At 73.2% G+C, this 98,674-nt stretch carries 102 protein-coding genes and 1 pseudogene; 70 read left to right on the forward strand and 33 right to left on the reverse strand.

All coding sequences use genetic code 11. From position 1 onward, the window contains the following. Positions 1 to 19 precede the first annotated feature (19 nt). Positions 20 to 823, reverse strand: coding sequence for a class I SAM-dependent methyltransferase (locus GCL84_RS16830; RefSeq protein ID WP_156756514.1), 804 nt, complete (start codon positions 821 to 823; stop codon positions 20 to 22). 44 nt (positions 824 to 867) lie between these two features. Here GCL84_RS16830 and GCL84_RS16835 point away from each other — a divergent pair, with 44 nt between their 5' ends. Further along, the gene (locus GCL84_RS16835; RefSeq protein WP_156756436.1) at positions 868 to 1,488 is read left to right on the forward strand and encodes an L-threonylcarbamoyladenylate synthase; all 621 of its coding nucleotides are present in this window, start codon (positions 868 to 870) and stop codon (positions 1,486 to 1,488) included. Positions 1,489 to 1,604: 116 nt separating this feature from the next. Here the strand turns inward: GCL84_RS16835 and GCL84_RS16840 are convergent, their stop codons facing one another. Beyond that, complete coding sequence (locus GCL84_RS16840) at positions 1,605 to 2,990, reverse strand: cation:dicarboxylate symporter family transporter (RefSeq protein ID WP_156756437.1); 1,386 nt, start codon at positions 2,988 to 2,990, stop codon at positions 1,605 to 1,607. A 173-nt stretch (positions 2,991 to 3,163) separates the two neighbouring features. Here GCL84_RS16840 and GCL84_RS16845 point away from each other — a divergent pair, with 173 nt between their 5' ends. The 3 genes from GCL84_RS16845 to GCL84_RS16855 all read left to right on the forward strand — a co-directional run bounded on the left by GCL84_RS16845 (position 3,164) and on the right by GCL84_RS16855 (position 5,831). Further along, entirely contained in the window at positions 3,164 to 4,765 is a 1,602-nt protein-coding gene (locus GCL84_RS16845) for a sensor histidine kinase (RefSeq protein ID WP_197523310.1), read from the forward strand. Further along, entirely contained in the window at positions 4,762 to 5,436 is a 675-nt protein-coding gene (locus GCL84_RS16850; protein ID WP_156756438.1) for a response regulator, read from the forward strand. Before GCL84_RS16845 ends, GCL84_RS16850 begins: the two co-directional genes overlap by 4 nt. Before the next feature lie 74 nt (positions 5,437 to 5,510). After that, positions 5,511 to 5,831 carry a hypothetical protein gene (locus GCL84_RS16855; protein WP_235926332.1) on the forward strand — a complete coding sequence of 107 codons (321 nt, stop codon included), beginning with the start codon at positions 5,511 to 5,513 and terminating at the stop codon, positions 5,829 to 5,831. Here the strand turns inward: GCL84_RS16855 and GCL84_RS30985 are convergent. Further along, positions 5,774 to 6,415 carry a hypothetical protein gene (locus GCL84_RS30985; RefSeq protein WP_407924401.1) on the reverse strand — a complete coding sequence of 214 codons (642 nt, stop codon included), beginning with the start codon at positions 6,413 to 6,415 and terminating at the stop codon, positions 5,774 to 5,776. The genes GCL84_RS16855 and GCL84_RS30985 overlap by 58 nt on opposite strands. Positions 6,416 to 6,449: 34 nt before the next feature. On the opposite strand from GCL84_RS30985, the gene GCL84_RS30990 reads away from it, so the two are divergent. Continuing rightward, positions 6,450 to 6,626: a DUF6973 domain-containing protein gene (locus GCL84_RS30990; protein ID WP_407924402.1), complete on the forward strand. Its 177-nt coding sequence runs from the start codon at positions 6,450 to 6,452 to the stop codon at positions 6,624 to 6,626. Position 6,627: 1 nt separating this feature from the next. Further along, positions 6,628 to 7,053, forward strand: a complete 426-nt coding sequence (locus tag GCL84_RS16865; RefSeq protein WP_235926334.1) for a hypothetical protein — start codon at positions 6,628 to 6,630, stop codon at positions 7,051 to 7,053. A gap of 46 nt (positions 7,054 to 7,099) precedes the next feature. Here the strand turns inward: GCL84_RS16865 and GCL84_RS16870 are convergent, their stop codons facing one another. Next, positions 7,100 to 7,462 (reverse strand): DUF1844 domain-containing protein, encoded by a 363-nt coding sequence (locus tag GCL84_RS16870; RefSeq protein ID WP_197523311.1) that lies wholly within the window; start codon positions 7,460 to 7,462, stop codon positions 7,100 to 7,102. Between the two features lie 342 nt (positions 7,463 to 7,804). On the opposite strand from GCL84_RS16870, the gene infC reads away from it, so the two are divergent. From infC to GCL84_RS17005, 27 genes are all read left to right on the forward strand, one after another. Further along, on the forward strand, positions 7,805 to 8,398 hold the full coding sequence (gene infC, locus GCL84_RS16875) for a translation initiation factor IF-3 (protein WP_156756440.1): 594 nt from the start codon (positions 7,805 to 7,807) through the stop codon (positions 8,396 to 8,398). 93 nt (positions 8,399 to 8,491) lie between these two features. Beyond that, positions 8,492 to 8,686: a 50S ribosomal protein L35 gene (gene rpmI / locus GCL84_RS16880; protein WP_156756441.1), complete on the forward strand. Its 195-nt coding sequence runs from the start codon at positions 8,492 to 8,494 to the stop codon at positions 8,684 to 8,686. 79 nt (positions 8,687 to 8,765) lie between these two features. Continuing rightward, positions 8,766 to 9,143 (forward strand): 50S ribosomal protein L20, encoded by a 378-nt coding sequence (gene rplT, locus GCL84_RS16885; RefSeq protein WP_035285123.1) that lies wholly within the window; start codon positions 8,766 to 8,768, stop codon positions 9,141 to 9,143. Continuing rightward, positions 9,140 to 9,967, forward strand: coding sequence for a TrmH family RNA methyltransferase (locus GCL84_RS16890; RefSeq protein WP_156756519.1), 828 nt, complete (start codon positions 9,140 to 9,142; stop codon positions 9,965 to 9,967). Before rplT ends, GCL84_RS16890 begins: the two co-directional genes overlap by 4 nt. 320 nt (positions 9,968 to 10,287) lie before the next feature. Continuing rightward, positions 10,288 to 11,520, forward strand: coding sequence for an ATP-grasp domain-containing protein (locus GCL84_RS16895; protein ID WP_156756442.1), 1,233 nt, complete (start codon positions 10,288 to 10,290; stop codon positions 11,518 to 11,520). Next, the gene (locus tag GCL84_RS16900) at positions 11,517 to 12,323 is read left to right on the forward strand and encodes a hypothetical protein (RefSeq protein WP_156756443.1); all 807 of its coding nucleotides are present in this window, start codon (positions 11,517 to 11,519) and stop codon (positions 12,321 to 12,323) included. Before GCL84_RS16895 ends, GCL84_RS16900 begins: the two co-directional genes overlap by 4 nt. After that, positions 12,320 to 13,372, forward strand: coding sequence for a PLP-dependent cysteine synthase family protein (locus GCL84_RS16905; protein ID WP_156756444.1), 1,053 nt, complete (start codon positions 12,320 to 12,322; stop codon positions 13,370 to 13,372). The genes GCL84_RS16900 and GCL84_RS16905 overlap by 4 nt, the downstream gene beginning before the upstream one ends. Beyond that, positions 13,369 to 14,370 (forward strand): dipeptide epimerase, encoded by a 1,002-nt coding sequence (locus tag GCL84_RS16910; RefSeq protein ID WP_235926338.1) that lies wholly within the window; start codon positions 13,369 to 13,371, stop codon positions 14,368 to 14,370. The genes GCL84_RS16905 and GCL84_RS16910 overlap by 4 nt, the downstream gene beginning before the upstream one ends. Further along, positions 14,367 to 15,554 (forward strand): MFS transporter, encoded by a 1,188-nt coding sequence (locus GCL84_RS16915; protein ID WP_156756445.1) that lies wholly within the window; start codon positions 14,367 to 14,369, stop codon positions 15,552 to 15,554. Before GCL84_RS16910 ends, GCL84_RS16915 begins: the two co-directional genes overlap by 4 nt. Next, entirely contained in the window at positions 15,551 to 16,342 is a 792-nt protein-coding gene (locus GCL84_RS16920; RefSeq protein ID WP_156756446.1) for a class I SAM-dependent methyltransferase, read from the forward strand. Before GCL84_RS16915 ends, GCL84_RS16920 begins: the two co-directional genes overlap by 4 nt. 32 nt (positions 16,343 to 16,374) lie before the next feature. Next, complete coding sequence (locus tag GCL84_RS16925) at positions 16,375 to 17,916, forward strand: ABC transporter substrate-binding protein (protein ID WP_156756447.1); 1,542 nt, start codon at positions 16,375 to 16,377, stop codon at positions 17,914 to 17,916. Beyond that, entirely contained in the window at positions 17,913 to 18,851 is a 939-nt protein-coding gene (locus tag GCL84_RS16930) for an ABC transporter permease (protein ID WP_235926339.1), read from the forward strand. The genes GCL84_RS16925 and GCL84_RS16930 overlap by 4 nt, the downstream gene beginning before the upstream one ends. Then, positions 18,848 to 20,944 carry an ATP-binding cassette domain-containing protein gene (locus tag GCL84_RS16935; RefSeq protein ID WP_156756448.1) on the forward strand — a complete coding sequence of 699 codons (2,097 nt, stop codon included), beginning with the start codon at positions 18,848 to 18,850 and terminating at the stop codon, positions 20,942 to 20,944. Before GCL84_RS16930 ends, GCL84_RS16935 begins: the two co-directional genes overlap by 4 nt. Beyond that, positions 20,910 to 21,458 (forward strand): GNAT family N-acetyltransferase, encoded by a 549-nt coding sequence (locus GCL84_RS16940; protein WP_156756449.1) that lies wholly within the window; start codon positions 20,910 to 20,912, stop codon positions 21,456 to 21,458. Before GCL84_RS16935 ends, GCL84_RS16940 begins: the two co-directional genes overlap by 35 nt. 302 nt (positions 21,459 to 21,760) lie before the next feature. Continuing rightward, positions 21,761 to 22,828 (forward strand): phenylalanine--tRNA ligase subunit alpha, encoded by a 1,068-nt coding sequence (pheS, locus tag GCL84_RS16945; protein WP_156756450.1) that lies wholly within the window; start codon positions 21,761 to 21,763, stop codon positions 22,826 to 22,828. Then, the gene (pheT, locus tag GCL84_RS16950) at positions 22,828 to 25,338 is read left to right on the forward strand and encodes a phenylalanine--tRNA ligase subunit beta (RefSeq protein WP_156756451.1); all 2,511 of its coding nucleotides are present in this window, start codon (positions 22,828 to 22,830) and stop codon (positions 25,336 to 25,338) included. Before pheS ends, pheT begins: the two co-directional genes overlap by 1 nt. Before the next feature lie 111 nt (positions 25,339 to 25,449). After that, positions 25,450 to 26,088 carry an MOSC domain-containing protein gene (locus tag GCL84_RS16955; protein ID WP_156756452.1) on the forward strand — a complete coding sequence of 213 codons (639 nt, stop codon included), beginning with the start codon at positions 25,450 to 25,452 and terminating at the stop codon, positions 26,086 to 26,088. Then, positions 26,085 to 26,546, forward strand: a complete 462-nt coding sequence (locus tag GCL84_RS16960) for an NUDIX hydrolase (RefSeq protein WP_235926340.1) — start codon at positions 26,085 to 26,087, stop codon at positions 26,544 to 26,546. Before GCL84_RS16955 ends, GCL84_RS16960 begins: the two co-directional genes overlap by 4 nt. Then, positions 26,543 to 27,226 (forward strand): DNA alkylation repair protein, encoded by a 684-nt coding sequence (locus tag GCL84_RS16965; RefSeq protein WP_156756453.1) that lies wholly within the window; start codon positions 26,543 to 26,545, stop codon positions 27,224 to 27,226. Before GCL84_RS16960 ends, GCL84_RS16965 begins: the two co-directional genes overlap by 4 nt. A gap of 52 nt (positions 27,227 to 27,278) precedes the next feature. Continuing rightward, the gene (gene rpe / locus GCL84_RS16970) at positions 27,279 to 27,944 is read left to right on the forward strand and encodes a ribulose-phosphate 3-epimerase (protein ID WP_156756523.1); all 666 of its coding nucleotides are present in this window, start codon (positions 27,279 to 27,281) and stop codon (positions 27,942 to 27,944) included. Between the two features lie 139 nt (positions 27,945 to 28,083). Next, positions 28,084 to 29,079: a bifunctional diaminohydroxyphosphoribosylaminopyrimidine deaminase/5-amino-6-(5-phosphoribosylamino)uracil reductase RibD gene (gene ribD, locus GCL84_RS16975; RefSeq protein ID WP_156756524.1), complete on the forward strand. Its 996-nt coding sequence runs from the start codon at positions 28,084 to 28,086 to the stop codon at positions 29,077 to 29,079. 19 nt (positions 29,080 to 29,098) lie between these two features. Beyond that, positions 29,099 to 29,713, forward strand: a complete 615-nt coding sequence (locus GCL84_RS16980) for a riboflavin synthase (RefSeq protein WP_156756454.1) — start codon at positions 29,099 to 29,101, stop codon at positions 29,711 to 29,713. After that, positions 29,706 to 30,971, forward strand: a complete 1,266-nt coding sequence (locus tag GCL84_RS16985; RefSeq protein WP_156756455.1) for a bifunctional 3,4-dihydroxy-2-butanone-4-phosphate synthase/GTP cyclohydrolase II — start codon at positions 29,706 to 29,708, stop codon at positions 30,969 to 30,971. The genes GCL84_RS16980 and GCL84_RS16985 overlap by 8 nt, the downstream gene beginning before the upstream one ends. Continuing rightward, positions 30,968 to 31,447, forward strand: coding sequence for a 6,7-dimethyl-8-ribityllumazine synthase (gene ribH / locus GCL84_RS16990; protein ID WP_156756456.1), 480 nt, complete (start codon positions 30,968 to 30,970; stop codon positions 31,445 to 31,447). The genes GCL84_RS16985 and ribH overlap by 4 nt, the downstream gene beginning before the upstream one ends. Further along, positions 31,444 to 31,899, forward strand: coding sequence for a PH domain-containing protein (locus tag GCL84_RS16995; RefSeq protein ID WP_156756457.1), 456 nt, complete (start codon positions 31,444 to 31,446; stop codon positions 31,897 to 31,899). The genes ribH and GCL84_RS16995 overlap by 4 nt, the downstream gene beginning before the upstream one ends. A gap of 44 nt (positions 31,900 to 31,943) precedes the next feature. Then, positions 31,944 to 32,171, forward strand: coding sequence for a ribbon-helix-helix domain-containing protein (locus GCL84_RS17000; protein ID WP_156756458.1), 228 nt, complete (start codon positions 31,944 to 31,946; stop codon positions 32,169 to 32,171). Continuing rightward, the gene (locus GCL84_RS17005; protein WP_156756459.1) at positions 32,158 to 32,505 is read left to right on the forward strand and encodes a type II toxin-antitoxin system PemK/MazF family toxin; all 348 of its coding nucleotides are present in this window, start codon (positions 32,158 to 32,160) and stop codon (positions 32,503 to 32,505) included. The genes GCL84_RS17000 and GCL84_RS17005 overlap by 14 nt, the downstream gene beginning before the upstream one ends. On the opposite strand, the gene GCL84_RS17010 is transcribed toward GCL84_RS17005, so the two are convergent. After that, positions 32,482 to 32,721: a hypothetical protein gene (locus tag GCL84_RS17010; protein WP_197523312.1), complete on the reverse strand. Its 240-nt coding sequence runs from the start codon at positions 32,719 to 32,721 to the stop codon at positions 32,482 to 32,484. The genes GCL84_RS17005 and GCL84_RS17010 overlap by 24 nt on opposite strands. Positions 32,722 to 32,913: 192 nt before the next feature. Between GCL84_RS17010 and GCL84_RS17015 the strand changes: the two genes are divergently transcribed. The 10 genes from GCL84_RS17015 (at position 32,914) to tpiA (ending at position 43,915) form a co-directional block, all read left to right on the forward strand. Continuing rightward, positions 32,914 to 33,405 carry a Rieske (2Fe-2S) protein gene (locus GCL84_RS17015; protein WP_235926342.1) on the forward strand — a complete coding sequence of 164 codons (492 nt, stop codon included), beginning with the start codon at positions 32,914 to 32,916 and terminating at the stop codon, positions 33,403 to 33,405. 131 nt (positions 33,406 to 33,536) lie between these two features. After that, complete coding sequence (locus GCL84_RS17020; RefSeq protein ID WP_156756460.1) at positions 33,537 to 34,565, forward strand: GDSL-type esterase/lipase family protein; 1,029 nt, start codon at positions 33,537 to 33,539, stop codon at positions 34,563 to 34,565. A gap of 54 nt (positions 34,566 to 34,619) precedes the next feature. Continuing rightward, complete coding sequence (locus GCL84_RS17025; protein WP_156756461.1) at positions 34,620 to 35,564, forward strand: hypothetical protein; 945 nt, start codon at positions 34,620 to 34,622, stop codon at positions 35,562 to 35,564. 4 nt (positions 35,565 to 35,568) lie between these two features. Beyond that, a complete protein-coding gene (gene uvrC / locus GCL84_RS17030) occupies positions 35,569 to 37,536 on the forward strand; it encodes an excinuclease ABC subunit UvrC (RefSeq protein WP_156756462.1) in 1,968 nt (655 codons plus the stop codon). After that, positions 37,533 to 38,453 (forward strand): RNase adapter RapZ, encoded by a 921-nt coding sequence (rapZ, locus tag GCL84_RS17035; protein ID WP_407924403.1) that lies wholly within the window; start codon positions 37,533 to 37,535, stop codon positions 38,451 to 38,453. Before uvrC ends, rapZ begins: the two co-directional genes overlap by 4 nt. 11 nt (positions 38,454 to 38,464) lie before the next feature. Beyond that, positions 38,465 to 39,412 carry a gluconeogenesis factor YvcK family protein gene (locus GCL84_RS17040; RefSeq protein WP_156756528.1) on the forward strand — a complete coding sequence of 316 codons (948 nt, stop codon included), beginning with the start codon at positions 38,465 to 38,467 and terminating at the stop codon, positions 39,410 to 39,412. Between the two features lie 82 nt (positions 39,413 to 39,494). After that, a complete protein-coding gene (gene whiA, locus GCL84_RS17045) occupies positions 39,495 to 40,481 on the forward strand; it encodes a DNA-binding protein WhiA (protein WP_156756463.1) in 987 nt (328 codons plus the stop codon). 446 nt (positions 40,482 to 40,927) lie between these two features. Continuing rightward, a complete protein-coding gene (gene gap / locus GCL84_RS17050) occupies positions 40,928 to 41,932 on the forward strand; it encodes a type I glyceraldehyde-3-phosphate dehydrogenase (protein ID WP_156756464.1) in 1,005 nt (334 codons plus the stop codon). A gap of 10 nt (positions 41,933 to 41,942) precedes the next feature. Then, positions 41,943 to 43,130 (forward strand): phosphoglycerate kinase, encoded by a 1,188-nt coding sequence (locus tag GCL84_RS17055; RefSeq protein ID WP_156756465.1) that lies wholly within the window; start codon positions 41,943 to 41,945, stop codon positions 43,128 to 43,130. Next, positions 43,130 to 43,915 (forward strand): triose-phosphate isomerase, encoded by a 786-nt coding sequence (gene tpiA / locus GCL84_RS17060; RefSeq protein ID WP_156756466.1) that lies wholly within the window; start codon positions 43,130 to 43,132, stop codon positions 43,913 to 43,915. The genes GCL84_RS17055 and tpiA overlap by 1 nt, the downstream gene beginning before the upstream one ends. A 50-nt stretch (positions 43,916 to 43,965) precedes the next feature. Here the strand turns inward: tpiA and GCL84_RS17065 are convergent, their stop codons facing one another. The 3 genes from GCL84_RS17065 to GCL84_RS17075 all read right to left on the reverse strand — a co-directional run bounded on the left by GCL84_RS17065 (position 43,966) and on the right by GCL84_RS17075 (position 46,776). After that, the gene (locus tag GCL84_RS17065; RefSeq protein ID WP_156756467.1) at positions 43,966 to 45,072 is read right to left on the reverse strand and encodes an epoxide hydrolase family protein; all 1,107 of its coding nucleotides are present in this window, start codon (positions 45,070 to 45,072) and stop codon (positions 43,966 to 43,968) included. A gap of 98 nt (positions 45,073 to 45,170) precedes the next feature. After that, entirely contained in the window at positions 45,171 to 45,575 is a 405-nt protein-coding gene (locus tag GCL84_RS30995; protein ID WP_197523313.1) for an MFS transporter, read from the reverse strand. Positions 45,576 to 45,624: 49 nt separating this feature from the next. After that, the gene (locus GCL84_RS17075; protein WP_156756468.1) at positions 45,625 to 46,776 is read right to left on the reverse strand and encodes a beta-1,3-glucanase family protein; all 1,152 of its coding nucleotides are present in this window, start codon (positions 46,774 to 46,776) and stop codon (positions 45,625 to 45,627) included. Between the two features lie 268 nt (positions 46,777 to 47,044). Between GCL84_RS17075 and secG the strand changes: the two genes are divergently transcribed. Together secG and GCL84_RS17085 are read left to right on the forward strand one after the other, a co-directional pair. Continuing rightward, positions 47,045 to 47,284, forward strand: coding sequence for a preprotein translocase subunit SecG (secG, locus tag GCL84_RS17080; RefSeq protein WP_156756469.1), 240 nt, complete (start codon positions 47,045 to 47,047; stop codon positions 47,282 to 47,284). Positions 47,285 to 47,392: 108 nt separating this feature from the next. Then, a complete protein-coding gene (locus GCL84_RS17085) occupies positions 47,393 to 47,734 on the forward strand; it encodes an RNA polymerase-binding protein RbpA (protein ID WP_156756470.1) in 342 nt (113 codons plus the stop codon). A 366-nt stretch (positions 47,735 to 48,100) separates the two neighbouring features. Here the strand turns inward: GCL84_RS17085 and GCL84_RS17090 are convergent, their stop codons facing one another. The 4 genes from GCL84_RS17090 to GCL84_RS17105 all read right to left on the reverse strand — a co-directional run bounded on the left by GCL84_RS17090 (position 48,101) and on the right by GCL84_RS17105 (position 52,062). After that, entirely contained in the window at positions 48,101 to 48,790 is a 690-nt protein-coding gene (locus GCL84_RS17090; protein ID WP_156756471.1) for a hypothetical protein, read from the reverse strand. A 139-nt stretch (positions 48,791 to 48,929) separates the two neighbouring features. Continuing rightward, on the reverse strand, positions 48,930 to 49,220 hold the full coding sequence (locus GCL84_RS17095) for a hypothetical protein (protein WP_156756472.1): 291 nt from the start codon (positions 49,218 to 49,220) through the stop codon (positions 48,930 to 48,932). 397 nt (positions 49,221 to 49,617) lie between these two features. Then, positions 49,618 to 50,931: a sensor histidine kinase gene (locus tag GCL84_RS17100; RefSeq protein ID WP_156756473.1), complete on the reverse strand. Its 1,314-nt coding sequence runs from the start codon at positions 50,929 to 50,931 to the stop codon at positions 49,618 to 49,620. Between the two features lie 138 nt (positions 50,932 to 51,069). Further along, positions 51,070 to 52,062, reverse strand: a complete 993-nt coding sequence (locus GCL84_RS17105) for a sigma-70 family RNA polymerase sigma factor (protein WP_407924404.1) — start codon at positions 52,060 to 52,062, stop codon at positions 51,070 to 51,072. Between the two features lie 66 nt (positions 52,063 to 52,128). Here GCL84_RS17105 and GCL84_RS17110 point away from each other — a divergent pair, with 66 nt between their 5' ends. Next, on the forward strand, positions 52,129 to 52,947 hold the full coding sequence (locus GCL84_RS17110) for an alpha/beta fold hydrolase (protein ID WP_156756475.1): 819 nt from the start codon (positions 52,129 to 52,131) through the stop codon (positions 52,945 to 52,947). A gap of 83 nt (positions 52,948 to 53,030) precedes the next feature. On the opposite strand, the gene pgl is transcribed toward GCL84_RS17110, so the two are convergent. The 6 genes from pgl to tkt are packed head-to-tail and all read right to left on the reverse strand — an operon-like array spanning position 53,031 to position 61,326. Beyond that, the gene (gene pgl, locus GCL84_RS17115) at positions 53,031 to 53,756 is read right to left on the reverse strand and encodes a 6-phosphogluconolactonase (RefSeq protein ID WP_156756476.1); all 726 of its coding nucleotides are present in this window, start codon (positions 53,754 to 53,756) and stop codon (positions 53,031 to 53,033) included. After that, on the reverse strand, positions 53,753 to 54,925 hold the full coding sequence (gene opcA, locus GCL84_RS17120; RefSeq protein ID WP_156756477.1) for a glucose-6-phosphate dehydrogenase assembly protein OpcA: 1,173 nt from the start codon (positions 54,923 to 54,925) through the stop codon (positions 53,753 to 53,755). Before opcA ends, pgl begins: the two co-directional genes overlap by 4 nt. Continuing rightward, complete coding sequence (gene zwf / locus GCL84_RS17125; protein WP_156756478.1) at positions 54,922 to 56,454, reverse strand: glucose-6-phosphate dehydrogenase; 1,533 nt, start codon at positions 56,452 to 56,454, stop codon at positions 54,922 to 54,924. The genes opcA and zwf overlap by 4 nt, the downstream gene beginning before the upstream one ends. Next, positions 56,451 to 58,079, reverse strand: coding sequence for a glucose-6-phosphate isomerase (locus tag GCL84_RS17130; protein ID WP_156756479.1), 1,629 nt, complete (start codon positions 58,077 to 58,079; stop codon positions 56,451 to 56,453). The genes zwf and GCL84_RS17130 overlap by 4 nt, the downstream gene beginning before the upstream one ends. 50 nt (positions 58,080 to 58,129) lie before the next feature. After that, positions 58,130 to 59,236: a transaldolase gene (gene tal, locus GCL84_RS17135; RefSeq protein ID WP_156756480.1), complete on the reverse strand. Its 1,107-nt coding sequence runs from the start codon at positions 59,234 to 59,236 to the stop codon at positions 58,130 to 58,132. Next, on the reverse strand, positions 59,236 to 61,326 hold the full coding sequence (tkt, locus tag GCL84_RS17140; protein WP_407924405.1) for a transketolase: 2,091 nt from the start codon (positions 61,324 to 61,326) through the stop codon (positions 59,236 to 59,238). Before tkt ends, tal begins: the two co-directional genes overlap by 1 nt. 350 nt (positions 61,327 to 61,676) lie before the next feature. Between tkt and GCL84_RS17145 the strand changes: the two genes are divergently transcribed. Beyond that, positions 61,677 to 62,630, forward strand: coding sequence for a heme o synthase (locus GCL84_RS17145; protein ID WP_156756482.1), 954 nt, complete (start codon positions 61,677 to 61,679; stop codon positions 62,628 to 62,630). 73 nt (positions 62,631 to 62,703) lie between these two features. Here GCL84_RS17145 and GCL84_RS17150 read toward each other — a convergent pair whose 3' ends face one another. Genes GCL84_RS17150 through GCL84_RS17160 form a run of 3 tightly spaced genes read right to left on the reverse strand, consistent with a single transcriptional unit; the run spans position 62,704 to position 65,005 of the window. Further along, on the reverse strand, positions 62,704 to 63,342 hold the full coding sequence (locus GCL84_RS17150; RefSeq protein WP_156756483.1) for an HD domain-containing protein: 639 nt from the start codon (positions 63,340 to 63,342) through the stop codon (positions 62,704 to 62,706). 50 nt (positions 63,343 to 63,392) lie between these two features. Beyond that, on the reverse strand, positions 63,393 to 63,980 hold the full coding sequence (locus GCL84_RS17155; protein WP_156756529.1) for a hypothetical protein: 588 nt from the start codon (positions 63,978 to 63,980) through the stop codon (positions 63,393 to 63,395). A gap of 56 nt (positions 63,981 to 64,036) precedes the next feature. After that, the gene (locus GCL84_RS17160; protein ID WP_156756530.1) at positions 64,037 to 65,005 is read right to left on the reverse strand and encodes a hypothetical protein; all 969 of its coding nucleotides are present in this window, start codon (positions 65,003 to 65,005) and stop codon (positions 64,037 to 64,039) included. A gap of 244 nt (positions 65,006 to 65,249) precedes the next feature. Here GCL84_RS17160 and GCL84_RS17165 point away from each other — a divergent pair, with 244 nt between their 5' ends. Continuing rightward, on the forward strand, positions 65,250 to 65,774 hold the full coding sequence (locus GCL84_RS17165) for an FKBP-type peptidyl-prolyl cis-trans isomerase (protein WP_156756484.1): 525 nt from the start codon (positions 65,250 to 65,252) through the stop codon (positions 65,772 to 65,774). A gap of 56 nt (positions 65,775 to 65,830) precedes the next feature. Here GCL84_RS17165 and GCL84_RS17170 read toward each other — a convergent pair whose 3' ends face one another. Next, positions 65,831 to 66,802, reverse strand: coding sequence for a quinone oxidoreductase family protein (locus GCL84_RS17170; protein ID WP_156756485.1), 972 nt, complete (start codon positions 66,800 to 66,802; stop codon positions 65,831 to 65,833). 137 nt (positions 66,803 to 66,939) lie between these two features. Between GCL84_RS17170 and GCL84_RS17175 the strand changes: the two genes are divergently transcribed. Beyond that, positions 66,940 to 67,248, forward strand: coding sequence for a hypothetical protein (locus GCL84_RS17175; RefSeq protein ID WP_156756486.1), 309 nt, complete (start codon positions 66,940 to 66,942; stop codon positions 67,246 to 67,248). A gap of 70 nt (positions 67,249 to 67,318) precedes the next feature. Here the strand turns inward: GCL84_RS17175 and GCL84_RS17180 are convergent, their stop codons facing one another. The 4 genes from GCL84_RS17180 to mptB all read right to left on the reverse strand — a co-directional run bounded on the left by GCL84_RS17180 (position 67,319) and on the right by mptB (position 71,899). Next, positions 67,319 to 68,281 carry a COX15/CtaA family protein gene (locus GCL84_RS17180; protein WP_156756487.1) on the reverse strand — a complete coding sequence of 321 codons (963 nt, stop codon included), beginning with the start codon at positions 68,279 to 68,281 and terminating at the stop codon, positions 67,319 to 67,321. Positions 68,282 to 68,577: 296 nt separating this feature from the next. Then, positions 68,578 to 69,294, reverse strand: coding sequence for an ABC transporter permease (locus tag GCL84_RS17185; RefSeq protein WP_156756531.1), 717 nt, complete (start codon positions 69,292 to 69,294; stop codon positions 68,578 to 68,580). A 56-nt stretch (positions 69,295 to 69,350) separates the two neighbouring features. Next, the gene (locus GCL84_RS17190; protein ID WP_156756488.1) at positions 69,351 to 70,277 is read right to left on the reverse strand and encodes an ABC transporter ATP-binding protein; all 927 of its coding nucleotides are present in this window, start codon (positions 70,275 to 70,277) and stop codon (positions 69,351 to 69,353) included. 11 nt (positions 70,278 to 70,288) lie between these two features. After that, positions 70,289 to 71,899, reverse strand: a complete 1,611-nt coding sequence (gene mptB, locus GCL84_RS17195; protein ID WP_156756489.1) for a polyprenol phosphomannose-dependent alpha 1,6 mannosyltransferase MptB — start codon at positions 71,897 to 71,899, stop codon at positions 70,289 to 70,291. Positions 71,900 to 71,953: 54 nt separating this feature from the next. Between mptB and GCL84_RS17200 the strand changes: the two genes are divergently transcribed. From GCL84_RS17200 to mug, 9 genes are all read left to right on the forward strand, one after another. Further along, positions 71,954 to 72,721, forward strand: a complete 768-nt coding sequence (locus tag GCL84_RS17200; protein ID WP_235926344.1) for a helix-turn-helix transcriptional regulator — start codon at positions 71,954 to 71,956, stop codon at positions 72,719 to 72,721. Continuing rightward, a complete protein-coding gene (gene sufB, locus GCL84_RS17205; protein ID WP_156756491.1) occupies positions 72,718 to 74,175 on the forward strand; it encodes a Fe-S cluster assembly protein SufB in 1,458 nt (485 codons plus the stop codon). Before GCL84_RS17200 ends, sufB begins: the two co-directional genes overlap by 4 nt. Before the next feature lies 1 nt (position 74,176). Beyond that, positions 74,177 to 75,382 carry a Fe-S cluster assembly protein SufD gene (gene sufD, locus GCL84_RS17210; RefSeq protein WP_156756492.1) on the forward strand — a complete coding sequence of 402 codons (1,206 nt, stop codon included), beginning with the start codon at positions 74,177 to 74,179 and terminating at the stop codon, positions 75,380 to 75,382. Beyond that, positions 75,379 to 75,699, forward strand: coding sequence for a non-heme iron oxygenase ferredoxin subunit (locus GCL84_RS17215; RefSeq protein WP_156756493.1), 321 nt, complete (start codon positions 75,379 to 75,381; stop codon positions 75,697 to 75,699). The genes sufD and GCL84_RS17215 overlap by 4 nt, the downstream gene beginning before the upstream one ends. Before the next feature lie 120 nt (positions 75,700 to 75,819). Further along, positions 75,820 to 76,593: a Fe-S cluster assembly ATPase SufC gene (gene sufC, locus GCL84_RS17220; protein ID WP_156756494.1), complete on the forward strand. Its 774-nt coding sequence runs from the start codon at positions 75,820 to 75,822 to the stop codon at positions 76,591 to 76,593. 51 nt (positions 76,594 to 76,644) lie between these two features. Next, positions 76,645 to 77,937 (forward strand): cysteine desulfurase, encoded by a 1,293-nt coding sequence (locus GCL84_RS17225; protein ID WP_156756495.1) that lies wholly within the window; start codon positions 76,645 to 76,647, stop codon positions 77,935 to 77,937. After that, complete coding sequence (gene sufU / locus GCL84_RS17230; RefSeq protein ID WP_156756496.1) at positions 77,937 to 78,377, forward strand: Fe-S cluster assembly sulfur transfer protein SufU; 441 nt, start codon at positions 77,937 to 77,939, stop codon at positions 78,375 to 78,377. The genes GCL84_RS17225 and sufU overlap by 1 nt, the downstream gene beginning before the upstream one ends. 7 nt (positions 78,378 to 78,384) lie before the next feature. Further along, complete coding sequence (locus GCL84_RS17235; RefSeq protein WP_156756497.1) at positions 78,385 to 78,807, forward strand: metal-sulfur cluster assembly factor; 423 nt, start codon at positions 78,385 to 78,387, stop codon at positions 78,805 to 78,807. Positions 78,808 to 78,986: 179 nt separating this feature from the next. After that, complete coding sequence (mug, locus tag GCL84_RS17240; RefSeq protein ID WP_156756532.1) at positions 78,987 to 79,556, forward strand: G/U mismatch-specific DNA glycosylase; 570 nt, start codon at positions 78,987 to 78,989, stop codon at positions 79,554 to 79,556. On the opposite strand, the gene GCL84_RS17245 is transcribed toward mug, so the two are convergent. Next, complete coding sequence (locus GCL84_RS17245; RefSeq protein ID WP_197523315.1) at positions 79,489 to 80,613, reverse strand: lycopene cyclase family protein; 1,125 nt, start codon at positions 80,611 to 80,613, stop codon at positions 79,489 to 79,491. The genes mug and GCL84_RS17245 overlap by 68 nt on opposite strands. 104 nt (positions 80,614 to 80,717) lie before the next feature. Between GCL84_RS17245 and GCL84_RS17250 the strand changes: the two genes are divergently transcribed. Then, positions 80,718 to 82,277, forward strand: a complete 1,560-nt coding sequence (locus tag GCL84_RS17250) for a deoxyguanosinetriphosphate triphosphohydrolase family protein (RefSeq protein ID WP_156756499.1) — start codon at positions 80,718 to 80,720, stop codon at positions 82,275 to 82,277. Positions 82,278 to 82,378: 101 nt separating this feature from the next. On the opposite strand, the gene GCL84_RS17255 is transcribed toward GCL84_RS17250, so the two are convergent. After that, the gene (locus GCL84_RS17255) at positions 82,379 to 83,149 is read right to left on the reverse strand and encodes an SDR family oxidoreductase (RefSeq protein WP_156756500.1); all 771 of its coding nucleotides are present in this window, start codon (positions 83,147 to 83,149) and stop codon (positions 82,379 to 82,381) included. Positions 83,150 to 83,325: 176 nt separating this feature from the next. Here GCL84_RS17255 and GCL84_RS17260 point away from each other — a divergent pair, with 176 nt between their 5' ends. Together GCL84_RS17260 and GCL84_RS17265 are read left to right on the forward strand one after the other, a co-directional pair. Further along, on the forward strand, positions 83,326 to 84,954 hold the full coding sequence (locus GCL84_RS17260; RefSeq protein WP_156756501.1) for an ABC-F family ATP-binding cassette domain-containing protein: 1,629 nt from the start codon (positions 83,326 to 83,328) through the stop codon (positions 84,952 to 84,954). 185 nt (positions 84,955 to 85,139) lie between these two features. After that, positions 85,140 to 85,352 (forward strand): helix-turn-helix domain-containing protein, encoded by a 213-nt coding sequence (locus GCL84_RS17265; RefSeq protein ID WP_156756502.1) that lies wholly within the window; start codon positions 85,140 to 85,142, stop codon positions 85,350 to 85,352. Positions 85,353 to 85,387: 35 nt separating this feature from the next. Here the strand turns inward: GCL84_RS17265 and GCL84_RS17270 are convergent, their stop codons facing one another. Further along, complete coding sequence (locus GCL84_RS17270; protein ID WP_156756503.1) at positions 85,388 to 86,740, reverse strand: glycosyltransferase 87 family protein; 1,353 nt, start codon at positions 86,738 to 86,740, stop codon at positions 85,388 to 85,390. 122 nt (positions 86,741 to 86,862) lie between these two features. Between GCL84_RS17270 and GCL84_RS17275 the strand changes: the two genes are divergently transcribed. The 3 genes and pseudogenes from GCL84_RS17275 to GCL84_RS31000 all read left to right on the forward strand — a co-directional run. Continuing rightward, positions 86,863 to 88,725, forward strand: a complete 1,863-nt coding sequence (locus GCL84_RS17275; RefSeq protein ID WP_235926346.1) for an ABC transporter ATP-binding protein — start codon at positions 86,863 to 86,865, stop codon at positions 88,723 to 88,725. Positions 88,726 to 88,795: 70 nt separating this feature from the next. Beyond that, positions 88,796 to 89,299, forward strand: a complete 504-nt coding sequence (locus GCL84_RS17280) for an SRPBCC family protein (protein WP_156756504.1) — start codon at positions 88,796 to 88,798, stop codon at positions 89,297 to 89,299. After that, positions 89,215 to 89,461: pseudogene (locus GCL84_RS31000) on the forward strand (transposase); the annotation flags it as partial. The gene GCL84_RS17280 and the pseudogene GCL84_RS31000, both read left to right, overlap by 85 nt. A gap of 195 nt (positions 89,462 to 89,656) precedes the next feature. Here GCL84_RS31000 and GCL84_RS17290 read toward each other — a convergent pair. After that, the gene (locus GCL84_RS17290; protein WP_156756506.1) at positions 89,657 to 90,250 is read right to left on the reverse strand and encodes a TIGR03086 family metal-binding protein; all 594 of its coding nucleotides are present in this window, start codon (positions 90,248 to 90,250) and stop codon (positions 89,657 to 89,659) included. A 65-nt stretch (positions 90,251 to 90,315) separates the two neighbouring features. Between GCL84_RS17290 and GCL84_RS17295 the strand changes: the two genes are divergently transcribed. Continuing rightward, complete coding sequence (locus tag GCL84_RS17295; protein ID WP_156756507.1) at positions 90,316 to 91,101, forward strand: helix-turn-helix domain-containing protein; 786 nt, start codon at positions 90,316 to 90,318, stop codon at positions 91,099 to 91,101. Here GCL84_RS17295 and GCL84_RS17300 read toward each other — a convergent pair. The 3 genes from GCL84_RS17300 to GCL84_RS17310 are packed head-to-tail and all read right to left on the reverse strand — an operon-like array spanning position 91,068 to position 93,234. Continuing rightward, positions 91,068 to 91,808 (reverse strand): sugar isomerase domain-containing protein, encoded by a 741-nt coding sequence (locus tag GCL84_RS17300; RefSeq protein ID WP_235926348.1) that lies wholly within the window; start codon positions 91,806 to 91,808, stop codon positions 91,068 to 91,070. The genes GCL84_RS17295 and GCL84_RS17300 overlap by 34 nt on opposite strands. Before the next feature lie 11 nt (positions 91,809 to 91,819). Beyond that, complete coding sequence (locus tag GCL84_RS17305) at positions 91,820 to 92,407, reverse strand: nucleotidyltransferase family protein (RefSeq protein ID WP_197523316.1); 588 nt, start codon at positions 92,405 to 92,407, stop codon at positions 91,820 to 91,822. 2 nt (positions 92,408 to 92,409) lie between these two features. Then, positions 92,410 to 93,234 (reverse strand): alpha/beta fold hydrolase, encoded by an 825-nt coding sequence (locus GCL84_RS17310; protein ID WP_235926350.1) that lies wholly within the window; start codon positions 93,232 to 93,234, stop codon positions 92,410 to 92,412. Between the two features lie 94 nt (positions 93,235 to 93,328). On the opposite strand from GCL84_RS17310, the gene GCL84_RS17315 reads away from it, so the two are divergent. The 5 genes from GCL84_RS17315 (at position 93,329) to GCL84_RS17335 (ending at position 98,586) form a co-directional block, all read left to right on the forward strand. After that, a complete protein-coding gene (locus GCL84_RS17315; protein ID WP_235926351.1) occupies positions 93,329 to 94,033 on the forward strand; it encodes an alpha/beta hydrolase in 705 nt (234 codons plus the stop codon). A gap of 9 nt (positions 94,034 to 94,042) precedes the next feature. Continuing rightward, entirely contained in the window at positions 94,043 to 95,317 is a 1,275-nt protein-coding gene (locus tag GCL84_RS17320) for an NAD(P)/FAD-dependent oxidoreductase (RefSeq protein ID WP_156756510.1), read from the forward strand. Positions 95,318 to 95,320: 3 nt separating this feature from the next. After that, complete coding sequence (locus GCL84_RS17325) at positions 95,321 to 96,097, forward strand: DUF1365 domain-containing protein (RefSeq protein ID WP_156756511.1); 777 nt, start codon at positions 95,321 to 95,323, stop codon at positions 96,095 to 96,097. Continuing rightward, positions 96,094 to 97,356 carry an SAM-dependent methyltransferase gene (locus GCL84_RS17330; protein ID WP_156756512.1) on the forward strand — a complete coding sequence of 421 codons (1,263 nt, stop codon included), beginning with the start codon at positions 96,094 to 96,096 and terminating at the stop codon, positions 97,354 to 97,356. Before GCL84_RS17325 ends, GCL84_RS17330 begins: the two co-directional genes overlap by 4 nt. A 135-nt stretch (positions 97,357 to 97,491) precedes the next feature. Further along, positions 97,492 to 98,586 (forward strand): LCP family protein, encoded by a 1,095-nt coding sequence (locus GCL84_RS17335; protein ID WP_156756513.1) that lies wholly within the window; start codon positions 97,492 to 97,494, stop codon positions 98,584 to 98,586. Positions 98,587 to 98,674: the final 88 nt, after the last annotated feature.

A 98,674-nucleotide genomic window follows, 5' to 3' on the forward strand; every position in this document is an offset into this window, starting at 1 on the left:
GCCGCCGCGGGTGGGCGGGTCAGAACTCGAAGCGGAAGGCACGCAACGCGTCGCGCACCGGGGGCACGTGCGAGAACACGGTGTAGACAGAGCGGACCAGCGGCGACGGCACTCGTTCGTGGTGGCCCAGAAGGGTTTCCGTGTCGAGGTGGCGCAGGCCCCAGCGCCGCACCTCGCGCACGTCCGAGAGCGCCCAGCGCATCCGGAACGCCCCGAGCAGCGGCGAGAGCATGGCCGTCGCGGGCACCACCCAGGGCGAGACGGCGTCGAACAGCACCTGGCCCGCGGGCGCCCGGGCCGTCAGCCTGGTCAACAGGCCCGCGACGTGGGGCGCGGTGAGGTACATCAGCAGGCCCTCGGCGATGACCAGCAGCGGCCGGCCCGTGGGCAGGTGGTCCACCCAGCGCGGGTCGGTCACCGACGACGCGATCATCCGGTAGCCCTCGGCGTCGCCGTAGAGCTGCCTGCGCAGGGCCATGACCTCGGGGAGGTCCACGTCGAACCAGGACACCGTCGGCGGTGGCGCGAGGCGCAGCCAGCGGCTGTCGAGGCCGCAGCCCAGGTGCGCCACCACCGCGTCGGGGTGGGCGGCCAGGAACCGCGCCGCCCACGTGTCCAGCCGCTTGGCGCGCAGCACCACCAGGTGGCGGTCGCCCTCGGTCACGCGCATGCGCCACGAGCCGAAGTCGTAGTCGACGCGCCGCTCCGCCTCGGCGGCGAAGCGGTCGCCCAGCACCGGCTCGGCCTGCCTGCTGTCCATGGCGCGCATGTGCAGCGTGACGAGCATCGTCCACTTGACGTCGGTGAACGCCACCTTGGTCATGGTCACGCCAGCCAGTATCCCCCGGGGGGACTAGCCTGCCGGGCATGGCGAGGTACTTCGACGTCCACCCGGAAAACCCGCAGAAGCGGGCCATCACGCAGGTGGTCGACCTGCTGCGCGGCGGCGGGCTGATCGCCTACCCCACCGACTCCTGCTACGCGCTCGGCTGCGCCCTCGGCAACAAGGAGGGCCTGGAGCGGATCAAGCGCATCCGCAAGCTCGACGACAACCACCACTTCACCCTGATGTGCCGCGACTTCGCCCAGTTGGGGCAGTTCGTGCACGTGGGCAACGCGGTGTTCCGCGCGGTGAAGGCGTCGACCCCGGGCGGCTACACCTTCATCCTCCCCGCGACGAAGGAGGTGCCCCGGCGGATGATGCACGCCAAGAAGAAGACCGTCGGAGCGCGCATCCCCGACCACGTGGTGGCGCAGGCGGTCCTCGCCGAGTTGGGCGAGCCGATGCTCAGCTCGACCCTGCTGATCCCGGGCCAGGACGAGCCGATGGTGCAGGGGTGGGAGATCAAGGAGGAGCTCGACCACGTCGTGGACGCGGTGATCGACTCGGGGGAGTGCGGGACGGTGCCGACCACCGTCGTCGACTTCTCCGGCGACGTCGCCGAGATCGTGCGCGTGGGCGCGGGGGACGTGAGCCGCTTCGAGTGACCCCCGAACAGGGGTGCGCGCACGCCCGTTCGGCCTGGTCCGGCCCTGGACCGCCCGGCTCCGGGGGCATCGGAGACCGGGCGGTCCAGGGTGTCAACGACCGCGTGCCACTGCGGCTACGCGCCGGCGGAGGCCTTCTCGTACTTGTCCGACTCGCGCGGCCCGGGGAGGTCCTCCTCGGCCGCGCCGTGGTGGTCGTCGCTGAGCGTGGCCTCGTCGAACGGGCGGTCGCCCGCGAACACGCGCCGCGCCTGCTCCCGGTCGAACTCGCCGGTCCAGGTGCCCAGCAGGACGGTGGCCACCGCGTTGCCCGCGAAGTTGGTCAGCGCGCGGGCCTCGGACATGAACCGGTCGATGCCGACGATCAGGCCGACGCCGTCGACCAGGTCCGGCCGGTGCGACTGCAGGCCGCCCGCCAGCGTCGCCAGGCCCGCGCCGGTCACCCCGGCCGCGCCCTTCGAGGCGATGATCATGAACAGCATCAGCGAGATCTGCTCGCCGACCCCCAGCGGGGCGCCGGTCGCGTTGGCCACGAACAGCGTCGCCATCGTCAGGTAGATCGCGGTGCCGTCGAGGTTGAACGAGTACCCGGTCGGCACCGTGATGCCCACGACCGGCTTGCTCACGCCCAGGTGCTCCATCTTCGCGATGAGCCGGGGCAGCGCCACCTCCGACGACGAGGTCGACACGATCAGCAGGAACTCCCGGCCCAGGTAGGCCAGCAGCGAGAACAGGTTGATCCGCGCCACCAGCCACAGCAGGCCGCCGAGCACGATGGCCACGAACAGCGCGCAGGTGATGTAGAAGCCCAGCATGATGATCGCCAGTGACTTCAGCGCCACCCACCCGGTCTCGCCGACCACCGCGGCGATCGCGCCGAACGCGCCGACCGGGGCCAGCCACATGATCATCTGCAGGATCTTGAAGACGAGCTTCTGGATGTGCCCGATGCCGCGCAGGACCGGCGCGCCCGCCTTGCCCATCATCTGCAGCGCGAAGCCGACCAGCAGCGCCACCAGCAGGGTCTGCAGCACCGACCCCTCGGTGAACGCGGACACCAGCGACGTCGGGATGATCCCGAGCAGGAACTCGGTGGTGCTGTCGGCCTCCTTGACCTGGCTCTCGCCCGCCGCGCGCACCGCGTCGGTCAGTTGCAGGCCCTCGCCCGGGTGCAGCAGGTTGCCGACCACCAGGCCGATCGCCAGCGCCACCGTCGACATGGCCAGGAAGTAGGCCATCGCCAGGCCACCGACCTTGCCCACGGCCTTTGCCTTGGCGACCGAGCCGACGCCGAGCACGATCGTGCAGAAGATGATCGGGCTGATCATCATCTTGATCAGGTTGACGAACGCCGTCCCCACCGGTTTGAGGCCCTTGCCGACCTCGGGGAGCACGATGCCGACCGCGACGCCCAGGGCGACGGCGACGATGACGGCGATGTAGAGGAAGTGGGTGCGGTCCCGCTTCTGCTTCGGTGCTGTCGCTGACGAGGTGGTCGACACGGTGCCTCCTGGTGGAGGGCCGCTGCGTCGCGGCCCGGGGGAACGCGCTGAGCGTGGCCCACCTTGTGGTTCAGGTCACGGTTGTGTTCATTGCGTTCACCGAGCGCGGCGATCGGACGCCCGCCGGGGGCCGAACGGGTGTAGGGGATGCTGTCCGGGAACGGAGGTGGCGGGTGAGCGGGCGCAAGCAGTGGAGCCTGGCCCGGCAGTTGCTGGTGTTGCAGGCCGTGATCGTCGGCGTGCTCGTCGCGGGCGGCGCGGCGCTGGCCTGGCTCGACACCTCGGCCAGGGCGCACGACTCGGCCGCGGTCAGCGCGACCGCCGTGGCCAGGGCCGTGGCCGACTCGCCGTCGGTGGTCGCCGCCGTCTCCGGACCCGACCCGACCACCGGGCTGCGCGCCTACGCCCAGCAGGTGCAGACCGACACCGGCATCGACTTCGTGACGATCATGGACACCACCGGCGTCCGCTACACCCACCCCAACCCCGACGAGGTGGGCAAGCGGTTCCTCGGCAACACCGCCGCCGCCCTGCGGGGCCACGCGCTCACCGAGACCTACACCGGCACCCTCGGCCCGTCCGTGCGCGCCGTCGTGCCCGTGTTCGACACCGACCGGCAGGTCGTGGCGCTGGTCAGCGCCGGGGTCACCCTGGAGGCCATCGACCGGCAGGTGGCAGGCCGCTTCCTCGGCCTGCTCGCGGTCGCGGGGCTGGCCCTGCTGGTCGGCGGCCTGGGCGCCTACCTGGTCAGCAGGCGGCTGCGCAGGCAGACCGGCGGACTGGCCCCGGAGGAGCTGGCCAGGCGCATCGGCTACCACGAGGCGATCCTGCACTCGGTGCGCGAGGGCCTGGTCCTGGTCGACCGGGAAGGCCGGGCGACCCTGTGCAACGACGGCGTGCGCGAGCTGCTCGACCTGCCCGACGACGCCGAGGGCCGCCCGCTCGCGGAGCTGGGCCTGCCCGGCGACCTGGTCGCCCGCCTGGGCGGCGGCGAGGAGATGCGCGACGAGCTGCACCTGACCGACACGCGCGTGCTCGTGGTCAACTCCTCGACCGTCCGCGTCGACGGGCGGCCGCTGGGCAGCGTGGTCACCATCCGCGACCGCACCGACCTGCAGGCGCTCAGCGGCGAGCTGAACTCCGTGCGCGGCTTCGCCGAATCCCTGCGCTCGCAGGCGCACGAGGCCGCGAACCGGCTGCACACCGTGGTCTCGCTGGTCGAGCTCGGCCGTGCCCAGGAGGCGGTGGAGTTCGCGACGGCGGAGCTGGAGATCGCCCAGCGGCTCACCGACCAGGTCGTCGCCGCGGTGTCCGAACCGGTGCTGGCCGCCCTGCTGCTGGGCAAGGCGGCCGAGGCCAGCGAGCGCGGCGTGGAGCTGGTCATCGCCGCGGACCCCGGTGTGGCCTCGGTCGTCGCCGAGGACGGCCCGCTGCCGCCCCGGGAGCTGGTCACCATCCTCGGCAACCTCGTCGACAACGCGCTGGACGCCGCCCTGGACAACGCGGAGGCCGCCAAGCCCACGGTCCGGGTCGGCGTGCGGGTGGCCGACGGGGAGCTGGTGCTGCGGGTCGCCGACTCCGGCCGCGGCCTCGACCCCGGGGCGGTGGCCGACGCCTTCCGCCGCGGTTGGTCCACGAAGGACCAGGCGGGCGGCCGCGGGCTCGGCCTGGCGCTCGTCGGCCAGGCGACCCGCCGGACCGGGGGCCGCATCGACGTGGGCCGGGACGCGGGCGCGGTCTTCACCGTCCGCCTGCCGGTGGGGGTGCGCCGGTGATCCGCGTGCTCGTCGTCGAGGACAACCCCGTCGCCGCCGACGCCCACCGCCTCTACGTGGACCGCGTCCCCGGCTTCACCGTCGTGGCCGTGACCCACTCCGGCCGCGACGCCCTGCGCCTGCTCGACACCACCCCGGTCGACCTCGTCCTGCTCGACCTGTACCTCCCCGACACCCACGGCCTCGACGTCGTCCGGGCCATGCGCGCCACCGGCCACACCGCCGACGTCATCACCGTGACCTCGGCCCGGGACCTGGCGGTGGTCCGCGCGGCGGTCTCGGTGGGCGTGGTCCAGTACCTGCTCAAGCCGTTCACCTTCGCGACCCTGCGCGACAAGCTCGACGGGTACCGCCGGTTCCGCGCCCGCGACGGGGAGGCCGCGGGGCAGGCCGAGGTCGACGAGGTGTTCGGGGCGTTGCGCGGGTCCGACGTGCTGACCCTGCCCAAGGGGATGAGCCAGGAGACGTTGCAGGCCATCGTCTCGGCGCTGCGGGCCGCGGGGGAGGGGCTGTCCGCGGCGGCGGCGGGGGAGCAGGTGGGGACATCGCGGGTGACCGCACGGCGGTACCTGGAGTACTTGGCCGACAACGACCTCGCGGCGCGCAAGCCGCAGTACGGCGGCGTCGGACGTCCCGAGGTCTGGTACCGGCTGAGCGACCGGAGGGGCTGAGGTGCGGCACCTGCGGGGATCGAGCCCGCGGTCGTCGAACCCGACTACAGTGGGCATCTGTTCCGGTACGCTGGGTGAGCGTTTCACTGGGGGGTGAGATGACCGGTTTCGACGTGGGCCCCGATGTGCTGCGTGCCGCGGCCACCGCCGCGCGGCAAGCCGCGGAGGTCGTGCGGGGGCTGGAGTTGGATCGAGTGGCGGACTTGGCCGCCGCGTTGCCGGGGGCGGCGTCCGGCGAGACGGCCCGCGGGCTCGGGCCGCGGTGGGCGGACGCGAGCGTGCGGTGGGCCGATGGCGTGGACTCGTACGCGACCGCGCTGAGCACCTCGGCCGAGGCCTACCAGGCGCAGGAGGATGCCGCGACGGACGGCTTCGGGCGGACGGGGGGTCGCTGATGGCCACGTGGGACGAGGTCAAGCAGTGGCGGGCCGACGCCGTGGGACAGGTCGGCGACCACCTGGTGGCGCAGCGCAACCTCGTTGTCGGCCTGCAGGACGAGCTCGACGGCGGCAAGCCCGCGGGGTGGGCGGGGCAAGCGGCGGAGGCCGCCGACAACGACTTGCGCGCCCGGCGCCAGAGCTTGGAGGAGCTCGCCGCACGGCTGTCCGCGGCGGTGAAGGTCATCGACGACACCGAGCAGTCCGTCCGGGAGCCGGCGCTCAGGGTCGAGGCGACCGAGGACCAGGCCGTCAGGAACGGCCTGCGGATCGTCAACGGCGAGGTGGTGGAGGCCGAGGAGGGCGCGGGCCTCCTCGACGTCGTGGCCCTGCGGATCGAGGTGCAGGCCGTCCTGGCGCAGGCGACCGCGGTCGACAGCGAGCTGGACTCGGCGCTCCAGGGCATCCGCTCCGGCGAGATCGACGACGCGGGGGCCACCACGCTGGCCGAGCAGGCCGGGTTCGCCAAGGAGGAGGTCACCGAGGCCGAGGCGGCGATGCTCGACGATCTGCAGGCGCGCGAGGGGGCTCCTGGGCCTCAAGGAGTTCGCCGACCTCCGGCAGGTCGCGCTGCACGTGGCGGAGGGCAAGTTCGAGGGCAAGGGCCTGACCGACGGGCACGCGGACGCCTTCCGGCACGCCCACTGGAACGCGCTGATGGCGCAGCGGTACGGCGAGGAGTGGGCGGGGGAGTTCGCCACCGCCCACGAGCGCGACCCCGGCAGGCCCTCAGCGAAGCCGGACCAGTACTGACATGCGCGTGAGCGCGATCCTGCTGGCGTCGCTGGCGGGATGCGGCGACGACACCCCGGGAGCGGCCGTGGAATTCGACGAGGGCCTGCAGCGGGCTGTCACCGAGCTGGCCCGTTCTGGCGGCTCACGACCGCTGAAGGAGCTGGCCCCGGGCGACTGGACCTCCGTGCACGTCCTCCTCGGGCCCGCCTCCGGCGCGCGCGTCGAGCGGGAACTGGGACAGCCCGTCGAGGTCGACGGCGACGGCACGCACAGCGGGGACTACGTCCAGGACGGCAACCTCCTGGTCTTCCGGCGCGACGACGAGATCGTGCGGATGGTCAGCCTGGGTCAGCTCGCCGCGCTCGGCGAAGGGAGCTACGACGCGGACGTGGTCCTGACGGCGCGAGACGGCGCCATCGAGATGACCGAACCCGCGGGTCGCTGAGTCCGGACACCTGTCCCGGCGCCGCGTCGAGGCAGGGGGACCTCGCTCAGTAGACCGGGCCGGTGTACTTCTCGCCGGGGCCCTGTCCGGGGGCGTCGGGGAAGGCCGACGACTCGCGGAAGGCCTTCTGCAGGGACTGCAGGCCGTCGCGGATGGGCGCGGCGTGCGGGCCGAGGTACTCCACGGACGCGGTCACGAGCCCGGCCAGCGCGGTGATGAGGCGGCGGGCCTCGTCGAGGTCGCGGTGGGGGCTGGTGTCGGGGTCCTCGTCGGCCAGGCCGAGGCGTTCGGCGGCGGCGGACATCAGCATCAGGGCCGATCGGGAGATGACCTCCACGCTGGGGATCTCCGCGAGGTCGCGGGTGCTGAACAGGGACTCGCCCTCGGGGCCTTCGGATGCTTCGCTCACGGTCTGCTACCCTTGCAGGTGCGACCAGTCCCCGTTAACGCGGGGCGGTAAAGTGGAGCCCCCGCTCCCACCCGAGTCACCGCACAGGCGGCCGGGTCCGGTTGCCGCCTCCCCCGCCTCGGCGGGGACGGTGGCTGCCCGACAGCACGTTCCCCCCGCTCACGCGGGGATCGAGGGATACCCCGCGCGAGCGGGGCTGTAGGGCTGATCGGTTGGAGCGGGCCCGCGCCAGGAATGGCGCCGGGCCCGTTGTTGTTTCTACAGGGGACCTCACTGCCGCGCAGGCGCTGCCCGCCCGGGTCGCGCCGCAGGAAAACCAGGTAGTACGACCGAGGAGGCCCCATCAGCACGGAGACACGCATCAACGACCGCATCCGGGTGCCGGAGGTCCGACTCGTCGGGCCGAACGGCGAGCAGGTCGGCATCGTCCGCATCGAGGACGCGCTGCGCCTGGCCCTGGAGGCGGATCTTGATCTCGTCGAGGTCGCCCCCCAGGCCCGCCCGCCCGTCTGCAAGCTCATGGACTTCGGGAAGTTCAAGTACGAGAGCGCGCAGAAGGCCCGCGAGTCCCGGCGCAACCAGGTGCTCACCGTCATCAAGGAGCAGAAGCTCCGGCCGAAGATCGACTCCCACGACTACGAGACCAAGAAGCGCAACGTCGTTCGCTTCCTCGAGCACGGGAACAAGGTCAAGGTCACCATCATGTTCCGCGGGCGCGAGCAGTCCCGGCCCGAGTTGGGCTTCCGGCTGCTGCAGCGGCTCGCGGAGGATGTGGTCGACCTGGGCTTCGTGGAGTCGTCCGCGAAGCAGGACGGCCGAAACATGATCATGGTGCTGGCGCCGCACAAGAACCTGAAGCCCAAGCAGTCGCAGAAGGCGACCTCGGACTCCGACGAGCCCAGCCAGGACGGCCCGGCGGAGACCCCCGCCGAGTGATCCGGGACCGGGCCTCCCGGTCGCACCACATGACGCCTGCCGCCCCGGCAGCGAGAACGACCGGGGCGGCACGACGATGAGGATCTGAACACCATGCCGAAGATGAAGACCCACTCCGGGACCGCCAAGCGCGTCCGGATCACCGGGAAGGGCAAGCTGCGCCGCCAGCAGGCCGGCCTGCGCCACAAGCTGGAGAAGAAGCCCTCCACGCTGACGCGTCGCCTCTCCGGCACCGAAGAGGTCGCCAAGCCCGACGTGAAGCGCCTCAACCGGCTCCTCGCCCGCTAGTTCGCTAGCCCTTCCCTTGACCACCCCCGGCCGGAGTTAGTTCCACCCCACCGGCCATCTGATCGACAGGACGTACCCCGTGGCACGCGTCAAGCGGGCTGTGAACGCCCAGAAGAAGCGCCGCACAACCCTCGAGCTCGCCAGCGGTTACCGCGGCCAGCGCTCGCGGTTGTACCGCAAGGCGAAGGAGCAGGTGCTCCACTCGCTGAACTACGCCTACCGGGACCGTCGCGCCCGCAAGGGTGACTTCCGCAAGCTGTGGATCCAGCGGATCAACGCCGCCGCTCGCCAGAACGGCATGAGCTACAACCGCTTCATCGAGGGCCTGCGGGTCGGCGGTGTCGAGGTCGACCGCAAGATCCTCGCCGAGCTCGCCGTCAGCGACCCGACCGCGTTCACCGCGCTGGTCGAGCTGGCCCGCGCCAACGCCGGGACCCAGGGCAAGGCGGCTTCCTGAGCACGCGCACCCAGCGACCCGGGGCTGATCCGTTCACCGAGCGGACGCCCCGGGTCGCCGCCGCCAGGGCCCTGACCCGCCGCGCGGGCCGGGACAAGGCGGGCCGCTTCCTCGTCGAGGGCGCCCAAGCCGTCCGGGAGGCCCTGGCCCATGGTCGCGTGCACGAGCTGTTCGTCACCGAGACCGGCTCCGCCCGCAACGCCGAGCTGCTCGACTCCGCCGCCGACCTCGGCGTCGTGATCTCCCCGGTCACCGACAAGGCCGCCGCCGGCCTGTCCGAGACCGTCACCCCGCAGGGCGTCGTCGCCGTGTGCGACCTCCTCGACCGCCCACTGGCCGACGCGCTCCCCGCGGGATCGCGGCTCGTCGCCGTCCTGGTGGGCGTCTCCGACCCGGGCAACGCGGGCACGGTCACCCGGGTCGCCGACGCGGCGGGCGCCCAGGCGGTCCTCTTCGCGGGCGACACCGTCGACCCGCACAACGGCAAGTGCGTCCGGGCCTCCACCGGCAGTGTCTTCCACCTGCCGCTGGCCCGCTCCCGCGACACCGAGGGCGTCTTCGCCGCCTGCCGGGCCGCGGGCCTGCGGCTCGTCGCCGCCGACGGCCACGCCAGCACCGACCTGGACCAGGCCGTCGACGCGGGCGCGCTGAGCGCCCCCACCGCCTGGGTCTTCGGCAGCGAGGCCCACGGCCTCCCCGCCGACCTGCTGTCCGACGTTGACCAGGCCGTCAAGGTCCCCCTGCACGGCAAGGCCGAGAGCCTCAACCTCGCCACCGCCGCGGCGGTCTGCCTCTACGCCTCGGCCCGCGAGCAGCGCCGCTGAGTCCGGCGCCCCGCGAGGTGCCCGTGTAGGCGTGTGACCTGCCTCGGGTCGCGGTGGAGACCCGACCAACCGACGCCGTGGCTGTCTCCCACGCGGGCGTCGGGACGATGTCGACCAGAGGGCCACCAGGCGACCAGGCGCTTTGCGCGGCCTGTCCAGCCGGACACCGTGTCGACCTCCAGGGCGCTCGTCCGCCGGGCCCCGTCGAGTTGGACCGCCCGGGTGGTCGTGATCACCCATTGGCGGCACCTGCCTTGCCGGGGAAAAACGACAACGGTTATCGTTCCGCCCCATCCGACTGGGCTGAGCGAAGGAGTGTCGTGGGGCATCTGCTGGTGGTCGAGAGCTGGGTCGGGGCGATGAGCGCGCTGCTGCCCCGGGCGATCCGCGAGACGGGATCGCGGTTCACCTTCGTGACCAGGGACCTCAACCACTACCTGCGGTCGGCGCCCAGCCACCCGCACCCGCTGCTGGCCGCCGACAACGTCCTCACCGCCGAGACCAACGACCTCGACACCCTGCTGCCGTTCCTGGCGCGGGCGCACGAGCTGCTCGGCTTCGACGGGGTCACCACCTCCTGCGACTACTACCTCGAGACCGCCGCGCGCGCCGCCCACCACCTCGGGCTGCCCGGCCCCGCCCCCGACGCGGTCGAGCGGGCCTACCGCAAGGACCTGACCCGGCAGGCGCTGCCGGACCTGGGACCGGACTTCGCCCTGGTCAGCACCGTCGAGGAGGCGGTGGACAAGGCGCAGCGGCTGGGGTACCCGGTGGTGGTCAAGCCGGTCGACCTGTGCGCGGGGATGTTCGTGCGCACGGCGGGGGACGCGGGGGAGCTGGCTGAGGCGTTCCGGGCGATCGAGGGGTTCCCGGTCAACGCGCGCGGGCAGCAGCGCAGCCCGCTGGTGCTGCTGGAGGAGTTCCTGGCCGGTCCGGAGTTCAGCGTCGAGACCGTGACCGCCGACGGCGCCACCCACGTCGTCGGGGTCACCGACAAGTCCGTCGCCGGGTCGCCGTGGTTCGTCGAGAGCGGGCACATGTTCCCCGCCGACCTGCCCGAGGAGACCCGGGCGGTCATCGTCGGGACCGCGGTGGCCGCCATCGAGCGGCTCGGCCTGGACCGCTGCGTGGCGCACACCGAGGTCAAGCTGACCGAGGCCGGGCCCCGGCTGGTGGAGGTCAACCCGCGTCCCGGCGGCAACCAGATCACCGAGCTGGTGCGCCGCACGACCGGCGTCGACCTGCCCATGGTGCACGCCCGCCTCGCGCTCGGCGAGACCCCGGACCTGACCGCGGTGGCGACCGGCGCGGGCAGCGCGGCCATCTCGTTCCTGCTGCCCGAGCGGCCCGGCCGGGTCGCCGGGATCGGCGGCACCGACGCGCTGGACGGGCCCGAGGTCGTCGACTGGGCGGTCAAGCCCGCCGGGCACACCGCGGGGGCCGCGACCAGCAACAACAACTACCTGGGGCACGTGATGGTCGTCGACCGGGGCGCCAGGGCCAGGGCCAGGGCCGAAGAGCTGGTCAACGGGCTGTCGGTGAGCTACGCGTGAGCCTGGAACCGCTCATCCGGCGCGCGCTCGCTGGGGAGCTGGGGGCCGCCCCTGATGAGGCGGTGGTCAGCGTCGGCTTCACGACCAGGCAGGGGGTGCGGCACACCGGCCGCGGCGGCGGGTACCGCAACGAGGTGGTCAGCCTGCGCGTCGGCCGGGCCGTCGGGTCGTGCGCGGTGGAGCCGGGCACCGTCGCCGACGCCGACGTGCACGACTGCGTCGGCCGCACGGTGGCCGAGCTGCTGGGCCACCCGCTGCGCGCGGTGCGGGTCGCCGCCCTCGACGCCTACCTGATGGACCTGCGCCCGCACGCCGAGCACGCCGAGCCGGTCGTGGTGCCCGCGGGCGACTCGCTGGCGAAGTCGCTGGCGCGGGCGGGGGCCGTGGTCGACCTGCTCGACCCGGCCCCGGGGCAGCGGGTGCTGGTGGTCGGGGTGGTCAACTCGCTGCTGCACCACCTGCGCGCCCGCGGCGTCGGCTACCTGCCGTGCGACCGCAAGGGCGGCAGCACCGAGTGGGACGAGCCGGTCGCCACCGACGCGCGCGAGCACATCGGCGACTGCGACGCCATCCTGGCCTCCGGCATGGTCCTCGGCGACGACGGCGTGGACCTGCTGCTGGGGCACGCGCGGGAGACCGGTGTGCCGCTGGTCTTCTTCGCCCAGACCGGAAGCGCCGTGCTGCCGTGGTTCATCGGCGACGGCGCGCGGGCGGTGTCGGCCGAGCCCTACCCGTTCTTCTGGCTCGACGGCGGCCCCAGCACCCTGCACCGGTACCGCCAGTCGCCCGAGGTGGTCCGGTGACCGGGAACCCGGCTCTGCTCGACCTGGTCGGCCGCACCCCGCTGGCCCGGGTCACGACCCCGCTCCCGTTGCCGCACCCCGGTTTCTGGGCGAAGGTCGAGTGCCTCGGCGCGGGCGGGATGAAGGCCCGCGCGGCGGTGTCGATGCTGCGCGCGGCCAAGGCCAAGGGCGCGCTGCGGCCCGGCTCGACGGTGGTGGAGTCCACCAGCGGCACCCTGGGCCTGGGGCTGGCCTTCGCGGGCCAGGCGCTGGGCCACCCCGTCGTGCTCGTGGTCGACGAGGAGTTGGAGCCGTCGATGCGGGCGCTGCTGCGCGCCCACGGCGCCCGGCTCGAGATCGTGGCCGAGCCGCACGCCGTCGGCGGCTGGCAGCAGGCGCGCAGGCAGCGGGTGCGCGAGGTGCTCGACACCGTGCCCGGCGCGTACTGGCCCGACCAGTACAACAACCCCGACAACCCGGCCGGGTACGCCGGGCTCGCCGCCGAGCTGCTCGCCCGGCTGGACCGCATCGACGTGCTGGTGTGCAGCGTCGGCACCGGCGGGCACAGCGCCGGGGTGGTCCGGGCGCTGCGCGAGCGCGACCCCGGGGTGCGGCTGATCGGCGTCGACACCGTCGGCTCGACGATCTTCGGCCAGCCCGCGCGGCCCAGGGTGATGCGCGGCCTGGGCAGCAGCATCCACCCGCGCAACGTCGCCTACGAGCAGTTCGACGAGGTGCACTGGGTCGGCCCGGTGGAGGTCGTCGACGCCTGCCGCAGGCTGGCGCGCGGCACGTTCGTCACCGGCGGCTGGAGCACGGGCGCGGTGGCGCTGGTCGCAGCGTGGGCGGCCAGGGTCACCCCGGGGGCCGAGGTGGCCACGATCTTCCCGGACGGCCCGCACCGCTACCTGGACACCATCTTCGACGACGCGTTCTGCCGGTCGAGGGGCCTGCTGGGCACCCCGACCGGGTGGCCGGTCGAGGTGGCCGACCCGGCGGCGGTGGCGGTCTCGGAGTGGTCGCGCTGCCGCGTGGTGGCCGACCCGGCGCGGCAGGCGGTGCCGGTGTGAGGCTCGTGTGGACGGTCCGGGACCTGGCGCTGCGGGAGCCGCTGCGCATCTCGCGGTCGGTGATGGCGGCCAGGCAGGCGGTCGAGCTGACGCTGGAGCACTCCGGTCGGCTCGGCCATGGCGAGGTCGTGACCAGCGTGTTCTTCGGCCTCGACGTCGCGGGCATCGACGCGGAGCTGCGGGCCTGGCGGCCGGTGGTGGAGGCGGCGGCCCGACCGGAGGACCTGCTCGACCGGCTGCCCGGCCCCGCCGGGGTGCGGGCGGGCGCCGACGCCGCGGTGCACGACCTGCTCGGCAAGCTCGCGGGCAAGCCCGTGCACGAGCTTCTCGGCGTCCCGTCGGCGGACACGCCCACGGCGTTCACCATCGGCATGGTGGACCCGCGCTCGGCGGCCGAGCGGGTGCGGGAGCTGGTGGGCCGGGGCTTCAGCGTCTTCAAGGTCAAGATGGGCGACGCCGACGACCTCGCCCGGATCACCGCCGTGCGCCGCGCGGCGCCGGGGGCGCGGCTGCTGGTCGACCCCAACGGCGCGTGGACCCCCGAGGGGACCGTCCGGTTCCTGGAAGCGGCGGCCCCGGCGCGGGTGGAGGCCGTCGAGCAGCCGATCGCGCCGGGCACACCGGACCGGCTGGCCTGGATCAGCGCGCGCGTCGAGGCGCCGCTGATCGCCGACGAGGACGCCAACACCCTCGCCGACGTGCGCGGGCTGGCCGGGGCGGTCGCGGGGGTCAACATCAAGCTGGCCAAGTGCGGTGGTGTCCGCGCGGCGCTGGAGATCGCCGAGGCGGCGCGGGCGGCGGGCATGGAGGTCATGCTGGGCTGCCTGGTCGCCAGCTCGCTGGGCATCGCGCCCGCCGCGCACCTGGCCGGGCTGGCCAGGTGGGTCGACCTGGACGGGCACCTGCTGCTGGCCGCCGACCCGTGGTCGGGGATCGGTGGCGGGGACGGGGTGCTGCGGCTGGCGGCGCGGCCGGGGCTCGGCGTGGTGCGGCGGTGAGGCGCTTCCCCTGGGCGGTGCGCCTGCTGCTGGTCAACCAGTTCGGCGTCAACGTCGGCTTCTACCTGCTCATCCCGTACCTGGCGACCTACCTGACCGCCGACCTGGGCCTGACCGTGGCCACCGTCGGCGTGGTGCTCGGCGCGCGGACCCTGAGCCAGCAGGGCCTGTTCCTGCTCGGCGGCACCGCGGCCGACCGGCTCGGCGCGCGCGGGGTGATCATCGCCGGGTGCGGCCTGCGGACGGTCGGGTTCGCGCTGTTCGCGGTGGGCGAGTCGGTGGCCGTGCTGCTGCTGGCCGCCGTGCTCAGCGGGGTCGCGGGCGCGCTGTTCAACCCGGCGGTGCGGGCGTGGATCGCCGTCGAGGTGGGGCCGGACGAGCGGGCGCCCGCGTTCGCGCTGTTCAACGTCTTCGCCCAGGCCGGGGCGCTCACCGGGCCGGTGCTGGGCAGCGCGCTGCTGCTGATCGACTTCCGGGTCAGCGCGCTGGTGGCCGCCGGGATCTTCGCCGTGCTGACGGTGGCCCAGGCGGTCGTGCTGCCCGCGCGGGAGGTGCCGCCGCCGCGCAAGACGGTGTGGGGCGATGTGCGGGAGTGCCTGTCCGACCGGGGGTTCCTGGCGTTCACGCTGGTGATGACGGCGATGTTCGCGCTGCAGAACCAGCTCTACCTGGTGCTGCCGATGGAGGCGATCCGGCTCACCGGCACGCCCGCGGCGGTGGCCGGGCTGTTCGTCGTCTCGACCGTGGTGACGCTGCTGGCGCAGGTGCGGATCACCCGGGCGCTGCAGGGCTGGCCGCGCTGGCGGTCGATCGCGCTCGGGCTCACGCTGATGGGGCTGGCGTTCGCCCCGCCCGCCCTCGCCCGGCTGTGGCCCCCGCCCGAGGCGGTGCTGCCGGGGGCGGTCCCGGTCGTGGCGTCGGCGGTCCTGCTGGCCGTCGGGGTGGCGGTGACGCAGCCGTTCGTGCTCGAACTGGTGTCCTCGTTCGGCCACGAGCGGCTCACCGGAACCCGCTTCGGGGTGTTCTACCTGGGCTCGGGCGTCGTCGCGGCGATCAGCACGGTGGTCGTCGGGTGGGCGGGCCCGGCGGGGTCGCTGGTGTGCGTGGCGTTGGGCCTCGCGGGTGCACTTGGCGTGCTGCTCTTGCGGTCGCGGGGTGTGCTGGACCGAGAGTTGGTGTCATGAGCAACTTCCTGACCGACAACCCGGCGATCTACGAGCGGCAGTTCCCCGACCCCGGGCACGTCGCGGCCCGGTGGGTGGACGCGGTCGTCACCGCGCACGGCGGCGGCAGGTCGGTGCTCGACCTGGGCTGCGGCACCGGGCGCGACCTGGGGCACCTGGCGACGCTGGGGTACGAGGCCACCGGGATGGACTCCTCGACCGCCATGCTCGCCCACGCCAGGGCGACCTACCCCGGCGAGTACGTCGAGGGCGACCTGCGCGCGTTCGACCTCGGCCGCGCCTTCGACGTGATCACCTGCCTGGACAGCGCGCTGCTCTACTGCCACACCAACGACGACCTCGCGGCGTGCCTGCGCTCCTGCCGGGCCCACCTGCGCCCCGGCGGCCTGCTCGTCGCCGAGATGCGCAACGGCGCGTTCTTCCTCGCGGGCACCCCCGGCAACGCCGAGCTGCTCGACGGCGTCCGCACCAGGACCGTCACCGCCGACGGCGTCGACCACACCTCGCACACCCGCCTGCGCCTCGACCACGCCGCCCAGTTGCTGCGCCGCACCCGCACCTGGGAGACCCCCGGTGCCCAGCCGCTGGTGCAGGAGTCCGCGTGGCGGCTGCTGTTCCCGCAGGAGCTGCGCGCGTTCTGCGACTTCGCGGGCTTCGACGTCCTGGCCCTGTTCGACAGCCCCGGCCCGCGCAGCGACGACCCGTTCCGCCCCGGCGACGACCCGACCGCCGTCTCCACCGCGCTCACCGGAGACCGCCTGCACCTCGTGGCCCGCGCCCGCTCCTGACTCCCCGGTCCCCCACCCGAAGGATTCCCCACATGTCCCTCCCCAGCACGTTCACCAGACGCGGCATGCTCGGTCTCACCGCGGGCCTGTCCCTGGCCGCCCTCGCCGGGTGCGGCGCACGGGAAGGCTCGACGGCCACCGCGGGCGACCCGCGCCCCGGCGGCAGGCTGCGCGCCGCGTTCGCGGGCGGCGGCGCCAAGGAGACCCTGGACCCGCACCTGGCCAACCTGTTCGTCGAGGCGGCCCGGTCCAAGGCGCTCTACGACAAGCTCGCCGACCTCGGCGACGACGCCGCCCCGGTGCCGCGCCTGGCCGAGCGCTGGGAGGCCTCGCCCGACCTGCGCACCTGGCGGGTCACCCTGCGCCAGGCGGTCTTCCACGACGGCAAGCCGGTGCGCCCGGCCGACGTGCTGGCCAGCTACGCCCGCATCCTCGACCCCAAGGGCTCTTTCCGCGCCAAGGCCAGCCTGGCGCTGATCGACCTGCCCAACAGCCGCGCCGTGGACGACCGCACGGTCGAGTTCGCGCTCACCCGGCCGTTCGCGGAGTTCCCCAACGCGCTGGCCGCGTTCTCCGCCTACATCATCCCGGAGTCCACAACGGACTTCTCGAGGCCGGTCGGTTCCGGGCCGTTCACGTTCGCCTCCTTCACCCCGGGCCGCTCGACCCTGCTCGCCCGCAACGGCGACTACTGGGAGGGCGCGCCCCACCTCGACGAGCTGGAGTTCGTCCTCGCGGGCGAGGAGTCCGCCCGCGTGTCCGCCCTGCTCGGCGGGCAGATCGAGTACGCGCACGACCTGTCCCCGGTGAGCGCCCGCGGCCACGAGGGCCGCATGTCGGTCGTGCGCGCGCCCAACTCGGGCATGCAGGCGTTCGCGATGAAGGTCGACCGCGCCCCGTTCGACAACCGCGACCTGCGCGAGGCCATGTTCCTGCTGACCGACCGGCAGCAGCTCGTCGACGCCGCGCTCGCGGGCGCGGGCCAGATCGGCAACGACCTGTACGGCAAGGGTTTCCAGTACTACGCCGAGGACATTCCGCAGCGCACCCGCGACCTGGACCGCGCGCGCTTCCTCATCCGCAAGGCCGGGGCCGAGGGCCTGTCGGTCGCGCTGCGCACCAGCACGGCCGCGACCGGCTTCGTCGAGGCCGCCACCGTGTTCGCCGAGCAGGCGCGCGAGGTCGGCCTCGACATCAAGGTGGCCACCGGGGACAAGGACACCTACTGGGCCGACACCCTGGACAACGGCTCCCTGTCGAGCTTCCGGTCCGGCGCCATGCCCATCGAGTCGCACATCTCCGGGCGGCTGCTCACCGGCTCCACCACCAACACCACCAAGTGGAAGCGCCCCGAGTTCGACGCCGCCTACAACCAGACGGTGTCCACCGCGGACCCCGCCGAGCGCACCCGCCGCTACGGCGACCTGCAGCGCGCCCTGCACGCCGAGGGCGGCTACCTGTTCTGGGGCCAGGCCGACTGGATCGTCGGGACCGCCCAGCGGGTCGGCGGCGTGCGGCCCGCCCCGGCCAACACCCTGGACTGGGCCCGCTTCGACCGGGTCTGGCTGGGGTGAGGGGCTACCTCGCCCGGCGGTGCCTGCTCGGGATCGGGCAGGTGCTGGCCCTGGCCGTGCTGGTGTTCCTGCTCGTGGAGGCCCTGCCCGGCGACGCCGCGGTCACCATCGCGGGCGACGACCCCGACCCGGGGCGGATCGAGCGCCTCCGGGTCGAGATGGGCCTGGACCGACCGCTGGGCGAGCGCTTCGCCGACTGGCTCGGGTCGCTGCTGACCGGCGACCTGGGCGCGTCGGCGATCTCCGGGCGGCCGGTCACCGACGTGATCGGCGCGGGGCTCGGCGTCACCGTCCTGCTGGCTGGCGTGACGCTGACCCTGCTGGTCCCGCTGTCCCTCGGCGTCGGCGTGCTGGCGGCCCGGCGGCCGGGGTCGCGGCTGGACCGGGTGCTCACGACGGTGTTCGTCGGGCTGCACGCGGTGCCGGAGTTCGCCCTGGCGGTGCCGCTGGTGCTGGTCTTCGGGCTCGGGCTGATGTGGCTGCCGCCGACGGCCGTGGGGGCCGACCCGCTGCTGGACCCGCTGGTGCTGGTGCTGCCGGTGGTCGTGCTGCTGGCCCGGCCGGTGTGCTCGGTGGCTCGCCTGGTGCGCGCGGAGATGGTGCGCGCGCAGGACTCGGAGTACGTGCGCCACGCGGTGCGGCTCGGGTTGTCGCCGCGGCGGGTGCGGTGGGGGCACGCGTTGCCGAACGCGGTCGCGCCCGCGGCGACGCAGTTGGCCCGGACGGTGGACTGGCTGCTGGGCGGGGTCGTGGTGGTGGAGGCGGTGTTCGTGCTGCCGGGTCTGGGCACGGCGCTGGTCGACTCGGTCGCGGCCCGGGACCTGCCGGTGGTGCAGGGGTTGACGCTGGTGTTCGGGGCGACGACGGTCGCGGTGAACCTCGCCGCGGACGTGGTCGCGTTCCGGCTGGCGCCTCGGGCGGGGGTGGCGGTGTGAGGGGCTTGCGGTGGGTGCTGCTGGGGGTGCCGGTCCTGCTGGCGCTGCTCGGGCCGCTGTTCGTCGACGACGGGCCGCGGGGTGTGGCGTTCGGCGAGGTCGGGGTGCTGGGGGAGGACTTCGTCGGGCGGGACGTGCTCGCCCAGGTGGTGCTGGGCGGGCAGTCGGTGGTGCTGATCGCCCTGGGGGCGACTGTCGTCGCCTACGGGGTCGGGGTGCCGTGGGGGCTGGGTGCGGCGCTGGCGCGTCGGCGGTGGGTGGACGAGGTCGTGATGCGGCCGTTGGACCTGCTGCTGGCGGTGCCGTCGCTGTTGGTGCTGCTGGTCGTCGCCGGGCTCGGCGGGGGTGGCGTCGGAGTGCTGGTCGTGGTGGTGGCCGTGGTGATGGCGCCGGAGGTGGTGCGGGTGGTGCGGGCCGCGGCGTTGCCCGCCGCCACCGGGCACGTGGTGGAGGCGATGCGCCAGCAGGGCGAGGGGTGGTGGCGCACGGCGGGCTACGTGGGCCGCACGGCGCTGGCGACGCTCGCCGCCGACGTCGGGGTGCGGCTGACGTCGTCGGTCTACCTGGTCGCGTCGGCGGCCTTCCTCGGCGTGGGCCTGGCCCCGGACGCCTCGGACTGGGCGGTCATGGTCGACCGCAACCAGGTGGGGCTGTCGATCTCGCCGTGGGGCGTGGTCGTCCCGGCGCTGCTGCTGGTGGCGTTGTCGGTCGGGATCAACCTCGTGCTCGACGGCCGGGTGGTCCAGCCGCGCCCGGTCCTGGACGTGCCCGCGGCCGGGACCACCCGCGTGGCGGGCCTCACGGTGACGGTGGCCGGGCGGCGCCTGGTCGACGACGTGTCGTTCGAGGTCTCGCCCGGCCGCGTGCTGGCCCTGGTCGGCGAGTCCGGCAGCGGGAAGACCACCACGGCGCTGGCGCTGCTGGGCGAGGCGCCCGGCGAGGTCGACGGGGAGGTCCGGGTGGGCGGGCGGGTGGCGTTCGTCCCCCAGCACCCCTCGACCGCGCTCAACCCCGTGCGCCGGATCGGGCCCGTGCTCGACGAGATCGCCCGGGTCCACGGCACCGACCCCGCCGCGGCCATGGCCGCGGTCGGCCTGCCCGCCGACCGCGCGTTCCGGCGCAGGCTGCCGCACCAGCTCTCCGGCGGCCAGCAGCAGCGCCTCGTGCTGGCCCACGCCCTGCTCACCGACCCGGCCCTGGTCGTCGCCGACGAGCCGACCACCGGCCAGGACCCGCACCACCGGGGCGAGATCGCCGACCGGCTGCGCGAGCTGGCCGGCCGCGGCTCCGCCGTGCTGCTGCTCTCGCACGACCTCGACCTGGTCCGCGACCTCGCCGACGCCGTGCTCGTCCTCGACGGCGGCCGCGTCGTCGGCTCCACCCTGCCCGCCCCGCAACCGCGGCCCGCCCCGCGCGCGGCGCCGACCGGCGAGCCGGTGCTGCGCGTCGACGGGCTCTCCGTGGCCCACCGGCGCGCCCCGGTCCTCGACGGCGTCACCCTCGACCTGCGCCACGACGAGTGCGTGGCCATCACCGGCCGCTCCGGCCAGGGCAAGACCACCCTCGCCCGCGCCCTCGCCGGTCTGCACCGCCCCGTCGCCGGGGAGATCACCGCGCACGGGCGGGTGCACTACGTCTTCCAGGACGCCCGGCAGTCCTTCGACGACCGCAGGCCCGTCCTCGACCAGGTGGCCCGCACCGCGGTGCGCCTGCGCGGGCTGTCCACACCGCGGGCGCGCGCCGAGGCGGTGTCGCTTCTGGGGGCCCTCGGCGTCGCGGAGTCCACGGCGGACCGCAGGCCGGGGTCGCTGTCCGGTGGCGAGCTCAAGCGCGCCGCCCTCGTCCGCGCCCTGCTCGCCGACCCCGCCGTGCTGGTCTGCGACGAGGTCACCGCCGGGCTCGACGCCGCCAGCAAGCGCCTGGTCCTCGACCTGCTCGGCGCCCGCCCCGCCGCCCTCGTCCTGGTCACCCACGACCCGGACGCGGTCGCCCACCTCGCCGACCGCACCCTGGACGCCAGGGACGGCGGCCTCCACGACCGCGACCACGCTCAACCAGATGAAGGACAAGCACATGCACAACCCGGCCTATGACCTGCGCGCCGCCCGCCCCGAGGACCTCGACGGCGCCCGGTCGGTCATCCTCGACACGCTCTACCGCGACCTGGGCTACGGCTACACCCCCGCCTGGCACACTGACGTCATCGACCTCGACGGCGCGTACCTGCGCACCCCGCGCCACGCCCTGTTCGTCGCGGCCCTCGGCGACGAGGTCGTCGCCACCACCGCCATCCGCGCCAAGGCCCCCACCAGCCCCCCGCACCCCCAGTGGCTCGCCGACCGCTACCCGGAGAACGGCACCGCCCAGCTCTTCCGCGTCTACGTCCGCCCGGAGCACCGCCGCCACGGCCTCGCCCGCGGCCTGGTCGCCCTCGCCACCGAGTTCGTCGCCAACACCCCCGGCTACGAGGTCCTCTGCCTGCACACCGACACGCGCGTGCCCAGCGCCGAAGCCTTCTGGCGCTCGCTGGCCAAAGAGATCCACGACGGCCGCGACGGCGACCCCGAGCACTTCCAGACCGTCCACTTCGAGATCCCCTTCGGCTGAGCGGTGCCGCGCCGCCCCGGGGAAGTCCCGCCCGGGGAGCCGCCCTCGGGACAGCGCCGTTCGAGCATGTGCCGAGGGCCACAGGACGGCAGTGGCGCCCAGGGGCGTGGCGACGCGGCCGATCCACTGCTCGGGCGGGGGTTTTCCCGTTGTCGACCTGGGGTCCCGCCGCCCGGTGGGGGCAAGGGTGCCTTAACTCGGTTCAGGGCCCGTGGGGCGATCACATAGGATCGTTCAAGCCCACCCGGGTCCCGGGCGGGCTGCCAGGCCGTTTGAGGACCCCGGGGAGCTGTCCACCAACCATGTCCGGAGCCAACGACCCGTACGACCCGAAGGAGGTCGCGGCGCTGTCGCCGCAGACCCTCCGCGCCGCCGTCGGCGACGCCCGCGCGGCCTTCGCCGCCGCGGGCGACCTCGACGCGCTCGCCGCCGCGAAACCGGGCCACCTCGGTGACAAGTCGCCGCTGCTGGTGGCCCGCCGCGAGATCGGCGCGCTGCCGCCCAAGGCGCGCTCCGAGGCGGGCAAGCGGGTGAACGAGGCGCAGGTCGAGATCAAGGCCGCCTTCGACGAGCGGCTCACCGCGCTGCAGGACGAGCGCGACGAGCGGGTGCTGCGCGAGGAGCGGGTCGACGTGACCCTGCCCTGGGACCGCGCCCCGCGTGGCGCCCGCCACCCGCTCACGACGCTGTCCGAGCGCATCGGCGACGTGTTCGTCGGCATGGGCTACGAGATCGCCGAGGGCCCCGAGGTCGAGGCGGAGTGGTTCAACTTCGACGCGCTCAACTTCGGCAAGGACCACCCGGCGCGCACGATGCAGGACACGTTCTACGTCGCGCCCGAGGACTCCGGGCTGGTGCTGCGCACGCACACCTCCCCGGTCCAGGCGCGCGCCCTGCTCAGCCGCGACCTGCCGGTCTACGTCGTGTGCCCGGGGCGCACCTTCCGCACCGACGAGCTCGACGCCACCCACACCCCGGTCTTCTCCCAGGTCGAGGGCCTGGCCGTGGACAAGGGCCTGACCATGGCGCACCTCAAGGGCACCCTGGAGGCGTTCGCCAAGGCCATGTTCGGCGACAAGGCCACCGTCCGCCTGCGCCCGTCCTACTTCCCCTTCACCGAGCCCTCGGCCGAGCTGGACGTGTGGTTCCCGGAGAAGAAGGGCGGCCCCGGCTGGGTCGAGTGGGGCGGCTGCGGCATGGTCAACCCCAACGTCCTGCGCGCCTGCGGCGTCGACACCGACGTCTACTCCGGATTCGCCTTCGGCATGGGCATCGAGCGCACCCTGCAGTTCCGCAACGGCATCCCCGACATGCGCGACATGGTCGAGGGCGACGTCCGGTTCACCCTTCCCTTCGGCACGGAGGCGTAGTGCGAGTCCCCGTAAGCTGGCTCACCCAGCAGCTCGAGCTCACCGAGGAGCACCGCGACCTCGACGCCGAGCGGATCGCCGAGGCGTTCGTCCGCGTCGGCCTCGAGGTCGAGCAGGTCAGCACCCTCGGCCCGGTCACCGGTCCGCTGGTGGTCGGCCGCGTGGTGTCGATCGAGGAGCTCACCGAGTTCAAGAAGCCCATCCGGTTCTGCGTCGTCGAGATCGGCGAGACCGAGGACGGCGAGCCGGACACGACCGAGGTCGTCTGCGGCGCGCGCAACTTCGTCGAGGGCGACCTCGTCGTGGTGGCGCTGCCCGGCGCCGTGCTGCCCGGCGACTTCGCCATCGCCGAGCGCAAGACCTACGGCAGGGTCTCCAAGGGCATGATCTGCTCCGCCGCCGAGCTCGGCCTCGGCGACGACCACAGCGGCATCATGGTGCTGCCCAGCGGCGAGAACGAGCAGATCGCCCCCGGCGACGACGGGATCGACCTGCTCGGCCTCGACGACGCCATCATCGAGCTGGCGCTGACCCCCGACCGGGGCTACTGCTTCTCGCTGCGCGGCCTGGCCCGCGAGCTGGCGTGCGCGCTCCAGGTCCGGCTGATCGACCCGGCGGCCATCGAGGTGCCCGCCGCCGAGGGGGCCTCGGTCGAGGTGGCCGTGGCCGACGAGACCGCCTGCCCGCGGTTCGTCACCCGCCGGGTGACCGGGGTCGACCCGACCGCGCCCACCCCGTGGTGGATCCGCCGCAGGCTGCTGCTGGCGGGCATCCGCTCGATCTCGCTGGCCGTCGACGTCACCAACTACGTGATGCTCGAACTCGGCCAGCCCATGCACGCCTTCGACGCCGCCAAGCTGCGCGGCGGGCTGGCCGTGCGCCGGGCCGAGGCGGGGGAGAAGCTGACCACGCTCGACGGCGTCACCCGGGCGCTGGACTCCGACGACATCGTCATCGCCGACGAGACCGGGCCGGTGTCGCTGGCCGGGGTCATGGGCGGCGCGAGCACCGAGGTCGTCCCGGAGAGCAGCGACATCCTGCTCGAGGCCGCGATCTGGGACCCGCCGTCGATCGCCCGCGCGGTCCGCCGCCACAAGCTGCCGTCCGAGGCGGCCAAGCGGTTCGAGCGGGTCGTCGACCCGGCGCTGCCGCCCGCCGCGCTGGAGCGCGCCGCCCGGCTGCTGCGCGACTACGGCGACGGCACGATCCACCCCGGCCGCACCGACGTCGGCCACCCCGCGCTGCCCGCGCCGGTGGTCATCGCGATGGACCTGCCCGACCGGGTCGCGGGCGTGCGCTACGACCGCGGCGTCACCGCCTTCCGCCTGCAGCAGATCGGCTGCCAGGTCGAGGTGGGCGCCGCCGACGACGGCACGCCGATCGTCACCGCGTACCCGCCGAGCTGGCGCGCCGACCTCAACCAGCCCGCCGACCTGGTGGAGGAGGTGCTGCGCCTGCAGGGCTACGACACCATCCCGTCGGTGCTGCCCGCCGCGCCCGCGGGCCGCGGCCTGACCGCCGCCCAGCGCCGCCGCCGCGCGGTGTCGCGCTCGCTCGCCGAGCACGGCTTCGTCGAGGTGCAGCCGTTCCCGTTCGTCGCCCCGGCGACCTGGGACGCGTTCGGCCTCGCCGCCGACGACGCGCGCCGCCGCACGGTCAAGCTGGTCAACCCGCTCGAGTCCGACCGCGACGAGCTGGCCACGACGCTGCTGCCCGGCCTGCTGGACACCGTGTCGCGCAACCTGTCCCGGGGCGCGCGCGAGGTGTCGCTGTTCCACATCGGACAGGTCGTGCTGCCGCGCGCCCAGCAGGCCCCGATGCCGGAGCTGGGCGTCGACCGCCGCCCGACCGAGGCTGAGCTGGCGTCGCTGGCCGCCGCCCTGCCCAACCAGCCCGTGCGCGTCGCCGTCGTGCTCACCGGACCGCGCGAGCGCGCGGGCTGGTGGGGCAAGGCCGAGCAGTCCGGCTGGGCCGACGCCGTGCACGCCGCCCGCCTGGTCGCCACGGCCGCGGGGGTCGAGCTGACCGCCACCCAGGCCGAGCTGGCCCCCTGGCACCCCGGCCGCTGCGCCCAGTTGCGCGTCGGCGACTTCCCGGTCGGCCACGCGGGCGAGCTGCACCCGAAGGTCCTCGAGGCCCTGGGCCTGCCCAAGCGCACCTGCGCCATGGAGCTCGACCTGGACCTGTTCCCGCTGGTCGACCGCCGCCCGGTCCCGGTCGTGTCCCCGTACCCGCCGGTCCTGCTGGACGTGGCGCTCGTGGTCGACGAGTCGGTCCCCGAGGCGGAGATCTCCCGCACCCTGCGTGCCGGTGGCGGCGAGCTGCTGGAGGACCTGAGCCTGTTCGACGTGTTCACCGGCTCGCAGGTGGGGGAGGGCAAGCGCTCCCTGGCCTACTCCCTGCGCTTCCGCGCCCCCGACCGCACCCTCAAGGTCGAGGAGGCCACCGCCGCCCGCGACGCGGCGGTGGCGGCCGCCGCCCAGCGGCACGGGGCGGCGCTGCGGGCCTGACCTGCTGATTCCACAGTCCCCGGGTCGCGGTGTCCCTGCCGTGACCCGGGGACTGTCGTGTGTGCGGCGCAACGCGGTGACCGCCCGCGCGGGCGCGGGTAGTTTCAGCCCATGAGCATCGTGCGCGCGGTCAACGTCGGGAAGGCGATCGAGGTCGAGTCCAAGTCGGGCCGCTCGGGGATCGACAAGCGGCCGGTCGACGGGGCTGTGCTGGTCACCGCGCCCGGGGCGGGCGGCAGCGGACTGGCGGGTGACGAGATCATCGACGGCCGGGTGCACGGGGGGCCGGTGCAGGCCGTGTACGCCTATGCCAGGGAAGACCTCGACCGGTGGCAGACCGAGCTGGGGGTCGTGCTGGCGGACGGGGTGTTCGGGGAGAACCTCACCACCGTCGGCATCGACATCACCGGGACCAAGGTGGGCGAGCTGTGGCGGGTCGGTGAGGAGCTGGTGCTGCGGGTGACCACGCCGAGGATGCCGTGCCGGACGTTCGCGGCGTGGCTCGACCGCGAGGGGTGGGTGAAGACCTTCACCCAGCACGCGGTGCCCGGCACCTACCTGAGCGTGGAGGAGCCGGGGCACGTCCGCGCGGGCGACCGGGTCACCGTCCTGGAGCGCCCCGGGCACGGGGTGACCGTCGGCATGGCCTTCCGCGCGGTCACGCTCGAGCCCGAGCTGCTGCCCGGCATCGATGTCGACGGGGTGCACGAGGAGCTGCGGGCGACGGCGCGCAAGCGGATCTCGGCGTGAGCGCGCGGAAGTCGACCAGGCTGGCCGCCTACGCCGTGTGCGTGGAGAACGAGGAGGTCCTCCTGGCCAGGTGGGTCGGACCGAGCGGCAGGCGCTGGACGCTGCCCGGCGGCGGCATCGACCACGGCGAGGACCCGCTCGACGCCGTGGTCCGCGAGGTGATGGAGGAGACCGGGTACAGCGTCCAGGTCGACGCCCTGCTGGGCATCGACTCCATCCGGCGGGCGCTGCCGGGCACGCTGTCCGACACCGACTGGCACGGGCTGCGCGTGGTGTACGCGACCACGGTCACCGGCGGCGAGCTGCGGTTCGAGGAGGGCGGCTCCACCGACATGGCCGCCTGGGTGCCGCTGGCCGAGGTCGCCGCGCTGGACCGGACCGAGCTGGTCGACGTCGGCCTGGAACTGGCCCGCACCCGCCCGCCGACCGGGCGCAACGAGGGGGTCCTGCCCGCGTGAGCTACGCCGTCGCGGTCCGGGCGGCGCTGGCCGCCGCCGCCGACCCGGCCAAGGCCGAGGGCATGCGCCGGTACATGAAGTCGGAGATGCCCTTCCTCGGCGTGGCCAAGCCCGAGCGCGCCAGGCTGGTGCGCGACGCCATCGCCGCGCACCCGTGCGCCACCAAGGACGAGTGGCTGGCCGAGGCGCGCGGCCTGTGGCGCGGCGCGGTCCACCGGGAGGAGCGCTACGCGGCGACCGACCTGACCGGCGCCCGCCGCTACGCCGGGTGGCAGACCGCCGACGTGCTGCCCCTCTACGAGGAGTTCATCGTCACCGGCGCCTGGTGGGACCACGTGGACGAGGTCGCCGCGCACCGCGTCGGACCGCTGCTGCGCGCCTTCCCCGACGAGATCACCCCGGTCGTGCGCGCCTGGGCCACCGACCCCGACCGCTGGCGGCGGCGCACGTCGCTGATCTGCCAGCTCGCCGCCAAGGCCGACCTCGACACCGACCTGCTCACCCACGCCATCGAGTCCACACAGGACGACCAGGACTTCTTCCTGCGCAAGGCGATCGGCTGGGCCCTGCGCCAGCACGCCCGGGTAGACCCGGACTGGGTGCGCGCCTTCGTGGACGGGCACCCGCGGCTGTCCCCGCTGTCCCGGCGCGAGGCGCTCAAACACCTCGGGGGCGGCTAGGCCGCCGGTCGTCGGGGACCGGCTAAGGTCTGTGCCTGTGCCAACCAAGCCCATGATCGCGCCCAGCATCCTGTCCGCGGACTTCGCCCGCCTCGCCGAGGCCCTCGACGCCATCCGCGGCGCCGACTGGGTGCACGTGGACGTGATGGACGCGCACTTCGTGCCGAACCTGACGCTGGGGCTGCCGGTGGTGGAGTCGCTGCTCAAGGCGACCGACATCCCGATGGACTGCCACCTGATGATCGAGGACCCGGACCGGTGGGCGGTCGGGTACGCCGAGGCGGGCGCGCACAACGTCACCGTGCACGTCGAGGCGGCCAAGGACCCGGTGCGCCTGGCGCGCGACCTGCGCGCCGCGGGGGCGAAGGCGGGGCTGTCGATCAAGCCGGGGACGCCGATCGAGCCCTACATCGAGCTGCTCGAGGAGTACGACACGCTGCTGGTGATGTCGGTCGAGCCCGGGTTCGGCGGCCAGTCGTTCATCGCCGACGTGCTGGACAAGGCCAGGACGGTCCGCGACCTGGTCGACACCGGCCACCTCAACCTGGTGGTCGAGATCGACGGCGGCATCAACGCCGACACCGTCGAGCAGGCCGCCGAGGCGGGCGTGGACTGCTTCGTCGCCGGTTCGGCCGTCTACGGGGCCGACGACCCGGCCCGGGCCATCGAGGGCCTGCGCGCCCAGGCCGCCTCCGCCCACGAACGGTTCACGGCTTAGCGGCCCAGCCCGCGAACCCGGGGTCGCGCCTGCGTCGCCCAGCACGCGGGACGAAACCAGCGCGTCGCGCCGGGCGCGTGCACCGCGACAGCCGAGCCCTGACAGACTGTCCGCCGTGGAGGAGAGCCTGGCCGCGGCGATGCGCGCCGCCATCGCGCGCGCCGAGGACGCCAGGGGCGCCACCAGTCCCAACCCGCCCGTCGGCGCGGTCGTGCTCGACGTGGCCGGGCGCGTCGTCGGCTCCGGGGCCACCCAGCCGCCCGGTGGGTCGCACGCCGAGGTGGGCGCGCTGGCCGAGGCCGGGTCGCGGGCCAGGGGCGGCACCGCTGTGGTCACGCTGGAGCCCTGCGCGCACCACGGCCGCACACCGCCGTGCACCGACGCGCTGCTGGCAGCCGGGATCGCGCGCGTGGTCTACGCCGTCGCCGACCCGAACCCGCAGGCCGCGGGGGGCGCCCGCGTGCTGGCCGACGCCGGGGTGCTGGTCGAGGGCGGGCTGCTCGCCGACGAGGTCGCCGCGGGCCCGCTGCGCGCCTGGCTGCGCGCCACCGCGACCGGCCGCCCGCACGTCACCTGGAAGTACGCCGCGAGCCTGGACGGGCGCTCCGCCGCCGCCGACGGCACCAGCCGGTGGATCAGCTCGGAGACCTCCCGCGCCGAGGTGCACCGGCTGCGCCGCCAGGTCGACGCCATCGTCGCGGGCCGCGGGACCGTCCTCGCCGACGACCCCGCCCTCACCGCCCGGCAGGACGATGGAACACCCGCGCCCCGCCAACCGTTGCGAGTCGTCGTGGGACTCGGCGACATCCCGGCGGGCGCGCGCGTGCTCGACGACGCGGCCGAGACCCTGCACGTGCGCACCCGCGAGCCCGCCGAGGTGCTCGCCGCGCTGGCCGCTCGCGGCGTCGTCGACGTCCTGCTCGAGGGCGGCCCCGCGCTGGCGGGCGCGTTCGTCGCGGCCGGGCTGGTCGACCGCGTGCTCGCCTACGTCGCCCCGGTGCTGCTCGGCGCGGGGACCCCGGCGCTGGGCGCGGCGGGAGTGTCGACCATCACCGGGGCCCACCGGTTCCGGGTCGAAGGCGTCACCATGAGCGGACCGGACGTGCGGGTCTGCGCTGTCCCGGTCGGGGACTGACAGGTAGGAGGAACTGGGAGTGTTCACCGGGATCGTCGAGGAGCGCGGGGCCGTGGTGGCCGTGCGCGACCTCGCCGACGCCGCCCGCGTCACCATCGCCGGGCCGCTGGTCACCAGCGACGCCAAGCGGGGGGACTCCATCGCGGTCAACGGCGTCTGCCTGACCGTGGTCGAGCTCGCGGACGGCGCCTTCACCGCCGACGTCATGCACGAGACGCTCAAGCGCTCGAGCCTGGACGGGGTCGCCGAGGGCGACCAGGTCAACCTGGAGCGCGCCGCGGCCGTCGGCCAGCGCTTCGGCGGGCACATCGTGCAGGGCCACGTCGACGGGACCGGGCTGATCATCTCCCGGGAGCCGTCCGAGCACTGGGAGCTGGTGACCGTCGGCCTGCCGCGCGAGCTGGCCAGGTACGTGGTCGAGAAGGGCTCCATCACCGTCGACGGCGTCTCGCTGACCGTCGTCGGCGTGGGCGACGACTGGTTCTCGGTGAGCCTCATCCCGGAGACCCTGCGCGCCACCACCCTGGGCGACCGGGCGGTGGGGGACAAGGTCAACCTCGAGGTCGACGTCATCGCCAAGTACGTGGAGCGGCTGACCACGGCGCACACCCGCAAGGAGACCCACGGTGAGTGACTTTCCGGACATCGACCGCGCGCTGGTCGACATCGCCGCGGGCAAGGCGGTCGTGGTCGTCGACGACGAGGACCGCGAGAACGAGGGCGACCTGATCTTCGCGGCCGAGAAGACCACCCCGGAGCTGCTGGCCTTCATGGTCCGCTACACCTCCGGCTACGTCTGCGTCGCGCTGACCGACACCGACTGCGCCCGGCTGGACCTGCCGCCGATGTTCCACACCAACCAGGACGCGCGCGGCACCGCCTACACGGTCACGGTCGACGCCAAGGAGGGCATCACCACCGGCATCTCCGCGCACGACCGGGCGCTGACCATCCGCAAGCTGGCCGACCCCGGGTCGGTCGCGGGCGACTTCAACCGGCCCGGCCACGTCGTGCCGCTGCGCGCCCGCGACGGCGGCGTGCTGCGCCGCCCGGGGCACACCGAGGCCGCCGTCGACCTGGCCAAGATGGCCGGGCTCGCGCCCGCGGGCGTGCTGTGCGAGATCGTGTCGCAGAAGTCCGAGGGCGACATGGCCCTGCGCGACGAGCTCGAGGTCTTCGCCGCCGAGCACGACCTCGCGGTCATCACCATCGCCGACCTCATCGCCTACCGGCGGCGCACCGAGAAGCAGGTCGCCCGGGTCGCCGAGGCGCGCATCCCCACCGCGCACGGCACCTTCCGGGCCGTCGGCTACGACAGCCTGCTCGACGGCATCGAGCACGTCGCGCTGGTCTACGGCGACCTCGACGACGGCAAGGACGTGCTGGTCCGGGTGCACTCCGAGTGCCTGACCGGCGACGTGCTCGGCTCGCTGCGCTGCGACTGCGGCCCGCAGCTCGACGCCGCGCTGGCGGCCGTGGCCGCCGAGGGCCGCGGCGTCGTGCTCTACATGCGCGGGCACGAGGGCCGCGGCATCGGCCTCATGCACAAGCTGCAGGCCTACCAGCTCCAGGACGAGGGCCAGGACACCGTCGACGCGAACCTGTCGCTGGGTGTCCCGGCCGACGCCCGCGACTACGGCACCGGCGCGCAGATCCTGGTCGACCTGGGCATCCGGTCGATGCGCCTGCTGACCAACAATCCCGCCAAGCGGGTCGGCCTGGAGGGCTACGGCCTGACCGTCACCGACCGGGTGCCGCTGTCGGTGTGGCCGAACCCGGAGAACCTGCGGTACCTGCGCACCAAGCGCGACCGGATGGGCCACGAGCTGACCGATCTGGAGAAGTACGAGGGCGGCATCGCCGTCGTCCCCGGGCGAGAGGACACCACGTGAGCGGGACGGGAAGGCCGGTGGCGGAGGCCCCGGACGCGACGGGGCTGCGGCTGGGCATCGTCGCCACCACGTGGCACGCGGAGATCACCGAGCTGCTGCTGGGGCGCGCGGTCTCCGCCGCCGCCGACGCGGGCATCCCCGACGCCACGGTCGTGCGGGTCCCGGGCGCGGTGGAGCTGCCGGTGGTCGCCCAGCAGCTCGCCAGGACCCATGACGCGGTCGTGGCGCTGGGCGTCGTCGTGCGCGGCGGCACCCCGCACTTCGAGTACGTGTGCGACGCGGTGACCGCCGGGCTGACCAGGGTGTCGCTGGACGAGTCCGTGCCGGTCGGCAACGGGGTGCTGACGGTGAACACCGACGAGCAGGCCGTCGAGCGCGCGGGCGGTCCCGGGGCGAGCGAGGACAAGGGCTACGAGGCCTGCGTCGCCGCGCTCGAGACCGCCCTGGTCCTGCGCGGGCTGCGGGGTGCGCGGTGACCGCCCGGACGGCTCCGGCGTCGCTGACCTCCCGGCCGAGGAAGATCCGCTGGGTGTCCGGGGTGTTCGCGGTCGTGTTCATCGCCGTGTTCACCGTGGTCGCGGTCCTGCTGCGCGACACCCCCACGGGGGTCTACTTCCAGATCTCCGACCAGATCGCGATGGTGGGCATCGGCGTGCTGATGGCCTGCGGCGCGCTGTGGTTCACCCGGCCCAAGGTCACCGCCGACGCCGAGGGCGTCAGCGTGCGCAACATGCTCGGCAGCACCCGGTTCGCCTGGGCGGAAGTGGTGTCGATCAGCTTCCCGGACGGCGCCTCGTGGGCCCGGCTGGAGCTGCCGGACGACGAGTACGTGCCGGTCATGGCCGTGCAGGCCATCGATGGCGACCGCTCCGTGGCCGCCATCCGGGAACTGCGCGCGCTGCACAAGGCCGCCGTCACCACCTCCTGAGCGGCGGTGGCCCCGCCGGTGCCACCGCCGGTAGCATCGGCGGTGTGAAACTGAGTGTGAGCCTGCCCGAGGAGGACGTGCGCTTCCTCGACGAGTACTCGGCGCGCGCCGACACGGCGTCGCGCTCGGCGGTCATCCACCAGGCCATCGGCCTGCTGCGGGAGTCCACCCTGCGCGAGGCCTACGCCGCCGCGTTCGACGAGTGGGAGGCGGGCGACGGGCCCGGGTGGGAGCCCGTGTCCGCTGACGGATTGGCCGATGCGCCGAGGTGACATCCACCTGGTCGACCTCGAGCCCGTGCGCGGCTCGGAGGCGGACAAGGTCCGCCCCGCGGTGATCGTGTCCAACGACGCCGCCAACCAGGTCGCCGCCCGCACCGGGCGCGGGGTGGTGACCGTCGTGCCGATCACCTCCAACACCGCCCGCGTCTTCCCCTTCCAGGTCCTGCTCCCCGCCGCCCAGTGCGGGCTGGCCGTCGACTCCAAGGCCCAGGCCGAGCAGGTCCGCGCCATCGCCGCCGCCCGCGTGCGCCGCCGCCTCGGCCGCGTCCCCGCCCCGGCCCTGGCCGCCCTCGACGCCGCGCTACGCCTCCACCTGGGACTCTGACCGCCGCCGCGACCTGCGCCGGGCCCACCAGAACCCGATCGCGGCGAGCACGCCCGGTCCGCAGTGGACCGCCAGCACCCCGGCCAGGCCGGGACCACCCCAGTCGTCGCGGTAGGTCGCGGGGTCGAACACGTCGATCACGAACGGCTCGGCGATCGCGCGCAGCACCAGGTACGCGCCCAGAACGCCTGCCAGGAACATCGGCAGCTTCCGCATGCCCACCACGATCGTCCCGGCGGACGGGCCCCGGCATCGGGGATGTCCCCGATGCCGACCAGGAGACCGGCCTGCCTGTGGGGAAGCTGTGAACCGCCTGCTCGGGTGAACCGGTGGGTGGGCGTTCGCGTAGCCCCGGGTGTAGACCGGACGTGGCGCGAGCCGCCGTCTCCACCGAAGGAGGCCCACCGCGTGACTGCCGAACCCACCACAGCGACACCCGCGCCGACCGCCCAGCCCCGGACCCGCCGCCAGGCGCTGTGCGGGCTGATGATCGCCCTGGTCGCCCCCGGGGCGCTCATCGCGGCGTGCGGCGCCGAGACCGACTCCGGCTCCACGGTGGACAACCCGAACACCCCCACCAGCGGGTCCAACGGGTCCAGCGCCCCCGGCGGCTCGCTCGCCGCGGTGGCCGACATCCCCGACGGCGGCGGCAAGCTCGTCGACAACCCCGCGGGCGGCCAGGTCCTGCTGGTCCGCACCGGCTCGGAGGTCACCGCCTTCGACCCGACCTGCCCGCACCAGGGCGCCACCGTCGAGCCGCCGGAGAACGGCGTCATCACCTGCCGGCGCCACGGCAGCACCTTCACCAGCTCCGACGGCGCGGTCACCCAGGGCCCGGCCCGCACCGGCCTCAAGACCGTCGCGGTCACCGTCGAGGGCGGGAACGTCCTGTTGGGCTGAGCCGTCCCGGCGCGCGGCCGCGGCCCGGTCGTGCGCCGGACGGTCCTGGCGGGAGATCCATTCGGGTTATGGAGCCACGTGATAATCCCTGGTTGAGTGATTATCACCCCGCACCTCGACCAGGAGGACCCATGCTGTCCGCCCGAGTGATCGGCCTCGCCACAGCGGCCGCGCTGACCGGCGCGCTCGTCTCCACCGCCGCCACCACCGCGACCGCCGTCGCCGACGACCGCCCCACCGCCGTGGTGTCCCTCGGGGACAGCGCCATCTCCGGCGAGGGCGCGGGCGACTACGAGCCGGGCACCAACGGCGAGAACGGCAACTGGTGCCACCGCTCGGCCAACGCCCTCATCCACAAGACCGCGCTGGCCGACAAGACCGTCAACCTCGCCTGCTCCGGCGCCGACGCGGCCAACGTCTCACTGGCCGACACGACCCACTACACCGAGGGCTCGCAGGCCCGCAGGCTCACCCGGGTCGCCACCGAGAACCGCGTCACCGCCGTGGTCCTGCAGGTCGGCGCCAACGACGAGCCCGCCTTCGCCGACACGATCGTCGACTGCGCCCTCAAGTGGCTCAACCCCTTCGGCCGCTCCTGCTCCGCCACCCTGCGCGGCGAGTGGCCCCAGCGCCTCAACGCCATGGCCCCCCGCGTCGAGGCCGCCATCGCCGACGTCAGGACCGCCATGCGCACCGCGGGCTACGCCGACGCCGACTACCGGTTCATCCTGACCTCGTACGCCTCCCCGGTCACCGAGAAGATGGACAAGATCACCCACGGCCCCGACGGCTGCCCCCTGCGCCTGGTCGACGCGGGCTGGGGCCGCACCGAGGCCGTCCCCCAGCTCGCCGAGTCCCTGCGCGGCGCCGCCACCCGCGCGGGTGTGTCTTTCCTGGACTTCAGCCGCGCCACCGAGGGCCGCGAGGCCTGCGCGAGCACCCGTTCCGCCGAGTGGCAGAACCGCCTGCTGGTCGACCTGGAGACCCTCGCCTCCGGCGGCCTGGACGCCATCGGCATCCACATGGTCCAGCAGTCCTTCCACCCCAACGCCGCCGCCCACGCCCAACTCGGCTCCTGCGTCACCCAGTTCGTCAACTCCGGCGCCAACAGCGCCGCCTGCGTCCCCACCCCCCAGGGCACGCTCCAGGCCGTGAGCTGACGGAGACGCGAAAACCCCACGACAGCCGAGCCGGTCGCGCGGTTCACTGGGCGGGTGGAACCCCTGCCCGACGGCCTGCGCGACCGGCTCCGCCTCCTGCGCGCCCAGGTCGAGCTGGACCAGGTCCGCCCGGCGGACGCGGTCCGGCTGGCCTGTGACCTGCTCGTGGCCGACGTCGAGTCCGACGGCGTGCTCGACTTGGCGGTGGAGCCGTTCGACACCGGCCTGCGCACCGCCGGACCGCTCATCGATCGCGTGCTCGACGGGATGGGCGTCGAGCGGCCCGACGCCGACGAGGCCGCCCGCACCGTCGCCGAGGACATCGCCCGCGCCATGCTCGCCGGGACGCTGGCCCCCGAGGACGGCGCGGCCCAGATGTGGTCGGTGTCGCGCGGCGCGGGCCACCCGGGGGTGCTCGTCAACTTCCTCGGCCCGCTGGAGGAGTGGGAGAACTGGGAGGGCGGGCCGCAGACCGACGCCGACCGGGCGGCCATCCGCGCCCGCGTCCTGGAGCTGGCCGCCCTGCTGCGCCCCGGTCCACGCGACCCGGGCACCCGCGCCAACACCCCGTACGCGGTCAGCGTCCTCGAGGCGCAGCACTACACCGGCACCGTCGACCACCGCGCCGCCGCCCGCCTCGCTCGAACCCTGCTCGCCGAGGGCGTCACCGCGGCCGCGGGACTCGCCGCCGCGCCCGACGACCTGACCCGCGCCGAGAGCGGCCCGCTCGTCCACACCCTGGTCGTGGGACTCGGCTTGGACAACCACGTGCGGGCCCCGCTGGTGGCGGGCGCCGACCTGGCCCGCCGGGTCCTCGCGGGCGACCTCGACCCGACCACCGGGCTGCACCTGCTGCGCGAACTCGCGGTCATCTGGACGAACACACCCGACCTCGTCCCGTTCCGGCGGGACCTGCCGGAACAGGCGCGCGGCGCCGCACTGCGCGAGCTGGTCCGCGCGGCCGACCACCGGGTTGTCGTACCCCGCCCGTACTGTTGACGGCGTGCCAGACCCGTCCACCTACCGCCCCGCCACGGGCACCATCCCCGACGCCCCGGGTGTCTACAAGTTCCGGGACCCCACCACCCGGGTGATCTACGTCGGCAAGGCGAAGAGCTTGCGCAGCAGGCTCAACTCGTACTTCGCCGACGTCTCCGCGCTGCACCCGCGCACCCGGCAGATGGTGACCACCGCCGGGTCGGTGGAGTGGACCGTGGTCGGCACCGAGGTCGAGGCGCTGCAGCTCGAGTACAACTGGATCAAGGAGTTCGACCCGCGGTTCAACGTCCGCTACCGCGACGACAAGACCTACCCCGTGCTCGCCGTGACCTTGAACGAGGAGTACCCGCGGCTGCACGTCTACCGGGGGCCGCGCAAGAAGGGCGTGCGCTACTTCGGGCCGTACGCGCACGCGTGGGCGATCCGGGAGACGCTCGACCTGCTGCTGCGGGTCTTCCCCGCGCGCACGTGCTCGGCGGGGGTCTTCAAGCGGCACGGCCAGATCGGGCGGCCGTGCCTGCTCGGCTACATCGACAAGTGCTCCGCCCCCTGCGTCGACCGGGTCGACGCCGAGGAGCACCGCGAGATCGTGGACGAGTTCTGCGATTTCCTCTCCGGCAAGACCGACCACATGGTGCGGCGGCTGGAGAAGCAGATGGCGGAGGCGTCCGAGGCCTGGGAGTTCGAGCGGGCGGCGCGGCTGCGCGACGACATCGGGGCGCTGCGGCGCGCGATGGAGAAGCAGGCGGTGGTGCTCGGCGACGGGACCGACGCCGACGTGGTGGCCTTCGCCTTCGACGACCTGGAGGCCGCCGTGCAGGTGTTCCACGTGCGCGGCGGGCGGGTGCGCGGGCAGCGCGGGTGGGTGGTCGACCGGCTCGAGGAGGGCAAGGACGTCAACCCGGTCACCGCGCTGGTCGACCAGTTCCTCAGCCAGTTCTACGGCGACCAGGCCGCGATCGAGACCGACGGCGCCGCTGTCCCGCGCGAGGTGCTGGTGCCGGAACTACCCGACGACGCCGACACCATCGCCGACTGGCTCACCGGCCTGCGCGGGTCGCGGGTCGCGCTGCGGGTGCCCCAGCGCGGCGACAAGCGGGCGCTGATGGAGACCGTCGAGCGCAACGCCAAGGAGTCGTTCACCCAGCACAAGCTGCGCCGCGCCGGCGACCTGACCGCCCGGTCCGCCGCGCTGCAGGAGTTGCAGGACCACCTCGGCCTCGACACCGCGCCGCTGCGGGTGGAGTGCGTCGACATCTCCCACACCCAGGGCAGCGACGTCGTGGCCTCGCTGGTGGTCTTCGAGGACGGCCTGGCGCGCAAGTCCGAGTACCGCCGCTTCGCCATCCGCGAGGCCGCCACCGAGGGCGACGTGGCCGCCATCGCCGAGGTCACCCGCCGCCGGTTCGCCAAGTACGCCGGGGAGCCCGCCGAGACCCCCGGGGCCCGGCCGGGCATCGACCCCGAGACCGGCAAGCCCAAGCGCTTCGCCTACCCGCCCAACCTCTACGTCGTCGACGGCGCGGGCCCGCAGGCCGACGCCGCCGCCGAGGTGCTGTCCCAGCTCGGCGTGACCGACGTCGCGGTGGTCGGCCTGGCCAAGCGGCTGGAGGAGGTGTGGCTGCCCGGCGACCCGGACCCGGCCATCCTCCCGCGCACCAGCGAGGCGCTGTTCCTGCTGCAACGGGTGCGCGACGAGGCCCACCGCTTCGCCATCGCCTACCATCGGCAGAAGCGCTCCAAGCGCCTCACCGCGTCCGCGCTCGACGACGTGCCCGGGCTGGGGCAGACCCGCAAGGCGGTCCTCATCAAGCACTTCGGCTCGCTCAAGCGGTTGCGCGCGGCGAGCGTCGAGGAGATCGAGAGCGTCCCCGGGATCGGACCGGGGACAGCCCGCGCGGTGCACACCGCGCTCGCGGGCGGCACGCGGGACCAGACCGCGCCGGACGGCGCGCAGGAGAGGCGGCAGTGAGCGAGGCGAGTGGGCGCGACGGCAGTTTGGACCAGTCCCAGCAGGCGGCCGGGCCCGGCATCGAGGTCGCGGTGGTCACCGGGCTGTCCGGGGCGGGCCGCAGCACCGCGGCCAAGTGCCTGGAGGACCTGGGCTGGTTCGTGGTGGACAACCTCCCGCCGGAGCTGATCTCCACCATGGTGGAGCTCGGGTCCCAGGCCAGGGGCGTGATCACCAAGGTGGCCGTGGTCATGGACGTGCGCTCGCGCGCGTTCACCGAGGACCTCTCGGCCATCATCAAGGACCTCGACGCCCGCGGGTACAAGCCGCGCGTGCTGTTCCTCGAGGCCACCGACGACGTGCTGGTGCGCCGCTTCGAGTCGGTCCGCCGCGGCCACCCGCTGCAGGGCGAGGGCAGGTTGATAGACGGCATCACCGCCGAGCGGCAGCTCCTGCAGCCGCTGCGCGGCGAGGCCGACCTCATCCTGGACACCTCGACGCTGTCGGTGCACCAGCTCCGGGCCAAGATCGAGGACGCGTTCGGCACCGAGGCGACCACCGCCACCCGGGTCACCGTGCTGTCCTTCGGCTACAAGTACGGCCTGCCGATGGACTCCGACCTGGTCATGGACGTGCGCTTCCTGCCGAACCCGTTCTGGATACCCGAGCTCAAGGACCAGACCGGCCGCGACACCGACGTGCGCAACTACGTGCTCAGCCAGGAGGGCGCGGACGAGTTCCTCGACCGCTACCACGAGCTGCTGCGCCTGATCGGCGCCGGGTACCGGCGCGAGGGCAAGCGGTACCTGACGCTGGCGGTCGGCTGCACCGGCGGCAAGCACCGCAGCGTGGCCATCTCCGAGGAGCTGGCGCGGCGGCTGTCCGACGAGGACGGCATGGCCGTCAAGGTCGTGCACCGCGACCTGGGCCGCGAGTGAGCGCACGCCCCCTGCGCGCGGTCGCGCTGGGCGGTGGGCACGGCCTGCACGCCACGCTGAGCGCCCTGCGCGGGTTCACCGACGACGTCACCGCCGTGGTCACCGTCGCCGACGACGGCGGCTCCTCGGGCAGGCTGCGCCGCGAGCTGGGCCTGCTGCCCCCCGGCGACCTGCGCAAGGCGCTGCTGGCCCTGGCTGGCCCGGACTCGGCGTGGGCGGCCACGTTCGACCACCGCTTCGGCGGCACCGGCGCGCTGGCCGGGCACGCCGTGGGCAACCTGGTGCTGGCCGGGCTGCTGGAGACCATGCACGACCCGGTCGCCGTGCTCGCCGAGGCAGCCCGGTTGCTCGGGGTGTCCGGGCGGGTGCTGCCGATGTCACCCGAACCGGTGGACATCGAGGCCGATGTCACCGGCCTCGAGGAGGACCCGTCGACGGTGCGGCACATCCGCGGCCAGGTCGCCGTGGCCACCACACCCGGCCGCGTCCAGCGCATCCGGCTGCTCTCGGCGCGCCGCCGCGGTGAGACGCCCAAGGCGTGCGCGCAGGCCGTCGAGGCGGTGCTCGGCGCCGACGTGGTGCTGCTCGGACCGGGCTCGTGGTTCACCAGCGTGCTGCCGCACCTGCTCGTCCCGGACCTGCACGACGCGCTGGTGCGCACCACCGCGACCAGGGTCGTCGTGCTCAACCTGGTCCCCCAACCGGGGGAAACCGAGGGCTTCTCGCCGGAGAACCACCTCGACGTCCTGGTCGCCCACGCCCCCGACCTGCGGGTCGACGCGGTGATCGCCGACGCCGACTCGGTGCCGACCCCGGACCGCCTTCGGCAGGCGGCCAAGGCGCTGGGCGCGGAGATCAGGCTGGACGCCATCGCCGCCCGCGACGCCGCCGACCGGCACGACCCGGCGGCCCTGGGCGACAGCATCGCCCGAGCGGTGGCGACCGTCCGCCACCGGTGAGGGCGGCACGGTCCGGGTTGAGCGCCCGTGGTGGGATAGTGCCCCGCGACGCGCGCCCGACCGGGCAGGGAGAGGAGGACCAGTGGCGATGACAGCCGCAGTCAAGGACGAGCTGAGCAGGCTCACGGTGTCCAAGACCTGTTGCAGGCGGGCCGAGGTGTCCTCCCTGCTGCGGTTCGCGGGCGGCCTGCACATCGTCGCGGGCCGGGTGGTCGTCGAGGCCGAGCTGGACACCGGGTCGGTCGCGCGCAGGCTCCGCAAGGAGATCCACGACCTGTACGGCCACCAGGCCGACGTGCACGTCATCACCTCCGGCGGCCTGCGCAAGGGCACCCGCTACGTCGTCCGCGTGGTCAAGGACGGTGACGGCCTCGCCCGCCAGACCGGCCTGATCGACCCGCGCGGGCGCCCGGTGCGCGGCCTGCCCGCCCCCGTCGTCTCCGGCGGCGTCTGCGACGCCGAGGCCGCCTGGCGCGGCGCGTTCCTGGCCCACGGCTCGCTCACCGAGCCCGGCCGCTCCTCGGCCCTGGAGATCACCTGCCCCGGCCCCGAGGCCGCCCTGGCCGTCGTCGGCGCCGCCCGCCGCATGGGCGTGCAGGCCAAGTCCCGCGAGGTCCGCGGCGCCGACCGCGTGGTCGTCCGCGACGGCGACGCCATCTCGGCCCTGCTGACCCGCCTCGGCGCCCACTCCAGCGTGCTGGCCTGGGAGGAACGCCGCATGCGCCGCGAGGTCCGAGCCACGGCCAACCGCCTGGCCAACTTCGACGACGCCAACCTGCGCCGCTCCGCCCGGGCCGCCGTGGCCGCGGCCGCGCGGGTGCAGCGCGCCATGGAGATCCTCGGCCCGGAGGCCCCCGAACACCTGACCGCCGCGGGTGAGCTGCGCCTGAAGAACAAGCAGGCCTCCCTCGAGGAGCTGGGCCAGCTCTCCGAACCCCCCATGACCAAGGACGCCGTGGCGGGCCGCATCCGCCGCCTCCTGGCCATGGCCGACAAACGCGCCCGCGACCTCGGCCTCCCCGACACCGAGTCAGCGGTGACGCCCGACATGCTCGAGGCCGACGCCTGACCAGCTCAGCCGATCCCCGACCGCGGCGGACGAGGTGACCGCACACGCCTGACCGGCCCCGCTCGTGCCGGGATACTCCCACCCCACCGCCAATTTGTGAACTGGGTCTCACCTTGTATCTGGCACCCCCGCCCCCGCCTCTTGTCAGGCGATGGGGGCTCGGGTGCCGCTTGGGGGAGGGGCACCCGGGGTATGGGGGAGACGGAGCGGGGTTCGCCGGGCGTGGGGGCCGGTGGACCCCGCTCCGCTTTTCCCAGGAGAGCGCCGCGCTGTCGGGGGATGATGAAATACCGGGGGCGGTGGGTCGCGCATGGTGATCTCCACGCCGATCTGATTCGATAAAGAGAGACCGCTGACCTCGTGGCCTGCGGACGGGCGGGTGGACGCTAGGGTTTCCGGTCAAGCAAGGTTTGTTGCACGCACCCAGTCGCAAAGAGGAGACGCAGGTGACGGTTCGCGTAGGTGTCAACGGGTTCGGTCGGATCGGTCGCAACTTCTACCGGGCGGTCGCGGCCAGTGAGCACGACATCGAGATCGTGGCCTTCAACGACCTCGGCGACGTGGCGACCATGGCCCACCTGCTCAAGTACGACAGCATCCTCGGCAGGCTGCCCGAGGACGTGTCGGTGACCGACGAGGGCATCAAGGTCGGCGACCACACCATCAAGGCCCTCGCCGAGCGCGACCCGGGCAAGCTGCCCTGGAAGGACCTCGGCGTCGACGTCGTGGTCGAGTCGACCGGGTTCTTCACCAAGGCCGCCGACGCGCGCAAGCACGTCGACGAGGGTGGCGCCAAGAAGGTCATCATCTCCGCCCCGGCCTCCGGTGAGGACCTGACCGTCGTCCTGGGCGCGAACGAGGGCCAGTACGACGGCTCGCAGACCGTCATCTCCAACGCCTCTTGCACCACCAACTGCCTGGCCCCGCTGGCGAAGGTGCTGCACGACTCGTTCACGGTCGAGCGCGGCCTGATGACGACCATCCACGCGTACACCCAGGACCAGAACCTGCAGGACGCGCCGCACAAGGACCTGCGCCGCTCGCGGGCCGCCGCGCTGAACATCGTGCCGACCTCGACCGGCGCGGCCAAGGCGATCGGCCTGGTGCTGCCCGACCTCAAGGGCAAGCTGGACGGCTACGCGCTGCGCGTGCCGGTGCCGACCGGCTCGGCCACCGACCTGACGGTGACCCTGTCCCGCGACGTCACCCTGGACGAGGTGCAGCAGGCCTACCAGGCCGCCGCCGCGGGCCCGCTCAAGGGGATCCTGCGCTACAACACCGACCCGATCGTCTCCTCGGACATCGTCACCGACCCGGCGTCGTGCATCTACGACGCGCCGCTGACCAAGGTCACCGGCAACCTGGTCAAGGTCGTGGGCTGGTACGACAACGAGTGGGGCTACTCCAACCGCCTCGCCGACCTGACCGCGCTCGTCGCCTCCAAGCTCTGAGGGCGCGCGCATGAAGACGGTCAAGGACCTCATCGACGAGGGGGTGGCCGGTCGCCGCGTGTTCGTGCGCGCCGACCTGAACGTGCCCCTCGACGGCTCCAGGATCACCGACGACGGCCGGATCAAGGCCGCGCTGCCGACGATCCGGGCGCTCGCCGAGGCGGGCGCGAAGGTCGTCGTCGCCGCGCACCTGGGCAGGCCGAAGGGCGAGCCGGAGCCGAAGTTCTCGCTGGCCCCGGTCGCCACCCGGCTGGGTGAGCTGCTGGGCGCACCGGTGGCGCTGGCCACCGACGTGGTCGGCGACTCCGCGGTGTCCACCGTGGCCTCGCTGCCCGACGGCGCGGTGGCGCTGCTGGAGAACGTGCGCTTCGAGCCGGGCGAGACCAGCAAGGACGCCACCGAGCGCGCCGCGCTGGCCGACCGGTACGCCGCGCTGGCCGACGTGTTCGTCTCCGACGGCTTCGGGGTCGTGCACCGCGAGCAGGCCTCGGTCTACGACATCGCCGCCAAGCTCCCCGCGTACGCCGGTGGCCTGGTGCTCGCCGAGGTCGAGGTGCTGCGCCAGCTCGCGGGCGAGCCGAGGCGGCCGTACGTGGTCGCGCTGGGCGGGTCGAAGGTGTCGGACAAGCTCGCGGTCATCGAGACGCTGCTGCCCAAGGTGGACGCGATCCTCGTCGGCGGCGGCATGTGCTTCACCTTCCTCGCCGCCGAGGGCCTCGGGGTGGGCGACTCGCTGCTGGAGTCGGACATGATCGACACCTGCAAGCGGCTGCTCGCCGAGAACCCGGGCAAGATCCTGCTCCCGGCCGACGTGGTCATCGCCGACGACTTCTCCGCCGAGGCGAGCACCCAGACCGTCCTCGTCGCGAACATGCGCGAGGGCTGGAAGGGCCTGGACATCGGCCCGATCACCGTCGACCGGTACACCGACGTCATCGCGGGCGCGGGGACGATCTTCTGGAACGGCCCGATGGGCGTGTTCGAGCTGGCCCCGTTCGCCGAGGGCACCCGCGGCGTGGCCCAGGCCATCGTGGACTCCCCGGCGTACTCGGTCGTCGGCGGCGGCGACTCGGCCGCGGCGGTGCGCCTGCTCGGCCTGCCCGAGGACGGGTTCTCGCACATCTCGACCGGTGGCGGCGCGTCGCTGGAGTACCTGGAGGGCAAGGACCTCCCCGGCGTCGCTGTGCTGGAGGGCTGATGGCCAGGCAGGTCCTGATCGCGGGCAACTGGAAGATGAACCTCAACCACCTCGAGGCCATCGCCCTGGTGCAGAAGATCGCCTTCGCGCTGCCCGAGAAGTACTACGCCAAGGTCGAGGTGGCCGTGCTGCCGCCGTTCACCGACATCCGGTCGATCCAGACCATGGTGGACGGTGACAAGCTCAAGCTGCGCTACGGCGCGCAGGACATCTCCAAGCACGACTCCGGCGCCTACACCGGCGAGGTCTCCGGGCCGATGCTGGCGAAGCTGGGCTGCTCCTACGTCACCGTCGGGCACTCCGAGCGCCGCGAGTACCAGGCCGAGACCGACGAGCTGGTCAACAGCAAGGTCAAGGCCGCGCTCAAGCACGGGATCACCCCGATCCTGTGCCTGGGCGAGCGGCTGGAGGTCCGCGAGGCGGGCGGGCACGTCGAGCACTGCGTCGAGCAGTTGCTCGCCGGGCTCAAGGGCCTCAAGGCCGACCAGGTGGCCAAGGTCGTCGTGGCCTACGAGCCGGTCTGGGCCATCGGCACCGGCAAGGTCGCCACGGCGGCCGACGCCCAGGAGGTGTGCAGGGCCCTGCGCGGCGCCCTCACCGAGAAGTACGGCGACGAGGTCGCGGGCACCGTCCGCGTCCTCTACGGCGGCTCGGTGAAGTCGGGCAGCATCGGCGAGCTCGTCGCCCAGGAGGACATCGACGGCGCCCTGGTGGGCGGCGCGAGCCTGCAGGCCGACGAGTTCACCAAGCTGTGCGCGCTGGCCGCGGGTGGACCGCTGCCGTAGGGGTTTCCGCTGGGCGGGGGCGCACGGCTCGCCGTGCGCCCCCTTCCGCCTCAGAGCGCCCGGAAGAACGCGCGCACGTCGTCGACCAGCACGTCCGGGGCCTCGAGCGCGAGGAAGTGCCCGCCCCGGTCGACCTCCGTCCAGCGCACGACGTGGTGGTCGCGCTCGACCCACGGCCGGACGGTCACGTCGTGGGCCGACACCAGGACGCCGGTCGGCACGGTCCCGCGCACGGTGTCGCCCCACTCCTTCGCGGAGATCTCCTCGTAGTAGACCTGCGCCGCCGACGCGGCCGTCCCGGTGAACCAGTAGATCGCCACGTCGGTCAGCACCCGGTCCCGGTCGACCTCGACCGCGGCCAGCTCGTGGAACTTCTCCGCGATCCAGGCGAGCTGCCCGACGGGCGAGTCGTGCAGGCCGTAGGCCACGGTCTGCGGCCGCTTGGCGTTGCACCGCAAGTAGCCGTCGTTGAAGTCCCGCATCCGCTCCCACCGCGCCTGGTCGGCGGCGGTGAGCCCGTCGAACTCGCCGTCGGAGCCGTCCGGGAAGCCGATGGCGGCGTTGAGGTGCACACCGACGACCCGGTCCGGCGCGAGCCGCCCCAGCTCGGGCGCGACCCAGGAACCGGTGTCGTAGCCCTGCACGCCGTAGCGGTCGTAGCCGACGCGGGCCATGACCTCGGCGAGCACCCCGGCCATCCGCGCCGCGCCCATGCCGGGGCCCGCGAGCGGGGTGGAGAAGCCGAACCCGGGCAGCGACGGGACGACCAGGTGGAAGGCGTCGGCGGGGTCGCCGCCGTGGGCGCGCGGGTCCGACAGCGGGCCGAGCACGTCGAGGAAGTCGACGACGCCACCGGGCCAGCCGTGCAGGAGCAGCAGCGGGCGGGCGTCGGGCTCGGGGGAGCGCACGTGCAGGAAGTGGACGGTCTGGCCGTCGACCTCGGTGCGGAACTGGGGGTGGGCGTTGATCTCGGCCTCGCGGGCGCGCCAGTCGAAGCCGGTGCGCCAGTGCTCGGCGAGCTCGCGCAGCACGGCGACGGGGACGCCGCGGTCCCAGCCGACGCCGGGCAACTCGGCCGGGAAGCGGGCGGCGGCGAGCCGGGCGTGCAGGTCGTCGAGATCGGCCTGCGGGACGTCGATGCGGAACGGGGTGAGCATGGACCGGACCGTAGACACTCATCCGGACAGCTCCGGTCCGCGAGCCCGGCGCGGGAGCAGCAGCGCGGTGGCCGCCGGCAAGACGAACTGCATGGCGATCACCAGCGCCAGTCCCGCTGTCCCCGGCCCGACGAACGCGGGCCCCCCGACCAGACCCCCGCAGCGCCCCCACCAGCACCCGGTGCTGCCCGAACCGCCGCGCCAGCGGCGAGGCCAGCCGCGACAGGCGGCGGCTCGTCGCGGCCGATGGCGCGGATGCCCGCCGCGGACAACACGAAGCTGGCGGCGTTGACGACCATCGCGACCACCGGGCCGAAGACCCCGATCAGCGCGCCGCCCAGCGGCGGGCCGAGGGTGGTCGCGGTCCAGGTCGTGGACTTGGAGCACCCATTGGCGCGCGGCGGCGCCAGGGACTTGAGGCACGCGCCGCTCGCGGACTCGAACGCGATGTCCGCCGTGCTGACCCCGAAGGCCGCCCCCAACCACCCGGACTGCCGCCCCACGACGCCTCCCCCTCGACCGGTGGCATGGTGCCACCGGTCGAGGCGGCGGTCAGAAGGCCGTGGCGGTGACCGTCATGGCGGTGGGGGAGTGGTCCTCGATGTAGGAAGCGTGTTCGCAGACGTCGTCGAAGGCGAAGCCGTAGGCCTTGCCGTCGGTGGTGTTCTCGTGCATGACCCGCGAGTAGTGGTTGCTGGGGCCGATCTTGTAGTAGGCGCCCGCGTCGGTCACCGGCTGGTTCGGGGTGGTCAGCAGGACGCCCCGGTTGAGGCCCGCGCCCAGGACCGCCGCGACCGGGCCGGTGACGCCGTCGTTGGGGGCGGCCAGCGCCCCGTCGCAGAACAGGGCGTCGCGGGTGGTCGGCTTGGCGAAGGGCTTGACGCCGTTGTCGAAGACGAGGCGCCCGCCCTGGACCCGGCCGGTGAAGGTCGTGTTGTTGGCGTTGACGACCATGTCCTGGGTCTCGTAGCGGGCCCAGACCTCGTCGATGTGGCCCGCGAGGAAGTCCGCGTCGAACCTGCCCGAGTCCAGGCCGTGCCCGGGTGCGATGACCCGGACGTCGTCGACGACCAGGTCCGAGAAGCCCGCCTGGGCGCGCAGCGACTCGAAGACCCGCGCCCGGCCGCCGTCGGCCAGGCGGCCGGTGGACTGGGTGCGCTCGCCGACGAGGTCGATCGACAGCGGCACCGAGAGCATGTCGACCATCGTGGTGTTGCAGTGCATGCCGGTGTCGTTGTGGGTGAACTCGACGCAGTCGTGCAGGACGCCGTGGTTCGGGTCGGTCGGCACCCAGCCCGCCGGGTAGGCGAGCGTGTCGCCCTGGTTGGCCCTGAACTTGAGCTTCTCGCCGACCGAGAGGTAGATCCGGCCGGACATGCCCTGGGGCAGGGCGACGGTCAGCTCGCCGTGCACGGCCAGCGCGTAATCGGTGTAGCCGTCGCTGCCGTTGTCCGCCGTCGAGATGGGGACGAGTCGTCCGTCGGCGGTCACGCGCGACTGGCGCCCGGTGGCCAGGTCGGTGCCCACGACGTAGGCGAAGAGCGTCGCGCCCGCGTGCGCGCCGGTGCGGTTGACCAGGCGGATGGGCAGGGCGGCGCGGGGGGACACCGCGCCGCCCGCGCCCGCGGCCACCGCCGGGCCGAGGAACGGGGCGCTGGCGGCGGCGACGGCCACGCCGCCGAGGAACTTCCTCCGGTTGATCATCGGGCCGACTCCTTTGTCGTGACGGGTCGTGCAGGGGGCTCGATTGTCGGCATTGTTTGTTTGGAAACACAACAAATTCGCTCGAATGGTCCAGACCAACCGGGGTCGACCGGGCGGATCCGGCGGGAAGTGGTCATGGGCGCGGGCGACCGCCCGCGCTCTCGCCCGTGGCCCGGGAAACGACGTCGGCGCGGCGCGGGGCGGTGGTCGATCCCACAGGGGTGACCGGGTAACCTAGGGCTTCCACTGTCCCGACAGCGAGGGTGAAATGTCTGTTGTCCTGATCCTGCAGATCGCGCTCATCGTCACCAGCCTGTTGCTGATCCTGCTGGTGCTGCTCCACCGCGGTCGTGGCGGCGGTCTGTCCTCGCTGTTCGGTGGTGGCATGCAGTCCAGCCTCTCCGGGTCGAGTGTCGTGGAGAAGAACCTCGACCGGATCACCCTGTTCGTCGGGGCGATCTGGATCATCTGCGTCGTCGGCCTCGGGTTGCTGGTCAAGATCAGCTAGTTCGCTGCCGATCCCCGGGCCCGTCCCGGGGATCGGTGTGTTTACTCCGGAAGAGGTCCGGCGTGGGTGAGCGTCGGACCGCATCACGCGGTGGGGGTGTGTACATCAATGGCCGGTGGTAACGCGATCCGGGGTACCCGGGTCGGTGCTGGTCCCATGGGTGAGTCCGAGCGCGGCGAGTCCGCGCCACGGCAGCGGGTGTCCTACTGGTGCGCCAACGGGCACGAGTCGCGCCCGTCGTTCGCCGTGGAGGCCGAGAAGCCCGACTCCTGGGACTGCCCCCGGTGCGGCTTGCCCGGTGGCCTCGACCAGCAGGCGCCGCCCAAGGCTCCCCGCAACGAGCCCTACAAGACGCACCTGGCCTACGTCAAGGAGCGCCGCTCGGACGAGGATGGCGAGGCCATCCTGGCCGAGGCGCTGGCGAAGCTCCGGGCCAAGCGCGAGCTGTAAATCGGCACGCGGGCGGAGCCGCGGGCCTCTTCGAGGTCCACGGCTCCGCCGCACCGTCACCGCGCCGTCGACGACGGCGCGCGCCGCTCCCACAGCGCCAGCCGTGACGCAGGCGGCCACCAGAGAGCCCGCCGTGTTGTTGAGGAAGTCCTGCGTCTCGCACAGGCCGCGGTGCGTCAGCGGCTGACCCAGCTCGGCTGGTCCAGCGCGACCACGCCGGGCTGCGCCAACGCACACACCGCCCGCCATGAGCGGGTCGGAAAGAAACCTGAGCGCTGATTCGACCGCCAGTCGAATGCGTTCGAACACCGACACGAACCCTTCATCCATCATTCTGATGTGCACGCCGCACCCCCAGGTCGTCGGTCAGGGGCCAGGCTCGACTCCGATGCCGATCTCCACCGAGGTGGAGGTCAGGACGGTCCCCGCCGTGAGCCCGTCGACGTCGCGGGTGGCGACCCGGCGTTCGCCGATGAACCGGCCGGTGCCCGGATCGATGATGATCTCCTGCCGCACGTGGCCGTCGTCCACGCCCGGCGCGGTGCCGGTCCGGCCGTCGAGGCCGCCTGCCGGTCGACCACCTGGAGACCGGGCAGCCGCGCCAGCGCCTGGTAGAGCCTGGCCCGCACGTCCCCGCCCACCAGGCCGCTGCGCAGCGCGGTGGCGGCCTGGTCCAACATCCGCGCCTCGGGGGAGGCGTCCCCGCCGGGGGAAGGTCGTCCCGCAGGCGTTCGAGCAGTTCGTCGGGGTCGGTGGGCGGCCCGCCTGCCACTCGGCCGTCGGGTGCCGCCAACCGCCGGGCTCGCGGCACTGCTGGGCGGGCTCGACGGAGAAGTCGCCGCAGCGAGCGCGCTCGTCCCCCTCGGGCCAGGTGTTGGTGGTGGCCACGCCCGCCGCCCGCGCCTGCTCCTCGGTGCCGAGCACCCAGCGCTGGTCGCCGGTCACGTCCCCGCGTGCCAACCACTGCTCGGTCGGGTCGGCCGGGGCCCAGGTCTGCACCAGGTTCTCCACCAAGCGGGCGAACCTGGTGCCGTCCTGGGCGGTCGCCGAGGCCATCCACCAGGCCAGGCGGCGACGTAGCGGTACCGGCCGGGCTCGATCGGCTCGTCGACCGCGTCCGCCACCCTGTCCGCCGCCTGGACCAGGGTGGCCGCGGTCGCGGGCGCCGGGCCGCCGAACGACACGGTCTGCGCGATCAGCGCGTCCGCCACCACCACGCCCACCGCGGCCAGCAACCGCCTGCCGGGCCACCCCGGCCCCCGTGGTCCGGCCCGACTCGACTGGGCCTCGTCCCCCGAGAGCACGCCCGCCGGGACCGCCTCCGCGTCCTGGCCCCGTGCCGATCGCCCTGCTGGTCGGCACAGGCCACCAGCGCCGCCCGGACCCGGGCCAGCACCGGCTCGTCGGTGCCGACGCCCGCGGTGAACTCCGCCAGCGCGGAGTCGAGCTCGCCCTCGGTCCAGGTGTGGTCGAAGTCGTCACTCATCGCCAGTCCTCGTGTTCTCGGTGTCCGACTCGTGGTCGCCCAACCGGGCGCGGGCCCGGTGCAGACGGGACCGGACCGTGCTCCTCGTGGCCCTCGCCCTCTCGGAGCGGCCCGCGCCCCCGCGCGCAACCCGCACAGCTCCTGCCGCAGGTGCCCGCGCAGCAGGTTGGTGGCGATCCCGTACAGCCAGGACCCCGCGGGTCGTACCCGGCCGCGTCTGCGTGGCCACCAGGAACGTCTCCCCGACCAGGTCGCTCGTCGTCCTCATACCCGTTATCGCCCGCAGCGGCCCGCCACGTTCCCCGCCATGGATCCACCACACCGAGGAGACTGCACGGTCGGTGGCGAGTCGCCCACCGCAGGCCCCGCCGTGCGGAGCGCTGTCGGCGGTGGCCGGTCAGACCAGGGGGTAGGTGGCGGAGACGGTGAAGCCGCCCTCCGGGGTCCGGGCCGCGCTGAAGGTGCCGCCGAGGAGGGTGGCCCGTTCCCGGAGGCCGACGAGGCCGTGGCCGCCCGAGGGGAGGGTGGGGGCGCGGCGGCGGCGGGGGCGGTCGTTGCGGATGTCGACGTGGAGGGTGTCGGCCTCGGTTCGGACGCGGACGGAGGTGCGGGCGCCCGCGGCGTGCTTGCGGACGTTGGTCAGCGCCTCCTGGACCGTGCGGTAGGCGGCGCGCGACACCGGGCCGGGGAGCTGCTCGGGGGAGACGTCGATGGCCAGGTTGATCCGGACGTCGCCGGCCAGGACCAGGTCGCTGACCTCCTCCAGGCCGGGCTGGGCGTCCTCCTCGTCGCCGCCGGAGCGCAGCACGCCGACCAGTTCGCGCAGCTCCTCGAGGGTGCGGGTGCTCAGCACGCGGATCGTCTCCGCGGCCTCCCGGGACTCCGCGTCCGCCGCGGAGACCTGCAGCGCCCCCGCCTGCATCGCGATCAGCGTGACCTGGTGGGACACCACGTCGTGCATCTCGCGGGCGAGCTTGGCCCGTTCCGCCGAGCGCACGGTCGCCGCGTACAACCGCTTCTCCCGCTCCCGGCTGCGGTCGAGTTGGCGCAGCCGGGCGAACAGCTCCGCGCGCATGGTGACCAGCAGGCCGATCGCCAGCGGCATCCCGGCGACGATGAGCCCGTAGATCCCGTTGAGGACGTGCTCGCGCCAGGTCTGCGCCACGAAATCCGACCAGGGGAACAACGAGAACCGCGACGCCCACACCAGCGCGAAGCCGACCCACGTCCTCCAGTGCACCCGGTCGACCATCGCCAGCGTGCCCAGCGCGATCATCGCCGCGAGCTGCGCCCACCCGTAGAAGAAGCCGGGGATGATCAACAGCAGCGCGACGAACGGCGCGTACCGGCGCAGCGGCAGCGCCGCCACCGCCAGCCACGACAGCCACACCGACGCCGTGGTCGCCGTCGAGGGCGTCACCAGCGCCACGTCGAGCACCGCGACCACCACGGCCACCACGTCCGACAGCAGCCCCCGCAGCCACGGCACGGACCGCACCGAGGCGGGCCACCGCGGCCAGCGCAGCGCCACCCCCGGCACCAGTCCAGGCCTGTTGTCGGGGTCCGCGGTGTGCGGGACCGCCTGCGCGACCAGGGCCGCACCTCCTCCTCGCGTGCCGACCTGCGCCGTGTCCGAGCCCGGCCTCGGCCGGGGCACGGGATCGGCGGTGTCCCGCTCGTCCCCGGCCGCTGCGCGCTGTCGGTGTGGCATGGGTCCGCCCTCCCGCCGTCGCCGTCGTGCACGGTGGTCGTCACTCATAGATGACAGACAACGAGCCGGAAGGGACGCCAGGTTACAAACATCTGTGCGTCAGCAAATGAACAGTTGCCAGTTGGCGGAGTGGCCCGGTCAGGCCAGGTGCGGGGGCAGGTCGAAGGCGGCGAAGTGGGCCGCGCCCACGAACGAGGTCACCTCGGCGATCCTGTCGCCGCGGAGGGTCAGCACGTTGATGGACCACGGCTGGTGGACGGCCTGACCCTCCTGGGCGCGCAGGTAGGCGGCGACGGCGGGCTGGCCGTTGGCGCGCACCTCCAGGTGGCGCCAGGAGCCGCAGGAGCCCAGGGGGACGCGCCTGGCGAAGTCCATGACCGCGTCGAGGCCGCGGTACCAGCGCGGGAGCGGGGGCATGGACCAGGTGACGTCCTCGGTGAGCAGGGCCACCAGCCGGTCGGCGTCGCCCGCCTCGAGGGCGGCGGTGTAGCCGGAGACGATGCCGCGGACCCGGGTGTCGTCCAGCGAGCGCAGGGTGCGCTGCTGGGTCTGGTCGGGCACGCGGTCGGCCAGCAGCTTGCGGGCCCGCTGCAGCGCCGAGTTCACCGAGGCGGTCGAGGTGCCCATCATGGCGGCGATCTCGGCGGCGGCGAAGCCGAGGACCTCGAACAGCAGCAGGGCGGCGCGCTGGTTGCCGGGCAGGTGCTGCAACGCGGCCACGAACGCCAGCTCCACCGACTCCCGCTGCTCGTAGGCCAGGCCGGGCTGGTCGGGGTACGGGCCGAGCCAGGCCACGTCGTCGAGGGGGCGGTCGTCGACCACCGCGTGCGCGCTCGACGGGCCCAGGTCGACCGGCAGCGCCCGCCGCCCGCGCGCGGCGACGGCGTCGAGGCAGGTGCGGGTGGCCACGGTGTAGAGCCACGACCGCAGCGTGCCGCGACCGGAGAACCCGGGCAGGCCCCGCCAGGCCCGCACGAGCGCGTCCTGCAGGGCGTCGTCGGCGTCGTGCGCGGAGCCGAGCATCCGGTAGCAGTGCGCGTGCAGGTCGTGGTGCAGCGGTCCGACCAACCGGGAGAACGCGCCCTCGTCGCCCTCCCTGGCCAGGTCCAGGTCCTCGGTCGTGGTGCTCACACCGATGATTCTGCCCGATCCGGCCGGTCATAACGGGTGAGACGACACTCCCAGGAGGACGAACCGATGAACACGCCCACCACCGTCACCGCCTCGTCGCTGCGCGTGCCCGACGGCGAGCTCCACCACGAGCTGCGCGGCTCCGGCCCGCTGCTGGTCCTCGTGGGCGCCCCGATGGACGCCGAGCCCTTCGCCCCGGCCGCCGACCTGATGGCCGCCACGCACACCGTGCTGACCACCGACCCGCGCGGCATCAACCGCAGCCGCCTCGACGACCCGCACAGCGACGCCACCGCCGAGCTGCGCGCCGACGACCTGGCCCGCCTGATCGAGCACGTCGACCGCGGCCCGGCCGTCGTGCTGGGCTCCAGCGGCGGCGCGGTCAGCGTCCTGGCCCTCGCCCAGGCCCGCCCCGACCTGGTCCGGCTGGCCATCGCGCACGAGCCGCCGCTCAACGAGCTGGTCGACGACCGCGAGGAGCTGCGCGCCAAGACCCGCGACATCATCGACACGCACGCCGCGGGCGACGCGCTGGCCGCCGGCCGCAAGTTCCTCGCGCTGGCGAACCTGCGCCTGCCCGAGGAGATGGTCGTCGAGATGTACGGCGACGGCCGCACCCCGCGGCAGGTGGCCGACGCGGACTTCATGAACGACCACATGCTCTGGCAGACCACCGCGTGGCTGCCCGACCTCGACGCCCTGCGCGCCCTCGGGTCCAAGGTGCTCGTCGGGCTCGGCGAGGATTCGGCGGGCGAGCACTGCGACCGCACCTCGCGCGCGCTGGCCGGCCTGCTGGGGACCACGCCGACGATGTTCCCCGGCGGGCACGTCGGGTTCCTGGAGCGGCCGGAGGCGTTCTGCGCCCGGCTGCGCGAGGTGCTCTGAGCCCGCACCCGGGTCCACCGCGCGGCGGGCAGGGCGCGCGCAAGAGGCCCCCGGAGCGCTCTCCGGGGGCCTCTTGCGTCGACTCAGGACCTGGCGGTCTTCGCGGCCGCCGCCTCGTCGAGGAACCACACCGTGGCCTCGACCCCGCGCGCGCCCGCCGCCGGGATGTCCACCTCGGACACACCGGACACCGCGGCGCCCACCGGCCCCGCCTTGCCCGCGCCCGTGGCCATCAGCCACACCTGGGTGGCCAGCCGGGCCGTCGGCAGGGTCAGGCTGATCCGGGTCGGCGGCGGCTTCGGGCAGTCGCGCACCGCCACCACCGGCTCGGTCGAGTGCACGGCGGGGGAGTCCGGGAACACCGACAGCGTGTGCCCCTCCTCGCCGACGCCGAGCAGCAGCACGTCGAACACCGGGGAGTCGCCGAGGAGTTCGGCGTACGCGGCCGCCGCGGCGTCCGGGTCGTCGCCGAGGTCGCCGTCCGAGGGGGCCATCGGGTGCACCCGGGCCGGGTCGACCGCGACGTGGTCGAGCAGGGCCTCGCGCGCCTGGGTCTCGTTGCGGTCGGCGTGCCCGGCGGGCAGGAACCGCTCGTCGCCCCAGTAGACGTCCACCCTGGACCAGTCCAGGGTGGACGCGGCCGCGCGCACCGCGCGCAGGACCGAGATCCCGGTGCCGCCACCGGTCAGCACCACCGACACGCTGCCCTTGGCCCGCTGGACCGAGGACAGCGCGGCCACCAGCCGGGCCGCCGCGGCGGTCGCGAGGGCGTCGGCGTCGGCGTGGACCACCACCTCCGGGGCGCTCACCGGGCCGCCTTCGAACCGGACTTGGCCCTGGTGGTCGTCGCCCGCCGCGGCGCGGCCTTCGCGGGCTTGGCCTCAGCGGACTTGGTCTCAGCGGGCTTGGCGGTGGGTTTGGCTGCGGATTTGGCTGTGGATTTGGCTGTGGCGTTCTGGGCCTTGGACACCCGCGCGGCGCGGGCGGCCGTCGGCTTCGGCGCCTGCCCGGCCACGTCCGCGGCCCGGTCCGGGTCCGGCCTGGTCCGCGCCGACGCCCTGGCCCGGGTGATCTTGGACAGGCCCTTGAGGGTGTCCTCGTAGATCTCGTCCGGGTCCAGCCTGCGCAGCTCCTCGGCCAGGCAGTCGCGCACCTGGCGGCGCTGCAGCGCCACCCGGCGGGCGGGCTGGTTGGGCTGGGTCAGCATGCCCACCCGGCCGTCCGGGCGGGTCAGCTCGATCGAGCCGGACTTGCGCTCGAGCACCACCGAGATGATGCCCTCGCCGTCGGTGGCCTTGACCCGCTTCACCGGCACCCGCAGCGCCGCGGCCAGCCACCCGGCCAGCAGGTCGGTCGAGGGCGAGTCGCCCTCGCCGGTCACCGCGGCCGAGGTGACCTTCTCGTACGGCGGCAGGTCCAGCGACGCGGCCAGCACGGCGCGCCACAGGGTCAGCCGGGTCCAGGCCAGGTCGGTGTCGCCGTCGGCGTAGTACCGCTGGCGCACCTCCAGGGCCTTGATCGGGTTGCGGTCGGTGGCCGAGTCGGTGATCCGGCGCTGCGCCAGCCGCCCGATCGGGTCCTCGGCGGGCTTGGCGGGCGCCTCGAACGGCCACCACGCCACCACCGGGGCGTCGGGTAGCAGCAGCGGGATCACGCAGCTCGCGCCCTCGTCGGCGAGCGCGCCGTAGAGCCGCAGCACGATCACCTCCGAGGCGCCCGCGTCGCCGCCGACCCGGATCTGGGCGTCCAGCCGGGCCGCGGCCCGCTTGGCGCCGCGCGCCACCACGATCACCCGGCACGGGTGCTCGCGGCTGGCCTCGTTCGCGGCCTCGATGGCCTCCTCGGTGCGTTCCCCGTCGTCGGTGACGATCACCAGGGTCAGCACCCGGCCCAGCGTGGTCGCCCCGCCCTGCTCGCGCACGTGCACGAGCTTGGAGTTGACCTTCGAGGTCGTGGTCGCGGGAAGGTCGATGATCACGGCCGCCTCCAGTGCCTGCCGTCGCGTGCGAGCATCTTGTCCGCCGAGTCCGGTCCCCAGGTGCCCGCGGGGTAGCTGTCGGGCTTGCCGTTCGAGGCCCAGTGCCGCAGCACCGGGTCGAGGATCTCCCAGGACAGCTCGACCTCCTTGTTCACCGGGAACAGCGACGGCTCGCCGAGCAGCACGTCCAGGATCAGCCGCTCGTAGGCCTCCGGGGACGCCTCGGTGAACGCGTGCCCGTAGGAGAAGTCCATGGACACGTCCCGGACCTCCATGGTGTTGCCCGGGACCTTGGAGCCGAACCGCAGCGTCACGCCCTCGTCCGGCTGCACCCGCACCACCAGGGCGTTCTGCCCCAGTTCCTCGGTGGAGGTGTCGTCGAAGGGCAGGTGCGGGGCGCGCTTGAACACCACCGCGATCTCGGTGACCCGGCGGCCGAGCCGCTTGCCGGTGCGCAGGTAGAACGGCACCCCGGCCCAGCGGCGGGTGTTCACCTCGAGGGTGATCGCGGCGTAGGTCTCGGTCGAGGAGTCCTTGGCGAACCCGCCCTCCTGCAGCAGGCCGGGAACCTTCTGCCCGCCCTGCCAGCCGCCCTCGTACTGCCCGCGCGCGGTGGTCTCGCCGTAGGGCTCGACCGGCTTGGTCGCCTCCAGCACCTTGATCTTCTCGGTGCGCAGGGCGTGCGGGCGGAACGAGCCGGGCTCCTCCATCGCGGTGAGCGCCAGCAGTTGCAGCAGGTGGTTCTGGATGACGTCGCGCGCCGCGCCGATGCCGTCGTAGTAGCCCGCGCGCCCGCCGAGGCCGATGTCCTCGGCCATGGTGATCTGCACGTGGTCGACGTAGTTGGCGTTCCAGATCGGCTCGAAGAGCTGGTTGGCGAAGCGCAGCGCCAGCAGGTTCTGCACCGTCTCCTTGCCGAGGTAGTGGTCGATGCGGAACACCGACTCCTCGGGGAAGACCGCGTTGACGACCTTGTTGAGCTGCCGGGCGCTGGTCAGGTCGTGCCCGAACGGCTTCTCGATGACGACCCGGCGCCACTCGTCGGCGCTGGTCGGGTTCGCCAGGCCGGAGCGGGCGAGCTGCTTGGTCACCACCGGGAACGCCCCCGGCGGGATCGACAGGTAGAACGCGTGGTTGCCCGACGTGCCGCGCAGCTCGTCGAGCTCCTTGACCGTCGCGGCGAGGGTGTCGAAGGCCTCGTCGTCGTCGAACGAGCCCTGCACGAACCGGAAGCCCTCGGACAGCCGGTCCCACACCGCCTCCCGGAACGGGGTGCGGGCGTGCTGCTTGACCGCCTCGTACACCACCTGCCCGAAGTCCTGGTCGGCCCAGTCCCGCCGGGCGAACCCGACCAGGGAGAAGCCCGGCGGCAGCAGGCCGCGGTTGGCCAGGTCGTAGATCGCGGGCATCAGCTTCTTGCGCGACAGGTCGCCCGTCACACCGAAGATGACCAGCCCGCACGGCCCCGCGATCCGCGGCAGCCGCTTGTCCCGCTCGTCGCGCAGCGGGTTCTTCGCGCGCTGGGTCACGGGGACACCTGCGCCAACGCCTCGACCAGCCGGGCCAGCCCGGCGGCGCGGTCGGTGAAGTGCAGGCGCAGCACCGGCCGGTCGTGGTCGATGAGGACCTGACCGTCGCCGAGCGCCTGCGCGTGCTGCAACACCCCCAGGGTGTAGGGGCGATCCGGCACCGCCAAGTCCTCCTCGGCGTCCCCGGTGACCTGTAGGAACACGCCGTTCTGGTGGCCGCCCTTGTGGTACTGGCCGGTCGAGTGCAGGAAGCGCGGGCCCCACCCGAAGGTGGTCTGCAGCCCGGACGTGCGCGCGATCTCGGTCCGCAGCACCACCGCGGACGCGTCGTCGAGCCGGTCGAGGTAGACCTGCACCGCGACGTAGCCGTGCGCGGGGGCGGCGGCCAGCAGCGCGTGCAGCGCGCCCGCGATCGTGGTCGTGCCCTCGGGCAGCAGCCCCCCGGACGCGTGCACCCGCACCGGCCCGTCGGTGAACGCCGGGGCGGCCTCGGTGTCCTCGCCCGCCTTGTCCAGCAGCGCGCGGGCGGCCTTCTTGGCCGCCTCCACGTCTGGCTGGTCGAACGGGTTGATCCCCAGCAGCCTGCCCACGACCGCCGTGGCGTGCTCCCACAGCAGCATCAGCCCGCCGAGGCTGCCCGCGGTGGCGATCCCCGCCCCGGCCTCGGCCGGGCCGATGGCCACGGCGGTGGCGTCCTGGCCCGCGTCGGCGAAGCCGGGGGCCTGGGGCCCCTCGACCACCACCGGCAGCAGGCCGGTGCCGTTCTTGCCCGTGGACTCGGCCACCAACTGCTCGGCCCAGTCGCCGAAGCCCTTGATGCCGGAGCCGGTGTCGGCCAGCACGACCTTCTCCGCGCCGCGCGCGTGCGCCGCGGCCAGCGCCGCGGCGAGCACCAGGCCCGGGTTGTCTGCCGAGTCCGCCCCGAGCGCCCCGGCCGCGGCGGTGGCCTCGTCCAGCAGCGCCGCCACGTCCGCGCCCGCCAGCCCGGCAGGCACCAGGCCGAACGCGGTCAGCGCCGAGTACCGGCCGCCCACGTTCGGGTCGGCCTGGAACACGCGGCGGTAGCCCGCCTCGACGGCGGCCTGCTCCAGCGGCGAGCCGGGGTCGGTGACGACCACGATCCGGCTCGGCGCGTCGATCCCGGCGTCGGTGAACGCCTTCTCGAAGATCCTGCGGTGGCTGTCGGTCTCCACGGTGGAGCCGGACTTGGAGGAGACCACGACCGCCGTGTTCTCCAGGTCGCCCGCCAGCGCGTCGGCGACCTGCCCCGGGTCGGTGGTGTCCAGCACGACCAGCGGCACGCCCGCGGTCGCGGTGATCACCTCCGGGGCGAGCGAGGAGCCGCCCATGCCCGCCAGCACGATCCGGTCGACGCCCTCCGCGCGCAGTTCCGCGCGGAGGGCGTCGATCTCGGCCAGCAGGGGTCGGGAGGTCTCGTGCAGCGTCGTCCACGCCAGCCGGACGGCCGACTCGGACTCCGCCCCGGCGCCCCACAGCGTGGGGTCCTGCGCGGTGAGCTTCGACGCCACCTGGTCGGCGACCAGCCCAGCGACCAACGGCGCCGCCTCCTCGGCGAGCCGCTGGTCGATCAGAGTTACTGCGACATCTCCGGGGTGCTCTGCCATAGGTGGCGTCAGCCCTCTCCCTTGTCCCTAATCAGTTCACTCGGCTCGGTTCACTTGATGCTGTCGAGCTGTCCCTTGACGGAGTCCAACAGCTCCTGCCAGGACTTCTCGAACTTCTCCACACCCTCGGTCTCGAGGGTGAGGTACACGTCGTCGACATCGATGCCCACGGCGGACAGCCGGTCGTAGACCTCCTGCGCCTCGGCGGCGGTGCCGGTCACCTTGTCACCGGTGATCTTGCCGTGTTCGGCCACCGCGTGCAGGGTCTTCTCCGGCATGGTGTTGACCGTGTCGGCCACCACCAGGTCGTCGACGTAGAGGGTGGGGGAGTAGTCCGGGTTCTTGACCCCGGTCGATGCCCACAGTGGACGCTGCCTGTGCGCGCCCGCCGCGGCCAGTGCTTCCCAGCGCTCACCGGAGAAGGTCTCCTCGAACGCCGCGTACGCCAGCCGGGCGTTGGCCACGGCGGCCTTGCCGCGCAGCGCCAGCGCCTCCTCGGAGCCGATGGACTCCAGCCGCGTGTCGACCTCGCTGTCCACCCGGGACACGAAGAACGACGCCACCGAGTGCAGGTCGCCCAGGTCGTGGCCGTTGGCCTTGGCCTGCTCCAGGCCGTCGAGGTAGGCGCCCATGACCGCGCGGTAGCGCTCGACGGAGAAGATCAGCGTCACGTTCACGCTGACGCCCTCGGCCAGGGTGCGGGTGATCGCGGGCAGGCCCTCGAGCGTCGCCGGGATCTTGACCAGCAGGTTCGGCCGGTCGACGGTCTTCCACAGGTCGGCCGCCTCGGCCGCGGTGGCCTCGGTGTCCTTGGCCACCCCCGGGCTGACCTCGATGGACACCCGGCCGTCCACGCCACCGGTGGCGGCGTGCACGTCGCGGAACAGGTCGCAGGCGTTGCGCACGTCGGTCGTGGTCAGCTCGCGGACCGCCTGGTCCAGGGACGCGCCCCGGGCGGCCAGCTCGCGGACCTGGTCGTCGTAGGCCGCGCCGTCGGCCAGCGCCCCGGCGAAGATCGTCGGGTTGGTGGTCACCCCCACGACGTGCTTGTCGCGGATCAGCTCGGCCAGGTTGCCCGAGGTCAGCCGCTCGCGGGACAGGTCGTCCAGCCAGATCGACACCCCGGCGTCGGACAGGGTCTTGAGGTTGTCGGTCATCAGTTCGTGCCTCCGTTCGCTTCGAGGGAGCGCCGCGCGGCGTCCACGACGGCCTCCGAGGTCAATCCGAACTCGCGGTACAGGGTCTGGTAGTCGGCCGAGGCGCCGAAGTGCTCGATCGAGACGATCTCGCCCGCGTCGCCGACGAACCGGTGCCACGGCTGGGCGATGCCCGCCTCGACGGCGACCCGCGCCTTGACCGACTTGGGCAGCACCGACTCGCGGTAGGCCGCGTCCTGCGCGTCGAACCACTCGACCGAGGGCATCGACACCACCCGTGTGGGCACGCCGTCGGCCTCGAGGACCTTGCGCGCCTCGACCGCGATCTGCAGCTCCGAGCCGGTGCCGATCAGCACGACCCGCGGCGTGCCGCCGGTCGCCTCCTCCAGCACGTAGCCGCCCTTGGCCACGCCCTCGGCCGCCTTCTCCTTGGTGCCCTCGAGCACCGGCAGGTTCTGCCTGGTCAGCGCGAGGCCGACCGGCTGGGTGTGCTGGTGCAGGATGGCCGACCACGCCGCCGCGGTCTCGTTGGCGTCGCCGGGGCGCAGCACGACCAGGTTCGGGATCGCGCGCAGCGCCGCGAGGTGCTCGACCGGCTGGTGCGTCGGACCGTCCTCGCCGAGGCCGATGGAGTCGTGCGTCCACACGTAGGTCACCGGCAGCCCGGACAGGGCGGCCAGCCGCACCGGCGGGCGCATGTAGTCGGAGAACACCAGGAACGTGCCGCCGTACGGGCGGGTCGGGCCGTGCAGCACGATCCCGTTGAGGATCGAGCCCATGGCGTGCTCGCGGACGCCGAAGTGCAGCGTGCGGCCGTAGGGGTTGGCGTTCCAGTGCCCGGTCGAGGCCGAGGTCGGGCCGAAGGAGTCCGCGCCCTTGATGGTGGTGTTGTTGGACTCGGCCAGGTCGGCCGAGCCGCCCCACAGCTCCGGCAGCAGCGGGCCGATCGCGCCGAGAACCTCGCCGGAGGCCTTGCGGGTGGCCACGCCCTTGGGGTCCGGGTCCCAGCTCGGCAGCGCCTCGGCGAAGCCGTCGGGCAGCCCGTAGGCGCTGGTGCGGTCCAGCAGCGCCTTGCGCTCGGGGTTGGCCGCGGCCCAGGCGTCGAAGCTGGTCTGCCACTCGGCGTGCGCGGCCTTGCCCCGCTCGATCACCGAGCGGGTGTGCGCGAGCACCTCGTCGGTGACCTCGAAGGTCTTCTCGGGGTCGAAGCCGAGGATCTTCTTGACCGCGGCGACCTCCTCGTCGCCGAGGGCGGCGCCGTGGGCCTTGCCGGTGTTCATCAGCGTCGGCGCCGGGAAGCCGATCACCGTGCGCAGCAGGATGAACGACGGCCTGTCGGTGACGGCCTTGGCCGCCTCGACCGCGTCCAGGATGCCGGTGACGTTCTCGCCGCCCTCGACCACCTGCACGTGCCAGCCGTAGGACTCGTACCGGGCCGCGGTGTCCTCCGACAGCGCGATCGCGGTGTCGTCCTCGATCGAGATCTTGTTGTCGTCGTAGAAGACGACCAGGTTGCCCAGCTCCTGGCGGCCCGCCAGCGACGACGCCTCGGAGGTGACGCCCTCCTCGATGTCGCCGTCGGAGGCGATCACGTAGACGAAGTGGTCGAACACCGACTCGCCGGGCGCGGCGTCCGGGTCGAACAGGCCGCGCTCGCGGCGGGCGGCCATCGCCATGCCCACCGCCGAGGCCAGGCCCTGGCCCAGCGGCCCGGTGGTGATCTCCACACCGTCGGTGTGGTTGTACTCGGGGTGCCCCGGCGTCTTCGAACCCCAGGTGCGCAGGGCCTTGATGTCCTCGAGCTCCAGGCCGTACCCGGTCAGGTAGAGCTGGATGTACTGGGTCAGGCTCGAGTGGCCCGCCGACAGCACGAACCGGTCACGGCCGATCCAGTGCGGGTCGGTCGGGTCGAGGCGCATCACCCGCTGGTAGAGCGCGTAGGCGAGCGGCGCCAGGCTCATCGCGGTGCCGGGGTGGCCGTTGCCGACCTTCTGCACGGCGTCTGCGGCCAGGACGCGGACGGTGTCGACTGCCCTCTTGTCGAGGTCCGACCAGTCATCCGGCACGGAGGCCTGGGTGAGGGCGGACACGTCGCTGGGCACTTCACTGCTGACGGACACTGGAGTTCGGCTCCCACTTCCACTTCTCGGCAGGTCGTGCAACCCAGTCTTCCGCATCGGGTTCTAAATCGATCCCGCAGGCGGGTGACAAGGTCAGACCCGCGGTTCATCCCTGGTCCACGGATCAGCGTAGTCCGAACGCGGTCGCGATGTGATCTCCGACCGAACGCGGCCACGCCGGGCCACCCGGGCGGGGTACCCGTTCACCGCGCGGTTAACATTCGATCGGTGCCGCGGACGTCGCCCCGGTACCGGACGCACCTCGTCGTGACCGGCGTCTCACCTGGTCAGGGCGCGGTCCACCACCACAGAGGAGCGCGATGTCGTCGGTGACCCCCGTGCCCGCCGACGAGCGGACCGAGGCCCCCCGCCGCACACCGGTGACGGTGGTGAAGGCGTACGTCGCGCTCACCAAGCCCAGGATCATCGAGCTGCTGCTCGTCACCACGGTCCCGGCCATGATGCTCGCCGCCCGCGGTTTCCCGTCCCCCTGGCTGGTGTTCACCACCCTCGTCGGCGGCACCATGGCCGCGGGCTCGGCCAACGCGCTCAACTGCGTGGTCGACGCGGACATCGACGCCAAGATGAAGCGCACCGCCAAGCGCCCGCTGGCCCAGCACACGGTGCCCACCCGCAACGCCCTGGTGTTCGGCGTCATCCTGGGCGTCCTGTCGTTCGCCTGGCTGTGGTCGACCACGAACCTGCTGGCCGCGGCCATGGCCGTCGGCGCGATCCTGTTCTACGTCCTCGTCTACACCATGCTGCTCAAGCGCCGCACCGCCCAGAACATCGTCTGGGGCGGCGCCGCCGGCTGCATGCCCGTCGTCATCGGCTGGTCCGCGGTCACCGGCGACATCGGCTGGCCCGCCCTGGTCATGTTCGGCGTCATCTTCTTCTGGACCCCGCCGCACTTCTGGGCCCTGGCGATGAAGTTCCGCGACGACTACAAGAACGCAGGCGTCCCGATGCTCCCGGTCATCGCCACCCCGGCCGAGGTCGCCAAGCAGATCGTCATCTACTCCTGGGTCATGGTCGCCTGGACCCTCCTGCTGGTCCCGGCCACCGGCTGGCTGTACACGGCCTTCGCGGTCCTGGCGGGCGCGTGGTTCCTCGTCTACGCCCACCGCCTCCACAACGCGGTCAAGCGCGACGAGCCCAACAACCCGATGAAGCTGTTCCACCTGAGCAACTCGTACCTGACCCTGGTCTTCGTCGCCCTGGCCGTGGACTCGGCACTGTCGCTGCCGCTCCTCGGCTGGCCCTGGCAGTGGTAGGCCCCGCGCGTCGGTGACCGACCCGGCGCGGCGCGCGGGTTCGTCGACCACGGTGGGGACCGCGGGCTTGAGGCTACGACGCCACCGCGGTGAGCAACCGTTCCACGGTGGGGTCGTCGAGGGACTCCTTGATGCAGCGCCAGAGTTCCAGGTTGGCCGTGGCCCACTTGGTGTAGGCGGCCGCGGCGGCGGGGGAGTAGAAGTAGAAGCCCTCCTCGTGGGGGGTGTTCTGCTCGCCGACGATCTTGTCCGCCAGTTCGCGCAGGCCGATGCCGTTCTCGGCGAGGTACTTGTGGGCCAGCACCACGGGGGTGACCGGCAGCGCCTTGAACAGGGTGTCCGCGTCGGAGAGGGCTTGGGCCTCCAGGGAGATGCCGCGGTGTCGGTTGCGCATCTCGGCCTCGTCGACGAGGGCGTCGATGTGGTCGGCGTCGGCCTCGTCGACACCCGCGGCGGTGAGGATGTCGCGGCGGAGGCCGTCGCCCTCGGCGGCGGAGGAGTTGCGGCGGACCAGGTAGTTCACGTCGTGGACCAGGGCGGCGGTCTCGACGACGGCGACGTCGGAGCCGTTGCTGGTGGCGAACTCGACGGCCTTGTCGCGGACGAAGCTGACGTGGTGCCAGCCGTGGAAGGGCAGGTGGCGGGCGTAGAGCGCGCACAGGTCGTGGACCTGCTTCTCCACCAGTTCGATCGCGGGGCGTGTGGGGGACATGGTTCGGACCCTCCCGTCGTGTCGTGGGAGGGTCGATGTTAATCCGCAGGTCAGAGGGTGCGGGTCAGGTCCGTCAAACGTGCCTCCACGGGGGTGTGCCGGTGGCCGATGCCGGTCGAGGGGTCCCAGGACAGGCTCCACGGGCGCACCGGGCGGGACTTGACCAGGAACGTCGCGGTCCCGTCGAGGGCGGTGGGGATGCGGTGGAACTGCTCGGCGGTGAGCACGCCGGACTCGCCCTCGACCGCGTCCACCCGCTCGGTGAGCCGGGCGGCGGTGATCAAGCCGGACTCGGCGTCCACGGCGGCGGTGAACCGCTCGTGCCGGTAGCCGCCGCGCAGGATCACCGTGGAGAAGTGGTAGCGGTGGTTGTGCACCGAGTCGGCGTAACCCGCGCGCCAGTCCCGCTGCGGCTTGTACTCGTGCAGCCAGAAGCTGAACGGCTCACCCGCCCGGTCGCGCAGGCACCAGGCGAAGTGCGTCGTGGTCTCGCGGGAGCGGCCGATCATCGCCGCCGCCCGGTCCGGGGGCAGGTCGGCGAGGTGTTTGCGCAGCAGGGCGAGCAGGCCCGCGCCGTCGCTGAAGGCGGCGACGCTCTCGGCCGCGGCCTGCCAGGCGGTGAGGTCGGTCTCGGCCATCCTCGCGGCGAGCTCGGTCAGGTCGTGTCGGGGTTCCCGGGGCGTGTCGAGCACGGTCAGCCTCCCAGCTCGGCTTTGGCGGCGAAGTCGCGGCGGAAGGCGTGGAAGCGCTCGGAGAGCTCGCGGAACCGCTGGTCGGACGGGGCCTCGCCGGTGATCTCGGTGAAGTGGGCGAGGAATTCGTCCCTGGTGGTCTCGGGGGTGATGGTGAACTGGGCGGCGTCGGCGGCGCGCAGCCGGGCGAACTCGGCGCGCTGCATGTCGTAGAGGAAGGACCCCTCGGAGAAGCGCAGCGACCGCGGGTACAGGGCGGGCGCCCCGGCCACCGAGCTGTACAGCGTCACCCACACGCTGTCGTCGAACAGCTCCAACCGGTCCAGCGGCGGGTCGATCACCGCTGTGACCTCGATCGATGTGCACCGGCCGCGGGCCAGGTACAGCCCGACCAGACCGGTCTTGACGTCCTCGTGCAAGTGCTCCTGCACGCGCTGGTACTCGACCTCGTAGTCGGAGTCGGCGCCCTTGTGCCGCAACAGGTGCCGGGCCCGGCCGGTCACCGCCGAGCGCCCGCGCGGGTCGGCGACCACCGCGCGCACCTCCCACTCCGCGTGCGCCAGCAGCAGGCGCACCGCGGCGTAGCGGCCGGAGAACCCGCGGAACAGGAACTGCCTGGTGGCGCCGAGGTCGCGCATCATCAGCGCGTTGAAGGCCGGGTCGGGCTCGGTGGTGGCCTCGAAGACGTGGGTGGGGAAGAACTCCGAGTTCAGCGACCGGTACTCGTCGGACAGCTCGCGCAGCGCCTTGCGGCTCTCCTCGACCAGCGGGGTGACCATCGCGCGCTGGCTGGCCGAGGCGGTGATGAGGGTCTGCCCGAAGCCGACCACCGCCGACACCAGGGCGCCGGTGCCCAACGCGCTGAGGAGGGTCTTGGGCGTTCCCGGCCCGACCTGGTCGGCGAGCCAGGAAGCCAGGGACGACACCACGATCAGGACCGCGAGCAGCAAGCCGGTCCTGGTCCAGAACATGTCCTGGATCGCTCGGGCGCGGACCCACCTGCTGTCCGCGGGCACGGTCGGTCACCTCCTCGAGGCGTCGTCAGACCCGCGACGGTCCCCGGGGAAGGCAGGGGTGGGCGTCGCGGAAAGTCACGGTCAGGGGCTGAACAATCACCGTACGCGCAAGGTGCTGACGAGAAAATGCGCGAAACGGGTGAGAGTTCACGTTCTGCCGCCCTGGCCTCGGTTACCGGTCGGTATCTAAGCTCCCGCCATGCGCACCGTTGGCAAGACCTTGATCGTCGCGGCCCTGGCCGCCGGCCTCGCGGCCTGTGGCAACGCCGAGGAGCCCAGTGTCGGCGCCGTGCGGACGACCGCCACCCTCTCCGTCTGCTCGGTCGACGACGTGGAGGTCGGCGGCGCGTTCGGCGCGGAGCCCACCGTCACGATCCCCGACACCTGCTCGCCGCCGACCGAGCTGCTGAGCAAGGACCTGGCTCCTGGCACGGGCACGGACGTCACCGCGGGCGTGACCATGCTGACCGACTACCACCTGGTCGCCTGGTCCACCAAGTCCGTCGCCGACTCCTCCTTCGCCCGCGGCGAGCCCTTCCCGCTGGAGAACGTGGGCCAGGCGGGCGTGATCGACGGGTGGAACGAGGGCCTGATCGGGATGAAGGAGGGTGGCCGCAGGCTGCTCGTCGTCCCGCCCGCCAAGGGCTACGGCGCGCGGGGGCAGGGCCAGATCAAGCCGAACGAGACCCTGGTGTTCGTCATCGACGCCGTGCGGGTCTCCTGATCCCAGCAGGAGAAGCGCCGCCCGGACGCCCCGGGGCGGCGCTTCCGGTTGTCAGCTCACGGGATCAGCAGCAGCTTGCCCGCGGTCCTGCGGCCCTGCAGGTCCTCGTGCGCCTTCGCCGCCTCCGACAGCGGGTAGCGGTGGCCGACGCGCACGTCCAGCGTCCCGGCCGCGATGGCCTCGAACAGCTCGCCGGTGCGCCAGCGCAGTTCCTCCGGGGTGGCGATGTGGTGGCCCAGCGACGGGCGGGTCAGGAACACCGACCCGGCCTGGTTGAGCCGCTGCGGGTCCACCGGCGGCACCGCGCCGCTGGCCGCGCCGAACAGCGCCAGCGTGCCGCGCGGGCGCAGCACCGACAGGCTCCCGTCGAACGTGGTCTTGCCGACCCCGTCGTACACCGCGGCGACGCCCTCGCCGCCGGTCAGCTCCCTGGTGCGGGCGACGAAGTCCTCCTGCGCGTAGTTGACGACCTCCGCCGCGCCCGCGCCCCTGGCCAGCTCGGCCTTCTCCGCGGTCGACACGGTCGCCACGACCCGCCCGCCGCGCGCGGTCGCGAGCTGGGTGAGCAGCAGCCCGACCCCGCCCGCCGCCGCGTGCACGAGGACGGTGTCACCCTCGCGCACCGGGTAGGTCGAGGTGACCAGGTAGTGCGCGGTGAGCCCCTGCAACAGCACGGCCGCCGCGATCTCGTCGGTCACGCCGTCGGGCACCGGCACGGCCGCCGCCGCGGGCACCACGGCCTGCTCGGCGTAGCTGCCCATCGTCCCCGACCAGGCCACCCGGTCGCCCACCGCGACGTCGGTGACGCCGTCGCCGAGCGCGGTCACCGTGCCCGCGGCCTCCTGGCCGATCGTGAACGGCAGGTCCACCGGGTACATCCCGCCCCGGTGGTAGGTGTCGATGTAGTTGACCCCGCTGGCCGCGACCGCCACGAGCACCTCGCCCGGCCCCGGGGACAGCTCGGGCACCTCGCCGTACTCGAGCACCTCTGGTCCACCGGTGCGCTTCACCCGCACGGCTTTGGGCACGTTTTGCTCCTCTCGCGACGGTGCGTTGTCACCCCGGGTCAACCTGGGCGCGGCGGCGATCATCCCGCACCGGCCCGGCAGTGTCGCCAGTCACGCCGATCGGGTGCCGAGCCCCCGCAGGCCCTACCCTCTACCAGGTGGCAGACGAGAAGACCCCCGCACCGGTCCCGCCCGAGGCCCTCAAGGCCGCAACCGGGTTCGTGAAGCAGCACGGCAAGCCCGCGCGCGCCGTCGTGGAGCCCATCGGGCGCACGGGCGCCCGCGTGGTGCTCGTCGGCGGCGACGGCGCCATGGGCGACGTGCTGGTGCCGTCGGTGGAGACCGGCGAGGCGCTGGTGGAGAAGGTGCGCGACCTCGACGCCGCCGAGTGGGACCGCGAGACCGTGGAGGCCGCCAAGATCGGCTCCGGGCACCGGACCAAGATGGCCGCCCGCTTCCGCGGCTGAGCGGCGGACTCCTGACGAACGCGACCGGGCGGCCCACTGGGCCGCCCGGTTCTCGCGTCTTGCGGGCGCCTCACGCGGGGACGGTCACCCGCTCGCCCTCGCGCACGACGGCGGGGCGCTCCCACGCCCCCGCCCACAGGTTCGCCGTGGCCCAGATGACCACCGTCGCGCCCAGCACGTGCAGCGACACCAACACCTCGGGCACCCCGGTGAAGTACTGGGTGAACCCGAGCGCGCCCTGCGCCAGGACGACGACGACCAGCACGGCGTAGCGGCGCCACAGCAGCGCGGGGGTGTCCCCGGTGCGCCGCAGGATGACCCCGACCGCCACCAGCAGCGCCAGGAAGACGTAGAGGAAGGCCGCGTGCACGTGCGAGAGCACGTCGACCGGCAGGTCCAGGCGCGGTGTCGCGGGGTCGCCCGCGTGCGGGCCCGCGCCGGTGACCATGGTGCCGACGACCAGCAGGCCGACGAGCACGCCCGCCAGCACCGGCAGCAGCCTGCCCAGCACGGCCGGGCCGCGCGGCACGGCGGGCCCGGGCCCCTCGTCGATCGCGTTGAGGTACAGCGTGGCCAGCCAGATCATGAGCATCGAGGCGAGCAGGTGCACCGCGACGATCCACCACAGCAGGTCCAGCCGCACCGTGACCCCGCCGATGATCCCCTGGATGGCCACACCCACCGGCATCACCAGCGCCAGGCGCACGTAGCGCGCGCGCCGCGGCCGGTCGAGGTAGGCGAGCACGAACGCGGCGATGGCGACGACCCCGACGAGCCCGGTCAGCAGCCGGTTGCCGAACTCGATCCACTGGTTGAGCATCGCGTACTCGGGGTGCTCGACCGGGACCATGCTGCCCGGCAGGCAGTTCGGCCACTCGCTGCACCCCAGTCCGGAGCCTGTCACCCGGACGACGGACCCGGTGACGGCGATGAGCGACTGCGTCACCACCGTGGCGATCCCGACCGCCCGCTGCACGCGCACGCTCGCCGGGGGGATGCGGTCAAGACGGTCTTTGAGGGTTTGCAGCGCCACGACGAGATGGTATGTGGGCGGTCTCGGTGATCCTCTGGCGACCCCCGGCGCGAGTGATCTCCTTATCGCCCGAGGGGCCGCTCCGCAGGGTGAAGGCTCGAAAGTGTGGTCATCTTCGCGAAAGGGCTCCACGCAACGATCACGCGGCACTACACTGCGTTGCGGAAGGCGAACTCCCCCATCGCCTTCCCTCTGGGCTACCGCCGGACTGGTCACTCCCCCCACGACCCGTCCGGCGGTAGCGTTTTCCCAGGAGAATGAGAGCGCTGCCGAACCGGATCTCAGCCGTGCCGCGGTCAGGTCAGCTTGGTGGTCCGCGTGGCCGCGAACGCCCCCAGGCCGCCCCACGCCAGCAACGACACCCACACCCACCACGCGGGCGCCGACCCGTCGATCAGCGCCTGCGACAGCCCCTCGGTCAGCGCGCCCGAGGGCAGCACCCGCACCACGGCCGCCATCCCCGACGGCAGCGCGTCGGCGCGCAGGACGATGCCGCCCGCCAGCAGCAGCACGAACCAGATCACGTTGGCCAGCGCCAGCACGACCTCGGCCTTGAGCGCCCCGCCCAGCAGCACACCCAGGGCCCCGAAGGTCAGGGTGCCCAGGACCACCAGCGCCACGGCCCACAGCAGCCCGCCCGCCGACGGGGACCAGCCCAGCGCGAACGCGACCAGGCCCAGCACCACGACCTGCACCGCCACCACGGCCAGCGCCGCCGCGACCCGGCCCGCCACCAGCAGCCAGCGGGGCAGGGCGGTGGCCGCGAGCCGCTTGAGCACGCCGTAGCGGCGATCGAAGCCCAGCGCGATGGCCTGGCCGGTGAACGCCGAGGACATGACCGCCAGCGCGAAGACCCGCGGGGTCACCTGGTCCACGCGCGGGTCGGGCATCGCGATGATGTCGAGCAGGCTCAGGCCCACCAGCAGCGCCAGCGGGATCAGCAGCGTCAGCAGGACCTGCTCGCCGTTGCGCAGAGTCAGCCGCGCCTCGGTCCTGGCGTGCACGGCCAGCATGTGGCCGACGCCCGCGCGGCCGGGGGCGGGGGAGAAGGTGCCCGGGGGGAAGGCGGTCACGAGCGCAGCTCCCGCCCGGTGAGCTCCAGGAAGACGTCCTCCAGGCTGCGGCGGCCCACGTTCAGCTCCTCGGCGAGCACGCCCTGCTGGGCGCACCACGCGGTCACGGTCGACACGACCTGCGGGTCGACGACCCCGGTCACCAGGTAGCCGCCGGTGGTGGGCTCGGAGACCCGGCAGCCCTCGGGCAGCGCGGCCAGCAGCAGCGCGGTGTCCATGCCCGACTTGGCCCGGAAGCGCAACCGCTGGGCGTCGGGGCGCTCGGCGGTCAGCTCGCCGGGGGTGCCCTCGGCGACGACCCGGCCCTTGTCGACGATGACCACGTGGTCGGCCAGCGCCTCGGCCTCGTCCATCAGGTGGGTGGTCAGCAGCACGCTGACCCCGTCGCCGCGCAGCGCGGCGACCAGGTCCCAGACGAGCCTGCGGGCCTGCGGGTCCATCCCGGCGGTCGGCTCGTCGAGGAAGACCAGCTCCGGGCGGCCGACTAGCGCGCACGCCAGCGACAGCCGCTGCTGCTGACCGCCGGAGAGCCGCTTGTACGGGGTGCGGGTCGAGCCGGACAGGCCCAGCACGTCGATCAGCCAGGCCGGGTCCAGCGGGTTGGCCGCGCACGCGGCGACCAGCGCCAGCATCTCGCCCGCGCGCACCCCCGGGTAGGCGCCCCCGCCCTGGGGCATGACGCCGATGCGCGCGCGCAGCGCGGCCGAGTCGGCGACCGGGTCCAGGCCCAGCACCCGCACCGAGCCCGCGTCCGCGCGGCGGAACCCCTCGCAGGTCTCGACGGCGGTGGTCTTGCCCGCGCCGTTGGGACCCAGCAGCGCCAGCACGGAACCGCGCTCGGCCCGCAGGGTCAGACCGTCGACGGCTGCGGTGGACCCGTACCTGACGACCAGGTCGGTCACCTCGACGGCGGCGGCGCTCACGACTGTGCAGCCTAAGCCGTGCCCGGGCGCACACGACGTCCGGGCAGCCACTCCCCGCGCGGGATGCGCTTGCGCACCACCACCAGTGCGAGCAGGGTCACCGCGACGGCCGAGAGGATGGCGTACGGGAGCACGAACACCCGCCCGTCGAAGGTCTGCCCGGTGGAGGCCACCACCACCGACAGCGTCGCGCTGACCAGCGTCGCCGCCGTGCGGAACTTGGTGTTCCCGGCCGCGGCGGCCAGCGGGACCGCCGCCCACAGCAGGTACCAGGGCTGCACGGTCGCGCCGAAGACCAGCACCGCGCCCAGGCCGACGCCCAGGCCGGTCAGCGGGCGCAGCTTCCACCGGAACGAGTCCAGCAGCAGCTTCGCCGCGATCAGCGGGCCCAGGACGGCCCCGACCGTGCGGCTGACGGTGACCGCCGCGTCGATGTGGTTGCCCAGGCCCAGCAGCACGCCGAGGCCGCCCGCGCCGAAGCCCAGCGCGGTCATCGGCGCCATCCAGCTCTTGACGGTCGCGGCCGTGTTCAGCGTCGCCACCCAGCCGTAGCCCAGGCCGCTGCCGAACGAGCACGCGCTCAGCACCACCGCGAACACGACGAACAGCCCGCCCGCCGCGGCGAACAGGTGCGACCACCGCCCGCCCATCCGCCTGGCGATCATCACCCCGAGGAAGCCCAGCGCCAGCGCCGCCGGGATCTTCACCGCCGCGCCCAGGGTGATCACCCCGGCGCCCACGGCGTACCAGGCCAGCTCGCCGCGCTGCCACGGCGGGAACGGCCCGTCCGGGGTCACCCTGGGCATCCGGCGCAGCGCCAGCTCGAACCCGACCAGCATCAGCCCGATCGCCAGCGCCTCGTTGTGCACCCCGACGACCAGGTGGAACAGCACCAGCGGGTTGGCCGCGCCCAGCCACAGCGCGCTGACCGGGCTCACCCCGAACCGCCTGGCCAGCCGGGGCAGCGCCCACACGATCATCGCCAGGCCGAACAGGGCGATCAGCCGGTGCATGGCCACGCCCATGACCACGTGGTCGCCGGTCAGCCAGCCCACCGCCTGGCCCAGGGTCAGGAACAGCGGCCCGTACGGCGACGGGGTGTCCCGCCAGATCGTCGGCACGCCCAGCGTCAGCGGGTCGTTGAGGCCCAGCGCCTGCGCCGGGCCGACGGTGTAGGGGTCCAGGCCGAGGCTGACGATCTCGCTCTGCGCCAGGTAGCTGTAGACGTCGCGGCTGAAACTGGGCACGGTGAACGCCAGCGGCGTGATCCACATCGCCAGCGTGCGCGCCATCTGCGGCACCGAAACGGCCCGCTCCCGGCCCGGCCGCGACAGCACGCCCAGCGCCAGCCAGGCCAGCACGATCATGAACACGCCGGTGAACGCGAACGCCAGCGCCACCGTCGTCATCCGGCTGAACAGCCCCAGCACCGGGATCCGGAACACGGGGTTGAACACCGGGGCGGCCCCCGCCCCCAGCGAGCCGATGGTCAGCAGCAGCGACCCGACTGTGCCGAACCGGCGCACCGTGTCGAGTTGCGCGCGCTCCCTGGCGTTGAGCGGCGCGGACCCGCCCGGCGTCCGAGCGGCCCCCTCCTGCTCCTTCGTGTCCCTTGCCACCACGCGCCGAAGGGTAGCGGTGGCCACATCGCGGTGAGCCGGGTCACGCGTTCGGGGATGCGCTTTGCGGGCTCGCCGGAAATAAGACACACTTGTGTTGTGAAAAAGGCCGAGCCGACTCAGCAGGTGGACGGGCGGACGCGTCACAGCGTCGCCCGGCTGCTGCTCGAGCGCGGCGAGGCAACGGCGATCGTCGTCGCCGAGGCGCTGGGGTTGAGCCCGGCCGCCGTCCGCAGGCACTTGGACGCCCTGGTCGTCGACGGGGAGGCGTACACACGCGACGCCCCCCGCCGGACCCAGCGGGGCCGCGGACGACCGGCCAAGCTCTACCTGCTCACCGAGTCCGGGCGCGCCCGGTTCGGTCACGCCTACGACGACCTGGCGATCTCCGCGCTGCGCTTCCTCGCCGAGTCCGGCGGGGAGCAGGCGGTCCGCGCGTTCGCCGCGCGGCGGGTGGCAGGCATGGTCGACCCGCACCGCGCGGCGGTCGCCGAGCACGACGACCCGGCCCAGCGCGCCGAGGCCCTGGCCACGGCGCTCACCAGGGAGGGGTACGCCGCCTCCACGCGCAGCGTGGGCGTCGGCGAGCAGCTCTGCCAGCACCACTGCCCGGTCGCGCACGTCGCCGCGGAGTTCCCGCAGCTGTGCGAGGTCGAGACGGCGGTGTTCGCCGACCTGCTCGGCACGCACGTGCAACGGCTGGCCACCATCGCCAACGGCGACGCGGCGTGCACCACGCACGTCCCGCGGGTCCCCGAGCAGGCCCGCGCGGACCAGCACGGCACCCCAGCTCGAGAAGTTCCGGATGGAGGGAAGTCCCTATGACTGCCGCTGCCGAGCAGCGAACCACCACAGCGACCCCAGCAACGCCGCTGTCCCAGGAGGAGACCCTGGCGTCGTTGGGCCGCTACGAGTACGGCTGGTCCGACTCGGACTCCGCGGGGTCCAGCGCACAGCGCGGCCTCTCCGAAGCGGTCGTGCGGGACATCTCCGCCAAGAAGGACGAGCCCGAGTGGATGCTCGAGTCCCGTCTCAAGGCGCTGCGCCTGTTCGACCGCAAGCCGATGCCGACCTGGGGCTCCGACCTCTCGGGCATCGACTTCGACAACATCAAGTACTTCGTGCGGTCCACGGAGAAGCAGGCCGCCTCGTGGGAGGACCTGCCCGAGGACATCAAGAACACCTACGACAAGCTGGGCATCCCGGAGGCGGAGAAGGCCCGCCTGGTCTCCGGTGTCGCCGCCCAGTACGAGTCCGAGGTGGTCTACCACAAGATCAACGAGGAGCTCGAGAAGCAGGGCGTGATCTTCCTCGACACGGACACGGCGCTCAAGGAGCACCCGGAGCTGTTCGAGGAGTACTACGGCTCGGTCATCCCGCACGGTGACAACAAGTTCTCCGCGCTCAACGGCTCGGTGTGGTCCGGCGGCTCGTTCATCTACGTGCCCAAGGGTGTCCACGTCGAGATCCCGCTGCAGGCCTACTTCCGGATCAACACCGAGAACATGGGCCAGTTCGAGCGCACGCTGATCATCGTCGACGAGGGCGCGTACGTGCACTACGTCGAGGGCTGCACCGCCCCGATCTACTCCTCGGACTCGCTGCACTCGGCGGTCGTGGAGATCATCGTGAAGAAGGGCGGCCGCTGCCGCTACACGACCATCCAGAACTGGTCGAACAACGTCTACAACCTGGTCACCAAGCGCGCCAAGGCCGAAGAGGGCGCGACCATGGAGTGGATCGATGGCAACATCGGCTCCAAGGTGACCATGAAGTACCCGGCCGTGTTCCTGATGGGCGAGCACGCCAAGGGCGAGGTCCTCTCCATCGCCTTCGCGGGCGAGGGCCAGCACCAGGACGCGGGCGCGAAGATGGTCCACATGGCCCCGCACACGTCCTCGACGATCATCTCGAAGTCGGTGGCGCGCGGCGGCGGTCGGACCTCCTACCGCGGTCTGGTCCAGGTCAACAAGCGGGCGCACCACTCCAAGTCCACGGTGAAGTGCGACGCGCTGCTGGTCGACCAGATCTCGCGCTCGGACACCTACCCCTACGTCGACATCCGCGAGGACGACGTGGCGATGGGCCACGAGGCCACCGTGTCCAAGGTCAGCGACGACCAGTTGTTCTACCTGATGTCGCGCGGCCTGACCGAGGACGAGGCCATGGCCATGATCGTGCGCGGGTTCGTCGAGCCCATCGCGCGCGAGCTGCCCATGGAGTACGCGCTTGAACTGAACCGTCTCATCGAGCTCCAGATGGAAGGAGCGGTCGGCTGATATGTCGACAGCACTGCCCGCCGCTCTGGCGAACACCGAGAACAAGGGCCACTCGCACGGGGGGTCGTCGGACGGTCGCAAGACCACCGTCCCCGAGGCCTCCCGCGCCGAGTGGTTCACCTCCTACGACGTCGACGCCTTCGAGGTGCCGACCGGTCGCGAGGAGATGTGGCGCTTCACCCCGATGAAGCGGCTCGCGAACCTGCACACCGGCGCCACCTCGACCGGGGCGGCGACGGTCTCCGCCGACGCCCCGGCCGAGGTGGCCGTGGAGACGGTCGGCCGCGACGACGAGCGCCTGGGCAAGGCGGGCGTCCCGGCCGACCGGATCGCCGCGCAGGCCTACAGCTCGTTCGCCGAGGCCACCGTCGTGACGGTGGCCAAGGAGGCGCGGGCGTCCGCCCCGGTCACCCTCACGGTCGAGGGCCCGGGCGCGGGCAAGGTCGCCTACGGGCACCTGGCCGTGCGCGCCGAGCAGTTCGCCGAGGCCACCGTGGTCATCGACCACCGCGGCTCGGGGACCTACGCGGACAACGTCGAGTTCACGCTCGCCGACGGCGCCAAGCTCACCGTGGTGTCCATCCACGACTGGGCCGACGACGCGGTGCACGTCTCGTCGCACCACGCCTCCATCGGCCGCGACGCGGTGCTCAAGCACACCACCGTCACCCTCGGCGGCGACCTGGTCCGGGTGTCCCCGACCGCCAGGTTCGCCGACAAGGGCGCCGAGGTGGACATGTCCGGGGTGTACTTCGCCGACGCGGGCCAGCACTTCGAGCTGCGCACCTTCGTCGACCACAACCAGGCGAACTGCACCTCGAACGTGGTCTACAAGGGCGCGCTGCAGGGCGAGGGCGCGCACACCGTCTGGATCGGCGACGTGCTGATCCGCGCGGCGGCCGAGGGCACCCAGACCTACGAGCTCAACCGCAACCTGCTGCTCACCGACGGGTGCCGCGCCGACTCGGTGCCGAACCTGGAGATCGAGACCGGCGAGATCGTCTCGGCAGGCCACGCCAGCGCGACCGGCCGCTTCGACGACGAGCAGCTCTTCTACCTGCAGGCCCGCGGCATCCCCGAGGACCAGGCCCGGCGCCTGGTCGTGCGCGGCTTCTTCCACGAGCTGATCCACAAGATCGCCGTCCCCGAGGTGCGCGAGCGCCTGGAGGCGGCCATCGAGGCCGAGCTGGAAGCCGTCGGGACGTGATCCGCGCGGCGGCGTTGTCCGACCTCGACGACGGCAAACCGCACGCCGTCGAGGTCGGCGACACCCCCGTCGTGCTGGTCCGCCAAGGCGACGAGGTGCACGCGCTGCGCGACGAGTGCAGCCACGCCGCGGTGTCGCTGTCGGAGGGGGAGCTGTCCCGCAAGGGGCTCGAGTGCTGGCTGCACGGGTCGTGCTTCGACCTGCGCACCGGCGCCCCCTCCGCGCCACCGGCGACCGAGCCCGTCTCGGTCTACGCCGTCACCATCGACGGTGACGACGTCCTGGTCGACGTCACGACCCCTTTGAACTGTGTTTGATTCCACCCGCCACCCGCCCCCTCGTCCCCGCCCGGCATCGTTCCCGACTCGGTCGGGACAAGAGCGGTCACAGCGGTAACCGGTTTCAAACGCCCGCCACACCTGGAGAAGAGAAGAGCAATGGCCACGCTGGAGATCAAGGACCTGCACGTCTCGGTCGCGACCGAGGACGGTCCCAAGGAGATCCTCAAGGGCGTCGACCTGACCGTGAAGGCGGGCGAGACGCACGCGATCATGGGTCCGAACGGGTCCGGCAAGTCGACGCTGAGCTACGCCGTCGCCGGTCACCCCAAGTACGAGGTGACCTCGGGCGCCATCACCCTCGACGGCGAGGACGTGCTGGAGATGAGCGTGGACGAGCGCGCCCGCGCGGGCCTGTTCCTCGCCATGCAGTACCCCGTCGAGGTTCCCGGCGTGTCGATGTCGAACTTCCTGCGCAGCGCCGCCACCGCCGTGCGCGGCGAGGCCCCCAAGCTGCGGACCTGGGTCAAGGAGGTCAAGCAGCAGCTCGCCGAGCTGGAGATCGACCCGGCCTTCGCCGAGCGCTCGGTCAACGAGGGCTTCTCCGGCGGTGAGAAGAAGCGCCACGAGATCCTGCAGCTCGCCCTGCTCCAGCCCAAGATCGCGATTCTGGACGAGACCGACTCCGGCCTCGACGTCGACGCGCTGCGCGTGGTGTCCGAGGGCGTGAACCGGTACAAGGCCTCCGGTGAGACCGGTGTGCTGCTGATCACGCACTACACGCGCATCCTGCGCCACATCAAGCCCGACTTCGTGCACGTGTTCGCAGGTGGCCGCGTCGTGGAGTCCGGCGGTCCGGAGCTGGCCGACCAGCTCGAGGCCGAGGGCTACGTCAAGTACGCGGGCAAGCAGGAAGCAGCGGGCATCGCCTGACGTTGCACTGAGAACATCACCCGAACTGACGAAGAGGGAGGTGCCGGACAGGTGACCACCACCGTCTCAGCCCCGCTGGACGTCGCCGCCCTGCGCGCCGATTTCCCGATCCTGGGGCGCACCGTGCGCGACGGCAAGCGCCTGGTGTACCTGGACTCCGGGGCCACCTCGCAGAAGCCGACGCAGGTGCTCGACGCCGAGCGCCGGTTCCTGCAGGAGCGCAACGCGGCCGTGCACCGCGGCGCGCACCAGCTCGCCGAGGAGGCCACCGACGCCTACGAGCGCGCCCGCGCGCTCGTCGCGGACTTCGTCGGCGCCCGCGCCGACGAGCTGGTGTTCACCAAGAACGCCACCGAGGGCGTCAACCTCGTCGCCTACGCCATGGGCAACGCCGCCACCTCGGGTCCCGAGGCCGCGCGGTTCCTGCTCGGCCCCGGCGACGAGATCGTGACCACCGAGCTGGAGCACCACGCGAACCTGGTGCCCTGGCAGGAGCTGGCCAAGCGCACCGGGGCGACCCTGCGCTGGTTCCCGGTCACCGACTCCGGCCGCATCGATCTGTCCGACCTGGACACGGTCGTGAACGAGCGCACCAAGGTCGTGGCGTTCGCGCACCAGTCCAACGTGCTGGGCACCGTCACCGACCCGGCGCCGATCGTGGCGCGCGCCAAGCAGGTCGGCGCACTGACCCTGCTCGACGCCTGCCAGTCGGTGCCGCACATGCCGGTCGACCTGCACGCGCTGGACGTCGACTTCGCCATCTTCTCCAGCCACAAGATGCTCGGCCCGTACGGGATCGGCGTGCTCTACGGGCGCGCGGAGCTGCTGGCGGCGCTGCCGCCGTTCCTCACCGGCGGGTCGATGATCGAGATGGTCCGGATGGAGGGCTCGACGTTCGCCCCGCCGCCGCAGCGGTTCGAGGCGGGCACGCCGATGACCTCGCAGGCGGTCGGCCTCGGCGCGGCCGTGGAGTACCTGTCCGAGCTGGGCATGGACCGCGTGGCCGCGCACGAGCACGCGCTCACCGTGGCCGCGCTCGCCGGGCTGGCCGAGATCCCGGGCATCCGGGTGCTCGGCCCGCCGCTGGTCGACGGCGACGTCGCCGACCGCGGCGGCGCGGTGTCCTTCGTGGTCGACGGGGTGCACCCGCACGACGCGGGCCAGGTCCTCGACGACCAGGGCATCGCGGTCCGGGTGGGCCACCACTGCGCGTGGCCGCTGCACCGGCGCCTCGGCGTCCCGGCCAGCGTCCGCGCCAGCGTGTACGTCTACAACGACCTCGACGACATCGACGCGTTCCTCGCCGGTGTCCGCGAGACCCAGCGGTTCTTCGGGGTCGTCTGATGCAGCTCCAGCAGATGTACCAGGAGATCATCCTGGACCACTACAAGAACCCGCACGGGCGCGGTCTGCGCGACCCGTACGACGCCGAGTCGTTCCAGGTCAACCCGACCTGCGGCGACGAGGTGACGCTGCGGGTGCGGCTCGACGGCGAGCAGGTCGCCGACGTGTCCTACGAGGGGCAGGGCTGCTCGATCAGCCAGGCCTCCACCTCCGTGCTCACCGATCTGGTCGTCGGCAAGCCGGTGGGGGAGGCGTTCAAGAAGCTCGACGCGTTCCTGGAGCTCATGCAGGGCCGCGGCGAGGTGGAACCGGACGAGGACGTCCTCGAGGACGGCATCGCCTTCGCCGGGGTGGCCAGGTACCCCGCGCGCGTGAAGTGCGCGCTGCTGGGGTGGATGGCGTTCAAGGACGCAGTCGCGCGAGCCGAGGGAAAGGCGTGATCAGGACATGACCCAGGAGAGCACTGAGACCACCGTTCCCGAGGTGTCGGCCGAGGAGGTCGTCCGCGGCGCCGCCGGGATGACCGACCAGGCCCCGGCGCCCAAGGCCGACGTGGCGTCGGTGGAGGACGTCGAGGAGGCCATGCGCGACGTCGTCGACCCCGAGGTCGGCATCAACGTCGTCGACCTCGGCCTGGTCTACGGCATCCGGGTGGAGGAGGACAACACCGCCACCCTGGACATGACGCTCACCTCGGCGGCCTGCCCGCTCAGCGACGTCATCGAGGAGCAGGCGCGGGTCGCCCTCACCGGCGGGGCCGGGCTGGTCGACGACCTGCGCATCAACTGGATCTGGATGCCCCCGTGGGGCCCGGAGAAGATCACCGACGACGGCCGCGAGCAGTTGCGCGCGCTCGGCTTCACCGTCTGAGTAGACGTGGTGCGAGGGCCCGTCCCGGGTAGCGGGGGACGGGCCCTCGCCGTTCCCGGCAAAGGAAGCGACCAACGGGGGAATCACCCGGATGTGACAAAACCGCACCCGCCGCCAGGGTGACGGTTTCATCCACGCAGGACAGCTTTGTCCCCGGTCTGGGTGGTCCGGTGGCAGCGTTGATCGACTTCTGCTCTCCTGGGGATGTGCCCCGACCGACGCGCGAGCAGCTCGCCGCCGCCCACGACCGCACCATTCCCGACGTCCTCGGCCCCGGCCTCGACGTCGTGTTCTGCGGCATCAACCCCGGCCTGTACTCGGGTTTCACCGGGCACCACTTCGCGAGGCCGGGCAACCGGTTCTGGCCCGCGCTGCACGCCGCCGGGTTCACCCCGCGACTGCTGCGCCCCGACGAGCAGGACCGGCTGCTCGAGTTCGGCCTGGGCGTGACGAACCTGGTCGCCCGCGCCACCGCCCGCGCCGACGAGCTGTCCGCTGAGGAGCTGCGGGCCGGGGGAGAGGTGCTGACGAGCACGATCGCGAAGTACAAGCCGCGGGTGCTCGCGGTGGTCGGCATCACCGCCTACCGCACGGCGTTCGCCAAGCCCAAGGCCGCCATGGGCCCGCAGGAGGACGAGGTGGGCGGGGTGGGCGTGTGGGTGCTGCCCAACCCAAGCGGCCTCAACGCCCACTACCAGCTCGACGGCCTCGCCGCCGAATACCGGCTGCTGCGCGAATCCCTCCGCTGAGCGCCCCCGCGCTGACCAGGTCGCCGCGCAGCCGCCACGGCACGCCACGGAACACCTCGGTCATCGCCGCCGCCGTGCCCGCCACGTCCTCGCGCCCGGTGAGGTACGCCTGCCGCAGGTCCTCGGGCAGCGCGAAGAACGCGTCGAAGAACTCCGGCAGGCCCTCGGCGGGCAGCCGCCGCAGCAGCCGCGCCCCGTGCGCCCGCAGCTCGCGCACCGCCCGCGCCCGCACCGTCCACACAGCCCGGCCGACCGGCTCCCCGGCCGCGACCGCCGCCGCGACCACGGGTGCCACCGCGAACGAGTCGGCGACGCTGTACCCGGTCGCCGGGTGCATCAGCCCGCCCGCCACCCCCACCCCGGCCGCGGGCGGCAGGTCCATCGGGAACCGCACCCGCTCCACCCCGACCGCGCGCGCCGCCACGTCCCCGAGCCGCCGGAGCAACCGCTGCCGCAGCAACTCCACCGACACCCCCGGCCGCGCCACCAACGACGTCTCCTCCACCAGCACGCGCCCGCCGGGCAGCGGCACCGTGTAGAGGAAGCTCGCCACCCCACCGTCCACACACCACCCGTCCATGAACACCACGCGCCCCGGCTCCGGCACGTCCTCGGCCCGCAGCACCAGCCCGAACGCCGTCTGCTCCGCCCGCCTGCCCCGCACCGGTCCACCTGAGACGACCCGGCGGACCCCGCTGGCGTCCACCACGTCCCGGCACGCCAGCCGCCGCCCGGACCCCAGCACCACCGTCGCCCCGCGCTGTCCCCTGCGGACCCCGACCACCGCGTCGTCGACCGCGACCACCCCGTCGCGGTCGAACCCGGCCAGCGCGGAGGCGTTGTCCAGCACCACGTAGCCGCGCCCCAACCGCCTGCCCGACGCCCACACGTCGTCCGACCGGACGGCCTCGACACCCGCGGGCTCCTGCCCCGCCCACATCCCGTAGGTCGCGGGCCACACGTCCCGGGGACCGGGGGAGACCAGCGCCGCCTCCAACCCGCGCGCCGCGCACGCCGCCGCCACCGACCACCCCGCGGGCCCCGCTCCGACCACCACGACATCCACCACCTGATAACACCACAGAAAGCCGTGTCCCGGAGGTCGGTGTCCGCGGTGGCCGCGCCGGATGGACCCCCGGAACACGGCCTAAACTCGCGCCCATGTCGGACGCCGCCACCAACCCCGCCAGGCAGGCCCGCCGCGACCTCGGGGCGGGCGCCGCCGACCTGGCCGCCAGCCCGTTCCGCGCCGACCGGGACCGCATCATCGCCTCACCGTTCTTCGCCCGGCTCGGCGGCGTCACCCAGGTCGTCAGCGCGGCGGGGTCCGGACTGCTGCACAACCGGCTCACCCACAGCCTCAAGGTCGCCCAGGTCGCGCGCGCCATCGCCGAGCGGCTCGCCGCCGACCCGGGCACCGCGCCGCTGCTGGACGAGCTCGGCGGCTGCGACCCCGACGTCGTCGAGGCCGCAGCCCTGGCCCACGACCTGGGCCACCCGCCGTTCGGGCACCTCGGCGAGCGGGTGCTCGACCGGCTCGCCCGGCACCGCTTCGCGCTGCCCGACGGCTTCGAGGGCAACGCGCAGAGCTTCCGGATCATCACCACCATCGACGCCCGCGGCCCGCAGTCGGCCGGGCTCGACCTCACCGCCGCCGTCCGCGCGGCGGTCCTCAAGTACCCGTGGGCCCGCCTGGCAGGCCCCGCCCCGCACCCGCGCGCGGTGCCGGACCCGCCGCGCGGGGCCGCCGAGCCGCACGACGCGCCGGGCACCGGGTCGAGCAAGTTCTCCGTCTACGTCACCGAGCTCGACGACCACGAGCAGGCCAGGCGCCCGTTCGCCGGGCTGCTGCCGGACTGGCAGCAGACCGTCGAGGCGTCGGTGATGGACAACGCGGACGACATCGCCTACGCCATCCACGACCTGGAGGACTTCCACCGCATCGGCGTCCTGCAGCACGCCCCGGTGTCCGCCGAGCTGGGCCAGTGGGAGGCCGACCGGGCGGGCTTCGCCGCGCTGGCCGAGACCGCGCTGGCCGACCAGCGCAGGCCCGGCCACTCGCTGGAGGCCCTGCGCCGCAGGCTGCACGCCCGCGACGGCTGGATGGTCGACGACGACGCATTCGCCGCCGCGGTCTCCCGGGTGCGCGCCGAGCTGGTCGACTCGCTGCTCGCGGTGCCCTTCGACGGCTCGGTGGCCGCCGAGCAGGCCTTCGGCCGGTTCTCGGCGGGGTGGACCGCCCGGCTCGTCAACGGCGTGCACGTGCTCGCCGACCCGCCCACCCGCTCGGGCCACGTCCTGCTCGGCCGCACTCAGTGGCACGAGGTGCAGGTGCTCAAGTTCGTGCACCGCCGGTTCGTGCTGCTGCGCCCCGACCTGGCCCTCTACCAGCGCGGCCAGGCCAGGCTGCTGACCACCCTGGTGGAGGCGCTGGAGACCTGGCTCGACGACCGCTACGAGGCCGACCGCCTCCCGCGCAGGCTGCGCGACCTGGTCGAGCTGGCGCACGCCGAGTACTCGGGCCTGGCCGCCGACCACCCGGAGACCCTGGTCGGGGCCACCGGCCAGGGCCCGGAGGGCCGCACCGGCGTCCTGGGCCTGGCCAGGGGCCGCGCCGTCATCGACTTCGTCGCCTCGCTCACCGACACGCAGGCCTCGGCCCTGCTCGAGGCGCTGTCGGGGCGCACGGGCCAGTTCTGGTCGGACGCGTTCGTCCTCTAGCAGGCCCTGGCACAGGGATCTGCCGCCAGCGCCCCCGCCGCGTGAGAACCTGCCGCGTCAGGCGGCGGCGCCCCGCCGTCGATGCCGCCCAGCAGGGCTGGCTAGCCCAGTGTCCCGGTGGCCAGCAGGCCGCCGTCGATGCGCACGGTCTCGCCGGTGGTCCACGCCGAGCGGTCCGAGGCCAGGAACGCCACCAGCCGGGCGATGTCCTCCGGCGCGCCGAGCCGCTTCATCGGGTACGCCGCCGACACCGCCTCCTCGCCCGCCGAGTACAGCGCCTCGGCGAACTTCGTCTTGACCACCGCGGGCGCCACCGCGTTGACCCGGATGCCGGGTCCGAGCTGCCAGGCCAGCTCCTCGGTCAGCCGGATCAGCGCCGCCTTGCTCGCCCCGTAGGCGGCGATCACACCGGTGGAGCGCAGGCCCGCCGTCGAGGCGATGTTGACCACCGACCCGCCGTGCTCGCCCATCCACGCCGCGTGCGCCAGTTGGACGAAGCCCAGCGCGGCCACCACGTTCGTGTCGAAGAGCTTACGCACCGCGTCCAGGTCGGCGGTCATCAGGTCGCCGTAGACGGGGTTGATGCCGGTGTTGTTCACCAGCACGTCCAGCGAGCCGAACTCGGCCACCGTCCGCTCCACGACCACCGCGCGGTCCTCGTCGCGGCCGGTGTTGCCCGCGACGGCCAGCACCCGCGCCCCGGGCACGTCGGCCCGGATGGCCTCGGCGGCGGCGTCGAGGGCGTCCTGCTTGCGGGCGGAGATGGTCACCGCGGCCCCGCCCCTGGCCAGCTCGGTGGCCACGGCCAGGCCGATGCCGCGGCTGGACCCGGTGACGAGAGCGGTCTTGCCGCTGAACTCGGCGTCAGTCATACCGGCAGCCTAGCTAAGCGCACGCTTAGTTCCTAGTGCCCGCAACGCGGTGGCGCCCGCCCCGTACACTGGGCGGCGTGGTTCGCATGGATTGAGGCGCAGGCGAGCCCGCGTGCCGCGGCCCGCGGGCGGACGACCCCTGCCCTCGTCAGTCCTCCACGACTCGGAGTCTTCTCTTGATCACCGCCACTGACCTGGAACTGCGCGCGGGCTCGCGCGTCCTGCTCGCCGACGCCTCCCTGCGGGTGCAGGCGGGCGACCGCATCGGCCTGGTCGGCCGCAACGGCGCGGGCAAGACCACCACCCTGCGCGTGCTCGCGGGCGAGGGCGAGCCCTACGCGGGGGACCTGCGCCGCACCGGCGAACTGGGCTACCTGCCGCAGGACCCCCGCGAGGGCGACCTGGGCGTCACGGCCAAGGACCGCGTGCTCTCCGCCCGCGGCCTCGACGAACTGCTGCGCGAGATGGAGAAGTCCCAGTCGGCCATGGCCGAGCACGTCGACGAGTCGGTGCGCGACAAGGCCGTCGCCCGCTACGGCAGGCTCGAGGAGCGCTTCGCCGCCCTGGGCGGCTACGCGGCCGAGAGCGAGGCCGCGCGCATCTGCTCCAACCTCGGCCTGGCCGACCGCGTCCTGGCCCAGGAGCTGCGCACCCTCTCCGGCGGCCAGCGCCGCCGGGTCGAACTGGCCCGCATCCTGTTCGCCGCCTCGGAGGCGGGCGCGGGTGGCGGCTCCGGCACCATCCTGCTGCTCGACGAGCCGACCAACCACCTCGACGCCGACTCGATCAACTGGCTGCGCGGCTTCCTGCGCGGGCACAACGGCGGGCTCATCGTGATCAGCCACGACGTCGACCTGCTGGCCGACGTGGTGAACAAGGTCTGGTTCCTCGACGCCACCCGCGGCGAGGTCGACCTCTACAACATGGGCTGGAAGAAGTACCTCGAGGCCCGCGCCGCCGACGAGAAGCGCCGCCGTCGCGAGCGCGCGAACGCCGAGAAGAAGGCGGGCGCGCTGATGGCACAGGCGGACAAGATGCGGGCCAAGGCCACCAAGGCGGTCGCCGCGCAGAACATGATCAAGCGCGCCGAGAAGCTGGTGTCCGGACTGGACGAGGTGCGCCAGGCCGACAAGGTCGCCAAGATCCGCTTCCCGGACCCGGCCCCCTGCGGCAAGACCCCGCTCACCGCCGAGGACCTGAGCAAGAGCTACGGCTCGCTGGAGATCTTCACCGGCGTGGACCTGGCCATCGACAAGGGCTCGCGGGTGGTCATCCTCGGCCTCAACGGAGCCGGGAAGACCACGCTGCTTCGGCTGCTCGGCGGCATGGAGGTCTCCGACTCCGGCGGAGTGGTGCCCGGACACGGTCTGCGCCTGGGCTACTACGCGCAGGAGCATGAAACGCTCGACCACAACGCGAGCGTGTGGAGCAATGTGCGCCGCGCGGCGCCGGACACCCCCGATCAGCAGTTGCGCTCGCTGCTGGGCATGTTCCTGTTCACCGGCGAGCAGCTCGACCAGCCCGCGGGCACGCTGTCCGGCGGTGAGAAGACCCGGCTGGCGCTCGCGGGCCTGGTCTCCAGCGCGGCCAACGTGCTGCTGCTCGACGAGCCGACCAACAACCTCGACCCGGCCAGCCGCGAGCAGGTGCTCGACGCCCTGCGCCGCTACGAGGGGGCGGTCGTCCTGGTCACCCACGACCCCGGCGCGGTCGAGGCGTTGGAACCCGAGCGGGTGATCCTTCTCCCAGACGGCACGGAGGACCACTGGTCCGCCGACTACCTGGAACTGGTCCAGCTCGCCTGAAAACTAGCCGTTTTGCAGGGATCTTGTTCGGCGGTGTCACACAGCGTCCCCATTCCTGCATCCGGTGTGACACCTCTATTCGCTGATTCATCGCCATCTCGTCTGGCATTCCTGCGGTCGGTGTTCGATCATTGCGGCGGTAGGGGTCTTCCGTGCCCCACCACCAGCGATGGAAGGCGGACAACGTGGCTGACCTGAAGAAAGGCGCGCGGATCACCGGTGCCACGCGCGACAAACTCGCCACCGATCTGAAGAAGAAGTACGAGAAGGGCTCCAGCATCCGTGCTCTGGCGGAGAGCACGGGCCGCTCCTATGGATTCGTCCACAGAGTCCTGTCGGAGTCCGGCGTGACCCTGCGCGGTCGCGGCGGGGCGACCAGGGCCAAGAAGAAGGCGTGACCGCTGCCGCGCCCGTCGGCGCTGCGTGGCTCGATTCAGCGAGGGGCGCCCACGGCGCGAGCCGGGCGCTTCGGCTGGTCGGACCAGCCCGACGGCCGCGGCGGACTGGGCACCGCGCCCGGCCGCTCGGTGCTCCCCGGTAGCCGCCCGGTGTTCCCCGGTAGCTCGGCGCGGGCGGCGCGCCGTTCGGCGGCGGCGAAGGCGAGCGCCGCGCCGAGCAGCATCACGGGGTAGACCAGATAGCCCCACCGGGTGGCGGGGGCTAACAGGATCGCCGCACCGAGCCCGGTCGCGGCGCGCACCAGGGCGTCCGCCGCCGTGCGCGGCGGGCGCACCAGCAGCCACGCGGTGACCGCGCCCGCGGCGGTGAGCAGCACCACCAAGGCGACGGTGTGCCCGATCGGCCCCAGGCCCGCGATCAGGTGGCCGGGCAGCGGGCTGGACGCGGGCGAGCCCGCGCGTCCCAACCCGATTGGGAAGTTGATCACGTGTTCGACGAAGGAGCGCGGGTCGACCACCAGCACCGGGACCGAGATCGCGCAGGCCCCGAGCGCCAGGGAACCCAGGAACACGGCCAGGCCGCGCTTGCCCAGCCGCGCGGCGACGCCGAACGCGAGCACGGCGGCGACCGGGACCGCGGTCAGCTTCATCGTCACCAGCACCGCGCACAGCAGCCCCGCCCACGTCGGCGCCGCGCGGTAGGCCAGCGCCGCCGCCAGGACCACCAGCGCCACCACCGCGACATCGTCCCCGGCGACCGACAGCGTCAACGCCGTCGGCGGGCCCGCGGCCACCAGGATGGCCGCGCCGACCGGGACGCGCGGCCTGCCGAGCACCCGCCACGCGACGGCGAGCGCGGCCACCGACACGACGAGGAACGCCACCCGGGAATCGGTCAGCGGGTGGTCGCCGAACAGCGCCCGGGGGAAGCCGAACAGGGTCATCGACGGCCCGTAGGGCGTGTAGTCGTCGGGGTGCGGCGCCCGGCCCAACGTGTCCAGGTCCAGGTACGGCGACCCCTCGGCCAGCAGCGCGCGGGCGGACCGCTCGATCACCCAGACCTCGGGCTGCGCCGGGAACGACCACGGCCACGGCCCCCACGTGAACCCCGGTGACCGCACGACCGCCAGCACCCCGACCGGCACGAGCGTCGAGGACACCCACGCCAGCGTTACGGGGACCCAGCGCGAGCCCCGGCCGGTGACGGCGATCGCCAGCGCGGCCAGCGCCGCCGCCGCGTACCCGGCCGTCGCGAAGTTGCCCCACACGCGGTAGCCGTAGAACTCCGACCCGAGCGCGGTCCCCAGCGCGAACGCGGCGAAGACCACGTAGCAGGCGACGTCGCGTCGGACCGGGGGGATGCGGCGCAGCCGCGACACCCATGCCATGCCGGTTCCTCCCAAGTCCGGCGCCAGGCTACCCACCCCCGTTCGGGGGCCTGTGGACGGATGGCCGCACCGATCGTCGCGATGTGGGAGGTTGTTCCGGGTCGACCGGACGAGGAGGGGAAATGGACGGGCCACGCAGGCTGATGGCAGGGGCGGTGCGCGCCGCCGACGCGCCCAAGGGCCTGCGTGCGGGCACGGTGCGCCGGGTGTTCGCGTTCAGCAGGCCGCACTGGGCCAGGCTGGCGCTGTTCCTCGGTCTCACCGTGCTCTCGGCCGTGCTGGCGGTCAGCTCGCCGCTGCTCGCGGGCCGGGTGGTCGACGAGGTCGTGCGCGGGTCGGCGGTCTCGGTCGTGGTGTGGCTGGCGGTGGCGATCGCCGGGCTGGCGGTGGTCGACGCCGGGCTCGGCCTGGCCGGGCGGTGGCAGTCCAGCCGCATCGGCGAGGGGCTGATCCACGACCTGCGGCGGGCGGTCTTCGAGCACGTGCAGCGGATGCCGGTCGCGTTCTTCACCCGCACCCGCACCGGCGCGCTGGTCTCCCGGCTGAACAACGACGTGCTGGGGGCGCAGCGGGCGTTCACCAGCACGCTCTCCGGCCTGGTCACCAACGTGATCCAGTTGGTGCTGTCGCTGGCCGTGATGATGACGCTGTCCTGGCAGGTGACCGCGCTGGCGCTGGTGCTGCTGCCGGTGTTCGTCCTGCCCGCGCGCCGCGTGGGCCGCCGCGTCGCCGACCTGCAGCGCGAGGCGTCCACGCTGAACGCGGCGATGACCACGCAGATGACCGAGCGGTTCTCCGCGCCGGGCGCGACCCTGGTCAAGCTGTTCGGCCGCCCGGTGGCCGAGGCGGCGGAGTTCGGCGACCGCGCGAGCCGGGTGCGCGACATCGGCATCCGCACGGCCATGGCCACCCGGTGGTTCATGACGGCGCTGCAACTGGTGTCCGCGCTGGCGCAGGCGCTCGTCTACGGCCTGGGCGGCTACCTCGCGCTCACCGGGCAGTTGGCCCCGGGGACCGTGGTGTCGCTGGCGCTGCTGCTGACCCGGCTCTACTCGCCGTTGACCGCGCTGGCGAACGTGCGGGTCGACGTGATGACGGCGATGGTGTCGTTCGAGCGCGTCTTCGAGGTCCTCGACCTCGAGCCCGCCATCGTCGAGCGCCGCGACCCGCTGCCGCTGCCGCCCGGCCCGGTGTCCCTGGAGTTCTCCGACGTCCGGTTCACCTATCCGTCGGCGGACCAGGTGTCCCTGGCCTCGCTGGAGGAGGTGGCCGTGCTGGAGCGCCGAGACCCCCACGAGGTCCTGCACGGCATCAGCTTCCGCGCCGAGCCCGGCGAACTGGTGGCCCTGGTCGGCTCCTCCGGCGCGGGCAAGTCCACCATCGCCGCCCTCGTGCCCCGCCTCCACGACGTCGACTCGGGCGCCATCCGATTGTCCGGAGTGGACGTGAGGGACCTCTCGTTCGACACCCTCCGCGCCACCGTCGGCGTGGTCTCCCAAGACAGCCACCTGTTCCACGACAGCATCCGGGACAACCTGCTCTACGCCAAACCCACCGCCACCGAAGCAGACCTCCACGCCGCCCTGGCCGCCGCCCGCCTGAGCCCCCTCATCGCCTCCCTCCCCCAGGGCCTGGACACCGTCGTGGGCGACCGCGGCTACCGCCTCTCCGGTGGCGAACGCCAACGCCTCACCATCGCCCGGCTCCTGCTCGCCCAACCCAGCCTGCTCATCCTCGACGAAGCCACCGCCCACCTGGACGCCGAATCCGAGACCATCGTCCAAGCCGCCCTGACCGAGGTCCTCAAAGACCGCACCGCCCTCGTCATCGCCCACCGCCTGAGCACGATCCGAGCCGCCACCAAGATCCTGGTGGTCGAAGACGGCCGCGTCATCGAACAAGGCACCCACGAGTCCCTCCTGGCGGAAGGCACCCGCTACGCCACCCTCTACCGCACCCAATTCGCCAACCCCACCGCCGCCTGACGGCCAAACCGGGGTGCCCGCCCGGACGATCGCCGACTCGGGGGCGGGCGCCCGCACCTAGAGTGGTGACATGGCTGTGGAGCGGTTCGAGGTGTCCAGGCAGATCGCGGCATCGCCCGCGGCGGTGTTCGAGGTGCTGTGCGATCCGCGGGGGCACGTGGCGATCGACAGTTCCGGGATGTTGCAGTCGGCCGAGGGGGAGGCGGTGACGGGGGTCGGGTCCCGGTTCCTGGTGCACATGGACCGGGAGTCGCTCAACGACCTGCCGATGGGCAAGTACGACGTGACCGTGGTCATCACGCGGTTCACCCAGGACACCGAGATCGAGTGGACGATCGACGGGACCATCCAACCGCCGATCGAGCACCTGTACGGCTACCGGTTGGCGCCGTCGGGGCCGGGGACGGTCGTGACGTCGTACTACGACTGGAGTCGCATCCACGAGCGGTACCGGGGGCGAGTGGGATTCCCCATCATCCCGGAGGCGGGATTGCGGGCGACGCTGGGGATTCTGGCGCGCACGGTCGAGCGCGCCGCTATCCGAGCGACACCACCGAAGCGCAGTGGGCGTTGATCGACCCGCTGCTACCCGACCCGGGGTGCACTCAGGGCCGTGGCGGCCGGTGGGAGAAGCACTGCCGCCGCCAGATCGTGGACGCGATCTTCTACGTCACCGACAACGCCCATCAAGTGGCGCGCGCTCCCGGCGGACTTCCCGCCCTGGGCAACGGTGTTCAAGCGGTTCCAGGCCTGGGCCAGGACCGGGGCGGTCACGCGGGTGATGGGCGCGGTCAACGACCGTGTCCGCCGCCCGGCGGCGCCCTCGGCGGCGGTGATCGACTCCCAATCCCTGCGCGCGGCCGAGACCGTCCGCGCCGTTCGATCCGCGTTCTCACCCGCCGACTCACACGACGAGGTCAGGAACAGGCGCTCAGGCGTTGGCGCGTCGAGCCGGGCGCCAGTGCGGGTCGCGGCCGCTGAGGGCCAGGGCGCGGTCCAACGGCGACGCGTCGGCTCGGGGTGGGAGTTCCGCGCCGAAGGCCCCGTGCTGCCTGCCCCTCTCCGCCATCCCCGCGATCCCGGTCAGCGCGGCGGCGGCGACCTCGGGGTCCACCTCGTACTCGACGCCGAGGGCGGTGGCCAGGTCCCAGCCGTGGGTGACCAGGTCGGCGAACAGCATGAGCGCGATCTGGGCGGTCGGCAGCGCCGAGGTCAGCATGACCGCCGAACCGTCCAGCGCCCCGGGTTGCTGCCAGGCCTGGACCGAGGCGCGCAGGTGATCGCGGTAGAAGTCCGGCCACGGCTCGGTGTCGACGTAGTCGCGCTCGAGTTCGTCCTCGGGGCGGGGCAGCTTGCGGGCGGTGCGCTCGGAGACCACCGACGTCCAGTGCGCCAGGTGGTTGACCAAGTCGCGGACTGTCCAGCCCGCACACGGTGTCGGGTGGTCGAGGTGGGCGGGGGTGACCTGCTCGGCCACGGCGAGGCAGCCCTCCGCCGCGGCGGCCATCAGCTTCGGCATGTCCATGGCCGGGAGGTTAGCCGGCGGGGAACGGGCGGGTCTTGAACAAACGCGACAGCTACGGTCGTCCCGTGGCCCGCACGCGCGGTGTGCTCCGGGGGTGCGCCGCGGCGACCAAGTTCGAGCTGCGCACCATCGCGCCCAGTCCCGCTTTCGCCCCGTTCGTCGAGCACCACTGGGCGCTGACCTGGGACCTCGACGAACCATTCGAGCAGGAGGTGGTGCCGCACCCGAACGTGCTCCCGGTGTTCGAGGCAACCGGGGCGCACGTGACCGGGGTGATGCGCGGGAGGTTCGCCCGGACCATCCACGGGCGGGGCCGGGTGCTCGGCGTGCGGTTCCACCCCGGCGGCTACCGGCCGTGGTGGGGAGCGGCGGTGTCCACGCTGACCGACCGGGTGGTGCCGTTCGACGGTGGCGGCGACGTCCTGACCCACGCCGGCCCGGTGGCTCGGGCGCGCGCCGCCGAGGCGGTGCTGCTGCCGTTGCTGCCCGCGCCCGACCCGACCGTCGACCTGGTCCGGGCGATGTGCGACCGGATCCGCACGGACCTCGCGCTGACCAGGGTCGACCGGCTGGCCGCCGGGTTCGGCACCACCGCGCGCACGGTGCAGCGGCTGTTCCGCGACTACGTCGGTGTGGGTCCGAAGTGGGTGATCCGGCGGCACCGGGCGCACGAGGCGGCGGCGCGCGCGGAAGCGGGCGAGGACGTCGACTGGTCCGCGCTGGCCGCCGAACTGGGGTACAGCGACCAGGCGCACCTGGTCCGCGAGTTCACCAGCGCCGTCGGGACCTCCCCCGCTCGGCACGCCCGCGCGGCGGGTCAGGCGCCCAGGTGGGGGACCCGGGGGCCGTAGACGTCGAGGTACTGGGCGTTGGCCTCGTCGCCGCCCTCGGTGTTGGAGCTCTGCCAGCGGGGGAGGGTGACGCCTTCGGCCTCGGCCAGGTCGTGCAGGTGGGCCAGGAGTTGGTTCCACAGGTAGGCGTTGCTCAGGGTGGACAGCGAGGCGGTGGCGGGGGCGGCGGGCGGGTAGGCGACGTCGCCGGGGCCGGTGCGGGTGTCGAGGACGACGGTGGCGTGCTCGTAGAGGCGCGTGCCCGCCCGGGGCGTCGCGGCGGCGGAGGTGGCGCGGGAGGTGACGGCGACCACCGGCACGCCCGCGGCCCGGGCGGTGACCGCCAGTTCGACCGGGTAGTGGTTGATGCCCGAGGTGGAGAAGACGAACAGGATGTCGTTGCCGGACAGGGAGACCTCGCCGAAGACCGCGGCCGCGACGCCCGGCTCGCGCTCGGCGGCGGTGGCGCGCCGGGCGCCGCCGAAGACCTGCAGGCGGTCGGTGTGCAGGGGGCGGACGCAGGCCAGGCCGCCCGCGCGGAAGAACGTCTCCGCCACGGCGGCGAGCGAGTGCCCGGCCCCGGCGGTCAGCATCAGGCCGCCCGCCCGGATGCCCGCCAGCATCATCCCCGCGACCTGCGCCAGCGCTTCCGCGTTGCGCGCGCCCACCTCGGCCAGGTGCGCGAGCACCAGGTCCCCGTAGACGCCGCCAGCGAGCCGTCCGCGCACCGATCCACTCATCAGCGTTGCCCTCCGAGTCGTTCCACCAGTGCCGCCAAGTCCTCCGGTGTGTCCACATCGGACCCGACGGCCACGTCCGCGCACTCCACCGCGACCACGTCCCGCCCCCGCAGGTACGCCCGCGCCCCGGCATCCCCCCGCGCCGAGGCGGCCACCCCACCCCAGTGCGACCGCCCCAGCAGCACCGGGTGTCCCGGCGTCCCCTCGTAGACCGCCCTGGCCAACGCGTCGGGCCCGGCCAGCGCCGCCACCCGCTCCACCGCCGCCCTGGTCACCCCCGGCGTGTCCACAGTCGCCACCACCACCGCGTCCCCAGCCCCGATCGACTCCGCCGCCGCCAACCCCGCCCGCAACGACGACCCCATCCCCGTCTCCCACTCCGGGTTCCCCACCACCGAGCACCGCCCCGCCACCGCGTCCCGCACCTCGTCCCCCGCCGCCCCCACCACCACGACGACCGCGTCGCAGCCGGACACCGCCGCCACCGCCAAGTCCACCAGCGTCCTGCCCGCGAACCGCACCAGGGCCTTGGGCGCGCCGAAGCGCCGCCCACCCCCGGCGGCCAGCACCACCCCGACGACGGGCACCGCTAGCGGGTGTGGTCGAGGATCAGGCCGGTCACCAGGTCCGGCGCCTCCTCCGGCAGCCAGTGGGACACGTCCTGGACCATCTCGAGGCGGTACGGGCCGGTCACCCACTTCTCGCAGCCCAGGGCCGCCGTCGAGCCGACCGCGGCGTCCTCGGTGCCCCAGGCGAACAGGGTGGGGACCGGCACGACGTCCGGCACGGGGTTGTGGCGCATGGCGCGGTACCAGTTCAGGGCGGCGGTCAGCGCGCCCGGCTCCCGCATGCGGGAGACGTACTCGTCGACCGAGGACTCCGGGATGCGCCACTCGAAGACGCGGCGCAGCGCCTCGGCGCCGTCGGCGAGCATGCGCTTCTCCACGGAGCGGTCCTGGAAGGCCTGCATGTACCGCGAGCGCAGGTGTTGGTCCTCGTCCTCGCGGATGGCCGCGCCCAGCGCGCCGGGGTGCGGCACCGACAGCGCGGTCAGCGTGCGCACGCGCTCCGGGAAGGACGCCGCCACGTTCCACGCCACGGCCGCGCCCCAGTCGTGGCCCACCAGGTCGAACTCCGACCAGCCCAGGGCGTCGGTCACGGCGAGCACGTCGCCGACCAGTTCCTCCATCCGGTAGTCCAGGACGTCGTCCGGGCGGACACCGGGGGAGTAGCCGCGCTGGTCGTAGGCCACCGCGTGCCGCCCGGCGTGGCCGAGCACGGCCACCTGGTGCTCCCACTCCATGGCGGACTGCGGGAACCCGTGCAGCAGCAGGACGGGCGGGCTGCCCGGGTCGCCCGCGCTGATCATGTCGAACGGGCCCGCCGGGGTGGGGATCTGGCCGTGGTCGGTCACCCGGCCAGGCTATCCGGACCCCCTGACAACTCCTGTGACCTGGGTCGCGCCCGGTCCGGCAGGCCGGGGCGGGGGCGGCGACGAAGATGAGGGTGTGAACTCCGCCCCACACCCCCGGACCAGGGTGTTCGCGCCGCCGTCCGGGCAGGACGTGCGCGCGGTCGTGCTGGTCATGCACGGCGGCCGCGAGAGCAGCCGCGCCCAGGTCAACCGGTACCAGCTCGCCTACCTGCGGATGGTCCCCTTCGCCAGGGACATCGCCGCGCACGGCCGCGGGCACGGGATCTCCGTCTGGCTGCTGCGGAACCGCTACCGCGGCTGGAACGCCCCTGACCTGGACCCCGTCCAGGACGCGCGGTGGGCGCTGGCCCGCATCCGCGAGCAGCACGGCGACGTGCCCGTGGTCCTGGTGGGCCACTCGATGGGGGGCCGGGTCGCGCTGCGGGTCGGCGGGGACCGCGGCGTCGTCGCCGTCGTCGGGCTGGCGCCGTGGTGCGAAGAGGGCGAGCCGGTCGAACAGCTCGCGGGCCGTGCGGTGCTCATCGCCCACGGCGACCTCGACCGGATGACCGACCCCCGCCTGTCCCACCGGCTCGCGCGGCGGGCCAAGGCCGCCACCGACCGGGTGGCGCGCTTCGAGGTGGTCGGCGAGCGCCACGCCATGCTGCGCAGGGCAGCGGTCTGGACCCGGCTGGTCACCGGTTTCGTGCTCGGCGTCCTCGAGACCCAACCGATGGACCCCGCGGTTACGAACGCCATGAAAGCGCCCTCGCCGGAAGGGCTCAGAGTTCTGCTCTAGGAGGTCACCGTGTCGGTCGGAGACAGGGCCCGCGTCGCCGTCATCGGCAGCGGCGTGTCCGGGCTCACCGCCGCGTACCTGCTCCAGCGCCGCTTCGACGTGACGCTGTTCGAGGCCGACGACCGCCTCGGCGGCCACGCCCACACCCACGACCTGCCCACCCCCGACGGGGGACTGGCCAGGGTGGACAGCGGGTTCATCGTGCACAACGAGCGCACCTACCCCAACCTGCTGCGGCTGTTCGGCGAGCTGGGCGTGGCCACCCGCGACTCCGAGATGTCGATGAGCGTCCGCTGCGAGGGCTGCGGGCTGGAGTACGCGGGGGCCAGGGGCGTCGATGGCCTGTTCGCGCAGCGCAAGAACCTCGCCAACCCGCGGTACTTACGGATGTTGGCCGAGGTCAAGCGGTTCCACGTCCACGCCGAGCGCGTGCTGCGCGACGACCCCGGCGATGTGACGCTGCGCGCGTTCACCGTCGTCGGCGGCTACTCCCGCTACTTCGTCGACCACTTCCTCGTGCCGCTGGTGTCGTCGGTGTGGTCCTCCGGAGCCGAGCTGTCCATGCGCTACCCGGCCCGCTACCTGTTCGAGTTCCTCAAGCACCACGGCATGCTCGCCGTGAAGGGCTCGCCGCGGTGGAAGACCGTCGTGGGCGGCTCGCGGACCTATGTGGAGCGCGCGGTCAAGGAGCTGTCCGCGGTCCAGGTCTGCACCCCGGTCCGCGCGCTGCGCAGGCTGGCCGACGGCTTCGAGGTCCGCGACGACGACGACCAGGCGCACCGGTTCGACCGGGTCGTCGTGGCCACCCACCCCGACCAGGCGCTCGGCCTGCTCGCCGACGCCACAGCCGCGGAGAAGGAGGTGCTCGGCGCGTTCGAGTACTCCCGCAACGAGACGCTGCTGCACACCGACGCCTCGATCCTGCCGCGCGCCGCGGCCGCCAGGGCCTCGTGGAACTACCTCAAGCCCACCTGCGCGGTCGACAGCGGCGCGGTGCAGGTCAGCTACCACATGAACCGGCTCATGGGGCTGTCCGAACCGGAGGACTACATCGTCACGCTCAACGCCCCCGAGCGGGTCGACGCGGACGCCGTGCTGCGCAGGATGGTTTACGAACACCCCGTCTACACCCCCGAGTCGCTGGCCGCGCAGCGCCGCCTCCCGGAGCTGTCCGGCGACCGCATCGCCTACGCGGGCGCCTACCACGGCTGGGGCTTCCACGAGGACGGTTGCGCCTCCGGCGTGCGCGCCGCCGAGTCGCTCGGCTCCGGCTGGGAAGCGTGAGGCATGACCGCTGAGACAACCTCCCGGGGCGAGCGCCGCGCACACGACGCGTCCGCGGTCGTCCCCGCGCTCTACGACGCCGTGGTCACCCACGTCCGCCGCGACCGCGTCGACAACGACTTCAGCCACCGCGTGTACCAGTGGCTGGTCGACCTCGACCACCTGCCGGACCTGCCGCGCCCGCTGCGCCCGTTCGCCAGGTTCGAGGCGCGCGACCACCTCGGCGACCCCGGCCGCACCATCAAGGACAACCTCGTCACCTGGCTCGCGGGCCGGGGCGTCCAGGTGACCGGCCGGGTGTTGATGCTGACCAACGCCCGGGTCCTGGGCTACGTCTTCAACCCGCTCTCCGTCTACTGGGTGCACGACGCGGACGGTGAAATCGAGTGCGTGGTCGCCGAGGTGCACAACACCTACGGCGAGCGCCACTGCTACCTGCTGCGCACCGACAAGCGCGGCCGGGCCGAGGCGGCCAAGGAGTTCTACGTCTCGCCATTCCTCGAGTCGCACGGGCACTACCTGATGCGGCTGCCCAGTCCCGGCGCGACGTTGTCGCTGACAGTGATCCTCGAACAGAACGGTTCGACACCGTTCACGGCCACCCTGTCCGGCGACCGGACACCCGCCACGCCTGTGGAGGTGCTGAAGATGGTCCTGCGCCGTCCTCTCATGCCGCAGCGCGTCACCGCCCTCATCCGTCGCCACGGCATCGCGCTGTGGCTGCGCCGCGTTCCGGTCGTCCGGCGACCGCGGCACGTCCCGCAAGAAGGAGTCCAGTGACCGAGACACCGCTCCGGCGGGGGGAAAAGCACACGCCGAGTGCCCCCGCGCAGCCCCGCCGCGGGGACTGGGACGGCTTGTTCACCGCCCCCGTCAGCCCTTTCCGCGCCCGTGTCGCGCGGGCGCTGTTCGCCAACGCCGTGCGCTCGCTCGACGTCCGGGTCGTGTTCCCCGGGGGTGAGCGGCTCGGCGCGGGCGGGCCGGGCTCCCCGGTCATGCGCGTCGAGCGCCCGACCGCCTTCTTCCACCGCCTCGGCGCCGACGCCAAGATCGGCTTCGGCGAGTCGTACATGGTGGGGGACTGGACCAGCAACTCGCCGGCCGAGCTACTCACCGAATTCGCGGCCAGGATGAGCACCCTGGTCCCGCCCCGGCTGCAAGCGTTCCGCCGCGTCGTCGACCGCAGGCAGCCCGTCGCCGAGGAGAACACCGTCGAGGGCGCGCGGGAGAACATCCACCGCCACTACGACCTGTCCAACGACCTGTTCGAAACCTTCCTCGACAAGACGATGACCTACTCGTCGGCCTGGTTCGCGCCCGGCTCGACCGACCTCGTCGACGGCCAGTCGCGCAAGATCGACGGCGTGCTCGACTACGCGCGCGTCGGCGCGGGCACGCACGTGCTCGAGATCGGCACCGGCTGGGGCGCGCTGGCCATCCGCGCCGCCCAGCGCGGCGCGCGGGTCACCTCGCTGACCATCTCCACCGAGCAGAGGGCGCTGGCCGAGCGGCGCATCGCCGAGGCGGGCGTCGCCGACCGCGTGCAGGTGCTGCTGCGCGACTACCGCGAGGCCCAGGGCAGCTACGACGCCGTGGTCAGCGTGGAGATGATCGAGGCGGTGGGGGAGAAGTACTGGCCGTCGTACTTCGGCGCCGTCGACCGGCTGCTCAAGCCGGGCGGGCGGTTCGGGCTGCAGTCGATCACGATGCCCGACGACCGGATGCTGGCCACCAAGGACTCCTACACCTGGATCCACAAGTACGTCTTCCCCGGCGGGATCATCCCCTCGCCGGAGTCGATCGACCGGGCCCTGGCCAGGACCACGGGGATGCGCGTGCACGCCCACCGCGACTTCGGCCAGGACTACGCCGAGACGCTGCGCCAGTGGCGGGGCCGGTTCGGCGACCAGTGGCCGCGGATCTCCGCGCTGGGCTTCGACGACACGTTCAAGCGGATGTGGGAGTTCTACCTCGCCTACTGCGAGGCGGGTTTCCGCTCCGGCTACCTCAACGTCCGCCAGCTCTCGATCGGCCGCTGAGCGCCGGGCGCCACCGGGCCGGGTGATCTTGCGGGACCGCCCGGCCCGGTAGTGTGCGCGGAACCTGGACGGCGCACACGCGTCTACCTCTGTGAGCGGGGACGACCCGCGACCGACCACGAGTGACGGGCGACGATGAGCTACGGACACCCACAGCAGCGCCAGCCCGGTTGGAACCCCGGCCGCTCGCCCCAGGGGCGCCCACAGCAGGGCTACGGCGGTCCGCCGCCCGGCGGTCGCCCGCCCGCGGGCGGTCCGCCCGTCCCGCCGCGGCGGCGCAGGGGCCGGGGCCGCCGGATCGCCCTCACCGTCCTGCTGGTCATCGTCGCCCTGTTCGCGGGCATGGCCATCTACCTGGAGACCGGCCTCAACCGCGCGGAGGTCCTCCAGGACTACGAGGGCCGCCCGGCCGCGGGCGAGGGCACGAACTGGCTGATCGTCGGCTCCGACAGCCGCGAGGGCCTCTCCGCCGAGGACCAGGCGGCGCTGACCACCGGCGACGCCGCGGGCAGGCGCACCGACACGATCATGCTGCTGCACATCCCGGACAACAGCACCCGGCCCACCCTGGTGTCGCTGCTGCGCGACTCGGACGTGCCCATCCCCGGCCACGGCCGCAACAAGCTCAACGCCGCCTACGCCTTCGGTGGCCCCGCGCTGCTGGCCCAGACCGTCGAGCGGGTCTCCGGCCTGCGCCTCGACCACTACGCCGAGGTCGGCCTCGGCGGCTTCGCGGGCGTCGTCGACGCGGTGGGCGGCATCGAGATGTGCCTGCCCGAGCCGATCAAGGACCCGCTGGCGGGCATCGACCTGCAGGCGGGATGCCAGGAGCTGGACGGCCCGAACGCGCTGGGCTACGTCCGCACCCGCGTCGGCCCGCGCGCCGACCTCGACCGGGTGATCCGCCAGCGCGAGTTCGTCTCGGCGCTCACGGCCAAGGTCTCCAGCTTCGGCACCCTGATCAACCCGTTCCGGGTCCTCCCGCTGATCGGCGCCGTTCCCGACGCGCTCACCGTCGACTCCGGCGACCACGTGTGGCACCTGCCGTCGCTGGGGCTGGCCATGTCCGCCGACGACCTGCTCACCACCACCGTCCCGTTCAGCGGCAGCCGCCGCGTCAACGGCCAGGACGTCATCGCGTGGGACAAGGAGAAGGCCCTGCGCCTGTTCGAGGCCCTCCGGACCGACGCCGAGGTCCCCGCCGACGTGATCGTCGGACCGCCCGCGTAAGCCGTACGATCGGCTCCTCCCACGACCACGAGGAGGAGACGCGTGACCACCCTGCGCGCACGTCTTGCCCTGGCCCTGGCAGCGGCGG

It is taken from the genome of Actinokineospora pegani, from assembly GCF_009745975.1.
Classification (GTDB): Bacteria; Actinomycetota; Actinomycetes; order Mycobacteriales; family Pseudonocardiaceae; genus Actinokineospora; species Actinokineospora pegani.

Excerpts from the sequence above, each read along its gene's own strand:
- GCL84_RS17065 (WP_156756467.1), bottom strand. The coding sequence starts at position 45,072 with ATGCTCACCCCGTTCCGCATCGACGTCCCGCAGGCCGATCTCGACGAC.
- GCL84_RS17075 (WP_156756468.1), bottom strand. The coding sequence starts at position 46,776 with ATGATCAACCGGAGGAAGTTCCTCGGCGGCGTGGCCGTCGCCGCCGCC.
- pheS (WP_156756450.1), top strand. The coding sequence starts at position 21,761 with ATGTCCGGAGCCAACGACCCGTACGACCCGAAGGAGGTCGCGGCGCTG.
- GCL84_RS17280 (WP_156756504.1), top strand. The coding sequence starts at position 88,796 with ATGGCTGTGGAGCGGTTCGAGGTGTCCAGGCAGATCGCGGCATCGCCC.
- GCL84_RS16955 (WP_156756452.1), top strand. The coding sequence starts at position 25,450 with ATGAGCATCGTGCGCGCGGTCAACGTCGGGAAGGCGATCGAGGTCGAG.
- GCL84_RS17235 (WP_156756497.1), top strand. The coding sequence starts at position 78,385 with ATGACCCAGGAGAGCACTGAGACCACCGTTCCCGAGGTGTCGGCCGAG.
- GCL84_RS17290 (WP_156756506.1), bottom strand. The coding sequence starts at position 90,250 with ATGGACATGCCGAAGCTGATGGCCGCCGCGGCGGAGGGCTGCCTCGCC.
- GCL84_RS17255 (WP_156756500.1), bottom strand. The coding sequence starts at position 83,149 with ATGACTGACGCCGAGTTCAGCGGCAAGACCGCTCTCGTCACCGGGTCC.
- GCL84_RS16865 (WP_235926334.1), top strand. The coding sequence starts at position 6,628 with ATGCGCGTGAGCGCGATCCTGCTGGCGTCGCTGGCGGGATGCGGCGAC.
- GCL84_RS17090 (WP_156756471.1), bottom strand. The coding sequence starts at position 48,790 with ATGGCCTCGGCGACCGCCCAGGACGGCACCAGGTTCGCCCGCTTGGTG.
- rpmI (WP_156756441.1), top strand. The coding sequence starts at position 8,492 with ATGCCGAAGATGAAGACCCACTCCGGGACCGCCAAGCGCGTCCGGATC.
- GCL84_RS17185 (WP_156756531.1), bottom strand. The coding sequence starts at position 69,294 with ATGCTGGCCGTGCACGCCAGGACCGAGGCGCGGCTGACTCTGCGCAAC.
- GCL84_RS16940 (WP_156756449.1), top strand. The coding sequence starts at position 20,910 with ATGAAGGACAAGCACATGCACAACCCGGCCTATGACCTGCGCGCCGCC.
- GCL84_RS17160 (WP_156756530.1), bottom strand. The coding sequence starts at position 65,005 with ATGTTCTGGACCAGGACCGGCTTGCTGCTCGCGGTCCTGATCGTGGTG.
- sufC (WP_156756494.1), top strand. The coding sequence starts at position 75,820 with ATGGCCACGCTGGAGATCAAGGACCTGCACGTCTCGGTCGCGACCGAG.
- GCL84_RS17145 (WP_156756482.1), top strand. The coding sequence starts at position 61,677 with ATGTCGTCGGTGACCCCCGTGCCCGCCGACGAGCGGACCGAGGCCCCC.
- secG (WP_156756469.1), top strand. The coding sequence starts at position 47,045 with ATGTCTGTTGTCCTGATCCTGCAGATCGCGCTCATCGTCACCAGCCTG.
- GCL84_RS16830 (WP_156756514.1), bottom strand. The coding sequence starts at position 823 with ATGACCAAGGTGGCGTTCACCGACGTCAAGTGGACGATGCTCGTCACG.
- GCL84_RS17325 (WP_156756511.1), top strand. The coding sequence starts at position 95,321 with ATGACCGCTGAGACAACCTCCCGGGGCGAGCGCCGCGCACACGACGCG.
- GCL84_RS17020 (WP_156756460.1), top strand. The coding sequence starts at position 33,537 with ATGCTGTCCGCCCGAGTGATCGGCCTCGCCACAGCGGCCGCGCTGACC.
- rpe (WP_156756523.1), top strand. The coding sequence starts at position 27,279 with ATGATCGCGCCCAGCATCCTGTCCGCGGACTTCGCCCGCCTCGCCGAG.
- GCL84_RS17100 (WP_156756473.1), bottom strand. The coding sequence starts at position 50,931 with ATGCCACACCGACAGCGCGCAGCGGCCGGGGACGAGCGGGACACCGCC.
- tal (WP_156756480.1), bottom strand. The coding sequence starts at position 59,236 with ATGACCGACAACCTCAAGACCCTGTCCGACGCCGGGGTGTCGATCTGG.
- tpiA (WP_156756466.1), top strand. The coding sequence starts at position 43,130 with ATGGCCAGGCAGGTCCTGATCGCGGGCAACTGGAAGATGAACCTCAAC.
- GCL84_RS17130 (WP_156756479.1), bottom strand. The coding sequence starts at position 58,079 with ATGGCAGAGCACCCCGGAGATGTCGCAGTAACTCTGATCGACCAGCGG.
- GCL84_RS17335 (WP_156756513.1), top strand. The coding sequence starts at position 97,492 with ATGAGCTACGGACACCCACAGCAGCGCCAGCCCGGTTGGAACCCCGGC.
- GCL84_RS17055 (WP_156756465.1), top strand. The coding sequence starts at position 41,943 with ATGAAGACGGTCAAGGACCTCATCGACGAGGGGGTGGCCGGTCGCCGC.
- GCL84_RS17150 (WP_156756483.1), bottom strand. The coding sequence starts at position 63,342 with ATGTCCCCCACACGCCCCGCGATCGAACTGGTGGAGAAGCAGGTCCAC.
- GCL84_RS17200 (WP_235926344.1), top strand. The coding sequence starts at position 71,954 with ATGCGCTTTGCGGGCTCGCCGGAAATAAGACACACTTGTGTTGTGAAA.
- GCL84_RS16835 (WP_156756436.1), top strand. The coding sequence starts at position 868 with ATGGCGAGGTACTTCGACGTCCACCCGGAAAACCCGCAGAAGCGGGCC.
- sufD (WP_156756492.1), top strand. The coding sequence starts at position 74,177 with ATGTCGACAGCACTGCCCGCCGCTCTGGCGAACACCGAGAACAAGGGC.
- GCL84_RS17095 (WP_156756472.1), bottom strand. The coding sequence starts at position 49,220 with ATGAGTGACGACTTCGACCACACCTGGACCGAGGGCGAGCTCGACTCC.
- GCL84_RS16920 (WP_156756446.1), top strand. The coding sequence starts at position 15,551 with ATGAGCAACTTCCTGACCGACAACCCGGCGATCTACGAGCGGCAGTTC.
- GCL84_RS17155 (WP_156756529.1), bottom strand. The coding sequence starts at position 63,980 with ATGGCCGAGACCGACCTCACCGCCTGGCAGGCCGCGGCCGAGAGCGTC.
- ribD (WP_156756524.1), top strand. The coding sequence starts at position 28,084 with ATGCGCGCCGCCATCGCGCGCGCCGAGGACGCCAGGGGCGCCACCAGT.
- sufB (WP_156756491.1), top strand. The coding sequence starts at position 72,718 with ATGACTGCCGCTGCCGAGCAGCGAACCACCACAGCGACCCCAGCAACG.
- GCL84_RS17010 (WP_197523312.1), bottom strand. The coding sequence starts at position 32,721 with ATGCGGAAGCTGCCGATGTTCCTGGCAGGCGTTCTGGGCGCGTACCTG.
- GCL84_RS17270 (WP_156756503.1), bottom strand. The coding sequence starts at position 86,740 with ATGGCATGGGTGTCGCGGCTGCGCCGCATCCCCCCGGTCCGACGCGAC.
- GCL84_RS17250 (WP_156756499.1), top strand. The coding sequence starts at position 80,718 with ATGTCGGACGCCGCCACCAACCCCGCCAGGCAGGCCCGCCGCGACCTC.
- sufU (WP_156756496.1), top strand. The coding sequence starts at position 77,937 with ATGCAGCTCCAGCAGATGTACCAGGAGATCATCCTGGACCACTACAAG.
- GCL84_RS16925 (WP_156756447.1), top strand. The coding sequence starts at position 16,375 with ATGTCCCTCCCCAGCACGTTCACCAGACGCGGCATGCTCGGTCTCACC.
- GCL84_RS17110 (WP_156756475.1), top strand. The coding sequence starts at position 52,129 with ATGAACACGCCCACCACCGTCACCGCCTCGTCGCTGCGCGTGCCCGAC.
- GCL84_RS17165 (WP_156756484.1), top strand. The coding sequence starts at position 65,250 with ATGCGCACCGTTGGCAAGACCTTGATCGTCGCGGCCCTGGCCGCCGGC.
- GCL84_RS17085 (WP_156756470.1), top strand. The coding sequence starts at position 47,393 with ATGGCCGGTGGTAACGCGATCCGGGGTACCCGGGTCGGTGCTGGTCCC.
- GCL84_RS17005 (WP_156756459.1), top strand. The coding sequence starts at position 32,158 with ATGCGCCGAGGTGACATCCACCTGGTCGACCTCGAGCCCGTGCGCGGC.
- GCL84_RS17275 (WP_235926346.1), top strand. The coding sequence starts at position 86,863 with ATGGACGGGCCACGCAGGCTGATGGCAGGGGCGGTGCGCGCCGCCGAC.